A 114,168-nucleotide genomic window follows, 5' to 3' on the forward strand; every position below is an offset into this window, starting at 1 on the left:
CTGTTCGCGCTCATCATCGCCGTGGCTATGGCCCTCTGGCTCGCCACGACGACCGACCAGTTCGGCCAGTGGAGCAACCTCGCGAACCTTGTCGCCCAAGGCATGCCACTCCTCATCACGGCAGTCGGGCAGATGTTCGTCGTGCTCATCGGCGGGCTGGACCTGTCCATGGGTTCGGTCGTCAGCTTCACCACGGCGATCGTCGCGCTCGACCTGCCGGGCTATGTCACTATTCCCGGCGTCTTTGTCCTTGCCGGACTTATCGGCGCGACGAATGGTTACTGCGTCACGCGGCTGAACGTGCATCCCATCGTGGCGACGCTCTCCATGCAATATGTCGTGCTCGGAATCACGCGCGTTCTCCGGCCGGTCTCGGGCGGTTCCGTGCCGGAGGGCGTGCGCTGGATGGTGGAGGGGGCAATCGCCGGCATTCCGCTGCCGTTCTTTTGGGGCATCGTCACAATTCTGCTTGCCTGGAAGCTGCTCTACGGTTCGCGCTACGGACTGCATCTCTTCGCGATCGGCGGTGGGGTCGCCTCCGGTTCGGCTGATGCGGCGCGCAATTTCGGCATCCCCGCCAATCGCAACATACTGCTGGCCTACGTGATCTGCGCGCTCTTTGCAGCACTTGCCGGCATTTTTCTGGCCGGGCGCATCGTCTCGGGTGATCCGAATGTCGGCCTGCTCATGGAGCTCGATGCCATCACGGCGGTCGCGATTGGAGGCACGCAGCTTTCCGGCGGCGTAGGCAGCCTGCATGGCACCGTCATCGGCGTCGCCGTGCTCGCTCTTCTCTCCAACGGCATGAACCTGCTCAACGTCACACCCTTCGTCCAGACGGCGATCAAGGGGATCCTGCTCATGGCCGTCGTGGCGCTGCAGTCGCGCAAGAAGATGGGACTTTGAACCATGTCGGCTCTCGTCAACTCGACCCTTGTCCGCCGGATCATCAAGGTCCCGCCGTCCTATTACCTGCTTGTGGTTCTGCTGGTGATACTGTTCGTCTCGCGCCCGCAGATGCTCAATGCGAACGTGCTCGGCGTCTTTGTGCGTCAGGTCGTGCCGCTTGGCATCCTTGTCCTCGGGCAGCTTCTGGTAATGCGCGTGAAATCGATCGATCTCTCCGGCGGCGGCGTTATCCTGCTTATCAATTACTGCATTTCCTCCGGCATGTTCGCCGGCGCCTCGTTCGCCTTCTTCGTTCTGCTCGCCATCGGCCTGGGACTTGCCATCGGCTTCTTCAACGGCCTGATGGTCGCCAAGCGCCGCGTTTCGGCTGTCATCGTCACGCTGGCACTCAGCATCGTTCTCGTCGGCCTCGTGCAATATCTCTCGAGTGGTAAGCCGCCGGGCGACGTCCCGACGTTCTTCGGCGAAATGTTCAATACTCGTTTTGCCGGTCTGCCGAGTCCCGTCCTCTTCTGGATCGTGCTCACCGCGCTCATGGCGCTGCTCCTCTCGCAGTCTGTCTTCGGCCGCTTTGTCACCGCCGTCGGCGAGAGCATGCCGGCGGCCCATTTTTCGGGCGTGCCGGTAGAGCGCACGGTGATCCTCGCCCATACAGTCTCCGGCCTGATGGCCGCGATCGCCGCGCTTGTCCAGACGGCGTCCATCGCCGTCGGCAGCGTGCGGGTCGGTCTCGATCTGCCGATCCTTTCGGTCGCCGCCACCATTCTCGGCGGCGTGGTCTTCGGGCGTGGAGAAGGCGGCGTCTGGGGGCCGTTCTTTGGGGTGCTCTGTTTCGCCTTCCTCTTCGTTGTCATGACGATGTTCGGCGTCGGCGAGGCGGGCAAGCTCGTGGCCCAGGGCCTGATCATTCTACTCGCAGCCGTCTTCTACGGCCTGCGCGCCGACAAATAGCAATCAAACGTTCAATGGAGGTCGACATGGCGGACAAGCGCTCAATTTTGTGTTTTGGGACTCGCTGACTTGGGGCTGGATTCCGGTGAAGGAATCCGCGCCGACGCTACGCTATCCCTACGAACAGCGGTGGACCGGTGCTATGGCCGCAAAGCTCGGCGAAAATTACCACGTCATCGAGGAAGGGCTCAGCGCCCGCACCACCAGCCTCGACGATCCAAACGATCCGCGGCTGAACGGTAGCGCCTACCTGCCGATGGCGCTTGCCAGTCATCTGCCGCTCGATCTCGTCATCATCATGCTCGGCACGAACGACACAAAGTCCTATTTCCACCGCACGCCCTACGAGATCGCCAACGGCATGGGCAAGCTCGTCGGCCAGGTGCTGACGTCTGCCGGCGGCATTGGCACGCCCTATCCGGCGCCGCGGGTTCTGGTCGTGGCCCCGCCGCCGCTCTCGCCGATGCCGGATCCATGGTTCGAGGGCATGTTCGGCGGCGGCTATGAAAAGTCGAAGGAGCTCTCAAAGCTCTACAAGGCGCTCGCCGACTTCATGAAAGTCGAGTTCCTGGCGGCCGGAGACTACGTCTCGACCGATGGCGTGGACGGCATTCACTTTTCCGCCGAGACGAACATTGCGCTTGGACACGCGATCGCGGCCAAGGTCGAATCGCTGTACTGAGCGAGGCCGCTCCGGCGCCTCCCGCCGGCGCGGCATTTGTTCTATGTCGAATAATGACGGCGCCAGTTCGGATAATCAGGGCTGGAAAACAGATCGGTCCTGATTGGGCCGCGTAGCTGCGACCATACCCTGCTTCCTACATTCGAATGGAATTTCAATTGCCGCGCGCGCGGCGCCATGATCGTATTCTGCTAATGAACTGCTTAACATCTAGCGGTGATATGATGAGAATTTATGAGTTAATCCTCGCCGACGGGCAGGAATGGGCCCTCCCGAAGGTTCTCGAGGATAATCATGTACTGTCGGACCTTCGCGGACAGTGCCAACACCATTGGGTGCCTATCCGCATGGACCTCCTCACTGAGGGTGATGAGGGTACCTTGCGGGGATATTCTGATTTTCCCTGGGATGGGTCGCATGTCCTCATTCTTCGCTCCGACGCTGCAAACGGCCTGCGCGACATCATGAGTCCATACGGCGAGTTCTTGCCCCTGAAGGGCGGCGATGGATTGGAGCTGTTCAACGCAACGACTGTTCTGGACGCATTGGATGAAGGTCGTTCGGAAATCATACGCTTCGACGACGGCGACATACTGAACATCGAGCGTTATGTGTTTCACCAGGAGGTTATCGGGAATTCCCTCATCTTCAAGCTGCCATACCGCGCATCCAACCTGTATATGCAGGCTGGTTTCATCGAGCAAATCAACGCCATGGAACTTTGCGGGATTGGGTTCGAACTGGTGTGGAGCGACGAGGTCGATCCAGTGCGCAAGGTCATTTTTCCGCCTCGCCAACGGCCGCACAGAAAAAGACAGTGGTGGTGGTCGCGCTGATGCCCAAGAGCAAAATCGCGGCTGTGTTTGTGGGGCCGCCGCCGCATGAATGGCGTCCACAGCCGGCTTCAGAAAACCTTTTGGCCCGTGGAAGGCCTCGGATACGTGAAGGGGTGGATTGGCACTTCGTCGCTTCAAGCTACGGCGCCACACAGATGGCCGTCGAAAAAGCAGTCATTCTTCGTCTGAAATGGCAGAGGCGCCTGGCGGAAACTCCATCTTCAGGATTTGTCTCAGTGTCGCCGCATCCGCCAGAAACGCCGCCGGATCGTCTCCCGCCACGAATTCAAGCATGGCAAAACGCCGGCCCGTCCAGCGCGACGACGGCATGGCGGCCAGCACGGCTCGCCAGTAGTCGGCGGCGGATGCCAGCGGGAAGCGGTTGCGGTCGCAATCCCAGGCGAAGACATGGACATGCGAAATGTGCTCGCCGATGCGAGCGATCTCCGAGAGGGCCTCATCGAGCGGGAGCCCGGGCCGCGGCTGCCAGTAGAGATAGACATTCGGGTGCGCGACCGCCTCGATCAGGCTGAGCGCCGACCCGGTCTCGTCCGTCAGGGTCTGTGGGTGATATTCCAGCGAGACCGTGACGCCATGCCGGGCGGCTTCAGCGGCCATTTCGCGGATCGCATCCGCCGCGGCGCGCCGTTCACGGGCGCTGTAATCCCTCGAATCGCGCTGACGCGTGCCCGGCCAGATGCGGATGTTGGAGGCACCAAGCGCGACCGCCGTTGCCAGTGCGGGCTCGAGGGCGGAAAAGTCGTCTGACGGCGGCGAGACATAGGAGCCGTAGGAGGTCTTGAGGCCCGCGCTTTCGCACAGGCGCCGGACCGTGCGGGCGGTGGCCGTGTCGCCCGGAGGGACATGGGCGTCTGCCGCCCATTCGACGGCGGCGAGCCGCGCCTTCGCTGCGAGCTCGACGATTTCGCCGGCGGGCAGCTTGCGGAAGGTGACCGTGCAGAGAGCCGGTTCGAAAGCGTTCATGCCATGTGCCCCAGATCCCGCTTGTGGACTTCGAACAGGAGCGGGCTGCCTTCGAGGAACCGCGCCACTTCATCGACCGCCATTTCCCCGAGGCGCGTGCGTTCCAAACCGATGGCGCCCGCAATATGCGGCGTCAGAAATACGTTCGGGAGATCGTAAAGCGGTGAGTTTTCCTCCGGAATTTCGGGGTCGGTAACGTCGATCACGGCATTGATCGCGCCCGACTGCAGCTTTTCGACGAGTGCCGCCTCATCCACCAACGCGCCGCGCGCCGTGTTGATCAGCGTCGCGCCGTCCTTCATGCGGGCGAGTTGGCGGTTGTCGATCATGTGCCGGGTTTCGGGCAGCAGCGGCGCATGCAGCGACACGATATCGGACCGGGCCATCAACGTATCGAGATCAACCTTCTCCGCCTTGAGAGCCATGGCTTCGGCGTCGCTGACCAGCGGATCATAGAGCAGCAATCGATAGTCGAGGAGATACAGCAGATCGATCACGCGGCGCCCGATCCGCGACGCCCCGACGATCCCCACGGTACGGCGATGATTTCCGATCGCTTCGCCCTGAAGAATCTGGGTGCGCTCGCGCCCGCGGTCGGCCGCATAGACATCGCGGAAGCGGAACACCTGCTTGCCCGCGAAAATAATCGCTGCGAGGGTAAACTCGGCGACCGGCACGGCATTGGCCTCCGCCGCGTGGCTGACCTTGACCCCAGCATCGAACACGCTCTCGCCGACGAGTCCCTTGATCGTGCCGGCGGCATGGACGATGAGGCGAAGGCGCGGCGCCCGGGCGAGGACGGCCGCATCGATGAACGGCGCGCCCCAGCCGGTCACCAGGACCTCTGCCTCCGCCAGCAATCGCTGCGACCGCTCATCGGCGAACTCCGTCACCGGGCGCTGATCCGGTATTCGGGCGAAGGCGCCGAGCCGCGCGAAAAGCTCCGGCGTCAGAACATGACGCGTCCTTTCCGGCTGCATCGCAAAGACGACGGTCGGGAGGGTCATGGCATCGAACCGGGCGCTTGCATGGCGCTGACGGTCAAGCCTTCCGCCCTGAGGGCGTCGAGCGCCTCCATATCGGGCATCGCCGGCGGGTTGGACCAGTCTTCGGCGACGGCGGAAGTGTTGCGGGCTGCGAGCACGGCGCAGGCGAATATCGTTTCCCCGCTAAGGATTTTGGCCCGCAACTGCGGCACCAGTGTCTTTGCGGCAATCAGATTGGTGTTGGGCGGCGCCTTCTGGACCAGGCCTTCGCGCGGGACGGTCGAGCCGAGATCGCGGATCCCGCTGAAATCTTCCGCGCCGATTGCGTGGGCCGTCCCTTCCGCGGCGGCGAGCGTGTCGGCCTCGAAATCCCGTCGGGGAATGGCGAAGCCGCCTTCAGCAGTCTGCAAGGGCCGGGGCGTCGTGATCCGGTGCACGCGCACGTGCCAGGGCGAAGCGGGAACAAGCCAGGTTTCGACATCGACGTCCGGCCAGGGGGACCATTTGGAAAACAGCACATCGTCCGCAAGCCGCACCACCTCATTGGCCTCGCGCACCCGGTAATGAATGCCGTCGTCGCTGAATGCCAGCATCGAATCGAAGGCGCCGCCGGCAAATGCCCGTTCGTCGCTCTCGACGCTGAAGGCGTATCGCGTCGAATAGGCGAATTTCGCATATTTCTCCGAGCCGAAACGCATCTGGCGGTTTTCCTGGCCGGAGGAAAGCGCCACCACGTCCCCTCCGACCGGCATCATGACCATGCCCGGATGGCGAAGGGCAACCGGTCCGGCCAGTGGCCGCAGCGGTTCTTCCGCGCTCGTCCAGAAGGGATGGTCTTCGCCGACGCCAAGCGGCAGGAAGGCCTTGAAGGCCCAATAGGGCGAACCGGCCGAATTGTAGTTTTCCGACATCAGGAGGTTCGGATAGCCGTAGCCGATGGAGAGAACGCCGTCCCGATCCGCTATCGGCTTGTCTGCCCACCATCTGAGGTGGCGGAGGCAGAGCCCCTTGATCTCGCCCCAGGGCAGCGCCTCGAGGTCGGCAAAGGCCAGTGCTGCCCAGAAGCCGGCGCAGGCGAAGCGATAGGTGAGACTACGGCCGAAGGGGAGGGTCGCTCCATCTTCGGCGAACCAGTGGCGGAAATCCCGGGCGAAGGCGACCGCCCGCTCGCGATATCGTTCCGCATGGTCGTCTTCGACGAGGCGCGCATAGATCAGCCCGTAGAAGTGCATGGCAAAGGCGATGTAGTGGTCGACGCGCCGCACATTGCCGTCGCGATACCAGCCGTCCCCGATATAGAAGCCGTCCAGTTCGGCGAGATAGGCCTTTGTCAGGCTGCGATCGTGCTCGATGCCGAGGCGATCGAGAGCGATGTCGACGAAAACCCGAAAGAACTTCCAGTTGTTGTCGGCGTAGTCGAACTTGCGGGCATGGAGGAGATAAGAGACGAGATTGTCTCTTTCACGCCCGCTCAAGGGATCCCACAGTTTCTCCGGCGCCAGCGCCAGGGCGAAGCCGAGGGCGGCAAGCTCCACCATGCGCTGGTCCCGGCCGTTCACTTGTCCCCAATATTCCGGATGTTCAGGGTCGGTGCCGTTGGCGATCCCTTCCGCATAACGGTCCCAATGCGCGAAACTTCCGCCGCCTGCGGCAAAGGGAGCAAGCCCCCAGAGAGGCCGCGCAAAGCCTTCCAGATCGGCAGCGGCCCGGTCGAAATGAGCCGCGGCGGCGTCGAGACGGACCCGCGCATTTCTTCTGGAGAAACAGGGGACCAGCGGATCGAAGAGATCGAGCAGCGCGCGCTGCATGTCGCCGCGTGTCTCGAGCGGATTTCCGGCAAGCGGGTTGGCGCTGGCGGGATCATAGGTCATGGGGTGTCTTTCGTGGCAATTGTGCCGCCGGGCACCGGGACGACGGCGTGAGTGACATGCCGGGCGGGCACGTCCGGATGGCGGAAGCGAAACTGCATCATAGAGACCGCTTCGCGGCCGAGCGCTGCGCGGTCGACGCGCATCGTCGATAGGCGCGGATTGGCCATGTCGGCGCAGGGCAGATCGTCGAAACCGATGATCGCGAAATCGTCCGGTACGCGCCGGCCGAGTTCGGTCACCGCCTCGAGAACGCCCACTGCGATGAAGTCGTTCATGCAGAAAGCCGCGGTGAAACCCTCGTCCTCGGCAAGAGCGGCGAGCGTTGCCGCGTGGGCTTCGGCGCTGGAGTTGTTCGCGAACGGCAGGCGGATGATACGCGCATCGCCGCCATCCACGGAGGCGACGGCCGCTTCGAAGCCGCGCACGCGCTCGCGGATCGTATGTCGATGCGATCCGGTCAGGTGGAGGATACGCCGGTGGCCGGCGTCCAGGAGCATCCGCGTCGCCGCGAAGGCGCCGAAGAAGTTCGGTGGCGAGACACCGTCGAAGCGCAATTGCGGATCGACGCCGTTGACGAGGACGATGGGGGTCCGGGTTTCCACAAGCCATTCCGCAAGAGTCTCGCAGGGATCTATGCCGACCAGGAAAAGCCCTTGCGCACCGACCGATTGCATATGTCCGCCAACGGCTTGCGGCGTCGCCTTCGCCTCGTTCACGAGGCGGATGTCGAAGGACATGCCCTGCTCGGCCGCCTCGGAGCGCAGGCCATCGACAATGCCCTGGTAAAATGCGCTCAGATTGCCGGTAACGCCGTTGCTTGCGATCAGCGCCAGCGTGCGAGGGCCTGCCGCGGCACCGGCTTTGAGAGGGTAGCCGAGGTCGTTGGCGACCTTGAGGATCTGCACCCGGACATCCTCGCTGATGCCGGGCTCATTCGCGAGGACGCGTGAGACGGTGGAGACGGAAACGCCTGCTTGTGCGGCAATGTCGGCTTGGCGGAGTCTTCTGGAGCGTCTTTCGATCATGGTGCAAACATTGCGCAATTAACGCAAATTTGCAAGACCGAAAAGAAATATTGCGCATGGACGATTTTTGCATAAGCTCTTGCGCTGATCGAAACCTGCAGGCGCCGGAGGAGAGCGCCGGGCAGGGCAGCACAGGGGAGGACTGGCATGCTAATCAACAGACGCGGTTTCATGGTCGGCGCGGCTGGCGCGGCGACGGGTATCGCCCTCGGTTCCCGTTCCGGCTTTGCCGCCGAAAGCGTGCAGTTGCGCGCGATGTGGTGGGGATCGAACGACCGCTCGAAACGGACGTTGGCGGTCGCCAAGCTTTTCGAGGAGAAGAACCCGGATATCAGGATCGTCGGTGAGAGCTTGAGCGGAGACGGGTACTGGACGAAGCTCGCCACGCAGATGGCCGGCCGCGCCATTGCCGATATCTTCCAGCTCGAGCCCAGCACGATTTCCGATTATTCCAAGCGCGGCGCCTGCATGGCGCTCGATCCCTTCATCTCTTCGGCGCTCGACGTCGACGCCTTCGGCAAGGACGTGCTGAAGCTGACCACGGTGGACGGAAAGCTCTGGGGCATCGGCCTCGGTCTCAATTCCTTCGCGCTGTTCTACGACGCCGATGCCTTCGCCAAAGCCGGCATCGCGCCGCCCGGGATCGACACTACCTGGGCGGAGTATGCCGACATCGCCGTCGAGATGACCAAGGCGGCCGGCAAGAAGAATGTCCGGGGCGGGCCCTATGGAGCCCGCTATGCCTATGTTTTCGACGCCTGGCTCCGCCAGCGTGGCAGCAGCCTCTACACCGATACCGGCCTTGGATTCGGCGCCGAGGAGGCGAAGGAGTGGTATGCCTATTGGGAGGAACTGCGCAAGCGCGGCGGCACCGTCGGCGCCGATATCCAGACGCTCGACCAGAACACGATCGACACCAATTGCCTGGCGCTCGGCTACTCGGCGATGGGCATGGCCTATTCCAACCAGATGGTCGGCTACCAGCTCATCATGAAAAGCAAGCTCGGCATCGGCATGCTGCCACGTGCCGAAAAGGGCGGCCCCTCCGGCCATTACTATCGCCCGGCGCTGATCTGGAGCATCGGCGCGTCGACGGAAAACGGGGAAGAGGCAGCCAAATTCATCAACTTCTTCGTCAATGATGTCGAGGCCGGCAAGATCCTCGGAGTCGAGCGCGGCGTACCCATGTCGCCGACGGTTCGCGAGGCCATCCTGCCCTCGCTCAACCCGACGGAGACGGAAACGGTGAAATACATCAATGCCCTCAAGCATCAGGTGGGCGGCTATCCGTCGCCGGCGCCGCTCGGATCGACCGAATTCGACCAGCGCGTGCTGCGCCCGATTGCCGACGAGCTCGCCTTCGAGCGGATATCGATTGAAGACGCGGCGACACGGCTGGTGGAGGAAGGCAAGGCCACGGTCCGCGCCGGCTGATCCAGTCAGCGGAATTCGAGTTGCAGACATTCTTGGCATTTGCATGTGATGTGCATGTGGCAGGCTCAACGATCCGTTCGGCAGACGTGTGATTGAGACCTCGGAAGCTGCCGATGCAGCCGTGCGAATTATGGCCGCTTGGCTTTGTCTGTCCTTCGATCGCTTGGTGCGCCCTGCGCACATCAATCATTCGCTCGATCGTTTACAGCAGCCGCGAAGACGCGTGATTACGACGTGGAGTGCGACCCTTTAATGATGCGCAGGCAGCATAGAGCGACGTCGCCAACATCGAGAGGCTGAAGCCAGGAGTGCGTGAAGGTTGACCACGGCTCCAAGATCGGAACGCTTGAGCCCTGGTCGAGGGCCGAAGTCAAGCTGTGTCGCCATGATCAGTGCCGTCGCAGCTCGTCTGCAAAGGGTAGGCCCGCGTAACCTCAGCTGAAGGTCTTGAGCTTCGCCTCTTCGATCGCTGCTAGGAAAGCGTCTCGTGCCGGCGCGGCAGGGGCGGCGCCGAGCATCGCATCTGTGCAGGCGTTCAAAGCAGCGGCGTATGTAATTCCGTCCATCTTCGGCCAGTTTTCGCTAAGCAGGCGAGCTGCAAACGTGGGCGACCACACGATCTGGACACCATCGAGATTGGGAACCTCGACGATCACGCATTCATCCCATGTTTCGTCCATGTTGATATTCCTGTTCTTTCGGGGCCTAACCGAGTTCCCTCTCAATCGTTCCAGCCGGCTACCACTGCGTGCAAGGCGCCGGCAGCTAAGGAGTCGCACGGGATTTCCGTTGCGCGGCTCGGATCGAGCGAAGCGCAGGTTAGATCGTTTTCGCCTCGCCTGGCAGAGACATTCATTAGCCGCTGGAGTATAATTGCCTCTGGCCTGGGACATGGCACCCCGAGCGTGGCAGTACACGAAAACTGGGTGGTCACATGGACGATCCGACCGTGCACAGACGTCTGACGGCCATCCTTGCCGCAGACGTAGTGACCTATAGCCGCCTCATGGCCCGGGATGAGGCAGGTACTCATGCGGCATGGAAATCGCACCGAAAGGACCTAATCGACCCCAAGATCGCCGAGTATGAGGGGCGTATCGTCAAGCTCACCGGCGATGGATTTCTGGCGGAGTTTCCAAGCGTCGTGAATGCAGTCACCTGCGCTGCCACGGTCCAGCGGTGTATGCTAGAGCGCAATGCGGATGTGCCGCGGCCAAGCCGGATCGAGCTTCGCATGGGCATCAATCTTGGCGACGTGATCGTTGAAAGCGACGACATTTTCGGGGACGGTGTCAACGTGGCTGTGCGCCTCGAAAAAATTGCGGCGCCGGGCGGTATCGCCGTATCTGCGGCCGTGCGAGATAACGTCGGCAACAGGCTGGATCTTCGATTTGAGGACATGGGCGAGCAGGCGCTCAAGAACATCGACCGGCCAGTGCGCGCCTACAGCATTTCTCTGGATTTCCCGGCGGCTCAAAAAACGGTCGGCTCGGATCCAGGCAGCCAAGACTCTTGGGAGATCGAGAAGCCGTCCATCGCGGTGCTGCCCTTCAACAATATAAGCGGCGACCCTGAGCAAGAATATTTCAGCGACGGGATCACGGAGGACATCATCACCGACCTGTCGAAAATCTCCGGCCTGTTCGTTGTCGCCCGCAATACGGCATATACCTACAAGAATAAGCCGGTGAAGGTGCAGCAGGTGAGCCAGGATCTCAGGGTGGGCTATATCCTAGAAGGAAGCGTACGGAGGGTCGGCTCTCGTGTGCGCGTCACCGCGCAACTCGTCGAGGGCAAGGGCGGTGGTCATCTCTGGGCCGATCGCTACGACTGGGATCTCACCGAAATCTTCGCTCTTCAAGACGAGATCACCCATACCATTGTAGACCACTTGAAGGTCAAGCTGCTTCCAGAGGAAAAGAAGGACATCGGTCGAGTGCCCACCGGGAACTTCGAGGCCTATGCGTATTACCTTAGGGGGCGGCAATTTCTGCACTGGCACTCAAAGTCGCATTACGTTCTGGCGAAGCGTATGTTCGCCATGGCGGTCGCACTCGACCCGCTTTATGCACGGGCCTACGCCGGAATTGCTGATTGCGACTCCTTCCTCTTCCTACACTACAACGCTGACGTGTCGATCGACGGCATTTTGGCCACCAGCGCAAAGGCGCTGGATCTTGAGAGCGGTCTCGCAGAAGCGCACGCTTCACTCGGCCTCGCCCTGTCGCTTCGCGAGCGACATTCGGAAGCGATGGCGGAGTTCGATCAGGCCATCGCCCTCGATCCCGATCTGTTTGAGGCCCATTATTTCTATGCCCGCGCTTGCTTCACCCAGGGTAAACTGGACGAAGCGGCAAGGCTTTTCCAGCGCGCCGCAGACATCAAACCTGACGATTATCAGGCCTTACTTGTGCTCATTAACGTTCTCCGCTCGCTCGGGCGCGAGCAGGAAATGAATACCGCGGCGCGGGAAGGCGTCGCGCGCGCCGAACGTGAGCTCATGATGCGCCCGGAAAATCCAAGACCCGCCTATTTGGGGGCTGTGGGGCTTGCGGCACTTGGTGAGCTTGATCGCGCGAAGGAATGGGCGGGACGAGCTTTGGCGATCGATCCCGACGATCGCCTGGCCAAATATAATGTGGCCTGCTTTTACTCGCTCCAGGGCGAACCTGATCGGGCGATCGACTTGCTAGTCGAGCTTCTCCCGGGGGCCACCCATGAAACAAAGAGGTGGGTGAAATTCGACTCGGATCTCGACTTGATCCGTAGTCATCCGCGTTTCCCCGAGGTACTTGAGCTCCTCGGGTGACCGATACTCCGGCGATGATTTTTCGGCAATTTAGGCGAAGAGCAGGTCGAATGAGATCTTGGGGGATGGTTTGAGACGTCCAAGCGCTCCGCGCAAGGGTTCGCGGGCGCATCCGGAACATCCACGAAGCGCTCTGGCCAACCCTCGTCGAAAGACGATTCAACTTTCCGGACCTCCGGTACCGATAGGCCGGAAATGAATTCGTTGCCGGCAAACTGCGACCGGCCGGCAACGTCCGCACGCCGCCGGATACACCAACGACTCCCAGAGGCCCAAGGGCCTGCCGCCCGCAAACCTCGCCAGCCTCGCCACAACGGCAAGCTCCCTTCGCTGAGATGGCTTTTGGCAACCATGCTGATCTCGCGCAGGCGTTCGCGGCAGCGCTTCCCAGCGCGGCAACTGGCGCGACTCTGCAGACGACAACAAACAAGAGATTCGTCCGACTTTCGGCGAATTGATGAAGGCGGCCAGCGATGCGTTCCGTGTCTTCGTCAGAGATGGGATTCGCCACATTCGGCCTGGGCTGGTGGTGAATACAAGCGCACGCACCCGCTTAATGCCCTGGTGGGCGCTACGCTCGGACTCGCCGACGAGCAGATCGACGCCATGTGGGCGGGCGGCGGCGGCCGACCGCTAAAACTCCCGAAGGACAGATACGATGAACACGACGGTGCAGTCTCTGCAGCGGCGCTTGGTTGCGCTCGGCTCTCCTGACGAACGTGCCACCGCTTCCCGGCCCGAGCGTAGAAGAGTTCATCGCGGAGCTGCCGGCATTCGAATGGTCGTGATGCAACGTTCCTCTTCGAGGAACGTTTGCGTACCAGGGGCGCGGCAAAGGAGGATTACGATGCGTCCTGCCGAACGCGTCAAGATCATAGAATGGATCGCGGCGTTCGCCTCAGTCGCTCTTGTCGGGGTGCTGATGGTCACGAGGTTACTCTGACCCCGCGTTCACACTATGCCAGAGAATTTCTGATGCTCGCGAACATAGGCTAGCGTGGCAGCCTCCAAGCTCTTGCACTTCCTCTCGGATTTGAGCAGAGCGTGGTCGTCTTTCTGGGATGAGCATCGAAGCACGTCCCGACGCAGACAAGCGTCCTCGTAGACAGCGCAGAGCTTAAGAAACGCGACATCTTGAGTCATCCAAACATTATCGCGCAACTCAGGCGCCGCTAAAAGCAACCGGGTCATTCCTGTTTTCTGCGCATCCATTGTCACTCCCGCGAACCTAAAAAAGCAGTGATCATCAACGCGGCAGCAGAGAAGTAGTTCCACGACTATAAAAAAACAACTTTTAGTAACAGGTGCTTAGCCACAAAACTTCGGATTCCACGGGAGCGGAATCCCTTCCCCCATTTCCCATAATCGAAGGTGAAATATGGCTCGGGAAACGCTTCCCGTCGCCCTCGAACTCGTGTTCGGGGATGAGAGCGGCTATTCGAATCGCAGCAGGGACCGCGGCGGTCCGACCAAATATGGCGTAACGCATAGAACGCCGGCGGCGCACCGCGGGCTGAAGTCAGTGCCGGCCGACCAGGTGAAGGGGATGAGCCGCGAGAAGGCCGTCGACATCTACCAGCGTTCGTTCTGGCTACAGTGCGGCGGGGATCTCCTTCCGCCCGGGCTGGATTAGGCCATCTTCGACTTCGCCGTGAACTCCGGACCGGCGCGCGCGGTGAAGTCACTGCAGAAGGTCGTCGGCGCCCGCGAGGACGGCCATATCGGCGAGCAGACGCTTGCGGCCGTGCGGAAATTCGAGGGCGGCGTCAGCACGTTCATCCGTGCCTGCGATGAGCGCATGCGCTTCCTCCGGTCGCTCAGCAATCCAAACACCGGCTTCCCGGTCAACGGCCGTGGCGGGACCATTCGTGTCACCGGCAAGGATACGAAACGGCTGTGGAAGGATCAGCCCGGCGTGATCGGCAACTCAGTACCGCCACCTCGGCGCGCGTTTGGCATTGTGAAGCAACTCCGAAGCCTCCGCGAAATCGCCAAAAAGGCTGGTCAAGCGCTTCTCCTCCTCTTGAGGCAAGCGTTGCCGCCGGCAAAAAGCGTGTATGTTCCATACCTTAGTAGTAGTTTGATTAGAAATCTTATCGGCTTCAACGCGCTCTACCATCTAGCTCCTCCCAAAGCCAAGGAGGTTAGCCTATGCTACTTAAGTCTAATAAAGCAAGAAATAACTAAGTAATACTTATTGCCGTATCGTGCTGGCTGCGATTAGTAGCTGACGGGAGAAAGATCCGCAGTGAAGTTGATGCCAGGTGCTTGCGGCGACTTCCCTTTGGCCAAGATGCTGACTTCGGAAACGCCGCCGTCGGGATTTTATGGTGACCTTATCGGCGCCGAAAACCGACGTGATGCCGTTGTGCGTCGTATGGCGGCTTGTGGTTACAGCGGCCGTCAGCCGGTCGCCTTCGGTCGAGTATGATCGGACATAATTTAATAATTCGGCGTCACCACCCCAGATCTTACCGTCGATAACGTGACGCTGGATGTATCCGCCAATCTTACTTCGTCACTTCGGGCCCGACGCAGCACCCCTATGACAGGTTGCCTATAGGAACCGCTGAGCTCATGTTCGGGGATGAGGGCTACCATGCAAGTGCTTGTTGCCGCGTTGCTGTCTTGCGCTCGATTTTTTAGATGATGCCGGGGAATTCGCCATCATGCTGATCGTCGGGCTCGGCCAACGCCGGTATGGGCTTGATAGGCCTTGCTGCTAGAGCTTTGAGGTCCTCGGCTAGGCCTGCGAGCTGCGCTGCAAAGTCCATCAAATTTGAAGCCGCGCAGTGCGCCGCGATATCCGAGAGGCCAGAAGCCGGCTCGTTTCGGCCGGCGCATTTCGGTTCGCTATCGTCCATGTCTCAGTCCCATTTCCATCAATGTGGATCAATGGCGAGGCCCGTCAAGGGCTGCGGCCGGTGACGAGCCTCCCGGCCGCCTGCGAGGGGCTGGAGCGACCAATGTCAGTTTAGGCCGGACGAGCGCCGGCCGCCATTAACCAGTGCGGCTTAGCCCGCTTGAATCTGCACCGATCTCGCCAGACGCGCTCTTCGCCTGGCGCTCGGTCGTGTGGACCTATTCTACGGCCGAACTGGTGAAGGTTCTAGCCGGCGAGCGACCGCAGCCGAGCGTCGAAGAGCTGCCGGCAATCGAGTGGCCGTGATTTGAAATGTTCAGACGATGCCGGAGAATTTCTGATGCTCGCGCACTTAGGCTTTTGCCGCCGCTTCTAGGCTCTTGCACTTCTTTTCGGACTTGAGCAGAGCGTGATCATCTTTCGGCGCAAGGTGGAGAACGGATAGTCCAGTGGACAAATGTGGGACCTTTGACAGCAATGGCTTTCGAACATTCTTCATTGTGTTTTGGCCGGCGCGAGCATAACAGTTCAGATGATGGTTCCGCCCGACTGGAGGGAAGGCGGATGAAAAGGGAATACGGTGAGGACGACCCCTCAGGGGCCAAAACCGTGGCTGCCCCCGCAACTGTGAGCGGCGAGCAAAGTCCAGAGATGCCATTGGCCGTGGATCGGCTGATAAGGCGGACCAAGCTACGACCCGCAAGCCAGGAGACCTGCCATCAGATTTGGGCGATACGCCTCAACAACTGCCATGCCGCACGGTGGGTGCGGAAAGGAGAGCACATGCATATCGAACCAGGCGTCGTGGACGGCGCCAAAATTTTGTTGAGTTATGCCACTGCCGCAGGGGCTTTCGGGCTCACCGCCAAGTTGGCGACTGACAGTATTCGCAACGACGGTGGTGCGGGCACGCTCGCGTTGCGCAGTGTCGTCACAACGGCTTTGGTCTTCTGCTTTTTCGAAGTTCTGCCGCACCATCCTGTAGGCGTCTCGGAAGTCCACCTTATCCTCGGATCAACCCTACTTCTACTGTTTGGTGCAGGCGCCGCCGCGATCGGCCTTGCAGCCGGGCTGCTTCTTCAAGGGCTTTTCTTTGCACCCTTTGATTTGCCGCAATATGGCATGAACGTAACAACATTGCTGGTGCCCCTTTGGGCGGTCAGTCTGTTCGCCGAGCGGATCATTCCGGCCCGGACCGCGTATGTGGACCTGAAATACGGGCAAGCTTTGGCGCTTTCCACGGCCTATCAGAGTGGTATTGTTGCTTGGGTAGCCTTCTGGGCCCTGTATGGCCACGGATTCAGCGTCGAAAACCTCGCCGCCGTCAGCTCCTTCGGTGTTGCCTATATGGGCGTTATCCTGCTGGAGCCTCTGATCGATCTGGGTGTTCTCGCCGGTGCAAAGGCGCTCGACCGCTACAGTCGCGGTCCTATGTTCAATATTAGATTGCATCAGGCGGTCTGAACAAGATCAACGCCATAGGCATCTTTAGGCGCAAGCGGGCTGGACCGCTTGCGCCGTACGTCACGAACTGCGGAGGACTTGGCCGGTAACCACGGTCCGATACGCCTGCTCGCAAAATCGGTCATGCAATTGGGCGCTGTGAACAGCTGAGCTTCGGCCGCAATTCTTCAAGGGTGCTCTGGCTGCTGAACCTGGCCGCCCGCCATTTCCCTTCGGTTCACCCAAATGCGAAAATCACTCGCTGCGCAGCGTGCGCCGAGGATCTGTTCTTCGCTCCGCGAGCCGCAGATACCCTATACCGTCCGGATAGGCCCCGCGGGTGTCGGGTTCCAAGTCAACGCCGGGGCTGTGCCTCATGGCGCGACTTCCATTCCGGCTGATGCTCAGAGCAGAACCAGTGCGGCTCCGCCCGATCGACGGCGAAGCCAAAGCTGCCCCATCTGGCGCAGCCCGGATGCTCGCAGTCGTGGACGTACGGCCCGAGATCGTAGTGAGGCTTCGCGCCCAGTTCGTCACTCAAAGGACGACCTCCTGTGGTCGCCTCCCCAATTTTGGGGAGTTCGAGCATCGGTTGATTGTTCTTCGTTTGTTCTTACATTATCTCATCGCCATGGTCGAGACAATTGGCGATGCATTCAGCCTCGGTTGGCAAGTCAAAGCGCGATGTGCATTCGGTAACCGCGAAGGCATGAAATCCGTTCGCCAGTGCACTTGGACTTATGATCTCGACATGCTGACGCTGGTCGCGACGCGGGGCAGGGACTTTCCGCTGGCGATGCTCGCCAGTCGCCTTCGCTGTCCTCGCTGTGGATCGAGAAGTGTGGCCGTCGTGTTCATTCCGCCTTCGGAGGGCGACACGCGCCGAGGGGCGGCCTAACTGCGTTTGAAGCCTAGTTCGCCCTAGGCTGCAGGTTTGAGCATTTCGCGTATGCTCGCCTTGTTCCTGACGCCCCTTTGATAAACCTCTATCAGCCTGGCTGCCAGATCGGCCGCCTCAGGGCAATCATAGGTCATTCTTCTGGCTTTGATCTCCTCGTCGAACAGGCTCTGCAACAATTCGATATCGCTCGGAGTGAGAAACCTGGGATCGATTGCATGGAACTGAGAGGTCATTAACCGATCTCCTCTCTAGGGGCGCAATAGCGGAAGCTCCTCCGCAGGACGCCCGGGTAAATCCTGCGGCGCAAGAGCATTTTAAACCGAAGAACGGCGATCGCGAGTCGCGAAAATTAACGGCACGGATGAACATAAGCAGTGATCCGATCAACATCTCGTCCGCTATTGGCTGCATGGCTAAAGCAGCTTCAAAGAGGCCTGCGATCGCACACAAGCAAGAATACAACCTTACGTCCAGTAAAATGCTGTCATTACCGTGTCTCGTTGGGGGAGCGGCAAAAGCAACACCGAGTCACCAAGTCCCCAAAGAATTCCCGGACTGACCTCCTAGGTATTCCGCGACGCCTAATGTGTTAGGGCGTCGAGTGAATTAGGCCTCTCTCCTGGGTCAAGAGCGCTGCCGCACTTGTTCCTTAGAGGCGATCACATTCACCACTGCCGGCCGGCGCGCATTGCCCACAAAACGACGTTTCAAAAAAGTAAGCGCGGGGGGCATGCTGCTGAGCTCATCGCTTGTTTGGCGGTTCGGGACGGGACACGATGAAGGCACCGCATGTGAGCATGATCCCCGCAACCACGAGCAAAACGGTTGCCGGTGGTTCGAGCGCAACCCACAAGTAGACGAGCGCCAAGCTCATCAGCAAAATTGCAGATATCTTGGCACGACGTGAGATTGCGCCTTCTTCCCGCCAGTCACGTAACGGCGGCCCTAGCAAGGGATGGTCCATCAGCCATTTCGCGAGGCGCGGCGAGGAGCGTGAAAACAACCATACTGCCAGGAGCAGGAAAGGCGTCGTCGGCAGCAACGGGAGGAAGATTCCGGCGATGCCGAGCCCGACCATCACCCAGGCGAGGCTGAGAAGTGCAAGGCGCATGGAAAGATTCATCTACCTTCGTCCGGTCAGCTACCAAATGCCGGCAACGCGTGTTCCCGCGGAGACGAAAATAAAGCTCCGGATTGGAGGGAGACAGGTGCTTCATTTCTCAACATACAGGAGTGGCGGGGAAAAGCAGCCTCGCTGCTCTAGGCACCGCCGAGCGTCTCCGTATCGTCGAATGCGGTGTCTTTGCCGAGTTCTGATTCATCTTCAGTTAAGGCGAGATAACCGTGACTGCCTAACCAGTCTCGAACGATGAAACGAAGGGCATCTTCCCGGTTAACCGCATATTCAGCCATGAGGAGCTGAATTCCGCGTTCTGATTCTTCTTCGAGGTAAGTCATCGAGCTGCCCCTGTGTTGCCGGTGTCGATCAAACCGAAAATCCAATCACATGACAAGGCTCCCGTTGTGGGCCTTTTTCTTCCACGCGCTCGTGATTCCATGCAATTATCTCAGGGCACTCAGACGGAAGTCTTCTCGACCAGAGGGAAGGCAAACGTTACAGGTCGCCAACCTTGCAGCATGTCCGTGCGATCTCCTCCGGGTCTGCCGCCCTCTCGCTCTCGTCCAGCCGATGCAATTTCCGCGCGGACTGGGCGTGCTTTGAATTCCGTCACAGCTGCGTTTCGATTGTTTTCGGTTGCCTTGGATCAATCGACGTGGCTGCAGCAGGACTTCTTGAAGGACGCCCGGTAACCAGCGTCTTCAATCGCAGCGATGAATACATCGGATCCGATCCCGGATTCGATCGAGGCGGTTTTCGCCTCGAGATTGACGACCACCTTGGCCTGGGCGTCGGCGGCTTTGACGGCCTTCTCGACAGTGGCGGCGCAATGTCCGCAGGTCATGTCTTCTACGATGAGGTGATGCATCGAAAGTCTCCTTTGATCTGACTTGAGTGAATGTGGAGATTCCAACGATGGCAAGGTCAAGGGTGCCCTACAATTCTGTCTGTGCACCCCTGAGGATGGTGGCCAGAACCAGAACCGGCGAGCCAAGGAAAGGAAAATCAATGCAATGCGGCCGATTGCAGGTAACGCTGTGCCCCAAAGCGGCCATTAAACAGGTCCACAGCCGGTCGCGAGCCGCTGCTCCAAAGCGTCAAGGCGGCTTTCCGGTGAACTCGACGGAGCTGAAATTGGACACTCCAACGTCGATTTCCAGCCACAAACTGGACAGTACCATTTGGTGCAACGCGCGCGTTGACGGCGAGAAATCACTTGTAAACATTGAACCAGACGCGGCAGCTGCTCGTCACTTCTGCGTGGATGTATTGGCGAATTTCGAGCTTCCAGCGCCTTGGCGAAGGCGCGGCTTGCAAGTAATAGGGTCACGATGGTCGCGCTTATTCACTCTTTGTGCCCAGTTCGGCACGCCTGCGAGCGGATTGAGGATCGACGGCTGCAGGACATGTGCAGCAACTGGGAACGGAGCAAATGACTACAAGCGTTTTGGCAGCAAGTGGCGGCGTCAAGCAAGTCATCTGCATCAATTGGGGCACAAAATATGGGGCTCCCTTTATTAACAGGCTGTACGCGATGGTTGCTCGCAACATCACGCCGCCTTTTACCTTCACGTGCTTTACCGATAATCGCGCAGGTCTGAACCCCGCAATACTTTGCGAAGATTTACCTCCACTCGACGTGGAGAGTATGCCGACGAACACGAGAGGCATATGGCCCAAGGCGCGGCTCTGGGGGCCGACCTTGGGAAATCTGAAGGGCCCGGTGCTTTTTCTCGATCTGGATCTCGTGATCGTGTCATCGCTGGATGTTTTCTTCGAGATAGGGGAGGCGGATGACATAATACTGTCGAGAAACCAAACCACACCCTTTGAGCGTCTCGGGCAAACTTCCCTCTTCCGCTTTCCCGTTGGGAAACTCGTGCCGCTGCAGAACAAGTTCCGATCCGACCCACAGGGCGTGGCCGACGAGTACCGGTACGAGCAGCGCTTCGTAAGCCGCAAGGCGCCTGGTGGGATAACGTTCTTTCCACGAAAATGGGTTCTCCATTTTCGCCAGGACTGCCGCTGGCCATTTCCGCTCAATTATTTCTTTGCGCCACGCCTGCCACATGATGCACGTGTCGTGATTTTTCCGCGCGGTCTGCACCCGCAGCACGCGATAGATGGCCGATACGGTACAAAGGGTCCCCGCAAGACGGCGTTCAAACACCTAGCGGGAGTCCTCGATGCGAAGCAAAGGAAGAACAAAGGACCGCTACAGTACTTGCGACACTATATCCGTCCGACGCCTTGGGTGGCGGAGCACTGGCGCGAATAATCGTGCGGCCCCACTTAGGGATTCACGGGCGGTTGAGCTGGGAACGGATTGCCGAGGCGATGCGGCGCGTCTCATCCAGTGGTTCGTAGCTGTAGGGTTCGATCCTTCCCTCGAACGGCCGGGTCAGCTGCAGAGTTTCATGCAGGTCCCGGTGATAGCGCTCGAACTTGTCCAGCCGCGGACCCGCGACGGGGGTTAAGTCGAGTGTAAAGACCGGCTTGCCCGTCGCCAGGGCCTCGCAAGGCATCGTGATCGAGTCCTTTGCGATGACGAACGCGTCGGCGGCCGCCATATAGTCGAGGTAGGGGTTCTCGCTTCGCCTGTCCCAAACAGCGATGCTTTCGCTGTTGAGTGTCGACAGGGCCTGCTGCGTGTGGTCTTCAGATCTGCGTGAGACCGACACAACGATGCGCCAGCCCTGTTTCTCCAATTGTTCGATCGCGCCCTTTATGTTTTGGTGGGTTCTGTCGTCGTAAACATACGCGCCATTTGAGCCGCCTACGAAGACGGCAACTATTGGCCGCCCGTCTGGCGACAATCGTCTGCGCGCAGCGTCCCTAAGAGGCGCGAGCCGTGCCCAGGTAACCTGATGCGGTACTCCGACCATCGAATGATAGTTCGGTCGCCGGTCCAATTCCTCGACCCAATCGTGACGAGAGACGAAAACGAGATCATATCCTTCGATGCGCGGGCGTTGGAGATGGACGGTGAGAGGCTTGCCGCCATATGCCGCTTTGATGTCGAGGACCGCCGGTTCAGCGCGAAAACCGCAGGAGATCACGAGCTCGGGACGCGGTTCCCTTTTGCGAAACAGTCTGGGTTCGAATAGTTTTCTCAGGCCGCGAGTTCCGACTGATCAGTTTTACCACCGGTTCGTGATGGAACTCCTTTCCAACGCCGAGGCACTGTGTAAGCGTTCCCGCCTTGCTTTCCGCCACAGCCCACACACAGTTCGTGCTGGGCGTTTTCACCATTCTATCGTCGTTGTCTTGCAAAGCTGAGCTCCGATGTGACGCTTGTTTTCTTTCGCCCGCGCACCGCGCGCCGCTTCGAATCACCGGCCGAGATCGATCCCGTTCTCTTCGACGAATTCGAGCATGCTGCGGTCTTCGACAACGTTCGCTTCGATATACTTGATCGTGGCCGAGACCTTGTTCCGGTATTTCTCTGCAGATCCGTCGAAGGACCAACCTCTTTCCGTCTTTTCCTTCAGCTCCTCCATCGATTTCGCATAATAGTGATTGAGCTGAATGAACTCGGCGGAGTAAAAATCGGCAGCCTTCCGCCCTCGTCGCGATGTCACTTTCCCCGAATCATTCGCCGTGCTGTCGCCGTGGGACCTTGTTTCGAAATGATGCACGCCCACTTTCGTGACTTCGACCGGATCGACGATGCATTTGAAGTTGCTTGCGTCGAGGCTCTGTCGCATGGGGTCGGAGACGCGCATCTTATAGTTGAGGCATACAGGCCCTGCCGGTCGCGAAACATGACCGCTATGGCCGAACATGTGCCAAGGCAACGAGATGTTGGGAAAGTCACCTGCTCCCCGCAAGGCTTCCTCCAGTGTTCGCCCGTTTTTCGGCAGGAGAAACTCATCGACGTCGATGAACGCCATACGCCCGAAGCGGCTGCCAAAATTCAGGATCGCATGGGCGAAAGCGATCGTCTGCCCGTTCAGGAACTCACCGCTTCTTTCGTCCCGCATACGCATCTTCCAGGGCACGACGGTCAGTTCCTCGCGGGCCAACACCCGTTGCAGGATATCGAACGTCCCATCGGTCGAGCCGTCATCGTAGAGGCAGAAATGGCGAACGCCGACGCCTCGGTGAAAACGCACCCATTCCTCGATGTAGCTGGCTTCGTTCTTCACGCAGGCGACGATCGCGATCCCTTGCCGGCCGCCGTCGCCCGGCGGAGGAGTGATCGCAAGTTCTCTCGTAAGATGTCGCTCAGCCTTTATTTTGAACATTTACATCCCTTGGTTTTAAAAACATCGAGCCGGTGGCTTCTACTTCGAATACATCGCCTTTATAGAGGGTGGGAGCCGAACTTGGAATCCAGGCTTGGCAACATCGAGAGGCCGCGGGCTCAAAGCACGCCAGGGTTGGGACGAGCAGGCATGGACTTTCCCGCTTCGGGAGCGACGGAGAATTTGGCGACGCCTGAGCAATGGCGGGCCCTGTTTTCCAGGTTTTCACACGTTGTCCTCGTTGCCAACAGTGACGAGGTAAGCGTGAAGGAACTCCAGGAGGAATACCCTGGGACGGCCCTCTTCGTGTTCTTCAACAAGGTTTACAAAATCCTCGATAAACAATTTTCCGGCAATTCCCTCCTGATATCGCGCGCTCAGCCACGAGGCGCCAACATTGTATATCGAAACGAGGTCGCCGACGTCGTCAAGCTGCTCGCGTCCCAGAAGTTCCTGGGCATCATGAACATCCGACTGGCGGAGATCGAGAGGCTGAACACAAGCGCGGATTACCTGGACACGCCCACCGGCCACCTGGATCTGGTCGGCTTCTGCGCAGACTTTTACCCGAAGGACAAGGTCGCCACGAGCGGCTTCGCCATGGCCCTGTGGCTCGTAAACCAGTCGCTTCCGGCTGAAATCGTTCTTGCAGGTTTCTCGGCGAAGCGAAGCGACAAGTGGCGGGTTGTGAACGTCCACGACTGGACTTTCGAGCAGGTCTTCCTGCGCCTCTTCGCGCGTGTCGGCAAGCTGACGATGCATGGCTCCAGGCCGGCCAACAGTTACATGACGCTTGCCTCCCGCTTCCCGGAGCTGCCCGCAGCCGAAATCTCCGCGACGATCGCAGAAGTCCTGTCGCTGCGTCTGAGCCAGACCGATGCGCAAGTGGATAAATTGATTTCTCTGACAGGCGCGTTTCGGTCCATTGACGAACTTTTACGTCGGTTGAAGCCGAAGTTTCTGAAGAAAACCAAGGCATAGCAGCATCGAAATTCCTGATACCGGCTTTCGGGTGAGGACGAATGGGATCATGGATCTCCGACGCGCGTAAGCGCATATACCGGACTCTGAAATACCGCATCATGCGGCCGGATCCGCCGGCCGCACCGTTTCGATTCGATAGCCCTGTCGTGGTTGTAGGATCCGCGCCTGTGTCCAATAGGCCGACCGGATTGGACGAGAGCTTCAAGATTATTACCGTGAACGGCTCGCAATCGGTCATCGGCAAGTGGGGCGTCGATGCGCCTGACATCACGATGATGATGTTCAACCAGATCGAAGGAACCACCCCCAACGCGATCGAGGTGAGGCGCGTCCTGAAAGGGCAGCGTACAGGGACGCTCTACGTATTTCTCTGGCGCAAGGACGATCGCGCACGCCTGGAGAAAGGTTTGCGGGCGTTCGACTATAAATACAATCGACTGGAAATCGTCGATCGATACGAGCGAATGGCGTTGCTGGATCGTGTGGCTGACTTGCGGTCCCTTGAGATCGACGCTGATTCCAAGTGCTCGAACGGAATGAACGCGGTTCTTTTTGCCCTCTACAACGGAGCACCCGCGGTCATCATTACGGGAATAAACCCGAACTCGAGCGGTCACGTCTACAACGCAACGGGTTTGACGCGTCTTCACGTTCAGATGGATAAAGTCCTCGTTTCCAAGCTGATTAGTCAGGGCCGCCCGATCTTCACGGCGGATCCCCCCGTTTCGGAAGAATTGGGCATTCCGTTGTGGAGCGGTTCAAACCGCTAGTACTGTGCATACTTGTCCTTGTGGCGTCGTTTTGGTCGCTCAACGCCTGCGTTAGAGAAATCAATGATTTCAAATCGTCCCATTTCACGTTCCTGCATCAAGATCGCCGTTCGCCTCCTCTTGGGTCGTTCCAGGGCGCATGTTCAGGACTGGTTTCCCGGACTAAAGCTCGAACTTGCAACTGCTGATCGCGACGGCGTGATCCAGTATCGAGGCGAGCCGGTAGGACGTCTCACGAGCCCCTTGCGCGCCCTGGAAGAGAGGCCGTCCAATGTGCTTATCGTCGGCTCCGGCCCCTCGGTCGCCCGATGCGATCTGACTCGCGCAGACGCGTCTTCGTGCCTTCTCTTGAACGGCGCGTTGCACCTTTTCCCCAGCGTGATAGCGAAGCCTCTGGCGATAGCAATCGAAGACGAACGGTTCGTATGGAGGCACTTCGATCTCGTGAAACGGATTCCTGCCGGATGCGTCTGTCTGCTGTCCGTGAGCGTCATAAGGGCGATCTGCGAGCTGGATGGCACATGGCTGCGGGACAGGCCGGTCGTATTGATCGATAACGTGCGAAAGCCATACGGGGTGGCGCGTCGCGACACTGCGGAACTGCGCAAGCTGCCGTATGTGCGGCTGAGCCAGGACGGCGACGTCGGTTTTTCCGAAGACCCCTTGGCCGGCATTTTCCAGGCAGGCTCAGTCGCGGTTTCAGCCGCACAGTTTGCCGTCGCCTGGAGGCCCTGCTCGATCGGCTTCGTGGGGATCGATCTCAGTAATGCCGATGAACCGAGGTACTACGAAATGACCGACAAGGCCTATTCGGGAATCGTCGTGGCCCAAAAGCGAATCGTAGACCATCTGGTCATGGCACGCAGCATAGCCGCCGAAAGCGGCATCGAGGTCGTAAACCACTCGCCTGTCTCGGCCCTTGTCGGGATGGGGTTCGGCTACGATGCAAGTTTCGCCCGGTGATGCTCCAACGCCGGTGATGCTCCATCGCCAAGTGGTTCTCTGACGAAAGTGCATCGCCGGCGCATCGGCACGTGAAGCGGCGAAGGGACGGGCAACAGCCCCCGATGACATGGCTTATGGGTGTCGCGCGATTAAGCCGAGCGCTGCGTTACATGAAGAACACGATCACGTGCAGCGAACCATTCCTCGGCGTAGTCATCGTTCTTGTACTCATCGAAGTAAGGTCCGCCATCGGTGAAATGGACGAGCTTTGCATCCGGCGAATATTCGTACTCGTTTACGAGCCAGTTCCAGCTCGCGGGCAGTTCGCCGATCAGGTCGTCGGAATCCAGCCACTTGAACTGATGCAGCTCCAGCCCGGTCGCGGTATTCACGTAATCCAAATCGAGCTTTCGGCACTTGGGATTGTTGAACAGGATCACGCTCGACCAGTTCTTCTTTTCGTACTTCGTTTGGACCTGGCCCAGGAACTTCGTTTCGACTTTCGGGACGTAGTCGTGTTTTACGCACATCGCTGCGTAGCGATCGTCTCTCAGCTCCCACAACTGGGCGATATCAGTCCGCATCAGCATGTCGCAATCAGCGAAAAGAGACCAACCCTCATAGCGGCTTAGATAAGGTACGAGGAAACGCGAAAAGGAAAACTCCGTAGATTGGAGTGGATTCCGCTCGCGCGTAAAAATCCTGTCGACGTTGTTCAAGGATATCGGCGTGAACGTGACCGGGATGGAACTTTTTTCCAAAATGCTTTGGCAAAGAACATGATAGGCGACGACTTCCTTGCTGTCGAAGCCGATGTAAATATGAGCACTTTCCGTCATTAAACCTCCGATAACAGGTAGGCTTCAAGCGTGCTTGGCAAGCCACGAAACGACTCAAACTCACTTATTTTCGTATAAGCAGCTTTCAGGTGTAGCCAAAAAAGGCGGCGCCGTGAAGCCTCGTGTACCGGATAACGTTCTCTCGCCGGCAGCGACCCCTTTCCTGCCGCATCGTCTCGTCCTGATGAAGCGAACGATGTGTTTGGTTGTTCGCTGTCCTCGACCGGGCCTCTGGCAATTCCCTCGAACTTGACCTAGTAGCTTGTCGCTGGTCCGCGGTGTTGCCACCAGTACGGGCAGGGACGGAGGGGAGAGGAATGCGCAGCCTCCTGGTTCGAAGACCGGATTTCTTATATGTTCTGATTGCCGGTTATTGCCTGCTCAGCATCATCCTGAAAATCCTGCGTCCGGACTCGCTCGAGATCGACGAGTCCGAGCAAGCCCTGCTCTCACAATACCTGCTGCTCGGATACGGAGCGCAGCCACCCTTCTACAACTGGGTTCAATATGGAGTGGTGGCCCTATTCGATATCTCCGTCGCGTCGCTGACCATCGTAAAGAACGGTTTCCTCTTCCTCTTCCTTTTGTTTTACGGACTCACTGCCCGTGTACTCTCCGGCAGTCCGCTCGCTCCGGCGGTGGCGGTGCTGGGCGTACTGACGCTGCCACCGGTTTTCCTTCTGTCACAGCGCGACTTATCGCACACCGTCGCCGCGCTTTTTGCGGTGTCGCTGTTTCTCTACGGCTTTTTCCGCGCCCTGAAGAACCCGCCCAACCTTGGCCATTACCTGCTTGTCGGCGTTGCCGTGGGGCTCGGGGCGCTTTCGAAATACAATTTCGTTATCCTCCCCGCGGCGGCACTGCTCGCCATCCTGCCAGAGGCAAAGCTGCGCAAATATCTGTTCGACTGGCGCGTGCTCGCTTCAGTTGCGGTTTGCGCGGTGATCGTGGCACCCCATGCCTATTGGGTCGTCAATAATCTTGGACATGCGACTGGTGTCACTGTCGCTGAAATGAAGGAGGGGGCGGACAGCGCGATGCTGCCGCACGCGATCCAAGGACTTGTTTCGCTCGCAGTTGCAAGCCTCAAGGGCGTCGCGCTGACCCTTGCCGTCTTCGGATTGCTCTTCTACGCGGATCTCAGGAAGATCCTTCTCGCCGAGAGCCTGTGGACGAGGGTCGTCGGCAGAATGATTCTCGCCTGCTTCCTCATCATAGCGATTATCGTCGTTGCAATGGATGCGACCCACATCCGTGCAAAGTGGTTGGCGCTTTTTACTGCGCTTCTCCCACTTTATCTGACGCTGAAGATCGATGCCGCCGGTCTGGACCCTGCCCGTCGTCTGCCTGCACTTCTTTCGATCGCGGGCGTCCTCTCCGTCGGCGTAATCGTCATGCTTTGGGCAAGGGTTTTCGTCGGTCCGATGATCGGCGACTATTCCTTCGCACATACGCCCTTTAACGGGTTCGCCCAGGTTGTGCGCGCTGAGCCCGGCCCGCCGCCGGTCGCCATCGTGGTCGAGGACAGGATCGTGGCGGGTAACCTCAGGATTCAGTTTCCCGACACCCCGATCATCCTGGCGGGACCTTCTCAGGAGGCGGAAAAACGTCTTCTGGCAGGCCGAATTTTGGCGGCCTGGTCGGCCGAAGGTAGGGGACGAGAAGAGATTCCGCCTCGCATTTCGGCTCTACTGCAGCTCATGCCCGCAACAATTGCCGGCTCGAAGCCGACGATCGTCTCGGTTCCTTACAACGCCGGACGCCCGGGCGACGTATACACGTTTGCCTATGTTTGGGCGGACGTCCGCTGACGCCGATCCGGGCCGATCGGGGTGCCCGGCTTGACGGCGAGGTCGCCTTTATCGCGAATGAAAGGCAGGCCGATATGCTCGGAGAGTTCCAACTCGGTCGTGAAGACGTTTCCTCGATCTCTCAACTGCGTCAGAACGAAGGTGTCTTCGGCAATCTGCCTCCGAATCCTCCCCTTGTCGTCGTAGGAATGGCCCATCTTGGTGACTGAGAAGCCGGCAAGCGTCACGGACGGCACTCCCATGAAAAGAGCGTAGCACAGGGCGGCAACTCCGTTCGTCACCTTGCCGACTTCGCCAATATCCGGGGGAAGTCCGCCGCTCACGGCCTCGACGATCGCCTCGCGCTCAGCTTTGGTGGCGCGCATCAGGCTCTTGTATCGCACGTGCGGCATTGCCAGAAGTTTCAGGTACATCACCCAGATAGACTTTGTATGAAGCCATAGAAGCCCCCTCGTCCTTACATAGGGATGCTCTTCCCACGACTTCTTCCGCTTTCGAAATGTCAAATCGGCGGGTGGTAGACCCAGTGCATTGGCCGTCTTGCCAGCGTTGTTCACGTCGACGCGTGCGCAATATCCGATCAGGTCCGGCGGAATCGTGGGGGAGGGCGCGGAACCGAGAATCAGCCACGGCTTATCGATAATGCCGAGTCGCGAGAGCCATCGGCGGTGCTTTTCTCGCAATTTTTGAAGCGCTTCAGGTTCAATCGTCATCGCGAATTCCATTGACCAGGTAGGCAGGCGAGATTCACTTAAGGGACTGACATCTTATGTCTCGCACAAGCCAGCCTACGTGTCCATTCGGGCCGGTTCTTCGCCTAGAAGGGGGTGAGCCGGTGTTGCAATTCTTTCAGTAATCTGTCCCCACGCTTCAGAAAGCGTGGAAATACCCGTGCATCGCACAATTTAGCCATCTTGATTTGATTAAGCGTCGCCTTTAGCACCGGTCGTCGATAATTGCGGGCAGTCAAGAAATGAACGTGGTTGTAAGTGACCCAATACTGGCGTCGATCAGTCGTACGATCGCCACTGCCGCCGACGGGATCAATGCCCTGGCGGCCTGTCTGGAGGATGATGCGGCGTTGCGCCGTAGTTTTGTCGACGCCGTCGAACTCGTCGCCTCCCAGCGGGGGCGAGTTGTTGTCGCGGGTGTTGGCAAGAGCGGGCATATCGGACGCAAGATCGCCGCGACGCTTGCCTCTACCGGAACATCCGCCTATTTCGTGCATCCGACGGAAGCAAGTCACGGCGATCTCGGCATGATCACCGCGCAGGATCTGCTTATCCTGCTTTCATGGTCCGGTGAGACCGTCGAACTCGGGAACGTCCTCACTTACGCCAGGCGCTTCAACGTTCCGGTCATTTCCGTCACGTCGAATGCGGGCAGCACCATCGCTCGCAACTCCACGATCCCGCTCGTCCTGCCGAAAGTGCCGGAGGCATGCCCTCATGGTCTAGCCCCGACCACGTCTGCAATGCTGCAGTTGGCAGTGGGAGATGCTCTCGCAATAGCCTTGCTCGAGCGCAGGGGGTTTTCGGCCGAGGACTTCAAGACCTTTCATCCGGGCGGCAAGCTCGGCTCGCAGTTGCTGCTTGCCCATGAGCTGGCTCATTCGGGCGAGGCTGTGCCACTTTTGCCGATCGGCAGCCCCATGAGCGAAGCGGTCATCCAGATGTCCTCGAAGGGTTTCGGGGTCGTCGGCGTCGTTGGTAGCGACGGTGAGCTTGTCGGTGTCATTACCGACGGCGATTTGCGGCGCCATATGTCACAAGATCTTTTGCTCCTCACGGTCGAAACCGTGATGTCGCATATGCCTCGCGTGATTACGACTGGAATGCTGGCAAGTGCGGCAATGGAAATGATGCAATCGCAAAAGATCACGGTGCTGTTTCTGGTCGATGATTTTGGCCGGCCGTCGGGCATCTTGCACGTCCATGATCTTCTGCGTGCCGGCGTTGCCTAAAGACAAATGGTGACGCCCGGAGAAGGTTGACGAGCCGGACTCCGAGGGAGCACACCGAACGATCTAACGTGGACGTGAAACGCCGCATTGGCTTTGGCAGTCCATCACGGAAATGGGAACGCGCTTGGCAGTAATCCACCGAGACTTCGAGTATCGCCCGGACCTGGACGGTTTGCGAGCTGTGGCGATCCTGCCTGTGCTCCTCTTTCACGCAGGCTTCAATTCGTTCTCCGGCGGATTCGTCGGGGTCGACGTCTTTTTTGTATTGTCCGGCTATTTCATGGCCAGGATCATCCTGGCCGACCTCGAGCGTGGCAGCTTCAGCTTTTGGGCGTTCTACGTTCGGAGGATGAGACGCATTTTCCCGGCATTATTCTCGATGATTGCCGTTTCGGCCGTTGCGGCATGGTTTTTGCTGATGCCGCAGGAGTTTCGGTATTTTGGCGATAGCGTACAAGCTGCTGCCGTATTCACTTCGAACATCCTGTTCCGCAGCGAGAGCGGCTATTTCGATCTCTCGTCAGAAATGAAGCCATTGCTTCATACCTGGTCCCTGTCTGTGGAAGAGCAATTTTACCTGATTTTTCCCATCGCGGTTTTCCTTGCCTTCAAATTTGCACGTAAGCACATTCCCGCAATCGTTTTGACGTTGGCGCTCGTGTCCTTCGGGGCAAGCACTTGGGGGATCGTGCACTCGCCCGAAAAAGCATTCTACTTGCTGCATTTTCGCGTTTGGGAGTTGCTGATCGGGGTCCTTGTTGCCATTGCTCCTGCCTCGAATTATGGGGCCCGCGGCTCGCAGGCATTGGCGGCACTCGGGCTGCTGGCCGTTTCCCTGGCCGTTTTCGTCTATTCTCCCGATACGCCCTTCCCCGGTATTTATGCCGCCGTGCCCTGCCTCGGTACGGCCCTTGTGATCCACGCACACTGTCGAGGCGGAGCGATAGGGCGCTTACTAGGTAATCCCGTTTCGGTCTTCATCGGACGCATCTCATACTCCCTCTACCTCTGGCATTGGCCCGTAATCGTGTTCTTGCGCTATGGCCTTGGCCACGAACTGACAACCGGATGGGCGCTGGCCGCCGTGGCGATGTCCTTCGCGCTCGCATACATTTCATGGAGGTTCGTCGAGCAGCCCGCGCGGTATGGCGTGCTGGCATCCTCGCGCGTCGCAATCGTCGGCGTGAGTAGCGCTGCTATTTCTTCTGCGGTCGCCTTCGGTTTCATTGTCAATGATTTGGAAGGCATTCCCCAAAGGTTGCCAGAAAAGGCCCGAGCGCTTTACCAAGCCACCTATGATGAGAGCCCATTCTCCTCCAAGCGGTGTTTCACCGATTCAAATGGAGAAGGTTTGACACCCGTTCAGATAAGGAGAGGGGAGATCTGCTCGGTCGGTGTCGAGACTGCGGGCGAGCCGCGGTTCCTTGTGTGGGGAGATTCTCATGCCGCTGCGATCGCTCCTGCGATTGACATTGCTGCTCGCCAAATTGGTATATCGGGCATGTTCGTCGGGCGTGGATCGTGCCCGCCCTTGCCAGAGACGGATTTCGGTCCTCCGGCGGCGGTCAAGAGGTGCATCGATCACAATTCCGCTGTGATGTCGCTGATCGAGAAGAGAAAGTACTCCTTCATTTTCATGGTGGGCTATTGGCCCAAGTACGTCCACCGAGAAGAGCTTCCGGGTCAGGGCATCTTCTTTGACCCTCGCGTCGTACCCTCCCGGACCGATTGGTCCAATCCGGTGAGGAAGGGACTCGATGCGACTTTGACCAGGCTCGCTCGGCAGGGATCGAAGGCTGTTCTGGTGATGGATGTGCCGGAGATGGGTTTCGATGTGCCGGAGGCCCTCGCCCGAGCGGCTGTGTCCGGACGCTCGCTCGATATCGCTCCTTCTCTTGAATACACGCACCGACGGCAAGCCTTGGCCCGGCGCGTTTTGGCGGATGCGGCCAGATCGAGCGGAGCTTTGATCGTCGATCCGATGCGCGCAATCTGCGACGCCTCCAGGTGTCATGTCATGCGAGAGGGCACCGTTCTCTATAAGGACGGAGATCACCTGTCGGCGAAAGGTGCGGAAAGTCTCTCGGCACTCTTTGGTCCCGTGTTGAGCAGAATGCGGGAGAGCGTCGAGACTTCGAAACGCTGAGCCGGCAGCGGCGGCACACGTCCGAGGTGAGACAGTTCTCCGTCATCCGATAAACTTTGAATAGTGCGCCGCGTTCGTTCCTATACTTCGTATACTGTAAATCCGAATTGCCACTGACAGTCGCCGCTGTTAATCTCCAGCCAAGGTGCATTCACCGGGGGACGGAAGTTTGCATTTCGAAGATGACGGACTGCGGGTCGCGACCCTTGAGTTTCTGGTGAAAGTCCTTGCAACCAAAAGGCTCAGGGACGATCCCGATGCCGACCTCAAGCAGGACGTTCTCAGCGCACTTGAACGTATACCGCTGCAATTCGTCTCCAGTGAAGTGGAACGGGCCGAGATCAGGGCAAAGATGCATGCCGAGGCAAATGCAATTCTGAACTGGGCGGTGGAGGGGCGGACGACCACGATCTCGCCGATTACGGGTAGGCCGCTATCTGCCTCGCATTACCGCCAATGGCGATAGTTCGGAATGCGCGCCGCTGTCAATGGCCGCCCGCCGCAGCAGCGTCGCGCCGGAGACCGGCTATAACGGCTGCTCAGCCCTAGCGCGTTTCAGGAAATGAACGTATTTCTCCGCGGCCGTTGATCCCGGATGTCTCTAGGACACGCCACTGCTCAGCACCGCGGCTGCCGCGGCATCGAGGTCGGTGTGCGGATGCACAAGCGTTATCAGAGGAGAGTAGCGCCCCAGCCACTGGTTTTTGTGTGTTTGAACGTCGAAGAGGAGAGAAGGAACGTTACAGAGGAGACTGAAGATCGCCATATGATATCGCCCGCCGATGTGCAGGCGGCATTTTGAGATCGTCTCGGCAGCATGTTCTATACTGGCCGTCTCAGCAAAAATGCCGCCACGGCCAATGATCTCGGCCTCATATGGAGAGAAGCGTTCAACTGCATGCGTAAGAACGACGGGCCGAAGCTTCAGCGCCTCGCAGACCTTCAGTGCAGCCTTTAGGATTTTAACGTCTTCTTCGGCGTTGTTTCTGGCGCCGGTGGTTATCAGGCACCCGTCGCGTTCGGCCACAGGTGCTGGCGATATTCGGAGGAATGCGGCTCCACCAGAAATTCGATCCCGTAGGGCTCCGCCGAGATTTCGTCGCGTGCGGCCACATGGCCGAGTTCGCGAAAGAGCCCTTTGAGATAGTCCGATCGCTCGCCTTCGTAGATAGGTATCGTTCCGTTCAATACAGCAAACGGCTTCCTCAGTTTCCTGGCGGTAAGAATAGGCGTGAAGAAAGTTGCAAGCCCGTCTGCCGTCGTCCTGTGATCCAACGATCCCTCTGGCTGAAGGATCACGAAGTCGGCGGCCGCTATATGGTCAACAGCGTCTTCGCCATATGCGGCAGAAAGCCGGGTTTCAATGTCCGAGAGACCATATCCTTCAGCGGATGAGGGCTTCGGGAACTCCTTTCTGAAGGCTGAGAAATTGAAACCGATAGATGTGATCTCGGCGCCCGGGAACGCATCTAGAATTTGTTGCTTGAGCCCCTGGCTTGTCAGCCGGCATCCGATATTGACCCTGAAGTCTGTGTCGTTGAACAGAGCAATCTTGATTTTCGAACCAGACACTTCTTGGTGTCGGCGGGAGCTTGCGAGCTCGTCAACGAAGCCCTCGTAATGCCGCCAAAAGCCGGATCGGTCGCCTGTCGATATCTGCTCCCGGCAAATCGTGCGAGCGTCCGAGTACCTTTTGTCTGCCACGAGGAATCCCACAGCGCGCCTGGCTCTGGAAACGTCTGCCCCGCGTCCTGTAGCTGCCAGTACCAAGTGCCTTGCAGCTCTGTCAGGATCTGAATTCCTCAGCTTTTTGGCGAACCGCCAATGTATGGCGGACTTTATCCCCTCGAACAATTTTCGTGCTTTCGATCAGGTTCAGGATAATGGCTCCTGTATCAGTGCACAAATTTCAGTCTGACATCAAGAAATTGCGAAAGGGCCTCCGAAGCCTCGCTCACATCGTGGCGAAGCCATGCCTGCACGGAAAACTGAGAATGATTGATGGCAGAGCGGGTGGCTTCCGACCGCATCCGCGCTGAAAGTCTGTGAAGTTGCAGAAGGGAGGCGGCTGAAAGGCTGAGCCGTTTGACTCTGCCACGACAGGGTGCCGCCCATGACTGGTCAAGACGGTCACAAGGCACTATAGAGACCCGGACGGCGCCAGTACACGGGCACGCCATGCGTGATTGCAGGGACGGGACTATTTGAGCGTTAAGGATCGAAAAGAGCGCGAGGTCGATACTGAAACGATCGCTGGGGTCCTAAGGCGCGTCATTGCCGAAAACGGCCGCGACCATATCCGCGGCTATGCCTTTGCCATTGCGTGCCTGATGGTTGTGGCCGCAACGACGGCCTTCACCGCTTGGATCAGTGAAACGGTGGTCAACGAAGCTTTCGCCAACAAGCGCGGCGACGTCGTTCTACTCGTCTGTTTCTCGATATTTGCTGCCTTTGTGCTGCGAGGCCTGGCGACTTATGGACAAGCCGTCGCTCTATCGAAAATCGGCAACAATATTGTCGCACGCTATAAGCGCCGGCTTTATACGCATCTGATGGCGTTGAGCATTGGCTTTTTCCAGGAAAAGCGCTCGACGCACCTCACCGCCAAGATCAACCAGAACATCTCCGGCATCCGCGACGTGCTCAATATGACGGTCACCTCGGTCGCCCGCGATGTCCTGACCCTGGTCGGCCTTGTCGGCGTCATGATCAGCAAGGACTGGCTGCTCTCGCTCATCACCTTCATTGGGGCCCCTCCGTTGCTCCTCGGGCTTCGCTACATTTCCAGGCGGCTGCGTCTGGCGACGCGCGAAGCGGTCGAGGCCAACAGCCGCGTCCTAGGCGCGATGCAGGAAACCATTCAGGGCATTTCCATCGTCAAAGCCTTCACGATGGAGGACGAGTTGGGCCGTAAGGTCGAGGGGATCATCAAGGGCGCGGAGAACCGCGCCAACCGCATCGCGCGCTTGAGTGAACGGACGGCGCCGTTGACGGAGACCTTTGCAGGCCTGGCAATCTCGGGCGTGCTTGCCTATGCGGCTTTCCGCACCATCTACAGCAACGTGGCCCCGGGTGCCTTGTTCGCTTTTGTAACGGCGCTTCTCTTGGCATACGACCCGGTGCGGCGCCTCGCTCGCCTGCAGGTGTCGCTGGAGCGCGCTGCCGTCAACGCCCGCATGCTTTACGAAATTCTGGACACGGTTCCGCATCAACGTGACCTACCCGGGGCTACTCAACTCGCCTTCAGTGAAGCCACCGTCGAGTTTCGGGACGTGCGGTTCTCCTATGGCAATGGCGAGGAGGTCCTCAAGGGAGTTAGTTTCCTGGCGGAAGGTGGCAAGACGACCGCGCTCGTTGGCCCGTCCGGAGCCGGCAAATCGACGATCATCAGCCTCATTCCACGCTTCTACGATCCACAATCGGGCGTCATCCTGATCGACGGGCAAGACATAGCCGCTGTTACCAAGCAGTCTCTGCGCAACGGGCTCGCCTATGTCTCACAACAGGCTTACCTCTTCGAAGGCTCGATCCGCGATAACATCCGCTACGGCCGGCCCGAAGCGACGGACGCGGAAGTAGAGGAAGCGGCCCGGCTTGCCTATGCGCATGATTTCATCCTCGCGCAGCCACAGGGGTACGATACACCTGTGGGCGAGCAAGGTATGACGTTATCCGGCGGCCAGCGCCAGCGTCTTTCGATTGCCCGGGCGCTCGTGCGCAACGCGCCCATTCTGCTTCTGGACGAGGCTACCTCGGCTCTTGATACGGAGTCGGAAGCAGCTGTCCAGAAGGCACTCGATCAAGCGATGAGCGGCCGCACCGTCATTGTGATCGCTCACCGGCTTTCCACCGTCGTTAATGCTGACAAGATCGTCGTGATGAAGGAGGGGCTGTTCGTCGAGGAGGGGACGCACGAGGAACTCGCGCGTCGTCCAGACGGCGTCTACGCTCGCCTCCACAACATCCAAGGTGGCTTTTTGGAATTGACTGTTGGAGCCGATGCCACTTAGCTATCGATGTCTCGCCGGCGATCGTGAGGAGGCGCTGACATTGCGTCGATAATCTCTTTGGTCAGCTTGCTACCTCATTGCGCATCCTCCTTTGGAATTACCTTAATCGCCGAACGTTGGACGGCCCCATCGTCGGGGCTTGCTGTAGCCGGGGCCATGCATAGGATGCGAATACGGGAGGCATCGGCTTCAGTTTGCTGCTGTCTTCGCTTTCGATGACGGGCGGTTTCGACTTTTTCCGGCTAAGGAGTGGCCAGGCAGTGATTATATCCCATCGCCACAAGTTCATTTTCATCCACGTGCCGAAAACCGCCGGCAGCACGGTTTCTGCCTATCTCGCTCGCGAATTTGGACCATGGGATCTGCAGCTTGGGTCCTGGAAGGATGCGCTCGCAAATGGAGCCAAAGCCAATCGCCTAGCGCTAATTGCAATGTTCTGCCACCTTTCTCCACTTAAGATCGCCCAAACCTTCATCCGCAACCACAGTGTCGATTCATTGGCCGGTGTCGCTCTCAGCCGGCGTTTTGCAGGCAAGCTCGCGGATCATTCAAGCGCATGCGAAATCGAGGCCTTCGATCCCACTACCTGGAAACAGTATTTCAAGTTCTGCTTCGTGCGAAACCCGTTCGAGAGGGCTGTTTCTCTTTACAATTGGCACTACAGGAAGGCCGATACCCGGCCGAGCTTCTCGCAAATGCTCTGCCTGATCGAAGCCGGTGCAGCCGAGAAGGAGCGTATCAATTGGAAGTCGTGGCAGCTCTACACCAAGAACGACGAAGTCGTTGTCAATTTCGTGGGTCGGCAGGAGCGCCTCTCGGAGGATCTACGCACTGTATGCGACCAAATCGGGCTGCCTTTTGATGAACGATTTTTGACCAGAGCGAAGGCTAACCCAAGGAGGCCGGATATTCGCAGTTATTATAAACCAGGTGATCGGGAACGCGTCGAACGGCTGTTCGGCGCCGAGATCGAACATTTCAAGTATCGCTTTCCCGATTAGCCCTGGACTTGGTCTAACCGTCGGCACCCCGCGGCTCGGTTCCGTTGCAAGAGGTCGCGTTGGATACCGAAGGAACTGCTAAATGCTTCATCGGGCCGTCGGCCTCATCACTGGCCTCCTGTCCGTTGTTTGCCCGTTGTTTTGTGGGTGCGTCGACTGTCGCCTGTTCGACCTTTGAGGGCACTTCCACTGCCGCCTTAAGCCCATTTCTGAGGACCGGGCCGACGAGCTCGCCCGCATGCTGGCTTTGCCGGAAGCGCGCATCGGGCCGCCAATGACAATCGGGGCAGAAGCGAAGACAGCGCAGAGGACGAGGATGGATGACGGGAGCCCTCATCCAAAATATTGACATCCTATGGGATGTCTATAAATTATCTCCCATGAGACTGGTTCTGGATACCAACGTTATCGTGGCAGCGTTCCGCAGCCGCAATGGCGCAAGCAACCTGCTTTTGCGTTTCGCTGATCGGGGTATGGTGACGCCGCTTTGCTCGACGGCGCTGTTTCTGGAATATGAGGCTGTGCTGAGCCGACCCGAAACGCGGCAGGCGACCGGCCACAGCCTTGAGGATGTCGCTTCGGTGATGAGTGCGCTTGCCGCTATTACCGAGGGCGTCGATATTTCGTTTCGGACTCGGCCCATGTTGTCCGATGTCGCGGACGAAATGGTGCTGGAAGCTGCCTTGAACGGACAGGCCGAGGCCATCGTGACGCATAACGTCAAGGATTTCCGTCCGGCGCTTGGGTTGGGCGTGACCGTGATAACACCGGGAGAGATTGTCAGGAGACTGAACACATGACGCGGACCCAACGATATAAATACCCGCTGCAACTGCCGCAGTCGCTCAAGGAGACGGCGGCACGCCTGGCACAGGAAGACGGCGTGTCGCTCAATCAGTGGATCATCTCTGCGGTCGCGCAGAAGATCGGGGCCGTGGAGACGGCCAATGAATTCCTGAAAGCGCGTGCAGGTACGACGAAGCGCGGTGCGCTGACAGGCTTGCTGGACAAGGCGCCCGATGTGCCGCCGCTGAAGGAAGACACCATTTGATGCAATGCAACGGGCCGGAATGCATCTGCAGTGAAAGTCTTTTTGCTTGAATGATTGGGCCGGAACCGAGCCGCCCCCTCAAGGCCAGTCGCTTTGCGGGGGTGCTGCCGCACCCGCCTTGACCGGGCGGCTCCGTCCCGGCGTGGGCTTCTGAAGCAGAAAAGGCGCGGCGTGCGCTGGCAGGCAGTGCCAGCCATGACGCTCCGGCGCCAATGTCGGCAGTCACAGAGCATTGCCGAATGAAGGAGAAGCAGACCATGACCCGTGCGGCCCTTATGCCCGCTATTCATCCGACAGTCAGAGCGAGACGCCGATTGAGGACCAGTTCCGGCTTTGCCGGGAACATGCGGGCAGGGAGCAGTGGGAGATCGTCGGTTTCTACGAGGACGCGGCCATATCGGGTTCCAGCACTATCCTGCGTTCCGGCATCCAGCGGCTTGTGCGGGACGCGCAGCTCTGGACCGGATCAGCCGCGATCAGGCCGATGTCGCCACTCTCTACAAGCATTTGAAGCTTGCGGGTGTCACCATCGTTACCTTGGCTGAGGGGAAATCTCCGAGCTTAATGTCGGTCTGAACGGCACGATGAATGCCTTGTTCCTGAAAGACCTTGCGATGAAGACCCATAGCGATTTGCGGGGCAGGGTGGAGAAGGGGAAGGCAGGCGGCGGGCTTTGCTACGGCTACAAGGTGATGAAGAAGGTCGATGCCAACGGCGAACCGATCCGGGGCGACCGAGAGGTTGTGGCGGAGGAAGCCGACACCATCCGCCGCATCTTCCGCGAATTCGCGTCCGGTAAAAGCCCGAAGGCCATTGCCATCGATCTGAACCGGCAGGGGCATTCCCGGGCCGCTTGGCCGCGCATGGGGTGATAGCAGCATTCGCGACCATGTCTCGCGTGGCACCGGCATCATCAACAACGAGCTTTATGCGGGCGTTCTCGTGTGGAACCGCCTGCGGTTCATCAAGGACCCGTCCACCGGCAAGCGCGTGTCGCGTATCAACCCGGAAAGCCAGTGGATCAGGACCGAGGTTCCGCATCTGCGTATGGTGGACGACGAACTTTGGAGCGCCGCCCGCGCACGGAAAGAACAGATATCGGAATCTTTGGCCCCAATCCCGCCAACACGCTGGAAGGCCGCATGAAGCGCGTGCATCTGGCGAACCGCCCCGGTTCATCTGCTCTCCGGCCTTCTGACCTGCGGATGCTGCGGCGGCAAGGTCGGCACGCCGAACCGCTATGCCTGCCTCAACCATCACCGGCGCGGCACTTGCGACAATGGCAGGTCCATCACCTCGACAAGATCGAGGCCCGCGTGCTGACTGGCCTGAAAGAGCGGCTCGTCTCGTCGGAAGCAGTCGCGGAGGCGGTGCGCGCCTATGCGGAGGAAATGAACCGGCTGAAACCGCGAAAGGCGCGTGCAAGCGACCACGGACCAGAAGGCGCTTGCCAAGATCGAGAAGGCGATCGCGGGTATCATCGCGGCCATCGAGGACGGCATGGACCAGCCATCCATGAAAGCGCTCATGGACGACCTTGAACGGCAGAAGGCGGAGATCGTCGCCCGTCTTACTGAGGCGCCCGTGGACATGCCGGACGTTCATCCGAACCTCACCAACCTTTACCGCGTGTGGAGCGCCTGACCGACGCCCTCAGCGATCCGGACAGCGGCAGGCAGGCGGCGGAAGCCCTTCGTTCCCTGATCGGAGAAATTGTCTTCACGCCAGGAGTCAAGCGAGGCGAGGTTCATGCAACCCTACGCGGCGAGTTGTTTGGCATCCTCGAATTCGTCAAAGGCAAGAAAGGCCAGCGCTGCTTTGAAGGGCGCGCTAGTTCGACCTTAGCAGAGTTCAGCGTCGCGTTCTTTTCGCTGCACAGCCGGTTCAGATGCCGCGTGTGCCCGCCTCGATCCCAAGGAGTGGCATCGCCTCGAAAACGGTGCGCTCTCACGCCGCCCTGGACGAGAGAAGCCGGAAATCGACAGGCTGCGGCGCTTGCATGCGCGCCTCAATACGCGTGAACGGGCATCGCTGAAAATGGCCATGCGCAAGGCGGAGCGGCATTAAGCCGTGGCAGGGCTTGAGATGGAGCGCAAGAGGGAGCAGACGCGTAGCACCGATAATATCGCAAGGCAGGACTTCTACGACGCGCGCGCGATCAGGGCGTCTGGATGAAGCAGGAATTCGCAGGAGGTCGATCTACGGGAGCGCTTCAACAACGCTGCCGGATTGCGCATGGCCGGAGTGACCGGCGAGGGCAAGGATAGCTATGCGCCGGACCTGCGGAACGACGTTTACGACGATGGAGACGGCGATGGCGGGGCCGCCCCGTCACGGCACCGCCCCAAGGGCTATGGTTACAGAAGAGGCGAGTAGACCGGGCTTTGAGGCGATTTTCGACCTGAGACACTATTTTGCGGCGTATCGCGACACAAATGAATGGTTTTCGACCCAAGAAGCTGATAGGGTGGTTTTCGACCCCCTCCTTTTTATAGGGGCATTTTTCGACGACAAAGAGGGGCTTTTCGACTTATGCAGCTAGAGCTGGCCCATGCGTCCCATTTTCAAGAGAGCGCCGTTCCCGACGGGACGCGCCTCGCCGGTTGGGCTGCACTGGCTCAGGCGCTGTCGATCAAAGCTCCCGTTCGGCGGCCCAGCTGCGTCTCGGAGAAGCATATCAAAGGCAGCCAGCGTGAAGAAGACACCTGGCAGGTGTTCGACAAGCGATACTGGCCCGGAGATACCTTTGCCGATCATCTCACATTCGCTTTTCGGCATGAAGTTCTCGATCTTCTGATCCTCAAGCGCGTTTTCGACGCCGCTCCCATGGACGCCGTCGAAGAGCTCGTGCGCGCAGCGCCTACGGGCGTTCCGGCACGGCGCCTCTGGTTCTTCTATGAGAAGTTGACCGGGAGAACGCTCAACCTGCCCGACGCCCAGAACGTCGCGGCCATTGATCTTCTCGATCCCGCAGCCTACGTCACTGCCAAGCCGCGCCTGTCGCGACGCCACCGCGTCCGCGATAACCTGCTGGGCGCTGCGCGCTTCTGTCCGGTTATACGCCGCACCAAAGCGCTGGAGGAGTTCGTCGGCCGGGCCCTCGACGAGAAGGCGCGCGAGATCGTCGGTCGCACCGGCTCCCACCTCGTCGCCAGAGCCGCGAGTTTCATGCTGCTGGCCGACAGCCGCGCGAGCTTCGAGATTGAAGGCGAACGTCCGCCACGCAACCGGCTGGAGCGATGGGGCCGCGCCGTCATGCAGGCGGGGCGCAACAAGCTTGATGTCGACGAGATCGTCCGGCTCCACCAGGTGCTGATCGAGGATACGAGGTTCATAAAGCCCGGGCTACGGCGAGAAGGCGTGTTCCTAGGGGAGCGCGACCACAACTACGATCCGCTGCCGGAATTCATCGGGGCACGGCCTGACGACCTCGCCGACCTCATGGAAGGACTGATCGAGGCGAACGACCGGATGAGTGAGGCGGAAATCGACCCCGTCTTGCAGGCTACAATTACGGCCTTCGGGTTCGTCTATATCCACCCGTTACAGGATGGCAACGGGCGGCTTCACCGTTGCCTGATCCACCATGTTCTTGCCGAACGGAAATTTGCCCCGGCAGGCATGGTTTTCCCGGTTTCGTCGGTCATGCTGGACCGAATCGACAACTACCGGACCACCCTTCAGGCTGACACCGGACCTTTGATGCCGTTCATCGAGTGGCGACCAACGCCGGACAGGAACGTCGAGGTTCTCAACGATACCGCCGATCTCTACCGGTACTTCGACTACACTGCGGCTGCCGAATTCCTCTACGGGTGCGTCCAGCGGACGGTCGAACACGACCTGCCGCGCGAAATCGAGTATCTGCGCCGCCATGATGGGGCGCTGCGCCGGATCATGGACACGGTCGAGATGCCCGACCGGCTCGCAGAGAACCTTATCATGTTCATTCGGCAGAACGGCGGGGTTCTTTCGAAGAGGCGGCGAGAGGGCGAGTTCGAGGCACTTTCTGACGAGGAGGTCGCCCAATTGGAATTTATCGTCCAGGAAGCGTTCGATGGCTTCGACGAAATCGCGGTGTCCGCCGCATGACAGCGCTGCGGCTGTCATTCCCGGTACACTCGCAGAAACAGGCCAGACGCTTGTATTCTGCGACGGACCTCACCGGTAGCGGACCGCACTGACACTACCCAGTCCGAGTTGATGCGCGGAGCCGGGCGTGCAGTAGTCTGCCGAAATCGGATACCTTTCTCTCTCGTTCAGTCAGAAACACCCGCTGGTTCTTCAGGTGATCCGTTTCAATGCGGGGTAGCAGGTTAAGGCGGTCGCAAGCCCCCGCCACCGCTGCCGATGGTCGCTAGCCATCTTCGCTGTCCGCGGTGCGGCTAGATGACGGATAGAAAGGGAGCTTCGTTGCGAGAAGCCAGCAAGAGAGAGCGCGGCAATAGCGAGATCTGCCAGACGCCCCAGGGGCGTCAGGCGATCCTGCCGCTTGTGTTCGAGCGCCGCAGTGCTGGGAGGAAGAGCGGGATTCGGCGGAAGCGTGAGCGAGATCGTGTCCGGGATTGCAGCATTGTTGAACGCCGCCATGAACCATTGCAGATCGAGAACCAAACCAGTCTGATCGTCAATACGTCCACCCGGCAAGTGAACGGATAGAACAGCGTCGCTGACGAACAACCTCGCCCATAGGTCCTCTCCATTCTTCACAACGGGCATTCGGAGGCTGCCCTGAACGGCGCTTTGCTTCGCGACGTCACTCTCGCGCTGCGGCAGGATATCGCGGCGAAAATCATGTTGCCGACTACGTCGACGGCGATAAGGCAAAGAAAGTAAGTGGCATGCAGGATCAGGACGCGCCAAGACGATGGCAGGAAGGGTCGGCTAACGCAGGAGCTTTTTGAACAGGCTCTCCATCGGACTGTCCGCCTCATTACTGGGCAGTGCAGTTCCGTTTGCCGGCTGTTCGGCGGGTGCGTCGGCTGTGGCCGGTTCCTCGTTCGAGGGTATTTCCACAGCCGCCTGGTCCGGTTTGGGCGCGCCGTCGCCGCCAATTATCTCCTCGATCGAGAGCTGCTGTTCTTCCTGTTTGAACGCCTTGTCTTTGAGCACCTTTCCAACGGCGCCGCCGAGCAGGTCCTTCACCGAGCCTCCCGAGCCGCCTCCTTTAATGAGGTCGCCGATCGGCAGCTTGTCGATCGGCAGTCCGAAACCTTTAAGCTTTGCCAATGCGGCATCGGGGTTCTTCAGCAGGTCCGAAAGGTCCGGATAGATGCGCGGTGCGGCGAAGCTGCCTTCGACCACCACGGGGACGCCGATGCCGTCGGTGGAGATCTCGGCGCCCTGGCCCTTGAGAGAAGCGACGAGCCGGGGCTCGAGCCGGAAGTTCAGAGCGCGTTCTGCAAGATCGGCCGCACCGTTTCCGGTCATGCGGACGAGCGGGCCGACAAGCTTGATGTCTTCGGTGCGGGCAACGCCGCCTTCGATGGCGAAGGATGCCGCAAGCTCGGTGAATGTCGTCGCTTTGCTGCCGTCCTGCTTGAAGCCTGACGACATCAGGCTCACAAGATTGTTGTAGACGTCGGCGATGTCGATGCCGCGAATGGCGCCATCGGAAAAGGCCACATCCGCTGTGCCCTGCAGCGACTTCGCAAGCGTCCTGGTCGTGCCGCCCGCACCCGTTACGTCGAACCGGGCTTTCAATGCGCCTTCGAGATATCTGAAGCCGGCCATGTCCGTCAAAAGCGGTGCGGCCGAGGCTCCGGAGATGGAGGCCTGCAGGGTGATCGAGGGTTCGGCCCGGGAGCCGTCGGCCTTGAGGCTCGCGACGATATGGCCGCCATAGAACGGGCTTTCGGGCAGCGACAGGCTTGCGATGCCGTCGGAGACGACGAGACTGGTGGCAACCGGTCCGGCAAAGACCTTGCCGTAGCCGAGCTTCTTGGCATTGAGCTGGACGGTTGCATCGATCGACCGGAGCGAAGAGAGATCCAGCGGAGCGTCGGCAGGTTCAGCCCCTTTCGCCTCTTTTGCCAGCGGAGCGGTGGATTGCGCCCCGGCCAGTCGCGCAAGGTCCAGCTCGTCGAAGTTCAGCGCAGTCGTGATCTTCAGCGGTGCCGCGAATTCGACGGAGCCGCTGCCGGCACCTTCAACGCCGTTGACGGATATGGTCGCCTTTTTGAATGAAACGCTCGTCGTGCCCGCATCGACATGCCCGTTGAACGCCACCGGACCGATGCTCTCGGCGCCGCTTTGCCCAAGGCCGACAAGGAAAGCAGAAAGGTCGGCGGTGGAAAAATCGAGTTTCCCCGCATAGGATCCCGGCAGAGCGGCCTTGCCGTCGAGCGACAGGCTTGCTTCGGGCATTTTCACCTGCAGCCTGAGGGGGACCCCCTCGGCGGCGAGATTGCCGGCGAGAAGTGTATCGGCGGCGGGAAGTTGCATATCGAAATCGACCGGTTCGTTGCGCCATTCCAGGCGGCCGGCCACGCGCAGCGGCTTCGCGAGGCTTTCGATCCGGGCCGTGATCTTCTTCGCTTTCACCTCGCGCATCGTCTCATCGGCAATGCCCGGCATTGTGTAAGCCGCATCGCGAAGGCCGATCGTTCCCGTGAGATCGGCCGTCTTTCTGATGTCTTGCGCATCAAGACCGCGAAAGGCAAAGCCGGCGTCGATCGTCAGGGCTCCGGAAAGCGGGACGGATTGGCCGGCCAGGACGGAAAGCTTGGCGATATCGAGACTTTTGCTGGTGATCCCGCCCCGGAAGACCGGGTCGTCGGCCCTGACGTCGGTCGCGACGTTGGCGACAAGGCTGCCGGCGTCGATCCCGAAATGCCCGAGCTCGGCGACCAGTTGCCCGTCCTTGAGTGCGGCCGAAAAGGAAACGTCCGACGCTGAAATTTCGCCGAGGGTCAAAGCGGCGGCGTTGAGGCTCATATCGGCATCGAAGCCGGCCAGAAATTGCAAATTCGCCGGCTTGGCCGTGTCCGCGGCTGGCGCTCCCGGCTGCGAGGTTTCCGGCGTGGCGTCCATGAATGGCGTCAGGTCGAGCCGGTCGGCTTCGAGATCGACAAGAAAGCGCGCACGCTCCCCGGGGACGAAGAGCGCGTTCAGGCCGAAGGCCTGTCCGCCGGCCTCCACTTCACCGCCTCTTATCTGATAGCTGCCATTGGCGTTCAGGGTGACCTGTCCGCTTGCCTCGAAGTTGGTCAGACCCGGCGCCGGAGCTGGATCCGCTTCCACGGTAAGGGCGACGTCGGCGGGCTGGCGCTCGAGCAGCGACCGCAGGGTCGAGATGGTAAAGCTCGTCTCGTAACTCTGCTCCCCCATGCGGGCGGATGCGGAAAGAGAGAACTCGTCATCGATGTCGGGTGCCGAGAGCGTGAGCTCGACATCGGAAACGACCTCCTCGGGGTTGCCTGCGCTTCGCCGTACGAACGTGCCGGAGGTGATGGAGACCGACTCGATTGCGCTTCGTTCAAGAAAGGCGACGAGGGGAGGAAGCGGGTCGCCGGAAGCGGTTTCATCGCTGGCGTCGGGAGCCGGCGTCGCCTCGCCCGGCGCCTTCTCCTCGAGGACGACGACGGGACGGTCGAGCGCGATCTGCTTGATGTGCAGCCGGTCCGACCAGAACGAGGAAAGAGCCACCGAACCGGCGACTTCTGCAAATTCGGCGGTGACCCCTTCCGCTTCGGCCGAGAGGGTCACGTCTTCCGCGACGACTGCAAGATAGGGGAATGCCGAAAGTTTCACAGGACCGTTGAACGCGATCGAACTGCCGGTCGCCGCCGACAATTGCCGCCCGAGTTCGGCCCGCATCCAGTCGCTGGAAATCAGGTTCGGCAGAATGGCGATTGCAGTGACGGCGAGCGCGGCAACGCCCAGAAGACTAAGAATGAAGCGCCGCATCGCTTTCTCCTGGTTGTAAAAGCTATTGATTCGCTATCGTTTTCCAGAAAGCGCGATTTCGCAAATGTCTTCGCGACGCCGGCGTCAGATATTTTCCGGCGTATAGATGTCGAAAGGCAGGAAAGTCTGGCTGGGGACGCTCGAAGCACCCCGGTCGATCGCGCCGACCATGAGGTCTATCGTTTCCCGGGCCAGAGCCGGAACGGGCGTCGAGACCGCCATCAGCACCGTTTCGTCGGCAAGGGCCGCGCGCGATTCCGGCGTCAGCTCGTTGACGACGGCGAGCAGCTTGCCCCCGAGCTTTTCCTCGCGGATCGCCGAGATGGCGCCCTCCATGCCGCCGCCGCAGACGTAAAAGCCCAGGAGATCCGGATGGCGCTGCAGGAGATCGAGTGTCGCTTCGTGGGTGATCTCGGGCGTGTCGAGGTTCACCATCGTGTCGAGGACCTGGAAATCGGGTGCGTTCTCGCGAAAATAGGAGCGAAACCCGATCTCGCGGAGTTCGTGCCCATGGAAACGGTGGCTGCCGACAAAGGCCGCAACCTTTCCCGGCCGCTTGGCCGCCTTGGCGATTATCCAGGCAGCGGTCCGGCCGACTTTCTGATTGTTCAAACCGATATAGCCTTCGCGCACGCCGGCGGCGAAATCCGACAGGAGGGCGAAGAGGGGGATGCCGCGCTCCTTCAGTTCCTCGATTGCAGCAGTCACCGCCGGGTAGTCGGGCGACACCAGCGCGATCGCCTGATTGCGCGCGGCGATCGTCTTCAGCTTTTCGACGATCGCGCCGGGCGTGGAGCTTGCGACGAAATCCACCTGCGCGTTGGCGCGGACATGGGTCACCGAGAGCGCCGCGTTTTCGATCTCCTTTGCCAGGGTCTTGTAGAACGACTGCTCCGGCTTTTGCAGGAGAAAGCCGAGCCGGTATTGCGGCAGATCCTCGAAGACCCTTTGGCGCAGCAGGCCGACGGCATGATAGCCGATCGCTTTTGCCGCATCGTAGACGCGGCGCGCCGTTTCCTCGCGCACCGGATGGCGACCGTTCAGCACCCGGTCGACCGTTGCGACGCTGACCCCGGAGGCGCGGGCAAGATCCGCGATCGTCGGCCTCTTCGTCATGTCTCCTCCCTGAAATTATTCCCTCATCTTTGAGGCTGCCATGCTGATAGGATTTGAGAGAATATATCATGACTGCATTGAGAACCGTCAGAAGTCAACCTATCCTCGGTTCATCGATTGAAGGCGCCGATTGGGAGTGGCGCCGGTTCAAAGGCTGCAGCCGCATTGCGCTCCCTGTGCGAGGCGCGGCGCTGCAGGGGAGGCGGGAATGACGACAGTTGCGACGAAGCGCGATTACAGCCTGCTCGGCCGCGATGCCGAGGCGGCGGTTGCAAGCGGCCTAGCCGCGGCCGAATGGTATCACACCGACATCCCCCGCAAGCAGATGAAGGAGCTGATGAAGCGGGAGGACGGCCCCGCCATCCGCGACACCGCGATCTGGCTCGGCAGCATGGTTCTTCTCGGCGGCCTCGGCGTCTTTTTTGGGGAAGCTGGTGGGCGCTGCCCTTTTTCCTCGCCTATGGCGTCCTTTACGGCTCCGCTTCCGACAGCCGCTGGCATGAATGCGGCCACGGCACCGCCTTCAAGACGATGTGGATGAACGACGCCGTCTACCAGATCGCCTGTTTCATGATCATGCGCAACCCGGTCACCTGGCGCTGGAGCCATACCCGCCATCACACCGACACTGTCATCGTCGGCCGCGACCCGGAAATCGCCGTCATGCGCCCGCCGGATCTGGTCCGCCTGGTTCTCAATTTCTTCGGCATCATCGACGTCTGGCATGCCATGATCGACATGGTCAGAAACGCGTTCGGCGTGATCAGCGCCGCCGAGAAGACCTTCATTCCGGAAACGGAGCAGCCGAAGGCGATCCGCGTCGCCCGGATCTGGCTTGCCATCTATCTGGCGACCATCGGCCTTTCGCTCTATCTCGGCTCGATCCTGCCTTTGATGCTCGTCGGCCTGCCGCGGCTTTACGGCGCCTGGCATCACGTGCTGACGGGGCTTCTGCAGCATGGCGGCCTTGCCGACAACGTGACCGACCACCGGCTGAACAGCCGCACGGTCTACATGAATCCGGTCAGCCGCTTCGTCTACTGGAACATGAACTATCATGTGGAGCACCACATGTTCCCTATGGTGCCCTATCACGCGCTGCCGAAGCTGCACGCCATGATCAGGCACGACCTGCCGGCGGCCAATCCTTCGATCCCGCACGGCTACCGTGAAATGATCCCCGCATTCCTGCGGCAGTTGCGCAACGAGGACTACTTCCTGAAGCGCGAACTGCCGCCGACGGCAAAGCCCTATCGCGAAGAATTCCACAACGACCGGCTCGTTCCTGCCGCGGAGTGAGGCAGCGCGGGCGACCGCAGCAAACTATCGAATGGAGGAAAGAGATGAGCTCGAACTGGGTCGAGGTCTGTGCGGCCGAAGAGATCGACGAGGAAGACGTCATCCGTTTCGATCACGAGGGACGCACCTTTGCCGTCTATCGCAGCCCGGACGACGAGTATTTTGCGACGGACGGGCTCTGCACGCACGAGCAGATCCATCTCGCCGACGGCCTGGTGATAGGCGATATCATCGAATGTCCGAAGCACAACGGCCGCTTCAACTACAAGACCGGCCAGGCCAGGGGCGCGCCAGTCTGCGTCAACCTCAGGACCTATCCGGTCAAGGTGGAGGCAGGGAGCGTGTTCATCGGGCTTTCCTAGCCTAGGGGATCATGAGCGCTCGGCGGGATGCCCCTCATCCGCCTGCCGGCACCTTCTCTCCGCAGGCGGGGAGAAGGGCCTCGCGGCTCGCCTTGCGCTCAAGTCCCCTCTCCCCGCGCGCGGGGAGAGGGTCAGGGTGAGGGGCATGCGCCGGAGCTCAAGCGCCCCGCAGCCAAGGCCTCGGAAGGAGGAGAGAGCATGACGCATATCGTTATCATCGGCGCCGGCGAATGTGGCGCGCGGGCAGCCTTTGCCGTCCGGGAAAAGGGCTTCGGCGGCGAGATCACGCTGATCGGCGCCGAACCGCATCTTCCCTACGAGCGGCCGCCGCTTTCCAAGGACGGACTCGCGGAAGCCTCCCTGCCGAAATTCATCGCGGATGCTGCGCGCTACGAGGAAGAGCGGATTGCGGTCCTGACCGGCGTAACGGCGGAGAGCATCGACCGGGCGCAGAAGAGCGTCACGCTCTCGGACGGACGATCCCTCATCTATGACCGCCTGCTTCTGGCAACCGGCGCCCGCCCGCGCCGCTTCCCGGGCGTGCCGGAAAATGCCGCGCGCATCCGCATGCTGCGGACGCATGCCGATGCGCTTGCGATCCGCGCCGCTCTGACGCCCGATGCAAGGCTCGCCATCATCGGCGGCGGCTTCATCGGCCTGGAGCTTGCCGCGACCGCGCGAAGGCTTGGCGCCGAGGTCGTGCTCGTCGAAGGCCAGCCGCGCCTTCTCTCGCGCGGCGTGCCGGAGGAGATTGCCGCCGTCGTCGCCGAACGGCACAGGCAAGAAGGCGTGGAGATCATCTGCGGCGCGCAGATTGCGGCAATCGAGGAAGCCGCTGACGGCGCAAGCCTGCTCCTTGCCGACGGAGTCGGCCTGAAGGCCGAGCTTGTCGCCGTCGGCATCGGCGCGGTGCCCAACACCGAACTTGCGGAGGTCGCCGGGCTCGCGATCGAAAACGGCATCGCCGTCGACGAGAGGCTCTGCACGTCGGACCCCGATATTTATGCCGCCGGCGACTGCTGCTCCTTCCCTCTGCCGCATTATGGCGGCCGACGGGTGCGGCTCGAAGCCTGGCGCAATGCCCAGGACCAGGGCGCGCTGGCCGCCGCCAACCTGATCGGCGCGGCAGAAACCATGGCCAGCGTTCCCTGGTTCTGGTCGGATCAGTACGAGTTCACCCTGCAGATCGCGGGGCTTGCCGAGGGTGCGGAGACGACCGTCCGGCGCGACATGGAGGAGGGGGCCTTCATCCTCTTTCATCTGAATGGCGAGGGACGGCTGATCGCCGCGAGCGGCATCGGCCCCGGCAATGCCGTTGCCCGCGATATTCGTCTTGCCGAAATGCTGATCGCCGCCGGGGCAAAGCCGGATCCGCTGGCGCTTGCCTCACCCGAAACCAGGCTCAAGAAGCTGCTGGCGGCCTGAGAGTTGCCGCGCTCCGGCCCTCGAATACAGGAGAACCCGATGAGACACCGCCGCCCGACCGTTGCCGATCTCCTGTCGATGAAAGGAAAGCGTCAGCTCACCATGCTCCGGGTCGTGACGCTGGCGGAGGCGGAAGCCGCGGAGAAGGCCAGGATCGACCTCGTCTCCGTCCCGCCGGCGCTGCTCGGCCCCGAATTTCGCGAGGCGGCCCCTTCCGTCTTCGCCTTTCCCGGCCTCGAATATGGAGACCACGTGACCGCCGAGGATTATATCCGCGCCGCCTTTCAGGCGCTGAAGGTGGGCGGCGATGCCGTCTACTGCGCCGCAGGCCTCTCGACGGTCAAGCGCATGCGCGAGGAGGGCATTCCCGTCTGCGGCCATGTCGGGCTGATCCCTTCCAAGGCCACCTGGACCGGCGGCTTTCGCGCCGTCGGCAAGACGGCGGCAAGTGCGCTCGAGATCTGGCGCCAGACGAAGGTGCTGGAAGAGGCGGGGGCTTTTGCCGCCGAGATCGAGGTGGTGCCGGGCGAAGTCGCCGCCGCGATCAGCGCGCGCACCTCCATGCTGATGCTGTCGATGGGGGCGGGGACGGGCTGCGACGCGCAATATCTCTTTGCCGAGGACGTGCTCGGCGCCCACCGCGGCCATTATCCGCGCCACGCCAAGACCTATCGCAACTTCGCCGCCGAATACGACCGCCTGCAGCAGGAGCGCATCGCCGCCTTCTCCGAATTCGCTTTCGACGTCCGCTCCGGCGCCTATCCGGAAAAAAACCATCTTGTCGGTATTGAGGAGAAGGAGCTTGGCGCTTTCCTTGCCGAATTCGAAGGCGAGCGCTGAGCAGGACGAGCTCACCTCCCAGTGGGGCCGCCTGGCCGCCTCGACCGAAAGGTTCGGGGCGGCCTTTTTTGTCTGGCAAGCGAGACGCCAACGATTTGCCAGCAAGAGCGGTTTGTGGAATATGGCGGCAAGATGCAGGCGCCGCCCCCTACGCCGGCAGCATGCCGCGTGTCCCTTTTCCCCGCCTGGCGGGGGGGTGCCGGCAGGCGGATGAGGGGCGGCGGCCAGGTCATCCATGGCAATACAGTTGAGGTCGGACGTGAATCTCATCCAACAGCACCTGAGAGTGACGGCAGCGCTGATCGTTCGCGAAATGTCGACGCGCTTCGGCTCGAAGCCGGGAGGCTATCTCTGGGCGATCTTCGACCCGGTGGCCCATGTCGCGCTGATGACGCTGATCTTCCAGGCAATCGCGAGAATGCCGGCTCTTGGCCTGAGCTTCCCGCTGTTCTTCGCCAGCGGCTACCTGCCCTTTGCCTTCTATCAGCGCATGTCCGGTTTCATGGCCGGCACGGTGAAGGCCAATAAGGCGCTCTTCTCCTACCCGATCGTCACCCCTTTCGATGCGATCGTCTCGCGCTTCATCCTGCAGCTGATGACCGATACGCTGGTGACGATCCTGATCCTCGTAATGATCCTCGAACTCGGCGGCGTCACCCAGCCGATGAACTTCGCCGGCATGATCGAGGCCGCGGCGGCCGCCGCCCTGCTGGGCCTCGGCATCGGCACGATCAACATCGTCATGTTCGCCCGTTTCCCGCTCTACGAACAGATATTCAGCATCGTCAACCGCCCGCTCTTCATGGTCTCCGGCGTCTTCTTCCTGCCGGAATCGCTACCGAACCCCTTCCGTAATTTTCTCCTCTACAACCCGTTGGTGCATGTCATCATGTGGTTCCGCGCAAGCATCTATCCGGAATACCGAACCGACTTGCTGGACAAGGGCTATGTGATCGAGTTCGCCCTCGTCTGCTTTGTGGCAGGGCTGCTGCTGCTGACGGCCTCGATGCGGGAGATACGGGAGGATAGGCTTTGAGCGGCTCGCGGCGGCCGCATGGCCTTAAGAGCTATGCCGGCAGCTGCTCCGACCGCATTCTGCTAAGCGCTTCCAGTGCCTGTTCGATTTCGATCGGCTGTTTGCTCACCGGGTCGAGATATTTGGCATAGAGAATATAGGCGGCAGCAAAGACTTCGTCGATCGAGAGCTTTCGGCCGCGGCGTGGATTTTCCTGACGGTCATCCGTTAGCCCCCAGCCGGAATAGAATGGACAGCCGACTGTCGTGACTTTGATCCCGCGCAACAGCGCCTCGAAGCCCGAAAGGGACGTGATCGTGTAGACGTGATCGACGGTGTCGAGTGCATCTGCGAGGCTAATGTCCTGGCGGAGTATCAGCGCGATGTCGCGTACGAGTTCCGGATCCGATCTCGCCTCCGCCGTGCCCTTCAAGACTTCTGGATGTGGCTTGTAAATGATTTGGGCCGCGGGGTTCTCCAAGACGGCGAGCTTCACCAGATCGTTGTTCGTCACCTTCTTTGAGCAGCCATAGGCGATCGATGCGTCGCGTTCGACCTGGCCAATGACAAGCACCCGCTTTCTCCTCTTTTCGCCGTAGACGGATGTGATGTCGAGTGATCGGCCCGCGTTGTATTTGCTGAGCCGGCAAGCGAGCAATCTTTCCCGTGTCCTGGTCGCCCTGCTCATCAAGTCGTGATCACTCTTGAAATCGTAGGTCCGCAGAATGTCTTCGAGGTCGGTCGGCACATTTGCGTTGAAGTACATGTTTTGTGCGTCGAACACCAGTGAAAGCGGCGGGACTCGCAAAGCGCCGAGCGCGACCGAACGGAGAAATCCGTCTTCCACATATTGGAACGGGATGCCGTTGCGATCGCAGAACTCCTTGAGCATCGGCGGCCCTTTGTACTGCCATGCCAAAACCTTTGTGCGAGGATCGCGAAGAAGCTTTCGTTTCCAGAATAGCTCGAACTCGAAGGGCCACTGCTTGAGACGAATGAAGCTTAGCTTTTGCTCTGGAAACCAGTCGCACATAAATGTCTTCCAGCGGTTGAAGCCGAAGAGGAACAGAGGAGGTTTCGAGACTTCCGCTTCCAGATTGTCGGATGGATATTTTAAAGTGTTTCCCAAGTACCAGTAACCCTCATTGCCCGGAATTGCTTCGCTTGATCGTATCCGGGTTGCACGTCAGCTAGTCCGCCTTTATTGGAAAGGGTCTGGATGCAAATTGCAACCAGCGCGGCCGCTTCATCTCACGCAGGCGCCGAGTGACATTCTTATTGTCTGGCGATAGCCTGACGGCCGTCTGCAATCGCGCCAGTGCACTCTCGCGATCTCCGCATGCGAAAAACGCCTCGGCCGCTTCCCGATAGTGTGTGGCGTTGTTCGGAGTCAACTTCGCAGCAAGATCGAATAAGCGGGCGGCCTCCACGTGTTGACCGCGGTGATATGCATTACGCGCCCTCGTAACCGCTTCTCTTGAGTTTCCGGGCTGTGTCTTGCTGACGCCAGATTCGGAGTACTTTTGCGAACGTATCCATTCGCGATACAGATCATAAATAGGGGCGTTGACGTCGACAAAACGCTGATCGTCGGCAGTGTCCAGAATTCGCTGGCCGAGGAGATTCACGCGGTAGTAATCAATACGTTCGGTTATGGTCAACTTTGCATCACTCGTGTGGCGCTTTTCAGAAACGGTGAATTTGCCGAAACTGTAGAAGTCTTCGATGAGATACGAAAGGAACCGGAGGCGGCTGTCTTGGTCGATGTCAAACCCGGCGGTGAGGAGTGCCAGGACTTGATTGGCGGTCGCGGCTTTTCGATTGAGCTTTTCATCCGAATAGAAGGCCTGTGCTGCGTGGATTACGGGTCGATCGAACAGCACTGACAGAACCCCAACACCGGAGTTCATCAGGAGCACATAGTCGCTAATCTCCAACAGGTCTTTGATGTGCATGTCGCCTGCATCAATGGCGCCGGGCACCGTCTCCTGCACGGAGGAAAGCGGATGCTTCTTAAACAGCACGGCCCAGTCGGAAGGAAGCCTTTTGGTCACTTCGCGCACGAGTTCGACAAAATTGTCGAAGGATCCGATATCGCCTGCGAAATAGCGGACAGTCGTGTCTGACCGCGATTGAAACGGCACGAAAAGTATCTTTTTATCCGCAGGTAACCCGAGTTGGCGGAGGGCCGCGCGGCTGCCGAGCCGCTTCCCCTGCTTTTCCAGGGTTGCATCGGACTCTGTTTCAGAGGCGATATATTCTGTCACCCGGCGCAGACGGTCCGCATCGAGTTGAGCCGGCCAGTGTTCGCGACGGTAACGTGTGCTTTCGCAGCAAAAGCCTGTGTCATCGATGAACATCGAATCGGTGAGCGCGCCTCGCTCCACGACATAATAGGGAATCCCCGCAGCGCGGACCTGACTATACACGCGCGATCGTGTCTCATTAGCGTAAGGATTGGTGAAAATGACGCGGTTGATATTGTTGCCGTGGAGGTATTCCACGATGTTTACGTGTTCAAATTCGTCATAGCTTTTGACCTCTACCTCGCCCCAAAGTGGTAGCAGTGCAGGATTGTAGGCGAAAGTACCCCGTCCGAAAATAAGTGATTTTCCCTTCTCCGCGGCAGCAATCGGCGGAAGATGATGTCCCTCGGCCTCGAACTTTTTTATGCTTGCGGCGAACAATCTTTTGTTGCCTCCATGCAAGTCCCTGTTCCGCCAAGAAGGATCCTTTGGGTGTTCTGCGTGAAACACGAAGAGGCCCTTACGTGAGAGAAGGTCCCCATGCAGCTTGAACTGGGCGCGCCAACCCTTGTAGGCAGAGTTGGTACTGTAGCCAGATTCGACGAGCCAAGTGTGGCTCAGGGGCGACATGAAGCAGTTTTTTGCCCTGACCATGCGATAAGCAAATTCAAGGTCTTCTAGACCCCAGCCCTTGAATTGGTCGTTATAGCCGCCGATCGACAGGTAATACATTCTATTGACAATGATTACAGAGCTTGCTGGCAAAACGGTGCGCACCAGTGGCCCGCCGAGAAGAAAATTGTGGACAATCTCGTCCTTGGTAAGTGCGCCGCTTATCGCTTTCTCCGTCGCCTCCGCTGTGAGGTACAGCGCAGGTACGGTGATGAAGCGGTCGGAGTGACGCGTGAGCCCCTGTAATTCAATTTCTCGCACAAGGGCTTGGTAGTAGCCGGGATAACCGAATAGATCGACGTCTTCATGCACGATGAACGTTGATCGGGCATGGGCCGCCCCGAGGTTTCGCGCCGTCGCGGCGCAGAAATTTCTCTTCTCTGTGACCACTCGGAGATAATCAAAGCCGAGCTCCCGGCAGGCGGCACGCAAGCGTTGCGCATCTGTCGGCGAAGATCCTTCGTCTACCACTAAGAACGAAACGCTTTGTGGGATGTCAGTGTCGAGGCGTCGCAGTTTCAGCCTCTCGACCATGTCATAGTGCGACGCCGTTCTAATTGTGACGATGACGGTAAGCAGGGGGTGATCGACAGTCGAATTAACACTGAACGAGGGCTTCTCGTATCTCATCAAGGCACCTTCGTAGATTCAAAAAGCGGCAAACGAGGACGGTCGCTTCTAGAGCAAGGTCGATGACAAGTTGATGACAGCGCATGTTGATGCATCGTGTAACGACAGGCCGACGCCCTTCTAGGCCATGAACCGCCCGCAGTTGCGGGAGGTGCGGTACGAGAGCTATCCGAGTCTTTCCTGGTTGACATAAAACTGTCATAAAACCTACACAAAGCCGATCGGAATGCACGAGTTTGGGCCAGAGAGGGGTTATGACGCTGAGGGACTTCAGACGGTTTCCGTTGAAGAAATTGCGGCGATGGCGGGTGCCAGTTTGCGGCAATCTACTGGTTCGAGCATTCGCGAGGCTTGATCAAAACGGCCTATTGTCTGACCTCTGCGCGGATCCTCAGCTACTGTATGAACGCTGGTGGCCATATAGACTGCTGAGACGCAAGTTTCTTCAGGCACATGCGCCGCTGGTCAGCGTTGTTGTGGCGACCAGAAACAATGAAGCGACCATCGAACGTTCGCTGCGTAGTCTCACTAAGCAAACGCTTAGTCATCTTGAGATAATCGTCGTAGATGATGCGAGTACAGACAATTCGGTACGGATCATCCGCACTTTGGCGCTATCGGATAGACGGATACGCATCATCGAAAATCGCCGACAAATGGGGACTGGAGCAAGCCGAAATCGCGGTCTTCAGGCTGCGACTGGTGATTATGTCACTTTTCAGGATGGCGATGATTTTAGTGCGCCGTCGCGGTTAGAAATGCAGCACGACGCATTTAAGAAGTTCCCGAACAAAATGCTTGTGTTATGCAACTATGTCCGTGTCAACGATCGCGGCGTAAGGCTCGTGATCAACGATCGGAGGGTCATGAAATGCATCATATCGATGATGTTTCCGAGAAAGGAAGTGCTGGAAAAGGTTGGATATTTTCTCGAAAGTAGCCTTAGCGAGGATGCGGATTTCTACGAGAGAATTAAAATCGCCTTCGGCGAAGGGTGTGAATACATTGTATTCCGCACACTATATGAGGCTCTCTTTAGAGAGGAGTCCTCCTTTTTTTCTGAAGTCGAGATTCATGAGGCCACTAACAACGCCATAAAATTCACAAGGAAGCCTCAAGCGAAAGTTTCCTGGCAGGCAATGTGCGCGCGCCATGCAAAGATGAGGCGCGGCGAACTAGAGGTGTACGTTTCACCGCCGCCGATTCCGAATTAAGAGTGGAATCAGTTGAATGCTAAAGGCGGCAAAATGGCAGATCGACCGACTTGGTCGCTTAGTGCGGGATGAGCTACTAAAAAAAAACCTCATCACACACATGCTGTCGCCAACCCGGCAGGATCATGCTTGGGTATCGGCGGCCCGTGAGGCTCTGGCTGAGGCGAAATTCAGCGGCGTTAGCGACTTCCTTAGCATGCTCAGTTCTGGCATCACCAGGGGGCAACCGGGCTTTCTTCGGACATTGATCTCAGTGCAGCGGCGTTCCCATTCACAATTGATGCTCTTAACCGTATCGCGGATGTAGCTGGCGAAACGGTCTACGTTCTCGATGGAAATGGCTCTTGGATTGACAGGACCACTAAGGGATTCAAGGCGGCAATCCAGAAGCCCGGTCGAAGCGGCTATATCGAACTCGCAATTGTCGACCGCCGCGACCGGTTAAAAGGAAGAGTCAGTGTCAATCTATGGCGACAAGTCGCCGACGTCCTCGAATGCACCGCCCCGAAGGCGCCCATTAAGAAAATTCTGGCTGGCTGCGAAAGCCGGTTGAATCCGCGGCGCGTTGATACAGTCATTGAGCCGATCGATGTTGTCTACACTTGGGTGAATGCTGACGACCCCGCTTGGCGTGATTTGATCGCTCCGTACCGCGACAGGATCAAGGTAGACCATGACAGGTTCGTCCAGTACGATGAACTAAAATATTCGATACGCTCACTGTTCACCTTCGCTCCGTGGGTTCGAAAAGTGTATATCTTTACAAACTGCGCACCGCCCGAGTGGTTCCTGCCATCCGATCGGATCCAGTGGGTCAAGCACGAGGAAGTGATACCGAAGGCATATCTCCCGTTGTTTAATTCACACGCAATTGAAACCTTCCTGCATGAGATCCCCGGATTATCGGAACGGTATATTTACTTTAACGACGACGTTTTCCTGTCTGGCGCTGTGCGGCCAACAGACTTTTTCAACGCCTACGGTCAATCAGTGAGCAGAATGGAGACTTCCGGCGTCCTAACCCATCTTGAGCAAAGAGTGGAGGCCGGGACCGCCGAGGAATGGCAGTGCGCGGCGGTCAACAGCGCCAAGCTACTCTTTAAGGAGACCGGTGTTTTCCCGCTGCGACTTCACCGGCATGCGCCTCACGCTTACCAAAGAACGGTGTATGCGGAGTTGGCGAACAAATTCCCTAAAGAACTCGAAGTGACGAGGAGGGCCCGATTCCGTCAAGAGACGGATTACACGTTCACCTCGTTCTTGTTCCATCATTTCGCTTTGTGGCGAGGTAAGGCTGCTCATCTTGACGAAGACTCGATGGTCGTCCGCGCATCAAATTACAAGCGGTTCTTGGCACGCAAGATTTATAGTACGCAGCGGTTTTTCTGCATAAATGATGGAGGTGGGAGCGCTGATGATGCTGATTTCCAAAGATTCAAGAAAAAATTCTTGAACGCGCACTACCCATTCAAATCGCCGGCGGAGATTTAGGCAATCTTCAATAGCGTGAAACAGCTACTCGATAAATTTACTGTCTGTACCAAAAAGCTGTCGGTTGGCACGTGACGCCGGAACAGGCGGCGAACTTGTCGCTCTGGCATACTTTTGAGCCTGCCAGCGTGCGGTCATCCATAAGTAGTCGATGCGGAGCAACACAACATGGTGCAGGACTGGTCAGCCGTCTGTTTTTTCGTAGCGTTCATGCCCTGGGCGTAAAAGATAAATCCTCAATTTCTTTGTATAGCCTCTCCCGGCAAAGGCCGTCCCTGAAAGGAAACGTGTCTCGTCTGCGGGCAGGGAATTGCGTATCCTCTTTTCCTAAAAGCGCAGCTTCAAGGTCGTGTAGAGCGGCTGCTTCCTCGGTCGAGACCGGGCCAAACCCATCACGGTCGAAGTCAAAATAGCCGACTTTATAGATATGACCGGCATAGAAGGAGTTTCGGTCGAATTGATAATAAATAACTGGACTATTCAGGAAAGCTAAGTCAAAGGCCACCGATGAATAGTCGGTAATGAGCGCACTGGTGCGCGCAAAGTAGGGTTGGAGGCTGCCAGTATCCAGCGCGTTCACTGTGGATACCCACGGTGGCGGTTCGAAGGCATCAATATAGTCCGCGAAATTGGGGTGCGGGCAGAACACTATGGACTTGCAGTGTTCTTTTCCCAGCTCGCGCAATTTATCTGAATTGATGAAACTCTTCCATCGAGCCAAGTACTCACTGCACGCGAATTCCGAATTGACTTTTCTCTTCTTTTCAATACCGTCGATATGTGTGAGGTTTTGGCGCCACGTTGGCATGATGAAGATGGTGTCTTTTTTCGCTGAGGTTCCTTCCGACAGGAGGGAGTCGTGGCGAGGGATTCCAATCAGACGAACTTCTCGACTGGTCAACCGGTAGCCGGAGCAGGCGTCCGTAACAGAGCTAAACTCTTTAGGTGTCGACGTGACCAAAACGCGCGGCATCATGTCGTTGAACCATTCAGACTGATCGTGAACGATAACCCCGTGCTGGAGGAAGACGAACTGGTAATTAATTAAGTCGCTGTACTCGGCCCGATGGTAGGGTCGGGCTATGAATCTGTCGCCGTGGGAACTCAACAGAAATTTTGCATTCGCAAGAGCCGCGAAATGATCCTTGGACATGAACTCTACAAGGTGAAAACCGTCGTTATGCAGCCTCTCCCAATCCGGCGATTTGCGGCTAAGGACAAAGACCGGTTTGACCGGCTTCTTTTCGCTTACTAGGTAGCGGTAAAAAGCTTCTGCATTGTCGCCGGCCTTGTCGGCCCGATCCATCAAAACCCAGCAACCGCCAAATTTCTCGATGGATGACGGCGACATAGCATGCAGTCGATTCGCCCGCGCACGCGGGGAGATTTTACTCGGGACCCCGGAGAAAACACGGACATCACATCGTACAAGGTCACGCTCGGTGAGAGGGTCTTACCACCGAGACGGATTGCGGTGCCGATGTGGCGGTGAACGGTGAGTTTGCCACTAGTAAAACGAACCCAGAAAGAGTGCTCGTGATAAAATTCCTCGCCGAATAGTTCAGTTTTGATCGACTTCGAAAAAAGCTTCTCGCATGCGTTGCCGTCGACCGCGACCGCCAGGTCATCAACATTGTTCTCAGAAAAGTAGAGGAGCTTTACCATGCCGGAATGACGGTCTAATTCCTTGATGTAGACGAGAGTTCCGATCCGGAGTTGTCTTCTTGAATAGGTTAAGCGCTCCGACGCGGATCTCTTCATGGAATGACGAAAGAGAGAAATCCTTAATGTTTTCGGGGTCGATATAAGCGAAAGTCTCATGGAGGCTATCCCTGAGACCCCGCCGCTCATCATCTGAAAGCATTGCCATCAAATGAGGTTTCGAAATACCGATTCTGATGTGCCCAGTTGTGTCGTACAGGATTGTGCGCTGAACAAAGCGCGGTATCGAGGGCGCAATCTTGGCCGCATCATGCAGCAGGCCAAGCCAGCCGTAACGTGGCTGATTGGTATAAAATTCACCGCGGCTGTGGGCCGTATCCATCTGCGAAGTCTGGTCTTGGCGTTTCCGATAATAATACTTTGCCAGACTGCTGAACACGACGGTAGTCCCGCTTGAGCGCACTAGATACCGGTTGACGAAGTTTGCGTCTTCGAAACGTGGTTTGATCCTGCTGTCGAACTTCAACTTATGTTCTTGGATCAGTTCACGACGGAAAAAGGCGAGGGCAGCGGAGAGCTGTACATGCTCTCGCATGTCATCGACGGACAGCCACGTTTCGGGCTGCTGGAACCGATACCTCAGTGCATGGGAGTTCTTAATTTCGCCTGTTTGCTCCATATACACATGGAGATTGCAGCAGATCATCGAAAGGCGATAGACCTTTCCTTTTTTGATCATCCGGTTAACGTGGTGCAGGTAATGAACATGCAGAAAGTCATCCGGATCGGGAAATGACACCCACGTTCCGCAGGCGATCGACACGCCTGTGTTTCGAGCCTCTGCGGCTCCCGAATTGACCTGCCTGTGGTACCGGATCAGCCCCGGATGCTGACGGGACCAGTACTCCACCCTCTCCGATGTGTTATCGGTCGACCCATCGTCGACTATAACGATCTCAAGATTCTTAGTGCCGGTGGACTGCGTTACGACCGACTTGAAAAAGTCGTCTATGTACCGACCAACATTGTAACAGGGGACAACCAAGGAAACGGTGTCGATCAGAGTGGGTTTCCGTGACCATGGCACGCGGCGTCCAGTATCTCGGATGCGTTTCTCGAGTGGTGTCACCAACTGGCGATCAAGGAAACTTACAACAGCCTTCATAGATACAATTGACTCATCTGGTTTGGTTGGCTCTGCAAAGCTGGCTTTTGCAACATGCCGAGGTTCGTTGCAAGGCCCAACTGACGATGCGAACTGTCAGCTTGATTGACGGCGAAGGCGAAGCCCATCGTACGTTTTGAGCGGAGGACTACCGCTTACACAAAACGCTATGGAAATACTCAACATTTCGCCGAATCTCGTGGTTCATTAGTGTATCCCTGTTGAGGAATACGACGTTATATTGAGATCTGAATTCGAAATCGCGTGCCACTGGCACTAATCCGAGATCATATAATTCGGATATCACACGAGTAGCTAGCCATTCTCCGTCCCAGTGGCTTCTGTCGGACATCTCAACTATGGCGGCCTGCGATTTCGCCAAGACCGAACGACCTCCTTCGATAACGCCTCTGGTTGCCCCCTCGACATCGATCCAGATTGTGTTTGTCGGCGCCGAAGGGAAAAGCTCGTCGAGCGAGGCAGCGGGAACCGTCACTTCCTCATAGGTCGTTTTATCGTCTGCGCGCTTCAGGAGGCTGCTCTGCCCGGTGAGAGGGGTAACTTCCTTTCCGTCCACTGTTTTCCGAATGTTGAAAGTGATCGTTCCGGAGGTTTCAGAAATTGCCTTGTGTATGTAGTTGACCCTGTCCGCTTCGAACGAACCAACTCTGCTGAAATATTCGTAGTTGTAAGGGTTCGCTTCGAAAGCGAAAATTTCTGTTTCTGGACATAGCGAGCGTATTCGCGTGGAGGCGTAAGCCTGCCGCGCTCCCGCCTCGATAAACGTGCTAGGCTTTATAGCGCGAGTAATCCCGTAGAAAAACTCAGCCAAGGCATCGGCGGACTTTCGTCGCCCCTCCGTTTCCCAAAGCGAGAAGTTCGACGCCGTCGCGAGCATTTGCAGTTCATAAAGCCGGATGATCTCTTCCTTATGCAAGAGTTCAACTCCTTCTGTCTTCCCCATTTCTGACTACCATGATTGCGGCACGCTGCTGTTGTTCGCTGTACGCTTGCCCGGTTCCCTTGGCCCTCTGCCAGGAAGTACGTTAGAGCATCGATCACATATGTCCCCTATGCCGTAGTCGATGGCCAGCTCGCTCATCTCCATTTGCAATGTCGAGAACGGCCCCTCCGCAATTCTCCCCAGACGGTCGGACGAGAGGCACCGTCTAGCCATTGCAACAGCTATCGCTTGATTCATAGCCCCAATAGCCTCGGCTGGTGCCGTACAGCGATCGTGCGAGTGGCGAATTAGACATCGCCCTGGTCGATTCTCATCCTGGCGCGCAGGCGGAAATTTGTGGGAAGAAATTGACTTCTGTGTGGGTCACCCGTGGCTAGCAATGCTAGTCCATCTTTGCAACAGGCAGCTCAGCTTTCGTACAATGTCGATTAGGCTCGATCTCTAACATTATAATAGCTCATCACACCTATCCCCCAGGCAAAGAGCAGTCCAAGCGTCACAAGAAACGCATTCAACAATCGGCTCGGATATTGCGCCATCTGCGAAAGCGTTGGCTCAATGAACAGGGCCAGATAGCGTTGCCGATTGTTTGCATCAATACGGGCCTTCTCGAGTGAGCCCAATGCCACCGTATAGGCGCGCTCGGCGAACTCGCGCTCGGTCTCCAATTCTTCGAACTCGGCGATTCGGCCAGCGACATCCTGGGCGTTTGGATCGTCTGCAGCCGACGGGCCCTTTTCACCTGCGCCCAGTCGCTGGCGTTCGACGGCGAGTTGCTGTTCCAGGCTTTCGATGCGGGTCTTGAGCACGCGGATGCGCGGCGTATCCTCACCCATCTGGCTCTTGGCTGTAGCGAGATCGGCGTTGAGCTTCGTAAGTTCTCCTTCCAGGCCGCCGATCAGCTGAACCGCGAGCTTCGCACCTTCTTCCGGGCTGATTTCCTGCGATTTGTCGCGATAGTCGCGCAGCCCCGCGCGAGCCTTCGAAAGCCGCGCTTCGCCCGCAAGCACCTCGTCCTGCGCGGCGCGCAGAACGTCGTTGCGTGCCGAAAGCGAGAGGCTGTTCACGAGATTGTCGCTCTGGTCGACGATGAACTGGGCAATCTCCTGCGCCTGTTTCGGCTCGAAGGCTTTGACGGTCACCTGCATGATGCCGGAGGCGTGGTCGAAGCTGACCTTCACCATATCGCGCCAATAGGCAAGCTTGTCCTCGATCGGCAGATCGGAGCCGATGCCGTAGAAATAATCGAGCCCGCGGGTGGCGTAGACGTCCTCAAGCTTGAAGCGCCGGTCCGCATCCGCGGCCATGCGCTCGCTCAGGATGTAATCCATGAGGATATAGCTGTCCGAAACAGTGCTGCCGCCGGAAGCTTGCGTGAACATGCCGAGAATGTCGCTCGAAGCGCCGCCCTCGATGCTGCGCACGGCGAAGGAAGCCGTGCTGTGATATTGGTCGGCGGCGATGAAGGCCATGTAGAGCGAGGCGAGTGTCGCGGGCACGGCCACGAGCCCAAGGAAAGATGCGCCGATGATCGCATGGCGCCAGCGCAGCTTCTTGAGCCACTTCGGCTGCCAACCGGCTTTTTTGGGCGGTTCGACCTTGCGTCCCGGCAGCGGGATGACGGGTGCGCTCTCCTTACCGAGAAGTCCCTCGAGGACCGCGATGCCTTTGCTTTTCGCCGTGGCCTTGGCGGTGTTCGGCTTGTCGGCGACCTGCGCGGGGTCAGGCTTGTTCACTGCCGCTTCCTTGCTTGCCGCCATCTAGCTTTCCTTCATATTCTTGTCGTGCGCGCGGATCGCGTCTTCGACATTCTCATAATAGGTCATCTTGCCTTTTTCCAGCACCACGCCGCAATCGCAATAATTGCGGATCGTACCGGTGCTGTGCGAAACCATAATAATGTCGGATTCCTGCAGCTTGGTCTCGAAGACAGCCTGGCACTTTTTCTTAAAATTTGAGTCACCAACAGCGGTGATTTCGTCGACGAGATAATAGTCGAAGTTGACGCCCATGCTCAAGCCGAAGGCGAGGCGCGCCTTCATGCCGGAGGAATAGGTGCCGACCGGCGCCTTGAAGAAGGGGCCGAGCTCGGCGAAATCCTCCACATAGCCGATCAGTCGCTCCGTATCGACGCCGTAGATGCGGGCGACGAAGCGCACGTTCTGTTCTCCTGTCATCGATGGTTGAAAGCTGCCCTGAAATCCGAGCGGCCAGGAGATCTTGCCGCGGCGGATGATTCGGCCCCTATCGAGCTTGATGGCGCCGGCGATCAGGCGCAGCAGCGTCGATTTTCCGGCGCCGTTGCGGCCGAGCAGGCCGACGCTCTTGCCGCGGTTGAGCGTCAGCGATGCATCCTCGATGATCGGCTTCTTGATGCCCTTGGTGCGGGCATATTTCGTAGCCTGCTCGAACCGGATCATTCGTTTCTCAGTGTCTTTCTGGAAAGGGTGAAGACCAGCATTCCGGCAAACAATGTCAGAAATGCGATTCCATAGAGATAGGTCATGTCGAGGCCGACCGCACGATATTCCGGATAAAAGCCCTTGCGGAAGCCCATGATGACGTGGACGAGCGGATTGATGAGCACGAGGTCGCGATAGGGCGCGGGAATGGAATCGGGCAGGAAAAAGACCCCCGAGATCAGGAACAGCGGCCGGTTCACGATGCCGAACACCTGCTCGTAAAGTGGGTACTTGAGGAAGAGCACGCAATTGATCATGGCCACGCCCAGGCCGAAGAGGCAGGCGAGCCCGACCGCTTCCAGGATCGAGGGCCAGTGAATGTTCGTGTCGACCCGCATGGTGGCGACGATCGTACCGAGCACGATGAACGCGACCAGTGAAGTCGTGCCCATCTGCAGGACGAAGCGAGCGACGATGGTGTCGATGGGCGCGACGTTGGGGTAGCTGAGCAGTGCCTTGTTGGCTTTCACCGCGGCGTTCAGGTAGCCCGTCATCGCCTGGTAAAACTGGAAGGCGATATAGCCTGTGGCGAAGAAGAGCGCGAAGCTGGTGCCGAGCGCCGGCGCGCGGGCGATCGCCTGGAAGATGACCGTCATCAGCAGGATGTGAGCCGCCGGATCGAGCAGCGCCCACACATAACCGCCGGGCTTCGAGCCGAAGCGGGTCGCCATTTCGCGAACCAGAAGCGCGCCGACGACACGGAAATGGGTGGTGAGATAGCCCATGTCAGTCACCCGAACGGATAGAGTATGCGGCCGATGATCCGGTATTTCCGCTCGGAAAGGGTGCGGAAGAAGCGGATCGGGTCGGACTTGAAGTCTTCGACATCGCGGTCACTGCCGATCTTGCGGATCGCCGGCGTGACGAAGGCGGTCAGCAGATGACGCCACCCGAGAAGGCCGTAAGGGCCCCAGGCGCGCCATTGCGGTCGGCGCGGGTGAAGGCCCTGCGGCTCGTCGAGCTGTCTCCTGATCGCTGTCACGGTTGCTTCGAATGAGGTTTGCGCTCCAGTCTCTGGGTCGAAGTAGCGAGGATAAAGCAGATAGGCGCCGGCGAAAAGCGCTTCGATGCTCAAGTGCCGGCCGCGGCGCGGGTTCGGCTGACGGTCGTCCGTCAGGCCCCATCCGGAATAGAAGGGACAGCCGGCGGTCGTGACCGGGATGCCGCGAAGGATCGCCTCGAAGCCCGCAAGCGAGGTGATCGTATAGACGTGGTCGACGGTCCGCAGCGCCTCGGCAAGCGGCAGGCTCTCGGTCACGAGCTCGCAAAGATGCGCCACTTCGGCGGGGTCTGACCTTGCCGGGCGGGCGCGGCTCAGCACATCCGGATGCGGCTTGTAGAGGATCTGGGCGTCCACTTGCTCTGATGCCGCGAGCCGCACCAGATCATTGTTGGTCATGCGGCTGAGGCAGCCGTAGCGGATCGAAGCATCGTCTTCCACCTGGCCGACGACCAGCACCCGTTTGCGCGTCTTCTCGCCATAGACCTCCTCGGCCGCGCGCCGGCGCGCGCCGTTATATTTGCTGATGCCGCTTTCGGTGAGAAGCGCGATGCCGGCGCGCGCACGCTCCATCAGCGTCGAATCCGCTTCGAAGTCGTAGGTCTTGAGCAGCACTTCGAGGTCGGAGGCATGCCGGCAATCGAAATAGAGTGCCCTGCCGTCGAGCGCCAGGGACAGGGGAGGCGTGCGGCTGGCGCTTGGCCGGGCCGAGCGAAGGAAACCGTCCTCAATGAAGGTGACGGGAATGTTCCGCGCTTTTGCCAGCGCCTCCACTGGGCCCGGCAGCTCCGGGCCCCAGGCGAGAAATTCGGCGTCCTTCTCGGCCAGGATCCGCGGCTTCCAGACGCGCTCGAATTCGCGCTCCCCGACATTCATCGGGAGGAAACGGAGGTGCCTGCCGGGGAAATATCGCTCGAAAGACTCTCTCTTCCATTCCACGATCTGGATGGCAAAGGTCGTCACCGGCTCCGGTGCGGGAGCGGAGGGAATAGTTGCGAAGTCTTCCCTTTGTCGTCGCGTTACCGCCATCGGCGCCTTGGATCCGAAAAAGCAGACTGCTATCTACACACCCTGCGGTCGATCCGCCAGTCTCAAGCGCTTATTGATTGTCACAAATTATTGGTCTCGGACGGTCGCCCGTTCAAGCTCTCCGAGTCGTTCCGTGCAAATCAACTCGACAAGGCGGAGGAGGTGTTCGGTTCGCTCGAGCAGCCAGCTAAGCGCCTCCTCGCTTATCTCGAAATGCTTCGAATAGCGTGCTTTTACATAGGCCTCGTTTAGAATGTTGTACCAGGTCATGAAGCGGTGCTGTTCACGAGGCCATGCCTCGACGAGCCGGCGATCGTGATCCTCCGCCAGGCCGCGCAGGAATTTGAGGTTGTGCGATGGTGGGCTGTAGTTCGTCAGAGTTAAAAGAAAACAGGAATAGGCAGATTCTGCCGCTTGGTGCAGCAAAAAGGCCGCCCGCTTCTGCCAACCATGCTCAATCGCGTAAGCGGCGAGCTGCTGAAACTCAGTGGTGCTTTGGGTATGCCTTTCAAAATGCTCCTTTGCCACCCTGAGTGCGTCATAAGGAGACAGTTGTCTCGGCTCCGCCAGCGGCTCGTCGTCCAGTTCGTAGAGCACGATCCCATCGCGCCGGATATCAACGAAGAAATATTGGCCTTCGTATAGGGCCGTGTTCACCTCCCGGCGCGAATGAACAATGAGGCTCACCGGCGTCTGAACCTCCGACAGATGCAACAGACGATCCTGCGCATTTGACCAGTAGGTTGCAAAATCCGTCAGCCGCCGATCGTTGACCACGACCAAAAGATCGTAATCGGATTTGTAGCCCTTCGTCGTGTGCGGTTCGTCGACCCAAGTACCGCGGGCGTAAGAGCCATACAGAATGATTTTGAGAACACGACCGCGTTTCTTGAAATCGCTCGTCCCGCCCTTCAGCGCGTCTTCGAATTCCTCGTGAATGACTTCGACGATACGAGCGAGCTCCCGCTGCTTCTTCTCCGGCAGGTGCTCAAGGCTCGATCTCATTGACGACGGTGCGTTTTTCGCTTCGGCCATTCCCTTGAAACCACTGACTGAATCACTGCCATGGTAGATCGCAGTCGGTCTTGTGCATACCCGTAAATTCCTGTTGATCGCGCGATACCCGGCGATCTGCGGCGGCCGTCGCGCGAGAGGCTGAATGTAGCTGCTGGCGGTTTGCGGTGTTAAGCGATGCTGTTCTCGGAGGTCTCCTTACGAGGGAAAGGGGGCCGAAACTGTCAATTCAGCCTCGGGCATTGCGCCGAATGGACGCATCTTTTGGCGCCCCCGAACTGAAGCTCAGAAGCGTGACGATCGCCGGATCGTCATCGCGTCTTGATCAAGTAGGAACGAACCTCGGCCCCTACGGTCATCACAGATGTTGCAAGGTTGTTAGTGCTGCCTAGACGGGGTAGACGTGGACGCGCAACTTGCCGGGCGCAGTCGGTCCCGGCTTCCGCCCGTCGGGCGGCGCTATGCTAAGCCTCCTGCGGCTGCGCTGCTAACCGGTCAAGTTGCGCGCGAACTGGGTTCGACGCTGAAGCGTCTGCGCCTGGTACGCTCATTTCACTTTCCATGGTCTTAGCGGGCCAACTGCTGCATTCCAGGTCATCTCGGTGCTGCGGGGAGGGACACGTTCACTGCTTTCGAAAACTGTTGGAGCTCGGTTTCGTCGTTCCGCGCCAGGCTGTATGAGGCAAGATTGGCGGTGACCTCTCCCAGCGAGCAACACGCAGGTTCTCGATTTCCTGACTGCTGCCACGTCGGTCTGATCGGTGCAACGATTGGGACCCGCACTTCGATGTCGGAGGTGCAGCCAACAAATTGGTTCGGGGGCCATCGCCTCTTGTAGCTTGAAGTATGCGATCGGTGCTTAAGGGAGGACGGAGCAGTCGATCCCTCTTCGGGGAAGGCGAGAACATCGATTGTGCCACTTTTGGCCGGAAAATTGGTGCGGCCATGCTATACCGCTATTTTCAACTTAGCTTGTTCTAGCGACCAGTACTCCATGTCGAAGAGATCTGCCTCGCTGATCGGAGTGAAGCAGCCATACGCTTCCGCGGCGTTGATTGCTCGCGCAGCCTGTTCGCAAAGATCTCCGCCGATTTTGGCTGTCTTGGCATTCGCGCCGAGTGCGAACATGCCTTTCCCAAGCACCAGAACGACGCGTGGATAGACGTCGAGTATCCGTTTCTGCTCGTTGGCGCGGGTCGCGTTTCGCTCAAAGTAGGCCCTGTAGCGGTCCGCATAGGCGGCTAATGCGCTCTCGATTGCGGGTTCATCAGCATCGGCCCCGATGATCATCGGCCAGGGTTTGATGCGGATTACGTGGTCGGGCGTCACTGTGCCGCGCAGACTGATCGCTTCCACATTCGGCTTCGATGTGAGTTCGCGGATCGCTTCGGTCGAACGGTAATCGAGGAAGACACCCTTTGCGAAAGGCGACCCTTCTCGCATCAGTGCTTTTTCCAGCCGCGCAGCAAGCGCCGCGTCTGTCTCGCCGTCATTGGGCTGGGGGCCCGACAACGCCACGCCGGCGCGGGCGAGTTCCTGCTCCGCCAGTGTTACGAATTCGATCATCAGCTCATAAGAAGCACGGGCATCGTTTGCGAAGGTGAAGAGGCCGTGATTTTCCAGCCATAGACCCTCGCAATCCGGATGGTTGCGATAGATCCGGTCGGCGGCGATGGAAAGATCGAAGCCGGGCATCACATAGGGCACATAGGCGAGGCGATCGCCATAGATGCGGCGAACGGTGTCGGGCATGTTCGGTTGGTCGGCGAGCGCCAGGACCGCTGTTGCATGCGTGTGGTCGACGTAGTCGAAGGGCAAGAAGGCGTGCAGCAGCGCTTCGACGGACGGGTTCGGCGCGTCCTTGTCGATCAGGCTGGCACGCAGCAGTAAGACCATGTCCGGGTCTGAGAGTTTCGGGGTATTGCGGGCTTCGAGCAGCGGCGCAAGGCGCACGGCGGGCAGGCCCGCTGCCTCGATCGTGTCGAGGTCCCAGCCGCTGCCCTTAATGTGCATGAGCTCTTCGTTCTCGTTAGACCTTACCTTGACCGACGTGTTGCCGCCGCCGTGCAGCACCAGGTCCGGGTCGCCGCCGATGATGCGGGAAGTATAGATACGAAGGCCGAGTGCCTCGCTCTGTCCCGCGGCGCGTGCCGCCTCCACAAAACGTGCTGCGTCCTCGTCGTTCCAGCGGCTTTCCATGCGAATTGTCCTGTCTATGAATGAAGGTCGGCGGGCAGCCGGAGCCGCCCGCCGTTTGTGCGTGCTTAGAAGTCGAAGTTGCCAATATTTTCCTTGGTGAAAACGGTGCGCTCCGGCAGCAAGATGATGCCGTTGCCATCGGCTTCGTAGTCGTAGCCCTGTACCTTGTTGGCTGAGACCTCGACAGTACCGACGCCAGGGATCTCCAGCTTTTCGCCGACTTTCATGGGACCGTTCTTCAGGACGTGATCGGCAACGAAGACCGAGATCTTGCCTTGCTGCGTGACGTCCCAAAGACCGAAGCGCTGGATCGTGCCGCGCTCGATATAGGGTCGCATGACGTTTGGCGTGGAGAAGCCGACGATAGTGACGCCCTCGGCGCGCTTCAAGTTTTCCGCAGCCTGCGCTGCTGCCGGCAGGGCGTTGGCATCGGGCGCAATGATCGCGTCAAGGTCAGGATAGGTCTGCAGGATGCTTTCGGCCGTCTGCAGCGATTTCTGAGCGTCGTTGTAGCCGTACTGCGTGGTAACGATTTCCCAGCCCGGATGCTCCTTGGCGATCTTCGCCTTGGCGGCTTCCGCCCAGGCGTTCTGGTCGGTCACTGTCGGGCTCGAGTAGAAGAAGGCGACCTTGGCCTTTTCCTTCGTCACGCCCTCGGCCGCCATGTCGACCAGAAGGCCGCCAAGCTGGTCAGGCGTGCCTTGATTGATGTAATAGCTGCGGCAATCCGGGTTGACGTCGCTGTCCCAGGTCATGACGAGCACGCCGCGTTCCATGGCGCGCTTCAGCGCTGGGCACAGGCCATCCGGAGAGACGGAGGAAACGATAAGCGCGTTGTAGCCCTGGTTGACGAAATTGTTGATGAACTGGACCTGCCCGGAAACGCTCGGTTCCGTCGGGCCGTCATAGGTGACCTTCGCGCCGACTTCCTCCCCCGCCTTCACCGCGCCGGCGCCGCCGGAGGTGAAGAAGCCGACACCCACCAGCTTGGGGATGAAGGCGATCTGGTTTTCCGCATGCGCAGCGCCCGAGCCGAGCATGGTGCCGGCCAAAAGCGCCGCGGCGAGGGTGCCGGATTTCATGATGGTCTTGATCATTCTCATTCTCCTCCTGAAGTGACGGCCGCCCGGTTCTGTCTCTGTTGCCGGGCGACTGCGATGAAATCGGCCAGCATCGCGCTTGCGTGGCGCAATGCGACCGCGACAACCAGCAACCCTCCCGAAAGTGCGCTGGAAATCTGGCTGGGGACGCCGGCTGCCTGCAAACCCTGCTGCAGGTAACCGATGACGAAGGTGGCGAGCAGGGTGCCGAGGATGGAGCCCTGACCGCCATAAATGGAGGCGCCGCCGAGTACGGCCGCGGTGACGGCCGGCAGCAGGGTCGCCGAACCGAGGTCGACGCGCGCGGAGCCGAAATAGGCCGACATCACGAGGCCGGCGATGGCCGCCGAGACGCCGGTGATGACATAGGTGATCGTCTGGACGCGGCCGACCGGGATACCGGCAAAACGGGCTGCGCTTTCAGACTGGCCGGACAGGAACACTGTGCGACCGAAGCGAGTGAAATGTAGAAGGACGATGAGCACGAGCGAGAGTGCGAGGAAGAGCGCCAGAGGTGCCGGCAGCCCAAGGAATTCGGCATAGCCGAAGGCGTTGAAGGCCTCCGGAAAGTTACCGATGCCCTCGTAGCCGCCCGCGCCAACGAGACCGGAAGCAACGGTTGCCGTGCCCTGGAAGAGATAGAGGCTGCCGAGCGTGACGACGAGCGGCTGTATCTTCGACAGGTGGATGACTGTGGCATTGAGGAGCCCGCAGGCCGCGCCGGTGACCAGAGCGAGCAAGATGGAAAGCGGAAGCGGCACGCCGTAGAACGTCGCGACGCCGAAGATGATAGCGGTAAGGCCGATAACCGAGGCGAAAGAGACGTCGATGCCGCCGGCAATGATGACAAGGGTCAGCGGTAGGGCGACGATGCCGATCTGGATGAAGTCTGACGTGCCGTAGATTAGGTTCGCGAAATTGAGGAAGCGCGGATTGACGAGACCGAAGATGACAAGTTCTGCGACGAGCATGGCGAAGAGGGCGGTCTCCCAGCGGAAGATCAGCTTTTTCATCGGCTTGCCTCCACATTGCGCGCCGTCGTCGTCTCACGGGATTGTGTTGGGCCGCGCTCGTGCAGCCGATAGCGGCGGGCACGGATGCGCCGGTCGATAACCTGGCGGATGCGGCCGTCGAGCAGCAGCACCGAGAGCAGGATCGCGCCTGCAATGAAGTCGTTCCAATAGGCCGGGATCTTCAAGAAAACGAGGGCGCTGTCGATCGAGGTGATAAAGATGACGGCGGTGAAGACGCCAGCGACCGAGCCGGTGCCTCCAAGAAGGCTTACGCCTCCCAGCACATTGACGGCAATGGCCTTCAGTTCGATGCCGTTTCCAGCCTGATTTGGGATGAAGCCGATCTGTGCGGCGAAGACGAGGCCGGCGAGGGCGGCGCAGACGCCCGTCGTGACGAAAGCGGAAAACTGCACCAGCTTAACCGGTACGCCGAGATGGTGGGCAGCCGCGCGGTTGTCGCCGACCGCATAGAAATTGCGGCCGAAGCGCGTCTTGCGCAGTACGATCCAGGCAAGCGCAACGAGTGCCAGCACAACAATCGTGAGGATGGAGAAGCCGAAGCCGAGATTGGCGGCGAGCGCTTTTAGACCCTGCGGCAGGTCCTCGATCCAGCGCCCGCCCGTGAGGACGAGCATGATACCGCGGTAAAGTCCAAGCGTGCCAAGCGTGGCGACGATGGATGGAATGCCGAGATAGGCAACCATCAGCCCGTTGAAGGCCCCAGCGACAGCACCGGTTGCAAGGCAGAAGGCGATGGCGAGCGGCAGGCTCACGCCGGCTGTGAGTGAAAGGCCGAGCACGGCGGCGCTGAGGCCGAGCACCGAACCGCTCGACACATCGATATTGCGCGTCAGGATGACGACCATCGTCCCGAGCGAGATCAGCATCAGGACGAGGCTGTTGGAGACGACCACCGAGGCCGTGGCGCCGGACAGATAGCCGGGCGCGACCGTGCCGATTGCGGCATAGGCGACGGCGAGCACGAGGATGAGAGTTGCGACGCGATTGCGGGCGAAGAGATCAAGCATGGCGACCCTCCGAGGCGCCGAAGGCGAGGCGGGCGATCGCGTCAACCGAGATCTGGTCCGTGAGTTCGCCGCCGGACTGGCCGAAGGCCATGATCTCGACCCGGTCGGCAAGCTGTTCGATTTCGTCGAAGTCGGATGAAATGAGGATGATGGCGACGCCGTCCGCGGCAAGCCGGCGGATGAGGTCGTAGATATCCTTGCGGGCAGCGACGTCCACGCCGCGCGTGGGCTCGTCGAGGATGAGCACCTTGGGCCGGGCGGAAAGGCACTTGGCGAGCAGCACCTTCTGCTGGTTGCCGCCCGAAAGACCGCGGGCCTCCTGGTCGGCGCCGGTGCACTTGATGCCCATGCTCGCGCGGAACCCGTCGAAGACTTTCCGCTCGGCGCCGGGTCGCAGAAAGAAGGGTAGGCGGTGCACGAGGTAGGACGAAACGTTCCATGAGAGCGGTGCTTCAAGGAAAAGGCCGTGCTGCTGGCGGTCTTCAGGCAGGTAGACGAGGCCGAGGTCGATGCATATGCGCGGCGAGCGCTTTTTCAGTTCCGCTCCATCAAAGACGACGCTGCCCGCCGTCTGCGGCCGAAGGCCGAAGAGCGTTTCGGCGAACTCCGTGCGTCCGGCGCCCACGACTCCGGCAAGGCCGAGGATTTCGCCGGCTCGCACGTCAAGGCTGATATCGCGGAAACCTTCGCCGCTGAGATCGCGCACGCTGAGACGCGGCTTGCCGATTTGCGAAACCTTGCGGCCCACACGGTTCTTGTCGGCATCATCCGCGATCTGCACTCGGCTCATCGCGTCGATGATCTCGGCATCGCTGTAGGTGTCGAGCGGCCCGCAGAGCACGATCACACCGTCGCGCAATACGCTGATTGTGCCGCAGATCTCACGAATCTCGCGAAGTTTGTGCGAGATGAAGATGATGCCGACGCCCTGGCTTTGAAGCTTGCGTACGCGCTGAAACAGGGTGCTGGTCTCAAAGGGGGTTAGCGCCGAGGTCGGTTCGTCGAGTATCAGCACGCGGGCGTCTCGCACGAGCCCGCGCAGGATTTCGACAATCTGCCGCTCCGCGATTTCAAGGGCGGCTGCCTGCACGTCGAGGTCGAGCGAGACGGCGAGCTCGGCGACGAGCTGCTCCACGCGCGGGCGTAGCGCGCGGGGAGAGGCGGCCAGGCCGAGGCAGATGTTTTCCAGAACGCTCTGGTTGGGAAGGATATGCGCCTCTTGCGGCACCAGGTACAGCCCGAGTTCCTGCGCGAGCGCCGGCGATGCGTGGGTGAGGGCGCGGCCGTTGATCTCGATGGCGCCGGCATTGGCCGGAATGACGCCCGACATGATTTTCATGAGGCTCGACTTGCCGGCGCCATTGCCGCCGAGAAGCGCATGCACCTCTCCCGCCTGCAAAACGAACGAGACACCCTTCAGCACCGGAACGGGACCGTAAGACTTCCAAATGTCCGTCAGCTTCGCGACCCTCCCGGGCACAGGGCTCCCATTCATTCCGCACCTGTTCATATGTAACCTGTCTAAGTCATGTGATCACATGGGTCGGTGGTCGTCAATATGCCCGCCACATGATGAGCGCATGTAGATGGCCAACGTGCTGAACGGAAATTGTAGATTTTCCGCTGGAATCAATAGATTGGAGCTACGAAGAATTTTTCGCGGCCCTGATGCGTTGACGTATCAAAAGTTTTATTGTTATTCAAATGATCAGAGATCGACCGAGGGAGCCGCTTACATGGCGTCGGACAACGGGGAATGGAGCTATGCCGATACGGACGAGGAAATCCTCACCCGTATCGCCTGGTATTACTACAACGACGGTCTGACGCAGAACGAGATCGGCGAAAAACTCAACATGTCGCGCATCAAGGTGTCGCGTCTTTTGGAGAGCGGCCGGCGCTCCGGCATTATCCAGGTGCGTATAAACTCGCGATATCAGGGGTGCCTGGCGCTCGAGCGGCAGATCAAGGAGCGCTACGGGCTGTTGGAAGCCTACGTGGTGCCGCAGCTTCCCGATCAGGATCCGAGTGATCGGCTGGGTCAGGCGGCCGCGCAGTTTCTCATGCAACGGCTTCAGCCGGGTGACCTTCTCGCGGTCGGTTGGGGCGCGACCGTAAGCAACACCATCCAGCGGCTCGGCCATCTCGCCAACGAGCGCAATATCGGCCTCGTCAGCCTGACCGGCGGCGTCGGCACCTATGTTGACGGAATGCGAACGGCCAACTGGGGCAGCAGCGTTCATCTCGTACCGGCGCCGCTCGTCGTGCGCGACCCGGATGTCGCGCGCAACCTCTCATCCGAACCCGCCGTGGCCAACTTGCTCGAAATGGCGCTCAACGCGAGTTACCAGCTCGTTGGTATCGGCGAACTTTCGGCCATCTCCACTGTCGTGCGTTCCGGCTATGTCAGCCCCGACGAGGTGGAGCCGCTACGCCGCAAGGGCGCCGTCGGCGACATCCTCTGCCAATTCTACAACGAATTCGGAGAGCCACTAGAGTTGCCGCTGCACGATCGAGTGATCGGCGTGAAGCTCGCGGCGCTGTCGCGTGCCGAAAAGGTCGTGGCGGCGGCGGGTGGCATCCATAAGGTACAGGCCATCCATGCAGCGCTTCGCGGAAAGTTCGTCGGCATCCTCATAACCGACGAGACGACCGCGAACGGCCTCATCGAGATCGAGGACTGAGACCATGACCACTTCCTATTTGCTGGCCGTCGATGCTGGCACCGGCAGCGGCCGCGCGGTGATCTTCGACGAAAATGGCGATCAGATCGCCAGCGCCCAACACGAATGGTGGCACCAGGCCGATCCGCGCTTTCCGGGCTCGATGGACTTCGATGTGGAGGGCAACTGGTCGCTGCTGTCGCGCGCCATTCGCCAGGCTATCGCAAAAGCCCGCATTGCACCCGCCGATATCCGTGCAGTCAGTGCCACCAGCATGCGCGAGGCGATCGTCGCCTATGACGCCAGTGGCCGGGAAATCTGGGCCTGCGCCAACGTCGACAGCCGCGCCGTGAGCGAGGTGCGCGACCTGAAGCGCGATTTTGCCGATCTGGAGCGGGCGCTTTATACCGAGAGCGGGCAGACCTTCGCGCTCGGCGCCCTGCCGCGCCTGCTCTGGCTGAAGCGCAACCTCCCGGACATCTATGCCCGCATCCACAGGATCAGCATGCTGTCTGACTGGGTTCTGGCGCGTCTCTCCGGCGTTATCGCGAGCGATCCATCCAACGCCGGGACGACCGGTCTCTACAGCCTGAAGAAACGCAATTGGATGCCCGAGGCGCTGATCAAGGCCGGCATGCGCGACGATATCTTCCCGCAAAGCGTCGAACCGGGCACGGTGATCGGCCGCGTCACCGAAAAAGCGGCTAGGGAGACGGGCATTGCCGCGGGCACGCCCGTGGTCATGGGCGGCGGCGACTGCCAGATCGGAGCAGCGGCAATCGGTGTCGTGAATGAAGGTGACTGCGCCGTGCTTGGGGGCACCTTTTGGCAGCAGGTGGTGAATGTCGGCCCGTCCGTCTCCGATCCGTCCATGGACCTGCGCATCAATCCGCATGTCGTCAACGGTCTCAACCAGGCCGAGGCGATCAGCTTCTTCGTCGGCATCGTTATGCGCTGGTTCCGCGACAGTTTCGGCGCGGAAGAGGTCGCGGCGGTCGGACCCGGCGGCGATGCCTACAGGCTCCTGGAGGAGAAAGCAGCCGGCGTGCCAGTCGGCGCCCACGGCATCATTCCGGTCTTCTCCGACGTCATGCACTATGGCAACTGGTATCACGCCGCGCCGTCGCTTCTGAACCTTTCCATCGACCCGGAAAAATCGGGCAAGGCGGCGATCTTTCGCGCCCTTCAGGAGAACGCGGCGATTGTCGCGGCCCGCAACCTTGCGGCTGTCTTCAAGCTTTCTGGCAAAACGCCGGATAAGATCGTCTTTGCGGCCGGTGCATCGAAATCAGCCCACTGGTCGCAGATCCTCTCGAATGCCACCGGCCTTCCGGTCGTCACGCCCGTGATCAAAGAGGCGACGGCGCTCGGCTGCGCTGCAGCGGCGGCAATCGGCATCGGGCTACGCCGCAACTTCGTGGAGGCGGCGGAAAGTTGGGTGCGCTGGGACCAGCGTTTCGAGCCGAATCTCGAGCATAAGGCTATCTACGACGTGGCGGGCGAGCGCTGGGCACGTGCCTACGCGCTGCAGCGACAGCTCGTAGATGAGGGCGTGACCACGGCCATGTGGAAAGCGCCGGGTCTCTGACTTTTATAGATCCGTCAATCAACACAGCAGGAATTACGACATGCTCATCCAGATGGTTAGCATCAACGTCAAGCAAGGTCACGCCGCAGAGTTTCTGGAGGCGTTCCGCATAAACTACGAAGGCACGCGCCAGGAGCCCGGTAATCTGCGCTTTGATGTCCTGCGCAGTCCGGACGACGACCACAGCTTCGTCATCTATGAAGTCTTCAATTCGCCCGAGGCGCTGGACGCGCACCGCAAAACCGAACACTACCAGGAATGCGTTCGCCGGATCGACCCGATCCTCGCCGGCCCACGGACCAAGACTTTTTATAATGTCGAAATGGCCGATTTTCTCGGCGCAGGCCAGGGCTAGCGGTTGGAACACGGCAGAGCTCGTCAGACGGCTGACACTGCTTCGTCCAGCGGTTGAGCGGAAGCTTAACCAAAGGGCAGGATGTGCCCGACGTTCCACGGACGAGACTGCCTCGAAGGTTTTGCGGGGCGGCTTACTGCCGGTCTACGCGATAGCGCTTGTTCGTTACGCCAGGGAGCAGGTGGCACGAGCTCCGTCAATACTCTGCGCGGGTCCCTCATGATCTTGCCGTCGCACCGGCTCGTCGGTGGCATGCTCGCGACGGTTCTCGACGTCACCAGCAGAAAATGGGTAAAGACCCCTTGTGGAAACGCTTTCAGGGCTCGTCCGCGTCGCTTAGGCTCTTTGCAATCATAGGTGATTTCAGGCTGGTCTGATCGCGCACCTCGACTAGACGGAACACTCGCCGGCCCTGGGGAAAGGTTCACCACCTCCCGCCATAGCAGCATATTGCCGAAATCAGCGCAGGCAGGGCAGCCGATAAGCCGCGTGGCTCACAACCACCAAAGACCGGGTTCGATTCCGGTGCCTGCAACCAAAACGCTCACACGCGACCACCCGATGACCGCCGACTTTGCGGTAGGGTGCCTGGCACCCGTTATTGCCCCGACGGTACCGGGCAGGAAAGATCGCCTTCCTGGCAATTGAGGTACGCCTTGAGTGTCTTCGTTCTATCCGTCGTCAGTGCCGTCTTGCACGCGGCCACGAGCATAGGATAGGCGCTGCCGTCGGCGCTGGCTGATGTCTGGAATGCACACTCGTTGTCGCGGAAGGAAATCCACGACTTTTGGGCGGAAACAAGCAGCTTTTTCGTGCTGGCGTCATCGCCAATGCGTGCCTCGATTTCCTTGAACGTCGAATTCAATTCCTTGTCAGCCGCAGCGAAGGCCTGGTCGCCTTCGGCTGCCACGGCAACAGTTCCAAACGAGCTGATCAGCATCACGGCTGAGATCAATAGGATGCGCATGGCAAACTCCTCGCGTTCAACAGTTGTAGCAGCCAACGATGGTGACTGGGACATGACGTTCGCGCAGGAGTTTAGTCAAATCAAGTGGCCAAATTTATCCTTCTGCCGCCGGAGTAATCGCCAGAGTGGATTGATCCATGCTTCCTGGAAAGCTGGTTCATCTGGGGGCATCTGAGGGATCACCTCCGGTACATCGGGTGGCACCTCTTCTGGGATGAATCCCAGGATGCTCACCACGAGAGCGACGAGGATGGAGATGAGTACGAGGAAGGCGACGCCGGCTTTGTCCATGCATTATTAGCAGTTTCGAATGTGAGCAATTCGAGGCAATGCCTCCCGAGATCGGGAAGGCGGACAGTTGTTCGTGAAGATCGGGGCTCGTGCCTGGTCGTCCCTTCCCCAGAAAGATCAGGACGGTTCCGCATCGCGACTGTGTTAACCGGGATCCAAGGTTCACCCTCTGACGCAGAACTGCTTGCGTCGGTAAAGGCGGGCCTTGCTGCCTATCTGCCAATCAACGGCATTGGTGCGTTCGGCAAGCTACGATTGACCTCTCCTCCGGCCATCCAGGGGTGGGTTTGGCCATGCTCACGATCCTGTTCATGGCTATTTCAGGCAGCGCCCTATTGAACGCAAAGGGCAACCAATGAAGTCGCAGGAGACGGAGCAACTTGCCGGGCGCAGTCGGTCCCGGCTTCCGCCCTTCGGGCGGCGCTATGCTAAGCCTCCTGCGGCTGCGCTGTTAACCGGTCAAGTTGCGCGCGAACTGGCTTCGACGCTGAAGCGTCTGCGCCTGGTACGCTCATTTCACTAGGCCTCGGCCCTGGGGGCCAGCTGCTGCATCCCAGGTCATCACGGTGCTGCGGGGAGGGGGCAGGTTCACTGCTCTCGCAAACCGACTGGAGCTCGGTTTCGTCGTACAGCAACAGGCTCTATGGCGGAGCCCTTCCTCGACGATCATTTTCAGTGAGATCGAGTATCGGGCGTGGGACCGATGAGCGAAAGTTGAGGCATCCCTCGTTTGAGGAGATCAGCGAGAGGGCCGACGATGGACGATGTTTGGCATAGCAGCCTGCTCCCCGGATCGATCTAGGTGAGCTTGCTCTCCACCGCGGCCGAGGAACTCTTTCGCAGGTACTTAGTTTAGACAAGTTGCATAAAAGGGAGGAACACCATCATGAGCGATCCTGTCGCCGTTCATCAAACCCGCGAGACCGTTTACGCTCCTGATCTCTCGGCAAGAACCGTCATCAACGAAATCTCTTGGGGAGCGGTACTTGCGGGCGTCGCGCTCGCGCTTGCGGTCCAATTTCTGCTGAACCTCTTGGGCGTCGGCATCGGCGCCGCCGTGATCGATCCGACAACGAACGACAACCCAAATCCAAGCACCTTTTCGATCGCCGGCGGTCTCTGGTTCGTCGTCTCTGGCATAGTTGCGGCCTTCGTCGGCGGATATATCGCCAGCAGGGTTTCCGGCCGCCCTAGCAAAACGACGGGAAGTTACCATGGGCTGACGAGTTGGGCCGTCACGACATTGATCGTTCTTTATCTCCTTACGACCTCCGTCGGCGCGTTGGTGGGTGGCGCCTTCAGCGGTCTGAGTAGCATCATCGGGGGCGTCGGCAAGACTGCTGCCACAGTCACCTCTGCCGCCGCACCGGCAATCGCCACGTCCGCGGATCCAATGGCCGACATCGAGCGGCAGATAAGAAGTGCGACGGGGGCAACGATCCGGCAGCACTCCGCGACGCAGCAGTCGCCGCTGTGCAGGCAGCGGTCACCGGCGATGAGGCGACCGCGGAAGAAGCACGAAATCGCGCTGCTGATGCCATTGCAAAGGCACAGAACATTCCGGTGGACCAGGCACGCGCGCAGGTTCAACAATACGAAGAGAGTTACAAGGCCTCGATCGAACGCGCCAAACAACAGGCGACCGAAGCCGCCGATACGGCCGCCACCGCAGTTTCTAGCGGGGCTATCTTGGGCTTCTTCTCCCTCGTTGTTGGCGCGGTCGCGGCTTGGTTCGGTGGTGCGTATGGAACGCCGCGTACTCTGGTCACGACTGATGCCACGCGGCGTGCCGGCTAGTAAGTAGCCCCGATCTCCCGCAGCTGCGGGAGATCGGCGGTCGGAAACGCGTTTGCCTCCCCGCGCTGGAATGGGGAGGGCCGGGCGAGTGCTCACCATCAGGGGTCGGCGGCTATCAATGTTCCGCAAGAATTGGCGTAGTCGACTGGAAGAACTTCCGACCGAAGAAAGTCGCGGGTTCGTGATCGCCCCAGCCGACTCGAAAACGAGCGATGGAGCGATGCTCATCTCTTGCTTGGAAGGCATTCTGGTCGCTGCCGTGCCTAACCGGCAGCGGTTAAAGGATAGCCGGCTGGTAGCTCCACTTCTCCTGATTGGTCGGCCTAGCAGTATTTGGCCCGCAAGTGCCGCTTCAGAGATTGGGATTTCCCCGCCTCCAGGAGATGATGAAGTCCTTCAGTAACAGATATCTTGATCAGGACCTGTGGGGCGCTCTTGCAGCATGAGCGCTCACATACGCGGATGTCAGCTCAATTTTCGACGATAGCCGGACGGTGCTATTGTGCCAGACGGGACAATGGCAAGATGATGTTCACTGATAAGCCGGTCGGACGCCAGTCATAGTTGAGGGTACCACCGAATTGACGGATCACAGTCTGCTCCACCAACGTGCTGCCGAAGCCCTTGGAAGCAGGAGGGGAGGATATTTCTCTCTCCCCTCTTCATTCCAAGTGATGCTCAGGTCGTCGCCGTTGATCTGCCAGACAATGTCCACCCTGCCATTGTCGCCGCACAGCGCCCCGTATTTGGCCGCATTGGTCGCCAGCTCATGGAAGACTAGCGCAAGTCCGTTGACCGATTGCTCGCCGCATAAAATGGTAGGGCCTTCAAGAGAGAACCCGCTCTTGCCGGGGATTGCCGCAGGCTCGTGAGGCGCGATGACGATGCTTATTAGGTCCGTAAGATTGGAGGCCGCCCCTTGGACGTCGCTAAAAGATGGCTTCACCAAGGAATGTGCAGCGGCGAGCGCATGCAACCTGCCAGACAACAGCGCGACTAAATCATCCTTGCTGTCCGTGCTTCGGGCGCTAATGCGGATTATGCCGTCTACGATGGCGAAAAGGTTTTTGAGCCTGTGGCTCATCTCTCTGGTGAGCAGTTCCTGCTGTTCAAGCGCCTGCTGGAGTTCCTGTTCGGATCGGGCCACCTTCAGTGCTATACCGATGAAATCGGCAAGCTCCTGCAGCGTGGCTCCGTGACCGCAGTGGAAATACCCGATCCTGTTGGCGACGACCCAAAGGGTCCCGAGTGGCTCCGTCCGTCCCATATATAGGGGAACGAGCAAAACCTCTGGCAGCGACAAGCCCGCTGGTATCCAGTTATAGACGCGTTCCGGATGGATCGCCAGTGTTGGTGCGCTGCGGTCGAGCGTAATGCCACACGGCGAGTAATCGCGGGGAGTAGTCGCCCCGTTGAACGGCGAAAGAATTCCCTTCAGATTATGCCAGCGGAACACCGGGAACGACTCTGTCTGTTCGAGCAGGCTGACACCCGCGGAAATCGCGCCTGTCAGCTCCATGGCGAGTTCGACGAATTTTGGGAGCATTTCTCCAGGCGCATCGTGCATGCGTCCGGCGAGCTGAAGAAGTGCGGCCTTCTCCTGCGCGGCATCGCCGCGTGGCACTGGCCGCTCACTCAGGTCGACCGTGTAAACCGCCGAAACGTCGGGCGTGGGCACCTTCACCGCTTCCATCTTCTCGATTCCCTCTCGGTGCGCAGCCCCTCAAGCGTCATCGGTGTCCTATTTACACGATGGAGGCAAAACAACTGACATGGGCCGGCCTTCAAGACGCACCTGTTTGTGACGGTCATCTGCGTTCGCTTAACTGCCCCAGTAACGCCACTTGGGCACGTGTGGCATTGTGCAGGAGCTCGCGAGACGGTGCAAGCGCTTGCGTGCCAGCATGCGTGCTCGCTATGAGGCGCGGTCGTTGGCAAATTCCGAGCGATAGCGAAGCCAGGCTCAGCTCTTGTTCAGAATCCATAGCGTTCCGCCCCGGTGCGGAAACAGGAAGTTCTGCTCGCCGCGCAGTCCAACCGGCGCTTCCAATTTCGGATCAGTTTGGCAGTCGGGGACCAGAGCGGCACACTGCAGTCTTTGCGCCCCCATGCCATTGCGGGTGCGCGACCGCCGATCGACGACGACCTTGCCGACGCGCAGATGGCGCATTGCCTCGTTGAAAAATATTCACCAAAGGATCGCATAACATATCAACGGGAATTGCTCGTCGAATCTGGCAATGGAGAGGCCGTCCGGTCGGACGGGAGAACAAGCGTCCAAATTTGGCTGGGTCACTCCTCCGGCCTCTGAAACCGCGGCGACCACCCGCGCGAGATCCCCACACTCATGAACTGCTCGGCGATCGCAAGCTGTTCGCGCAGATGCTTGCAGTCGAGCAACGGTGTGACGATCGTTGGCCGCGGATCTTCATCGTGCCATGCGAGCGCTGCCTCGACCTCCAATCCAGATCGGCGCGGTCTGCCTCTTCGAGGTGGGATAGTCCGGTTTCTCCGACCAAGCGACCATAGCGACCCTTCCAGGATTCTGCGTCCGGGACGTTATAGAACACCAGTCTCCTGCGAATTTCGGCGGCACGGCGTTCAGAAGACAGCTTGCCACGTGCTTTCCGCCGCTCCCTTCAACTGCGCCAGAAGTTGAATGGCGGGGTCTCAAGTTCTGCTCACATTAAGGCGAGGGACCTGTCCGAAGTTCAGCGCAAGCTTATTCTGATATGCGGCCTGTTTGGCCTTCGTTAGGATTGGGAGCTGCGGATACATCGATGTGGCTCAAAATATGTTCCGAGATGCTCCGCGCGATTTCCCGCTCGCCCATGATGATGAGGTTCGCTCCCAACCTTGTCAGGTAATCGACCTCAGCGTCGGAATGCGCGCGGGCGATGATCTCGAGTGTCGGATTCACTGTGCGGGCGCGCTCGATGAGGTTGCCACTTTCGAATGGACTTGGAATGGCGCTGATCAACCATTTGGCTGCGCCAACGTTGGCCGCCTCAAGTAATCCGGGCTGAGCGGCATTTCCAATAATGACTTCGGCGCCAAGCGCCCGGAGTTGATCGGCAACCGCTTGCCGCTCCTCAATTATCAGGTAAGGTAACCGTGCTTTTTGCAACGTCTCTGCAACCAGGCTCCCAACCCGCCCATAGCCGACAAGGACAGCATGGTGGGTGAGACGGGTACCCGTGAGCTCGGGTGTGTCTGTCTTGCGGTCTTCTTGTACGGCGCCGACCGACGCGCGTGGCTTCAGCCATGGCGTTAGGCGACCGAATCCGGTGAATAGAAGAGGGTTGATGAGAATGGACAGGATCGCTCCGGCAAGCACCAGGTCCCGTCCTGCCTCCGGAAGAAGCTTGAGTTCAACTCCCAGCGCCGCAAGTATGAAGGAGAACTCGCCGATCTGTGCGAGGCTGAGGCCGAGTGTCAAAGCTACAGGCAGGGAATAGCCGAACATGATGGCGATCGCGGACGCGGCTGTAGCATTGCCAATCACGATGATCAGGAATGTTGCTCCGACGAGCAGCGGCTGCTCGACCAGAATCATGGGGTTGAACAACATGCCTACCGAGACAAAGAAGAGCACGGCAAATGCGTCGCGGAGCGGCAGCGTTTCCTGAGCGGCCCTTTGGCTCAACTGTGATTCGGCGAGGATCATTCCAGCGAAAAATGCGCCAAGAGCGAAGGAGACACCGAACAGTTCAGCTGCTCCGAAAGCAACTCCCAGGGCAATCGCCAGTACCGCCAGACGGAAAAGCTCTCGCGAACCAGTGTGAGCAACATAGTGCAGTACCCAAGGAATGACGCGCCGGCCGAAGATAGCCATCGCCGCAAAAAATGCGGTCAACTTGGTCAACGCAAGTGCAAGCGCGCCCGACATAGTTTGCGGCTCAAGAAACGTGAAGAGGCCGCCATCGCCTGAACTCGGCCGAGTTGTGCTGCCGCCAAGACTGCCAGCGAAGGCCGGCAATAATACGAGGGCGAGGATCATGGCGACGTCTTCGACGACCAGCCAACCGACGGCAATACGCCCTCCGTCGGTTTCGAGTTGTCGCTTTTCCTGGAGGGCCCTTAGAACCACGACCGTGCTTGCAACCGAGAGTGCCAACCCGAACACCACGCCGGCTGCAATTGGCCATCCGATCGCTTGCGCCACGATTAACCCGAGCGTTGTCACCAAAGCCATTTGGCCGAGAGCTCCAGGAAGCGCGATAGTCCGTACGGAAAGTAAGTCGTGGATGGAGAAATGTAGCCCTATGCCAAACATCAGCAGGATAACACCAAGCTCGGCGAGTTGGCGCGCCAGCGATTGGTCTGCAACAAAGCCAGGAGTAAACGGGCCGATCAAAACACCTGCCAAGAGGTAGCCGACCAGCGGCGATAGGTGAAGTCGATTTGCCACCGTGCCTAAAATGAAGGCAAGCCCAAGGCCGGCAACGAGGGTGGCAATAAGTGGTGTGTGAGGCATTTCTCCCAGTCCGGCCGGGTTCCATTAAGAGGCCAAGTGCGGCACGAGCATAGACATAATGGACTATGGCGCGAGTGTCTCGTTATCTTTCGCTCCAAGATGCGAGGGTGCTGTCGCCGGCGTCGCGTACGGTTATATGAGAATTGGCGTGTGGGTTCGGCATGGAGCCATGCTGAATAACCGACAGGAGATCGCCATGTGCTACCTGATAGTCGATTCCACCATCATCCGCGCCCATCAGCACGCCGCCGGCGCAAAAAAGGGGTGAAGATCAGGCCCTTGGCCCCTCGCGCGGCGGCTTGAGCACCAAGATCCACATGGCCGTGCGCGGTCCCGGCTGCCGGGTCCGCTTCACACCCACCGCAGGCCAGAAGGGCGATGCGCCGCAAGGCGACGCCCTGATCGAGGGCCTGCCCGCCGAGGTCGTCATGGCCTACACCGCCTTATCGTCTGCGCAACGCCATCGCCGACAAACGCGCTATGGTGGTGATTCCCAACACCCCGTCCCGTGCGCAAATGTACCCGCTGCACAAGCATTTCTACGCCCAAAGGCATCTGGTCGAAGCTGCCGACGTCCGGATGCTTTTCGCTGGCGCCAAAAGACGGAAGTGGTTGAGATCAATTCGGTGTTCAACCTTTAAGGATATCGTGCCGAGCACATTGGTTTAGAACTGCGTTTGTATTGATGAGCGAATTTCAGAACAAAACTATTAGACTTTTGACGGTCTGCGAAGGCGAGGCTTCGGTGACTGATCCTGCCCAGCGCCGGCGAAACCTTCTTTCGTCGACCCTGGAGCTCTACCGGGCTCTGGGAGGGTCTTTTGAGGAACTCGAGTCAGCCATTATGAAAGAGGAAACAGGCACCCTCCGGCGCCTCGACCGTAGGCGATCTGATGAAGGAATTGGCGGCTATCTGTCACATCTACGACATGGACATCATGCAGGCCGGTCACAACACACTCGACAAGCTGATCTATGAGGAACGGTCTTTTCCAACGACGGAAATGGACCGGAGCATCTAAAGCCGCCGCTGGGCGCGCTCGTCAGCCGCTGCAACAGGTTTCGCCCATCTACGTCTCCGAATCGGATGTCACTGAGATCAACAAGCTTAAGGCGTATGGATGAAGCCCTGACCGTTTCCGGTCAGGGAATTTCGTTGGAACTGTCGTTCTGCAGTATGAAGCAAGGACACGGAAATACGGTCCGCCGCAAAGCCCACTACAAGCACTGGCAATGCTAGAGGGTGTGTCAAGGCATGGTCGATCTTATACGAAGGTATTAGGTGTGCCAGTAACAATTTAGGGGTTTTTGTATTCTTGTTTTACTCTTGTCGAATTGACCGGAGCGCGCTTGTCCGGCGAAAACAGCCCAAGCAAAGGCTTCATCGAACGGCAAACGCTCAGTGCCAAGCGTGCCCACACGATGGTCGACAGGAGGATCCAAGGACAGAAACCCAGAACGGCCAGGACCCGGCCTTCCTCGATGCGCTGGCCACCATGCACTGGCATTGCGCGAGCGGCCGAGGCTGACCGTTATTGTCGCTCGCATGCGACCCGCATCCTCCACCGCGTTAACCGAACTTCAAAGTCATCTTCTTGCGAACAGGCGCAGGGGCATCAGCGGGCGTTGATACGTGTCTCTTTCCAAGCCCCATCGCCCGTGCGAGCTCCGAGCGCTGCAGAGCATAGTTGCGGGCGGTCATCGGGTAGTCGGATGGAAGCTTCCATTTTTCGCGATACTGCTCCGGCGTCAAACCGTATTTAGTCGTTAGATGCCGCTTGAGAGATTTGAATTCCTTCCCGTCCTCCAGACATACGATGAAGTCGTCGGTCACGGACTTCTTGATCGGAACCGCGGGCCGTTGCTCCTCAACTGCGGGCGGGCTCTGCGCTGACGCAGACGTCTCGCCCAGTGCGCTGTAGGTTTGCTGGATAAGGTGGGGGAGTTCGTCGGGGGCAATGATATTGCGGCTCAAATAAGCCGATACGATGCGACTGGTGAGCTCAAGCGTTCGTCCATTTGGGTGCGCTTCTGTCAATGATCTTCTCCGCAGCCTGTTACAAAAGAATCGAGCCAGCAGAGTGCAGATATTTCGGTCGGAACGAAGGCACCTGACCCAGCGCTGCGCTATATATCTCTGCTCTCATCGTTATGAAGGGTTACATGGCCGAAAACAAAACACACTGGCTCCGGAAAGAAAATACAGATCAGACGAAGGCGAGCTTTCCTGAGCTCTTTTTCGATCTCGTTTTCGTTTTTGCCCTGATTCAGCTTTCCGAGAGCCTTTCGGATGATTTCAGTCTTGGCATCGCCGCCGAAGCAGTGCTCTTCATCTTCGCGCTTTGGTGGGTATGGATCCACACGACGTGGGTCATGGATCTTCTGGATACCGAGATCTCACCGGTCCGCCTGCTGCTCTTTACGCTGATGTTCTGCGGCATGGTAATGGCCATCGCGCTGCCGGAAGCCCTCGCGGACATGGGCCTTGTCTTTGCGGTCGCCTATTCGGCCATGCAGGTCAGCCGGTCGCTGTTCGCACTCTATGCGTTCCGAAGAGGCGACCCGGCCTCGTTCATGACCTTCTTCCGGATTACCGTCTGGCTTTTTATATCGAGCGTCTTCTGGATTACGGGAGGTCTGTCCGAACCGAATCTGCGTGTCGTGCTGTGGATCGTGGCACTTGCTCTGGAATACGCAGGTCCGATGGTCAGATACTGGGTGCCGCGTCTCGGAGCTTCGCCGCGCGAAACGCTCGACATCGATGGGGAACACCTCGCTGAACGCAGCGCTCTTTTTGTCATTATCGCGCTCGGCGAGACCATACTGACCATCGGCAAACACACGTTTGAAAACCTGGACACTGAAGGTACGCCTCTGGTGCTATGTCTTTCCTTCCTGACTACCGTTCTCATGTGGTGGATCTATTTTCACGACGGCCAGGAACGCGCTGCTGACAAGGCAGAGGATACGTCTAAACCGCAAACCACCGCGCAGTATCTCTTCACCTACGGTCACCTTCCGATCGTAGGTGGCATCATCTTCACCGCCGTCGCAGAAGACTTCAGCCTGGCGCATCCTTACCAATCCGGAACATACAACAGCGCGCTGGCGCAGCTCGGCGGACCGATCCTGTTCCTTGCAGGGACAATGTGGATGAAAGGGGTGTCTTCGCGCGTCCTGCCTTATTCGCATGCCTTTGGCATCGGCTTGCTGGCAGCCAGTTTCACGCTTGTGCCTTTCATCGCCAACTCCGCGATCCAGGCGCTTTCAGGTGCGATACTGCTCGTGGTAGCCGTCTGGGAGTATGTCGCGCTGAAGCACTTGCGGCGCAGCGCCGCCTGATTGCCACGGCTTCCGTTCCTGCTGAAAACTGGGACGGTAATCTCGCAAGCAATCTATGGCCTCCCATCGACGGCGACGCCGCTGTACGACCATGTCGTTCGCTCGGCGAGCTTTCGCTTGGTCCGATGTGATGGCGCTGCTCAGGACAAATGATGGGAGAGCGGAGGGCGTTGTGACTCAGCGTTCATCTGCAAGATCCGTTGCTCGCCAATTCCGCTGTGGCTCCGGGGGGGCGAAACGACGACGCTGTCACTGCTTCGCTGCTTCCAGGAACGGCTACGATGTAGTGGCGTTCCGTCGGTCATAGCTCATGACCCCTGTCCAAAACCGGTGGGATTCCCAGCTATCCTTGAAATCGCCTGCACAAAGTAATACCTTCCGTGTATCTGGTATTACCGAGGAACGCAGATGACAACGACAGTTACAGCTAAGGGGCAAGTGACCATTCCTAAACGGGTGCGCGATTTATTGGGCATTGTTCCTGGAAGCAAGGTTGACTTTCACCGTGCTGCCGACGGCACCGTCGTACTGACGCGTGCAGACAAAAAGCAGCCAGCGAGCCGCTTTGCGAAGTTGCGGGGTCATGCCGGCAAAGGACTCGATACCGACTCCATTTTGGCCCTCACCCGTGGCGAAGCATGACGTTCATCGACACCAACGTCCTCTTGGACGTTGTCACAAACAACGACAATTGGGCAGATTGGTCGATTGCTCAACTCGAAGCGGCGAGTCTAAACGGGCCCTTGCTGATCAACGATTTAGTCTACGCGGAGCTGTCGGCCAGATACGATCGTGTTGAAGGCCTTGAGGTATTTCTCGAGGAGGCTGGACTGGAGATGACGCCAATTCCTCGAGCCGCGCTTTTCCTCGCAGGAAAGGTGTTCACGCAATATCGCCGGGCAGGAGGATCAAGGACTGGCGTCCTACCCGACTTTTTCATTGGCGCGCATGCTGCAGTTAGCCAGCTTCCGCTTCTGACCCGCAATATCGGACGGTATGGCACCTACTTTCCGACGCTGTCGCTGATCACGCCACACCCATAGCGTCTCTGAATCGGTGTGCCCGTTCCGCACGTCTTAGACAATCAGCCGCGCCGCTCGTCCGTTCTTCCGTTCCGCGGTGTTGTATTAAACTCGCCGTCTGGCTCACCGACTTATGCAGTGACTGCTGCATCGCTTCGGGCAGGGGAATGCGGCGATTTGCCGCCTCGGTCAGATACCCTGATCTCAACCCATGTCATGAAAACAGCGTGGGATCGAGCCCCGCCTGTTTGCAACGAGCTGTCAGGGGAGCTGGTCGCGGGCTCGGCGTTTTGTTCATCCCCGCAGATGGAATTGCGCGTGTCTGGATCAGTGCTCACGCTCAAGCGGACCCGCAATGCTTATGCCCTCGCCGCGGGTGGTTGCCATCCTCTGATCGCCAGTGGCGAGCGGCAGACCTTCCTTTTTTGCGAGCGCCACGTAACTGGCGTCATATCCGGTCAGCGTACAGCGTGCCGCAAGTTCGAGCGCCATCCCGTCCTCATCGATCACGCGTCTTTCGAGCGACAGCCCTCGCGGTGGCATCAACAACAGCAGCGCTTCGCCCACACGAAGCCGTTCCCGCCGTTCGGCCACGAAGAACAGAGCGAGTTTCGAACCAAAACCAATGCCGGCACGAGGCCGATGGTCGAGCGTAGATCGGCCATCAACCGGTCGGCTGCAATATGCTGTTTATTGGGGAGAACCAGGCTGCGGCGATGGATGCGTCGTGGATGAAGGACATCAGTAAAGCCGTCCTTCGTCGCGCCATTCACGGATTTGTTTCTGAGTGGTCACGGGGCGACCGAGACGCTGGGCTTTGATCTCGGCGATCAGCGCATCGATGTCATTTTCCCGGCGGATGCGAGAAAGCCGTGCTAGAGGCGTGTTGCCACGCGAGATGATGACCGCTTCGCCTGCTTTAACCTTGGCCAACAGCTCGGACAAATGCGGTTAGGCCTCTTCGACCTTGACTGTAACCGTCATGATCAATTCTCCCGTGATTGCGTCTCTCGCCGAGCACATGATGGTTTGCGCAGGGGCGGCGGTCAAGAATGACTTCCTCCCTGGATAGACATGTCGCCCTAAAAAATGCTGAGGTGCGAAAATTATGGCTGCTGGACCTCGTTTTTACACGACTTCCTCATTCTGTCAGTCGCGAATTTCATCCAGAGAATACACCGTGCATCCCCTCTCTATCACACCCTTGAACGAAGAATGACTAAGCTTCGTATCGGCAGTCCAAGCGCGAAATTCGACTTCGGCAAAAAAGCAGCGGCTCGATGAATATCGCGTTGTTCCGCTTTAGTTAACAGTGGGTTTCTTCGCGACGAGTCGCCTCGAGCAGCTTGCGTAACTCCGTCGACATCTGTCGCGAAAAGGCCGTACCGACTTCGCCGACATAGACGAGCTCACCCCCCTTGCGTGCTGCCATGCCGGTTCGGTTCAAAGGGGATCGCGCCCATTCGAACCCAAAAAAGAGAGGCATTTGCAGCGAGCAGCGCCGAAAGCCGGTCTGCGACCGTGCGCACGGCTTCCCGGGCGCGTTCGTCGCCATGCAGGACCATCCAGAGATCATGCCCGAGCTCATCGATCACTCGCCCCGCCCGGACGAAGCCTGGATCGCTATCGCCGATGAAACATGGCATCACGCTGATGCCCGCTCCCGCCTTCACTAGATCGAACATCATCCGCGGTGAGTTTACCCAGTTCGTGATGTGCCGGCCCGGCTGTTCGAATGCCCACCGCTTCCACGGCTGGTTGGCGACGTCCGTACCCAGCGAAACCCAGTTGCAATGGCGCCGGTGGTCAAAACCTTGGGCGCAGTAGGGCGCATAGGCGACGGCGACGGAACGCCGGACCGCGACATTGCCCAACTGCGGCCGCTCCGCGGCGAGTCCAATGTCCACGTCGCGGTGTGTCAGGTCGATCGCGGCCTCAGTTGTCTTGAAACAAACGCGAAAAGTATCGTGCGGTGTCCAAAGGTGCCGAAGGCTTGTTGCCGTGAAGCACGACACCGTGTTGTCCGAAAGAAGCCGTACGATTGGCATCGAATGCACCGTCTCTTGCCAATCGACAATGTCCTGCGCTGCCTCCTGCATCGCCCTCACGCGGTCCAGCAATATCTGCCCGTCCGGTGCGAGCTCGTATCCCGTCCGCGCCCTGACGAACAGCGCTCGTCCCGTGGCACGTTCCAGCGCTAGCATCCGTCGCCCAATGGTCGGCGCGCTGATCCCTGTCTTCTCAGCGGCACCCGCAAGCCCGCCTTGCTCGGCGACTTGCAAAAAGAGACGAAGATCTTCCCAGTTTTCGACTTTCATCAGGTTCGACTTTCATCCATGAACGATGGCTTTCGTTCGTGCCTCTACAGTTGCATGGCCTCTCGAACCATCTTCCGGATAACGCCAGATGCCCGGAGAAACGAGATGCTACTTGAATGGACGATCCTATATAGGGAGCTGGTAAGCCAACAGCGCAAAAAACGCTGCGACGCGTTCGCCGATCCACTCGACGGCGCCGAATGGGAAGGATTCGGCTGGCTCGTGAAATGGATCGCGAGGTCTGCGGCGCGCCGTTCGCAAGCCGGTGACCATGGAGGGAAGGGCACGCTCGATGAGACGTGCCGTGCGCAACCGTCCGCGGCGCCCTTGGGCTTGCCTGCGCCTAGCCCGCTCGGCTCTCGCTGCGCACTGGAGTGAGCCCGTCCTCCTGCCACGATCTTACTCGATCGATGCGAACAAGCATCCAAGCAGCAAAAGTCTCCCCGGATCATCTGACATTGGGGACAGTGCAATTATCGCTGCTGTCAGAAGGGTGTCGCACTCGGCGTAGGAGTGAAGAAGTTCTTTTATGATGTCTGGGGCGATGCGGTGATTGTGGCATCGCGGATGGAAACAACAGGCGTGCCCGGCCGCATTCAAGTTTCTCCTGAGATCTATGCGCAGTTGATCGATCAATTCGGGTTCGAATGTCGGGGACTGTCAATGTGAAGGGCAAAGGCAGATTAACGACATGGCTCCTGGCCCGCCCAAAGACCGAGTGTTCAAACGGTTAGCTGATTTTTCGAGAGAGGTTCACCTTCTTTGAACGCCCCCCCTGGGGCGCGAAGTAGAGAAATGTTCCTGTTTGTGCTTTTAAGATGGTGTAACGGGCGGAACCCGCCGCGCCAGGTTTGAAGGCGCGGTGGTCGTCCCTCACAATGATGGTGTGGCGGAGTCAGGAGTGGCCTGCTCCATAGCAGCACGGAGAGACGACCATGAAGCAGTATGCCGGCATCGACGTATCACTGGAATACTCGAGTGTGTGCGTGGTGGATGTGGACGGCCGCATTGTGCGGGAAGCAAAGATCCTCAGCGAACCCGATGCGCTGATCGCCTGGTTCGGCGCGCACGGCGTGACGATGGAGCGAATTGGCCTGGAGGCCGGCCCCTTGTCGCAGTGGCTCCATGCCGGGATGGTCAAAGCAGGTCTTTGCGTCGAGCTGATCGAGACGCGCCACGTGCGGGCAGCCTTCAAGACGATGCCGGTGAAGACCGACAAGAAGGACGCCCGGGGCATTGCGCAGTTGATGCGGCTTGGCTGGTTCAGACCGGTCCACTGCAAATCTCTTGCGGCCCAGGAGGTGCGCGCGCTGCTGACCGCCCGCAAGCTCATTCAGGGCAAGCTTCACGACATCGAGATGAGCCTCCGGGGCATACTGCGCGGCTTCGGCCTGAAGGTCGGGGCGACGACGCGGCGCACTTACGCGGGGCGCATCCGCGAGCTGATTGCCGGCCATCCGACCCTGGAGGCGATCGCGACGGCACTACTGAAGGTGCGCGAGGCGCTTGTGCATGAATTTGCAGGTTTTGAGCGCAAGCTACGCGCCATCGCCCGTGAGGACGACAACGCACGGCGGCTGATGACGACGCTGGGCGTAGGCGTCCTGGTGGCGCTGACGTTTGTCGCGGCCGTCGATGCGCCGGAGCGATTCCGCTCATCCCGCGCGGTGGGGCCGCACTTTGGATTGACGCCGAAGAAGTATCAGTCGGGCGAGACCGATCATAGCGGTCGCATCTCGAAGATCGGCGATGGCAGTGTGCGAACCGCGCTCTACGAGGCGGCCAATGTCATCCTGACCCGGCCGGTCAAAGGTTCGGATCTGAAGGGCTGGGCATTGGCGGTCGCAAAACGTGCCGGCCCCAAAAAGGCGCGCGTGGCGCTGGCCCGCAAGCTGGCGGTGGTGTTGCATTGCATGCTCAAGGACAGAACCAACTTCATTGCTCATAAGGGAGCGCCAGCCCTGGCGGCTTGATCGGAGGAGACGACGAGACAGGCTTTCGGACGGGCACAGCCATCAGCCCTCCGCAGCGAGGTCCCTTCGCCGGGACGATGGATGGGTTAGGCCGCTATGCGATCAGCAGCACGCGGTGACTGCGCTTCTAAGATTGGCCAACCGGTCCTCAGCAGACACCATAGAGCAGCGGCAAAGCTCCGACTGCGGACAGAAGCAAGCACTCGGCGAGGGATTAAGCTCACAAGGGATTGACGCAAAGCCCGTTACAGAAGATCGGATAATGTATCGAGTGGAATAGCATCGTGAGTGAGCCGCTTAAGATGGTATAAGCCCCACAATAGCCGCGGCAACCAACGCCGCTCTCGGCCACCACGCGGTGAGCGGTTGCCGCTCGACTGCTCGGCGTCAGCGGACGTTGTTATGACTGTTCATTCGGTTCCCCAGGGGAAACAGAAGCTTGTTTCAGCTTTACTGGCCGGACCGAATGGTCGAGCTGCAGAAAGCTCGCACTAGCTCGTTTCACGGATCATTGAAACCGTAAGTGGCGGTAGGCGCGGCAGCTGCAGATCAATCCATTTGGATGTTGGCGTCGCGGACGACGGGGGTCCATTTGGCAAGCTCGGCTTTGACGTGGGCGGCGAGCTCCTCGGGCGTCGAACCTACGATCTTGGCGCTGAATTCCTCCATGCGTTTCTGCACCGCCGGATCGGCCATAGCCTTCTTCGCAGCTTCGTTGAGGCGGGCGATCACCGGTTGTGGCGTGTTGGCGGGAGCGAAGAGCGCGTTCCAGGTATAGGTCTCGTAACCGGGAATGCCCGACTCTGCGATGGTCGGAATGTCGGGGAAGGACGATGCGCGTTCTGCCGTCGTGACAGCAAGCGCGCGGAGGGTGCCAGCTTTGATATGACCGGATGACGAGGGGAGATTGTCGAACATGATTGGCACCTGATTGCCGATTACATCGTTCAGTGCCGGGCCGGAGCCCTTGTAGGGAATATGCTGCATCTCGACGCCGGCCATCTTTTTGAAGAGCTCGCCGGAGAGATGAAGCGGTGTTCCGTTGCCGGAGGAGGCGTAGGCGTACGTCTCGGGGTCAGCTTTCAAGAGTGCCAGCAATTCCTGAACCGTCTTGGCCGGCAATTCCGGATTGACCACCAGGACGTTCGGAACCACGACCAGAAGCGAGATCGGTGCGAAATCCTTTTCGGGATCGTAGGGTTTGGTTTTCAGGATGAGCGGGTTCAGCGCATGGGTCGCTACTGTCGCCATCAGGATCGTATAGCCGTCGGGATCGGCGCGGGCAACGTTTGCGGCGCCAAGATTACCGCCAGCGCCAGCAACGTTCTGGACGATCACCTGCTGGCCGAGATCGTCGGACATTTTCTGGGCGATGATCCGCGCAACCACGTCGGTCGAACCTCCGGCAGCAAAGGGAACGACGAGCGTTACCGTCCGATCCGGAAACTCTTGCGCTTGCGCCGCCGAGCCAAGCGCGAGCGCCGAACAGAAAGCAAACCCGGCCGCCATAGCGGCGCGACGGGTCAAGCTTATAAATGCCATGCGGAAATCCTCCCGATCTTATGGACGATGGATGCAGGCTGAGGCCGGCTGTCCTAACAATACGGCGGAGTTCCGGTCACGCAATGGCCGTCGATACGATTGTCTGTGAATGGCGCAAAATATCGCATCCTCACTGTTCTCCGGCCACGACACACGGCCGGCATAGCCACTCGGTTCTCGTGCGGGGGGCAGGCCAGGTGCTTTGCGCCACGCCGCGAGCGCCGCCATTACAGGAAAGGCCGCACCAGCGGCCATGCAACCAATGCGTAGGCGACAATGCTGAGGATGGTCCCTATGAGTCGGCCGACGAGTTCGTATGGATCTCGCTGATGGGCGGTCATCTGGTTCTCCAATAAAACAGTGGTTATCTGCCGTGGTAGCATGCAACCGCTTGTCGGTCACTAATTTGTCACTGCTTCCAGAACACTGGTGTCAGGATGACAAGCACGGTCAGCACCTCAAGTCGGCCCATCATCATCATGAGTGAAAGCAGATAGAGTTCCGGATCTTCCAGCGTCGAGAAGTTTCCGGCTGGGCCAACGATGCTGCCGAGCCCGGGACCGACATTGGAAAGGCAGGTGATGACCGAGGACACGGCGGTGAGAAAGTCGTAGCCCAAGGCAGCCATCGCAAGGCTGCCGAAAATCCAGAGGAGGATATAGGTGACAAAAAACAGGAGGATCGCCCGCAAGGTGTCCAGATCAAGGGAATTTCGGCCGTAGCGGACAGGGTAAACTGCCGCCGGATAAATGAGTTTGCGCAAGCCAGAGTGGATGGCGCTGAAGAGAACGATAAAGCGGTAGGCCTTGATGCCGCCGGCGGTGGATCCGGAACACCCGCCCATGAAGGTCGCGATGAATGCGGCCATCACGACGAATGGTCCCCAAAGCTGGTAGTCCTCGCTCATGTAACCCGCAGTCGAGAGAATCGAGCTGAAGTTGAAGAATGAGTGGGCCAATGCGATGTGAAACTCGACGCCATTCGTCAAACGGTGATAAATCGCCACCGAAAGAGCGAAGACCGTCAGATAGGCGAGAAAAACGAAGATCTGAGGATCACGCAAGGCGTCGAGCCGACCGCGTGCAACGAACACGATGAGGATCGAAAAGGGCAGGCTGCACAAGGTCATGAAGAACGTTGCCGTCCACAGGAGCGGAATGCTGCCGAAATAGGCGAATGATGCATCATGAGTCGAAAAACCGCCGGTGGCAACCGTCGACATGGCGTGATTGATCGCATCGAACCGGTTCATCCCGGTCAGGTTGTAGCCGATTGCACAAAGGAGCGTAATGCCAACGTAGACGGTGAAAAACGCCCGGCTGAAGGTGGCGAGGCGGGCAAAGGGCTTCTCGTTTGTGTCGGAGGATTCCATCTTGAAGAAGGACATTCCCCCGACCCGCAGGTACGGAATAATGAACAATCCCAGGACGACAATTCCGACGCCTCCGAGCCAGCAGATGAGCGACCGCCAGATCAGAATGCCGGGCGGGGCATCGTCCAGCCCGACAATCACCGTCGATCCGGTCGTGGTAATCGCTGACACGGACTCGAAAAGCGCCTGCGCGAAGTCGAGATCGAGCGAGGACAGCCACAGCGGCAAGGCACCGATCAACGCGAAAGCCGACCAGAGAACGTTGACGAGGAGAAAGCCAAATTTCTTCGAGAACGGAGGCGGCCCAGCACGGGTGGCCATGAAAGTCGCAGCAGAAAGGCCGCTGGTAACGAAAGCAGCAGCCGCGAAGACCTGCCAATCCGGATGGCCATAATAGAGGTCCAGCATCGCTGGAATCAGCATCGCGGCCGAAAGGTAGAGGCCAAGAATCGCGGAAATGTGGATGGCGTGCCGGATCAGGGAAGCGTTCAATCTCGTGGCCTCCCGTAGTTGGCGATGGTGATCAGTTGGCTACGATCCAGAGTTCGGCCAATGGATAGCCAAAGTCAAATGGGAGCGCCGATTTGAAATCTTCATTTACACAGAACTTATCTAGCCTCAGCCAGTATGTGGGCAGGGCCAGCTCCTATGATACCGATAGACATAGATTACTCGTTGCTGTGGCTGCGTAGATCAGGTGATGAAGCTGCCATCGCCACGATGTCAGCGCCGAGGGTCTCCATCGGTTATCCCAAGCCAACCCTCGTGCGTTTTTCACGTGCTGAGCGCCCTATATATTGCTGCTTCTCATCCTTACGAGGGTTCCATTGCTCAAAACCACCCGCACTGGCTCCGGAAAGAAAATACGGATCAGACGAAGGCGAGCTTTCCTGAACTCTTTTTCGATCTCGTTTTTGTTTTTGCCCTGATTCAGCTTTCCCAGAGTTTTTCGGAAGATTCGGCCTTGGCATCGTCGCTGAAGCAGTGCTCTTCATCTTGGCAGGCGGCGCCGTTGGAAGCTGGCGCCTGCAGGGTTTGCAGTAAATGAGGAAACCCGCATACGCGACAATCTCGCGATCCGGCTGACGGATTGCCGTATCAGAGCGCGATGCTGTCCGGTCTTATCGGCTGCATGGTGATGTGGTGCGCGTCTTCCATGACGTCGGCATTGTCATCCTTGAGCCCCTGCGGATCGCGTCCTGCCTGTTCGGACATCTGGACGGGATGAACCGGTACGCTCTGCGAAGTGGCGCCTGAGCTACCGACCGAGGATCGTGCCTTTGTCACTGCGATTGGCCGGTTGGTGGACCAGCTGCGCACGCTATGGGGCACTCGGGGGAAATGGGAAAGCTACAATGCGCTGGTCGATGTCGGGGCGGTAGGCTTCCGGCGTTTCGAGGATTCGGCCTGCATGCGCGGCCGCAACCGGACGGGCGAGCCTACATCAATGTCCCCTTTACAGCAGACACTATACCGGCAGGGTCTGCGCAGGTTGATCTGCTGCGCGCACTGATGGGTGGCTATAGGAGCTGATGGATATCTGTGAGTCCTAAGGCTGCAATTTGATATATATAATTCTATATATATCAGCGTTTTGATACGGTTTTGTATATCGAGATTGCGTCGCTCTGAGAACCTCTTATATATTATCCTGTATGTTTCGCATCATGCGATACAGGATAATGATATGGCATATAAAACGGAGCATATAAGGCAGCAGCTGCGCGCTGCGCGCGAAGCGCAGAAAATGAGCCAGCGCGAGCTGAGCGCACGATCGGGCCTGACGCAAAGCCATATTTCTCAGATAGAACGGGGCACCATGGAGCCCGGACTTGGCAGCCTAGTGGATGTGGCGCGCGCGCTCGACCTCGAGATCGTCCTTGTCCCGAAAAAACTGATGCCGGCAATGCGCAATATCCTCGATAGTGCATCGGCATCGAGTGATGTCGTGACATCCGACCAGCGCAAACTGGTGGCGCGCCTTGAGCGGTGGTTTGCGCAGCACAGGGGCGGGTTCGGTAGTGCTTCCGAGGCAGATACATTCAAAGATAGCCTCGCGCTCTTACGGCATCTTCCTCTGTCGGCCGAGGAGATGGACACATTCAACGAGGCGACTGCACGCCGCGACCGGTGGCAGGCTGATCCTCCGTCCCGTCAGGAGCTGAGCAGGATCGCACATGTCGTAAGACACCTACGCAATGCCGCGGTGCACCGCGAGCGTGACGACGCGGTCCCTCGCTCGGCCTATGCGCTGGATGAGGAAGACGATAATGCCTAAGGTCAGGGTACTCGATGTTAGGCTTTATGGGGAACCGGTTGCGACCCTGACGAATCTGCAGGACGGGCGCACCATCTTCGCGTTCAACGATGCTTATATCGAAGACGAAAAGCGGCCGACGCTTAGCCTGTCCCTGAAAGACCCGTTCGGGGCGCTCATCACGAAGTTCAGGCCGTACAACATGGTAGTCCCGCCCTTCTTCTCGAACCTACTGCCGGAAGGACCGCTGCGCAAATACCTCGCTGATCGTGCGGGTGTGAAGCCGTCGCGGGAATTCTTCCTGCTCTGGATGCTCGGCCGCGACCTGCCTGGGGCTGTGACGGTGCATCCCTCCGAAGGGGATGACGCGCCTCCGGATGACGGGCAGGCTATCGTCGAAGCGCGGCCGAACGCGCTGCGCTTTTCGCTGGCGGGTGTGCAGCTAAAGTTCTCGGCCTTTAAGAACGACAAAAAGGGCGGCGGCTTGACCATTCCGGCCGAGGGCACGGGTGGCTCGTGGATCGTGAAGCTGCCGTCTCAGCAATATAGCGGCGTGCCCGAGAATGAGTTCGCGATGATGACCATCGCCCGCATGATGGGTATGGACGTGCCTGAGCTCCAGCTGGTTGATCTCGACGCCGTAAGCGGTCTTCCGCAGGGGGTGGGTGAACTGCACGGGCAGGCGCTGGCGATCAAGCGTTTTGACCGCACGCCGGAGGGAGCGGTGCATATCGAGGACTTTGCGCAAGTCTTCGGCGTCTTTCCCGACCACAAATACGATAGGGGCAATTACCGGGTGATCGGCCGCGTGCTGGGGATCGAAACCAGCACGGCCGACGTGGCGGAGTTCATCCGGCGTCTAGTCTTCAGCACGCTAATCGGCAATGGCGACATGCACCTGAAGAACTGGTCGCTCATCTATCCTGATCGCCGCACCCCTGCACTCTCGCCAGCGTATGACTTGTTGTCGACTATCCCTTACATCGAGGGGGAAGATACGGCGGCGCTCAATTTCTCCCGCACAAAAAAGATGGCAGCGCTGTCGAAGGACGAGCTGGCGCATCTGGCTGCGAAAGCGGAGCTTTCCGAAAAGCTGGTGATCGACACGGCGCGCGAGACGGTTGAACGTTTTAGGGCGGCATGGGATGCGGAAAAGAAAAACCTGCCGATGGCCGCCAAGGTCGCTGACACGATCGATACGCACGCACCGACGGTCGAGCTGTATCGTGAGTTCGCGAAGTAGTGCCTTGCGGCTTGGCATCAACTTACGAGCCTTGCTGTATATTCAAGGCTTTAGCCCATCCAAACAGGATGACCGTTGGTTCGAATCCCATCACGTCAGGATTTTTGTCAACGGTCCATTCAGGTGTCATCGAGTTCTTCTTTGTAGCCGGATCCACGGTCTGAGCTGATAGCAACTACCGGCCCGTCCTCGGTCCTATACAACTCACATCAGGTCGCCGTTCTCAGCGACTGCACCATTCTCCCGCTTTCGGGGCACGGGCTCAGGAGAACGGGGCCAAACTCAAGATCGGCGGCGCCAACGCGGCGTATTGCCTTTTGACTGCTGCGACCTCGCGCATCAGGACTAAATGCACGTTCTATCGACACCGCACCTGGACGCAGCTCAAAATCCAACCTCGATCCGAAGCGCTTCACCATCCGCACGGTCCCGGCGCTTTTGGCAAAGACGACCGCTTGGGAGGATTACTGCGATGGGCGGCGTCCGCTTGAGCAGGCGATCAAGCGGCTCGGCAAGCAGAAGTCGGCCGCATGACATTTGAACGGCGGCGTGTTGGGACCACATAAGAAGTATGAAAAAGCAGACGATACCGATTGAGCAACTCGCACGCCTCCGGCGTATACGGGGCCTGGCCCGGCTTATGGACACGGCGCTCCGAATTCCCGGCACCCGCGTCTCGCTCGGCGCGGACTCCGTGCTCGGCTTGATCCCCGGCATCGGCGATTTCGGCGCTGCGGCGGTCAGCCTCTTCATCGTCAACGAGGCGCGCCGTCTCGGCGTGCCGAACGACAAGCTTCTCAAGATGCTGGTCAATGTAGGATTCGACACGGTCGCGGGAAGCGTCCCGGTGGTCGGCGACGTCTTCGACGTCTATTTCAAGTCCAACCGCCGCAATCTCCAACTGGTGCTCGACCACTTCGGACTCGATCACGCTGATCTTGATCGATCGCGATGATCAACGGCCGCCGGCCGGAACGGCCATATCGAACATCGCGGCATTGTCCTGAACTTCGCGCAGGCCTTCGTAGGAGGCGTGGCGCTTCTCCACGCAGCAAAAGCCTTTTTCTTCGTTCTATGCAGATCGATGCGGACCAAACCTGGAGCTGCTCAGCGCATGGTGGCGAGCGAAACCATTAGCAAGTCGGCAGATGATGTTGGCCATAACCCACTGGGATTCGGACCGTTACTGTTGTTCTGGCACCTCGTCTGGACGGATCACGGGCGTTCTTCCGACTCAGGAGCAGGCTCGACCATTTCGGTGTCGCCGACTGTTGGCGGCTTCAGAACTCCGTCGCAATCATCAAGCTTTTCTGTGAGCGTCCCCCCATTGGCGCCCGCACCCGGAGCGACGCGGCAACGCTCATTCTGCGCGCCAGTTCCGGGGTCGCTGGATAGTGCTGAAGTTGTGAACAGGGCGGCGATTGCAAGTAATGGGGCGGCGACGAAATCTCTGGTCAGTTTGTACCTCATAGGACTCGTCCTTCAGTTTAGGCGCCGCGGAGTTGCAGCCCTTCCGTGGCGATAGGAAGTTGGGATCTCTAGAAAACCCGAGCTCGCCAGCAATAGTTCCGGTGAGTAGCTGCCAAGCGAACGCCAGTCACAGACAGCCCGTAATGGGTGTAGCGGCCTATCGGAGGAACGATCTGGCGATCGCCAATCGCGACGCGTTGCTGACGCCTTCGCTTAAGGTGAGCCTTCGCACCCTGGCCATCGTGCTAAATCACCTTGATCAAGCCCCGGAAGACGAAGAGAGGGCCGCTTATCGGATCGCGCTTCAAGGTCTCCTGTACCATTAGGACAGGCGTATAGCCCGTCGCCAACCAGACCTTCACACCGCTCGGGACGGGATCATCGCCGCTCCAGCACATCAGAAATCCGACCGAGCGCTTCGGGGTCGACGTCACTCTCGACCCGCAGGCGACGGCCTCGGCCAAGCTCGATCGTGACGATACTTGCCCTTTTGCGCGGCCGGGAGACCGGCGGCTCCGCTGGCGACGACGGCGGCGGCTCGACGATCTCTACCGGAATAAGCTGCGGGACGGAGGGCGCGGATATCTGACAGAGTTCCTTGCGCCAGCGAAAAAGCTGGCTCACATGGACACCGGCCGTTCGCGCGATCTCGGAAACGCGCGCCTCCGGCATGAATGCCGCGGCGACGAGCCGTTCCTTCTCCTCGCGAGACGAAAGAACCGTCTCGCTGTGGGCGACGGTCAAAGCTGCGCCTGACGCGGTTCCACTCATGGAAAACGATCAGGCCGACGTCATCGTCATCGGCGCCCGTTACGCACGACCAGGAGGAAGCGCTTCGCCTTTCCGATCGGATCGCCGTTTTTTCGAAGGGCGTGATCGACCAGATCGGTACGGGGCCGGAGCTCTACGCCAATCCCGCCACGCGGTTCGTCGCCGAGTTCATCGGAGACAGCGATTTCCTGCCCTGCAATGTGGTCTCCACGGCGAACGGCCGGGCAGAGGTCGCTATCTGTGACACAATGAGAGTCGCCAACGTTCCCCTGCATGGAACTGCCTCCTCCGGAGGCAAAGCCTCCCTCATGCTGAGACCGGAACGCCTGCTCCTGTCTAAAACGCGATCGGACACCGGGTTGCCCGCCACGGTTAGCGATATCACCTTCCTCGGCAACAACGTGCACGTCGCAACAAAGACCAACAAGGGCAACGATCTGTCTGTCCGCCTTCCGTTCGGTCACGAGGCGATCTCGGGCCTCGCTCGCGGCGATGCCGTTTGGTTGAGGTTCGATGCCGGATCGGCGCACGTCTTCGGTCAATGAAGGTAGCCGACGCGGCATCGGGACGACACAAATCTGGCTCTTCGGGAGCAAGACGCGCACGTTTGCGCGAGGAGGCCTGCGAATGACGATTTCGGAAACCCTGCTCGTCAAACTGAAGGATACCAGCCTTGCCGTTGACAAGGGGCTGGTGGGCGCCGAGTGGCTCGCGAGAAGCGACAGCGGCAAGACATTCGACGTCACCAATCCAGCGACAGGCGAGGCTATCGCGACATTGCCCGACATGGGCCGGGCCGAAACCGCGCATGCCATCGATGCGGCGCACGCAGCGCAAAAGGAATGGGCGAAAAAGACCGGCAAGGAACGCGCCGTGGTGCTGCGCAACCTCTACGACCTGATAGTTGCCAATGCCGACGACCTTGCTACCATTTTGACCATGGAAATGGGCAAGCCGCTCGCGGAGGCGAGGGGCGAAATCCTTTACGGGGCGTCCTACGTCGAATGGTTCGGCGAGGAAGCAAAGCGCGTCTATGGCGACACCATTCCGGGACACCAGCCAGACAAGCGCATCATCGTGATCAAGCAACCGGTCGGGGTCGTTGCCGCGATCACTCCATGGAATTTTCCGAACGCGATGCTCGCCCGCAAGATGTCGCCGGCGCTCGCAGCCGGTTGCGCCATGGTCTCAAAGCCGGCGGCGGAAACGCCGCTTTCGGCGCTGGCGATCGCGGTCTTGGCGGAGCGCGCCGGCCTGCCGGCGGGACTCTTCAACGTCGTCCTGTCGACCGACTCGGCCAGTGTTGGCAAGGAAATGTGTGCGAACGACAAGGTGCGCAAGCTGACCTTCACCGGTTCCACCAATGTCGGCAAAATCCTGATGCGCCAGGGCGCCGACCAAATCATGAAGCTGGGTCTGGAACTCGGCGGCAATGCCCCCTTTATCGTCTTCGATGACGCCGATCTCGACGCGGCGGTCGAAGGGGCCATGATCTCCAAATACCGCAATAACGGCCAGACCTGCGTCTGCGCCAATCGGCTGTTCGTGCAGACCGGGGTCTATGACGCCTTTGCCACGAAGCTCGCGGCCAAGGTGCGGGAAATGAAGATCGGCGACGGGTTTGAGCCGGGAATCGACGCCGGTCCACTGATCTCGGAAAAGGCGCTCGCCAAGGTCGAGGAACATATCGGCGACGCGGTGGCAAAAGGCGCGGAAGTGGTTCTCGGCGGCAATGCCCGAGGCGGTCTGTTTTTCGAGCCAACCGTGCTGACGGGTGTCACTATCGACATGAAGATCGCTCGCGAGGAAACCTTTGGACCTGTTGCGCCGCTCTTCAAATTCGAGACGGAGGAGGAGGTCATTGAAACGGCCAACAATACCGAGTTTGGCCTGGCGTCCTACTTCTACTCGAAGGATATGAGCAAGATCTTCCGCGTAGCGGAGGCGCTGGAATACGGCATGGTCGGCATCAACACCGGCCTGATCTCCACCGAGGTGGCCCCCTTCGGCGGCATCAAGCAGTCCGGCCAGGGCCGCGAAGGCTCCAAGTATGGCATTGAAGACTATGTGGAGATTAAATACCTCTGCCTAAGCATCTGACCGTAGCGCAGGTTTCGCGCTGACCAATGCAACGGGGAAAATCTCGACACGGAGTGTGCGCCAAGGTGGCGGGGGGCTCGTGCGGGCCTACCCCCATGTGGCGGGGATCGACTTCGCCGGCACAGTGCGCGACAGCCTCGATCACCGCCACAAGCGGGGCGACCGCGTAGTGCTGACGGGGTGGCGCGTGGGCGAAACCCATTGGGGTGGTTACAGTCAACGAACCAGGGTCACGGCCGACTGGCTCGTGCCCCTGCCGAACCGGCTTTCAACGCGGGATGCGTTGACCGTTGGAACGGCAGGACTGACCGCCATGCTGGCGATCGGCCGATTGGAAACGCTCGGACTAAACACCGAGGGCGGCGAAGTGCTGGTGACCGGAGCGGCCGGCGGAGTGGCGTCCATTGCCATCGCGCTTCTCGCCCGTTTCGGTTACCAGGCCGTGGCGCTCTCCGGCCGATCGGAACATTCGGAGGCTCTGAAGAAACTTGGTGCCACGGCGATCGTGGCGCGCGAGGAATTTCTCGCTCAGTCGGATAAACCGCTGGAACCGGCGCGTTGGGCAGCCGTGATCGACAATGTCGGCGGCAAAATCCTCGGCAAGATACTCAGGCAGGTGAAATATGGCGGTGCCATCGCCGCCGTTGGCAACGCGGCGGGTATCGATCTCGAGACGAATGTCTTGCCCTTCATCCTGCGCGGGGTAACGTTGAACGGTATTGACAGCGTCATGCAGCCGTATGCTGCGCGGATTGCGGCCTGGGATCGCATAGCCGAAAACTTCGATCTTGCTGCCTATGGCGGACCTGTGGGGGAAGTCGGCCTGCCGAACTGCCCGAAGCGGCAAACCGCATTCTCGCAGGACAGGTGCGGGGCCGGGTCATCGTCCACTGGCGTAAGGCAAAGGCGCACACTGACGGCTCGAGACTTCCTCTCTGCAAGTTCCCATCAAGGCCCGCATATCCGCTGGGCATAAAGGACATCCATGGCTATCACCCGTCTGAAGCGCGGCAAGCCCGATACGCGACGCATCGAAGAGTACACCCAGGTACGCTCAGTCGTCGAAGGCATCCTCAGCGATATCGAGATGCGCGGCGATGGTGCGATACGCGAATTGTCAGCCAAATTCGACAAGTATACGCCGGTGTCGTTCCGCCTATCCGATTCAGCTTTCGGGCGGTCAGCAGCAGCGCGTCGCCATCGCCCGCTCGCTCTGCATGCAGCCGGTCGTGATGCTCTTCGACGAGCCAACCTCGGCGCTCGACCCGGAAATGGTTTCGGAAGTTCTGGAGACGATGACTGGCCTTGCCAAGGACGGCATGACGATGGTCTGCGTGACCCATGAAATGGGCTTTGCCCGCGCCGTCGCCGACCGGGTGGTCTTCATGAACTCAGGCCAGATCGTCGAAGAGGGCAAACCGCACGACTTCTTCACTAATCCGCAGCACGAGCGGACCAAGCTGTTCCTCAGCCAGATCCTCAAACACTGAGCGGCCTCAGGCCCGGGCGAAATGAGGTACATCGGCGTGCCGATACGGATCGTCTTGCCGCTATCGCTGAGCGCACTGGTTCCTGAATCGCGGGTGAAGATGCTCACGACGTCGCTGTCTTGATTGGTGCAGAGAAGGTGGCCGCCCTGCAAGGTAATCACGAGATTGCGGGATGTCCGGCCGCTTCAGGAAGCCTGGCCCATTGGAGATAGCGCACCGATTTTGGCATCTAAGCGGAATGGCGATCTGCGTTGAGTGCATCATTTTTCGCACAGCCGCCGTCCTCCAAAATAAGGCTGATAGCTGCAGTCGGATGGCCGGAAGGAACGATAGCTGCGGGAGCAAGCTGAGATATTACAGCTCTGAGGTGAGATTGCCCCAGCCTCCAGCGTTCCTGTGGCAGGTGCCGTCATCGCTTCGCGCATGAAATCCCGCCAGTTATGCGCTGGCAAGGCGCCACCGGTGACGCCCTTCATCGGCGTGTCATCGTCATTGCCGACCCAGACCCCTGCAACGAGTGGCTCCGTAAAGCCGACGAACCAGGCGTCGCGATTGTTTTGGCTGGTACCGGTCTTGCCGGCCGCGAAGACGCCGGGGTTGGCCTCGCGCCCCGTTCCACGTTGGACCACCAGCTGCAGAAGGGCAAGGAGGTCTGGCCGATAGGCGGAAAGATCAACGCTCGGGGTGGAGTGCGAGCCGACCCGAAATGCCTTTGCTTGACCGGCCGCCCGAAATTCAACGATGCCCCAAGGTTCGACGGGCGTCTTGCCCAAATGCACAGACGCGTAGGCGCTTGTCAGGTCAAGCAAGCTGACCTCGGAAGTGCCGAGGGCCAAGGATGGGGTGTCGGAAAGCGGTGCGTCGATTCCGAGTTCGCGCGCAGCGGCGATCACATTGTCGATGCCGACCTCTTGGGCGAGCGCTACGGTCGGCGCATTCAGCGACCGGGCGAAGGCCTCCGCGAGCGTGACCCAGCCGCGATAACGACCGCTGGAATTCTCCGGCGACCAGCCGTGGACGTCGACCGGCGCGTCCAGGACCTGATCAGATAGGGAGAGCCCGGCTTTAAGGGCCGCATAGTAAACGAACAGTTTGAAGGTAGAGCCCGGCTGGCGCTTCGCGGTGACTGCGCGGTTGAATTGGCTCTTTTTATAGTCGCGACCGCCGACCATGGCGACAACCGCCCCATCCGACGTCATCGCGACCAATGCCACCTGGGATGCTCCGACGACTTTTCCCTCGGTGTCTAGGGCGTTCCTAGTGACCTTTTCGGCAATCCTTTGTAGCCGTGGGTCTAGCGTCGTGCGGACCGTCGTCGAGCCTGGCGACGCGCCGGCGATTTCGCCCGCCTTCGGGGAAATCCAGTCCGCGAACCAGCTCCCGGAACGTGGTGTCGGCGTCGTCGGGTGGAGCGTGGCAAAGCCCGCCTTTAGCTGCGCGGCCCGGGGCGCTGTGATCTTGCCATTAGCCACCATGGCATCGAGGACGACCGACGTGCGCTGTCGGGCACCTTCAAAATTATCGATCGGGTTCCACTGGCTCGGCGCCCGCAACAATCCCGCCAGCAGGGCCGATTCCGAAAGGTTGAGTGCAGCAACGTCCTTGTTGAAATAGATGCGTGCGGCCGCCGGCATGCCCGTCGCGCCGGCGCCAAGATAGGCGCTGTTGAGATACCGTGTCAGGATTTCCTGCTTGCCCAGCTTCCACTCCAGCCATAAGGAGATCACGAACTCCTGAATCTTTCGCTTTATCGTGCGATCGCTGTCGAGGTACTGCAGCTTGATGAGCTGCTGGGTGATCGTGCTGCCGCCCTCTACCACCGACCCGGCGTCGAAGTTTCGAATGAGCGCTCTTGCGATGCCTCTGACATCGATCCCGAAGTGGTCCATGAACCGCCGGTCCTCAACGGACAGCACCGCGTCGATCAGGTGTGGAGGGAATTGGCTAAACTCCGCATAGGGCCCTTGAAAGGGGCCTTGTCTTACTAGCGGCCCACCGGTCGCGGTCTCCAACACCACGACAGGCTTTAGCGTCCCGTCCCGAATTTCGCTCCAGGGAACGTCCTTCAGCGCCCACACCAGGACGGTTGCGGCAAGCAAAATACAGCCAACGGCGGTCAGCCGAATGGTCGATTTCCACCGGCTGTCGTTTTGCCACGCCCGCTGCCTTGTCTTTCCAACAATTTTTCCGAACCGGCGGATAGCTCGTCTTGCCTTTGCGGGAGGGTTGGCGAGCGACCGGCCGAGATTCCGAACCAGGGACGAAAGAGTTGGCGTGTCCAAACCCTGGATCTTCATCGTAAAGGAGGAAGCTGCCGCGCGAGCATTGACGCTTGCAGCAGTCGACATTGCCCGCAAATCGTGACCCAGCGCGCGAAGGAGTGCGCGAGCTGCGCGTCTGCTTCGTTTAAAAGGTATCGGCGGGAGCTCCGTCTGTTCAGTTTGGGTTGACGGCCCAGCTTCTTCTCCGCAGTCCGATACCTTTGTCCTTACCTGGGCGCCCTCTGCAGGTGCTTCTGGCTTGCCATGGTTGTCGGAACCCGTGGCACTTCGTAGCGAGAGTTTGGGAGGGCGCAGCATTTGTTAACGTTCAAACTCACTCAGAATCTAAAGCACCGTGTCGGGTTTCCAGTCGTGCGGTAAGAACGCTTGCCCCGGCCTTTAGTTGGGTTTCTGTCTGCACATTTCGTTGAAACCATGTCTGTTGGTTAGTCGCTCGATCCCATATGAATGTGTTCTGTGGACAAAGGTGGCCGGTCCGATCGGCTAGGACCTTTGAGGGACGGTGGTAGGACGAAGGTCCTATGGCCAAACGATCGACGCCAACTAACTGAGTTTCTCTCGTTCTGTTCACGATGAAACGCTGCTCAGTGCAAGCATATCGTGTCCTCAAGAAAACGTAGCGCGGTCCGTGTACGCACTTGGTAGGAGACTTTGATGAAAAGAATAGGTGCAGTACTCGCAGCCGCCGCTACGGCACTGTCGGCGGTGTCGGCGCAGGCCGTGCCTTTGTCTCCCATTTCGGTGGGTGCGTCAGCTTCCCAGCCAGTCGAACTGATCCACCACAAACCAGGACATTACGGTGGGCCGCCGCACAAGCGTGGCTATAACGACTACCGCTACAACGAGAGCCGCTACAATGCGGGCCCACGGTACGGCTACTACAATGGCTACGAGGGATACCGCTACCGTCGCGACGGGTACCGTCGGCACAGTGACGGGTGGTGGTATCCACTGGCCGCATTCGGGACCGGAGTGATAATCGGTGGCGCGATCGCCTCGCCACCTCGCAGGGTTTATTCCAGCGCCCCGTCGGCGCATGTCGAATGGTGCTATGATCGCTATCGCTCGTACCGGGTCTACGACAACTCTTTCCAGCCCTATTACGGGCCACGCCAGGAATGCGTGTCACCATACTACTGATTAGTGCGCCTCTGCGGTTCGGCAACGAGGCAGACCGCTTAAGTGCCTCCCGGCACCCCCGTCGGAACGTCGTGCAGCTCTGGGATATCGGCGAGGTGAGACGAAATTGCGGCTGGCGAAGGGGCAAAGGAACGAAGTGCTGAGAGCGCGATTAGGGTGGAGATTGCACCATTGCAAGTTCACCGCGAGGAGGTGCTTGTTTAACTCTTCCTCCTGTTGCGATCGGGAGCAATGATAATGGCTCAGAGCACGAAACGAAAATTGATGAAGGAGAGTGAGATTCCGGCCTTCGTCGGTGACATCATCGAGAACTCCCATCCGCGTGTGAGAGAGGGAAACTGGCGATGGCCGCAGCCTCAAACCTTCCGCTGGACCCGGCCATTGTGATGCACCGGGATGTCCTTGCCGGCATTTCCCGTCGGCTACCCCGCTTTTTTGTCTGGCCGCTTCGTGCCGGAGGAGCATCGGCGTCTTTGGTGCCGGGTTCGGCGGCTTGATCTGGCAACGGAACGGGTTCGAAATCCATCTCCGGTGGCACTGCCTTCCGCCGGGATGGCGTCTGCTCCATTCCTGACCCGGTCTCAACCAACCGCATCCGGTAAGGTTCCGCGCAACGGGGAGAGCGGATGATGGCCTACCGCATCGCCAACTCCATCCATCCCGATCGGACGGAAGTCTACGCGCTTCTCATCGCTATGGCGCAGATGCGGACGGCATTCGCCAATCTGCCGATGCCGCCAACCGGCCGCCTCAGATCGCCAATGCGCACATCGCCCATGCTTGCGGCACCTGTCACTCAAGGTGGCGTGAAGATCAATCGCCGGCGCGCACTCGTTGCCGATAGCGCTCCCGATCCTCTTCTGTTGCTCCTGTTGAGAGGTCTTCACCCATTTGCAACCGCTGTGCGATCGCAAGCCATGGTCGACTAGGGTTCTCTTGGGTCCAGAGGATCTTTGCTCGCCGTTCTATCTCGCGATCGTCCACTATCGCCTCCATCGGACGTGGTGACTTTAACACGGCGATGTGGCGGGAACGTGCCTGCCTTGATGAAGCCTTCATAAAACCATGGCCAATCCGAAATATTCAGACGAGGTAAAATGCGTTCTCGACGCCCTTGATCGTACTAATCGCCCGGCCGTCGTTGCGGTTATCAGTCAGGCGGAATTCTAAGTGTGGCCGGCTGCTGCGTCGCAGCTCATGGTAAGGCCACCACGGCGCGTAGACGTCGCGGGGAACGCCGGCAATCGCAGGCAGGTAAACTCGCGCTCATTGTCATGGACGGCGCCCCCTATAGGGCAATCGAGGGTGGCAAGCGTGAGCTCTCCGCCGGCTACGCATGCGATCCCACCGGTAGCCGAGTTGGGCGCATGGCGCTACCAGGTTAGCACGTGAAGCGCTTCGCCTCGTGACGGCTTTCAAGGTTCTGCGGGCACGCATCCGCTAGGATCGTTCGAGGATGGGATAAATATCGGCTGGAATACCTCGCCCGAGGTTACCAGTGCATAATCCACGACAGGCCCGGGCACCGCTCATCACAAGGCGATGGCTCGCAAGTCCAATGGCAGAAAGACATTGCAACTGAACTTGGCGTTGAACTCGAACCAATCGTGGCGACGCAATGCGCGCCGGCGACGTCGAAGTTCCCGCAAGCCTTGGAGGATGATGTCTCGTAGCGCAGATCGCCAAGCGCTCCGGCCACAACTGTCACAGCATGGTTGGGATCGCATTTCGAATTTGCGCGTTGTTCCCGTTGAGGCCGCGAGCTCGCAATGCCGACCGCACGAGAGCAAGAGAGCTCCGCGGAAGGACAGGACTGCAATGCGCGAGCACAGGCCCAATTCCGTAATCATCCCTTCCCACAAGTACGACCTAGAGCGACTGCCACATGCCAAACGCCTCGTAGACTTGAGGCCCGGTGAGTGCATGTGGCCCATCAACGACGGCAGCCCGTTCCTGTTTTGTGCAGCCAAGGCTGCCGGGAAATACTGTCAACACCATCAATCCAGAGCATTAGCAGGCCAGCGCATTACGAAGAGATGAGGAGGTAAAGTTGATGCGCAACTCGCGTCGCTCCGGTGACCAGCACATGACCGCCGCAGACGAACGCCTGCCGGAAAGGTGGCATGGAACCATCGAGTGAAGAAGTTGGATAAACCGCTGGAGGAGTTTCGCGCTGCTCTGGTGGAGCTCGACTGGGATTCAGGACCGGTCATAACCCTTAGCCGCGTGGACATTATCGCCCGGTCCGGAGTTCATTCCTCGGGATGCGGTATCCGATGCTGTGCCTGGCGTCGAAGCCGCAATCGAGAAATAGGGAAGCTCTCGGAGCATGAGACGGCCGAGGAGGTATTTGCGGCGCGCCGGGCGCAAAAAAATCATTGAGGAGTGATGAAACTGAAAGGATCGTCAGAAAACCGAGAAGGCCCCCATGAGCAGTGCGGCCCACAGCAAGACCGACAGTTCAGCCGCCAGCAGAAACCCAAAAGCGGTGTCGCTCATATGATCCTCCTTGGGCAACCTCCATTGCCGCAAGGAAACTATAGGGGACGGCTGAAGATTCCGCCACCCTGTAGGGGTAACCTGCACATTTTAAGCGTTCCACTTCGAAATCACGTAAGCAGCCGATAGATCATAACGCCGACAGAACCCCAGAAGCCAACCAGTACCAGCGTCATCATCAAAACGAAGATCTTAATCACGGCAAAACTCCACAACCACTACGTGAAATCAGAACGCGGAACGCAGAACCTACAGCAGCACCGAAAGCTTGGGTATCGGCCTATGGTCCGTGGTTCGTTGGGTTTAAGAGCGCTCACAACCCGTCACGCAGCTTCGAGGAAACCCCATGAATTTTCCGGCACCGCACCGGTCGGGAGAACGCGACAGACTTCTGTCAAGCGACACGAGGAATTGACCCCTTTGCCGACATCAGGAATTGACCCCCTTTACTGGCTGGACGTTTCGTTGGGTTCAAGCGCCGCTCCGGTCTTCTGCAGAAGGCCGGAGCGGCGCTTTTCGCGAAGCCGGTAGCTGTCGCCCCGGATGGTGATGACCGCGGAATGATGAAGCAAGCGGTCCAGGATCGCCGTGGCGACGACGGGGTCCCCGAAGACACCTCCCCATTCGCCGACGGATCTGTTTGAGGTGATCAGGATCGAGCCCTTCTCATAGCGCCGGGACACCAACTGGAAGAACAGGTGGGCGGCATTGGCCTCGAAGGGCAGATAGCCCAATTCATCGATGATCAGCAGTTTCGGCCGCGACAGAAGCGTCAACTGCTTGTCGAGCAAGCCGTCGCTATGGGCCTTGGCCAACGTCGCCACAACGTCGCCGCCGTGATGAACTGCACGTTGTAGTTCTGGCGGATCGCCTCGCGGCCGAGGCTGACGGCAAGATGCGTCTTACCCGTTCCGGGAGGGCCAAGGAGCAAGAGCGTGTCGCCATGCGCAATCCAGCGGCAGGTCGCAAGCTCCCGGATCTGCCCTTGATCCAGCGAAGGCTGGGCATCGAAGTCGAAGCCATCCAGCTCGCGTACGAAGGGGAACTGGGCGATCTTGCTCGACATGGAGATACGGCGCTCATCACGCCGGGCGATCTCCCGCGATACCAGGAAGCCCAGAGCCTCGCGCAGGTTCATCTTCGAGCGAGCCGCCTCGTCGAGCAGCGTGTCGAGCTGGTCGCGGATCGCCGTCAGCTTCAGCCGGTCGAGCGTTGCGATGAGCAGGTCATGGTCCACGTTCGTCATCACCAGCCTCCTCCGACAACGGCTTCATATTCCGCAAGCGGCCGCAGCAGCGCCGCGGGCGCGATCTCGATCGGCGCCAGGCGCACGGGTCCCTCGACACCGGCAATGCCGACAAAATGGGATCGGTCGACAATCCGTTGCCGTCGCCCTCGGTTCAGGGCATGGTCGGCCACAACCTGGCCCGCATGGCGAATGATCACGCGACCGGCCAGCACCACGACCTGGGCACTCTCGCCGATCAGGCGCCAGGGCACCGAATAGCTGTTCGTGTCGAGATCGATGGCGCAGTCGGCCTGAACCTTGCGGACCAGATCCCGCAACTGCCCGAACGCAGCCCTGCCGGAAAGCGGACGTAGCGCCCCGGCCTCCGCAGCAAAGCGTTCCGCCGGCGCAACACCGGTGGTGCCGTGTTCCCGCTGGTCGGCAACCTCGCGCGTCCACCGATCCAAATGCGCCTCGAATGCCGCCCAGGTCTCGAAGCGGCGGCCGGCGATCGCGTTCTTCTTGACATAGCCGACTCCGCGCTCG

General features: G+C 59.2%; 94 protein-coding genes, 1 tRNA gene, 16 pseudogenes and 1 riboswitch (2 of these 112 cut by a window edge). Of the genes and pseudogenes, 55 read left to right on the top strand and 56 right to left on the bottom strand.

Going from position 1 to position 114,168, the window contains the following annotated elements:
- The 4 genes and pseudogenes from N0Q91_RS28365 to N0Q91_RS28380 all read left to right on the top strand — a co-directional run.
- A protein-coding gene (locus N0Q91_RS28365; protein ID WP_275598842.1) for an ABC transporter permease crosses the window boundary here: on the top strand, positions 1-906 show its 3' portion. 36 nt of this gene lie to the left of the window's left edge; 906 of the gene's 942 nt are visible here — the last part of the coding sequence; its start codon lies beyond the left edge, outside the window; the stop codon is at positions 904-906.
- 3 nt (positions 907-909) lie between these two features.
- Complete coding sequence (locus N0Q91_RS28370; RefSeq protein ID WP_275598843.1) at positions 910-1,860, top strand: ABC transporter permease; 951 nt, start codon at positions 910-912, stop codon at positions 1,858-1,860.
- Positions 1,861-1,886: 26 nt separating this feature from the next.
- A pseudogene (locus N0Q91_RS28375) lies at positions 1,887-2,542 on the top strand (SGNH/GDSL hydrolase family protein).
- Positions 2,543-2,766: 224 nt separating this feature from the next.
- Positions 2,767-3,378 carry an imm11 family protein gene (locus N0Q91_RS28380; protein WP_275598845.1) on the top strand — a complete coding sequence of 204 codons (612 nt, stop codon included), beginning with the start codon at positions 2,767-2,769 and terminating at the stop codon, positions 3,376-3,378.
- Positions 3,379-3,552: 174 nt separating this feature from the next.
- Here the strand turns inward: N0Q91_RS28380 and N0Q91_RS28385 are convergent, their stop codons facing one another.
- The 4 genes from N0Q91_RS28385 to N0Q91_RS28400 are packed head-to-tail and all read right to left on the bottom strand — an operon-like array spanning position 3,553 to position 8,244.
- The gene (locus tag N0Q91_RS28385) at positions 3,553-4,362 is read right to left on the bottom strand and encodes a sugar phosphate isomerase/epimerase family protein (RefSeq protein WP_275598846.1); all 810 of its coding nucleotides are present in this window, start codon (positions 4,360-4,362) and stop codon (positions 3,553-3,555) included.
- Entirely contained in the window at positions 4,359-5,369 is a 1,011-nt protein-coding gene (locus tag N0Q91_RS28390) for a hydroxyacid dehydrogenase (protein ID WP_275598847.1), read from the bottom strand. The genes N0Q91_RS28385 and N0Q91_RS28390 overlap by 4 nt, the downstream gene beginning before the upstream one ends.
- A complete protein-coding gene (locus N0Q91_RS28395) occupies positions 5,366-7,219 on the bottom strand; it encodes a DUF2264 domain-containing protein (protein WP_275598848.1) in 1,854 nt (617 codons plus the stop codon). Before N0Q91_RS28395 ends, N0Q91_RS28390 begins: the two co-directional genes overlap by 4 nt.
- The gene (locus N0Q91_RS28400) at positions 7,216-8,244 is read right to left on the bottom strand and encodes a LacI family DNA-binding transcriptional regulator (protein WP_275598849.1); all 1,029 of its coding nucleotides are present in this window, start codon (positions 8,242-8,244) and stop codon (positions 7,216-7,218) included. The genes N0Q91_RS28395 and N0Q91_RS28400 overlap by 4 nt, the downstream gene beginning before the upstream one ends.
- A gap of 147 nt (positions 8,245-8,391) precedes the next feature.
- Between N0Q91_RS28400 and N0Q91_RS28405 the strand changes: the two genes are divergently transcribed.
- The gene (locus tag N0Q91_RS28405; protein ID WP_275598850.1) at positions 8,392-9,678 is read left to right on the top strand and encodes an ABC transporter substrate-binding protein; all 1,287 of its coding nucleotides are present in this window, start codon (positions 8,392-8,394) and stop codon (positions 9,676-9,678) included.
- 434 nt (positions 9,679-10,112) lie between these two features.
- Here N0Q91_RS28405 and N0Q91_RS28410 read toward each other — a convergent pair whose 3' ends face one another.
- Positions 10,113-10,358 carry a DUF982 domain-containing protein gene (locus N0Q91_RS28410; protein WP_248446360.1) on the bottom strand — a complete coding sequence of 82 codons (246 nt, stop codon included), beginning with the start codon at positions 10,356-10,358 and terminating at the stop codon, positions 10,113-10,115.
- Positions 10,359-10,612: 254 nt separating this feature from the next.
- Between N0Q91_RS28410 and N0Q91_RS28415 the strand changes: the two genes are divergently transcribed.
- Complete coding sequence (locus N0Q91_RS28415) at positions 10,613-12,487, top strand: adenylate/guanylate cyclase domain-containing protein (protein ID WP_275598851.1); 1,875 nt, start codon at positions 10,613-10,615, stop codon at positions 12,485-12,487.
- 951 nt (positions 12,488-13,438) lie between these two features.
- On the opposite strand, the gene N0Q91_RS28420 is transcribed toward N0Q91_RS28415, so the two are convergent.
- On the bottom strand, positions 13,439-13,699 hold the full coding sequence (locus N0Q91_RS28420; RefSeq protein WP_275598852.1) for a hypothetical protein: 261 nt from the start codon (positions 13,697-13,699) through the stop codon (positions 13,439-13,441).
- A 166-nt stretch (positions 13,700-13,865) separates the two neighbouring features.
- On the opposite strand from N0Q91_RS28420, the gene N0Q91_RS28425 reads away from it, so the two are divergent.
- Positions 13,866-14,120, top strand: coding sequence for a glycosyl hydrolase 108 family protein (locus tag N0Q91_RS28425; protein WP_275598853.1), 255 nt, complete (start codon positions 13,866-13,868; stop codon positions 14,118-14,120).
- Here the strand turns inward: N0Q91_RS28425 and N0Q91_RS28430 are convergent.
- The 3 genes from N0Q91_RS28430 to N0Q91_RS28440 all read right to left on the bottom strand — a co-directional run bounded on the left by N0Q91_RS28430 (position 14,117) and on the right by N0Q91_RS28440 (position 15,351).
- Positions 14,117-14,287: a hypothetical protein gene (locus tag N0Q91_RS28430; protein ID WP_275598854.1), complete on the bottom strand. Its 171-nt coding sequence runs from the start codon at positions 14,285-14,287 to the stop codon at positions 14,117-14,119. The two genes, N0Q91_RS28425 and N0Q91_RS28430, sit on opposite strands and share 4 nt — an antisense overlap.
- Before the next feature lie 127 nt (positions 14,288-14,414).
- Positions 14,415-14,606, bottom strand: a complete 192-nt coding sequence (locus N0Q91_RS28435) for a hypothetical protein (protein WP_275598855.1) — start codon at positions 14,604-14,606, stop codon at positions 14,415-14,417.
- Between the two features lie 523 nt (positions 14,607-15,129).
- Entirely contained in the window at positions 15,130-15,351 is a 222-nt protein-coding gene (locus tag N0Q91_RS28440) for a hypothetical protein (protein WP_275598856.1), read from the bottom strand.
- A gap of 518 nt (positions 15,352-15,869) precedes the next feature.
- A riboswitch (cobalamin riboswitch) is annotated at positions 15,870-16,085 on the top strand.
- Positions 16,086-16,133: 48 nt separating this feature from the next.
- Between N0Q91_RS28440 and N0Q91_RS28445 the strand changes: the two genes are divergently transcribed.
- Positions 16,134-16,814: an energy-coupling factor ABC transporter permease gene (locus N0Q91_RS28445; RefSeq protein WP_275598857.1), complete on the top strand. Its 681-nt coding sequence runs from the start codon at positions 16,134-16,136 to the stop codon at positions 16,812-16,814.
- 334 nt (positions 16,815-17,148) lie between these two features.
- Here the strand turns inward: N0Q91_RS28445 and N0Q91_RS28450 are convergent, their stop codons facing one another.
- From N0Q91_RS28450 to N0Q91_RS28470, 5 genes are all read right to left on the bottom strand, one after another.
- The gene (locus tag N0Q91_RS28450) at positions 17,149-17,334 is read right to left on the bottom strand and encodes an EsV-1-7 cysteine-rich motif-containing protein (protein WP_275598858.1); all 186 of its coding nucleotides are present in this window, start codon (positions 17,332-17,334) and stop codon (positions 17,149-17,151) included.
- Positions 17,335-17,714: 380 nt separating this feature from the next.
- Positions 17,715-17,927 (bottom strand): hypothetical protein, encoded by a 213-nt coding sequence (locus N0Q91_RS28455; RefSeq protein WP_275598859.1) that lies wholly within the window; start codon positions 17,925-17,927, stop codon positions 17,715-17,717.
- Positions 17,928-18,436: 509 nt separating this feature from the next.
- Complete coding sequence (locus N0Q91_RS28460) at positions 18,437-18,817, bottom strand: YbaN family protein (protein ID WP_275598860.1); 381 nt, start codon at positions 18,815-18,817, stop codon at positions 18,437-18,439.
- Between the two features lie 137 nt (positions 18,818-18,954).
- Positions 18,955-19,152 carry a hypothetical protein gene (locus tag N0Q91_RS28465; RefSeq protein ID WP_275598861.1) on the bottom strand — a complete coding sequence of 66 codons (198 nt, stop codon included), beginning with the start codon at positions 19,150-19,152 and terminating at the stop codon, positions 18,955-18,957.
- Positions 19,153-19,460: 308 nt separating this feature from the next.
- Positions 19,461-19,682, bottom strand: coding sequence for a heavy-metal-associated domain-containing protein (locus tag N0Q91_RS28470; RefSeq protein WP_275598862.1), 222 nt, complete (start codon positions 19,680-19,682; stop codon positions 19,461-19,463).
- A 564-nt stretch (positions 19,683-20,246) separates the two neighbouring features.
- On the opposite strand from N0Q91_RS28470, the gene N0Q91_RS28475 reads away from it, so the two are divergent.
- A complete protein-coding gene (locus N0Q91_RS28475) occupies positions 20,247-21,092 on the top strand; it encodes a glycosyl transferase (protein WP_275598863.1) in 846 nt (281 codons plus the stop codon).
- Positions 21,093-21,114: 22 nt separating this feature from the next.
- Here the strand turns inward: N0Q91_RS28475 and N0Q91_RS28480 are convergent.
- Together N0Q91_RS28480 and N0Q91_RS28485 are read right to left on the bottom strand one after the other, a co-directional pair.
- A pseudogene (locus N0Q91_RS28480) lies at positions 21,115-22,087 on the bottom strand (mitochondrial fission ELM1 family protein).
- Between the two features lie 59 nt (positions 22,088-22,146).
- Positions 22,147-23,061: a glycosyltransferase family 92 protein gene (locus tag N0Q91_RS28485; RefSeq protein ID WP_275598864.1), complete on the bottom strand. Its 915-nt coding sequence runs from the start codon at positions 23,059-23,061 to the stop codon at positions 22,147-22,149.
- Between the two features lie 150 nt (positions 23,062-23,211).
- Between N0Q91_RS28485 and N0Q91_RS28490 the strand changes: the two genes are divergently transcribed.
- From N0Q91_RS28490 to N0Q91_RS28500, 3 genes are all read left to right on the top strand, one after another.
- Entirely contained in the window at positions 23,212-24,042 is an 831-nt protein-coding gene (locus tag N0Q91_RS28490) for a 3-deoxy-manno-octulosonate cytidylyltransferase (protein WP_275598865.1), read from the top strand.
- Between the two features lie 41 nt (positions 24,043-24,083).
- A complete protein-coding gene (locus N0Q91_RS28495; RefSeq protein ID WP_275598866.1) occupies positions 24,084-24,815 on the top strand; it encodes a membrane-anchored protein in 732 nt (243 codons plus the stop codon).
- 63 nt (positions 24,816-24,878) lie between these two features.
- Positions 24,879-25,778, top strand: coding sequence for a glycosyl transferase (locus N0Q91_RS28500; protein ID WP_275598867.1), 900 nt, complete (start codon positions 24,879-24,881; stop codon positions 25,776-25,778).
- Between the two features lie 131 nt (positions 25,779-25,909).
- Here the strand turns inward: N0Q91_RS28500 and N0Q91_RS28505 are convergent, their stop codons facing one another.
- Complete coding sequence (locus N0Q91_RS28505; protein ID WP_275598868.1) at positions 25,910-26,599, bottom strand: glycosyltransferase family protein; 690 nt, start codon at positions 26,597-26,599, stop codon at positions 25,910-25,912.
- Positions 26,600-26,916: 317 nt separating this feature from the next.
- On the opposite strand from N0Q91_RS28505, the gene N0Q91_RS28510 reads away from it, so the two are divergent.
- The gene (locus N0Q91_RS28510) at positions 26,917-28,410 is read left to right on the top strand and encodes an ArnT family glycosyltransferase (protein ID WP_275598869.1); all 1,494 of its coding nucleotides are present in this window, start codon (positions 26,917-26,919) and stop codon (positions 28,408-28,410) included.
- Here N0Q91_RS28510 and N0Q91_RS28515 read toward each other — a convergent pair.
- Positions 28,386-29,123 (bottom strand): hypothetical protein, encoded by a 738-nt coding sequence (locus N0Q91_RS28515; protein WP_275598870.1) that lies wholly within the window; start codon positions 29,121-29,123, stop codon positions 28,386-28,388. The two genes, N0Q91_RS28510 and N0Q91_RS28515, sit on opposite strands and share 25 nt — an antisense overlap.
- 260 nt (positions 29,124-29,383) lie before the next feature.
- Between N0Q91_RS28515 and N0Q91_RS28520 the strand changes: the two genes are divergently transcribed.
- The 3 genes from N0Q91_RS28520 (at position 29,384) to N0Q91_RS28530 (ending at position 32,985) form a co-directional block, all read left to right on the top strand.
- On the top strand, positions 29,384-30,373 hold the full coding sequence (locus N0Q91_RS28520; RefSeq protein WP_275598871.1) for a KpsF/GutQ family sugar-phosphate isomerase: 990 nt from the start codon (positions 29,384-29,386) through the stop codon (positions 30,371-30,373).
- Between the two features lie 112 nt (positions 30,374-30,485).
- Positions 30,486-32,519, top strand: coding sequence for an acyltransferase family protein (locus tag N0Q91_RS28525; RefSeq protein ID WP_275598872.1), 2,034 nt, complete (start codon positions 30,486-30,488; stop codon positions 32,517-32,519).
- Positions 32,520-32,688: 169 nt separating this feature from the next.
- Positions 32,689-32,985 carry a hypothetical protein gene (locus tag N0Q91_RS28530; protein ID WP_100674340.1) on the top strand — a complete coding sequence of 99 codons (297 nt, stop codon included), beginning with the start codon at positions 32,689-32,691 and terminating at the stop codon, positions 32,983-32,985.
- A gap of 60 nt (positions 32,986-33,045) precedes the next feature.
- Here N0Q91_RS28530 and N0Q91_RS28535 read toward each other — a convergent pair.
- Positions 33,046-34,235 (bottom strand): annotated as a pseudogene (locus tag N0Q91_RS28535) (polysaccharide pyruvyl transferase family protein).
- Positions 34,236-34,723: 488 nt separating this feature from the next.
- Here N0Q91_RS28535 and N0Q91_RS28540 point away from each other — a divergent pair.
- The 10 genes from N0Q91_RS28540 (at position 34,724) to N0Q91_RS28585 (ending at position 42,673) form a co-directional block, all read left to right on the top strand.
- Positions 34,724-36,529, top strand: coding sequence for an ABC transporter ATP-binding protein (locus tag N0Q91_RS28540; RefSeq protein WP_275599753.1), 1,806 nt, complete (start codon positions 34,724-34,726; stop codon positions 36,527-36,529).
- Between the two features lie 260 nt (positions 36,530-36,789).
- Complete coding sequence (locus N0Q91_RS28545; RefSeq protein ID WP_275599754.1) at positions 36,790-37,530, top strand: sulfotransferase family 2 domain-containing protein; 741 nt, start codon at positions 36,790-36,792, stop codon at positions 37,528-37,530.
- 320 nt (positions 37,531-37,850) lie between these two features.
- Positions 37,851-38,330, top strand: a complete 480-nt coding sequence (locus tag N0Q91_RS28550) for a putative toxin-antitoxin system toxin component, PIN family (protein ID WP_275598875.1) — start codon at positions 37,851-37,853, stop codon at positions 38,328-38,330.
- The gene (locus N0Q91_RS28555) at positions 38,327-38,581 is read left to right on the top strand and encodes a toxin-antitoxin system HicB family antitoxin (protein WP_275598876.1); all 255 of its coding nucleotides are present in this window, start codon (positions 38,327-38,329) and stop codon (positions 38,579-38,581) included. Before N0Q91_RS28550 ends, N0Q91_RS28555 begins: the two co-directional genes overlap by 4 nt.
- A 232-nt stretch (positions 38,582-38,813) precedes the next feature.
- The gene (locus N0Q91_RS28560) at positions 38,814-39,092 is read left to right on the top strand and encodes a recombinase family protein (protein WP_275598877.1); all 279 of its coding nucleotides are present in this window, start codon (positions 38,814-38,816) and stop codon (positions 39,090-39,092) included.
- Positions 39,093-39,165: 73 nt separating this feature from the next.
- Complete coding sequence (locus tag N0Q91_RS28565) at positions 39,166-39,453, top strand: recombinase family protein (protein WP_275598878.1); 288 nt, start codon at positions 39,166-39,168, stop codon at positions 39,451-39,453.
- Positions 39,454-39,460: 7 nt separating this feature from the next.
- A complete protein-coding gene (locus N0Q91_RS28570; protein ID WP_275599755.1) occupies positions 39,461-39,727 on the top strand; it encodes a recombinase family protein in 267 nt (88 codons plus the stop codon).
- Positions 39,728-40,000: 273 nt separating this feature from the next.
- On the top strand, positions 40,001-40,225 hold the full coding sequence (locus N0Q91_RS28575) for a hypothetical protein (protein ID WP_275598879.1): 225 nt from the start codon (positions 40,001-40,003) through the stop codon (positions 40,223-40,225).
- Positions 40,226-40,816: 591 nt separating this feature from the next.
- Complete coding sequence (locus tag N0Q91_RS28580; RefSeq protein ID WP_275598880.1) at positions 40,817-40,957, top strand: hypothetical protein; 141 nt, start codon at positions 40,817-40,819, stop codon at positions 40,955-40,957.
- Positions 40,958-41,113: 156 nt separating this feature from the next.
- On the top strand, positions 41,114-42,673 hold the full coding sequence (locus N0Q91_RS28585; protein WP_275598881.1) for a Fic family protein: 1,560 nt from the start codon (positions 41,114-41,116) through the stop codon (positions 42,671-42,673).
- Positions 42,674-42,865: 192 nt separating this feature from the next.
- Here N0Q91_RS28585 and N0Q91_RS28590 read toward each other — a convergent pair whose 3' ends face one another.
- The 3 genes from N0Q91_RS28590 to N0Q91_RS28600 form a co-directional block, all read right to left on the bottom strand.
- Positions 42,866-43,300 carry a hypothetical protein gene (locus N0Q91_RS28590; protein ID WP_275598882.1) on the bottom strand — a complete coding sequence of 145 codons (435 nt, stop codon included), beginning with the start codon at positions 43,298-43,300 and terminating at the stop codon, positions 42,866-42,868.
- Positions 43,301-43,465: 165 nt separating this feature from the next.
- Entirely contained in the window at positions 43,466-46,489 is a 3,024-nt protein-coding gene (locus N0Q91_RS28595; RefSeq protein WP_275598883.1) for an AsmA family protein, read from the bottom strand.
- Between the two features lie 84 nt (positions 46,490-46,573).
- The gene (locus N0Q91_RS28600) at positions 46,574-47,605 is read right to left on the bottom strand and encodes a LacI family DNA-binding transcriptional regulator (protein ID WP_275598884.1); all 1,032 of its coding nucleotides are present in this window, start codon (positions 47,603-47,605) and stop codon (positions 46,574-46,576) included.
- Between the two features lie 208 nt (positions 47,606-47,813).
- Between N0Q91_RS28600 and N0Q91_RS28605 the strand changes: the two are divergent.
- From N0Q91_RS28605 to N0Q91_RS28625, 5 genes and pseudogenes are all read left to right on the top strand, one after another.
- Positions 47,814-48,904 (top strand): annotated as a pseudogene (locus N0Q91_RS28605) (fatty acid desaturase family protein).
- Positions 48,905-48,948: 44 nt separating this feature from the next.
- Positions 48,949-49,266: a MocE family 2Fe-2S type ferredoxin gene (locus tag N0Q91_RS28610; protein ID WP_275598885.1), complete on the top strand. Its 318-nt coding sequence runs from the start codon at positions 48,949-48,951 to the stop codon at positions 49,264-49,266.
- Between the two features lie 198 nt (positions 49,267-49,464).
- Positions 49,465-50,691, top strand: coding sequence for an NAD(P)/FAD-dependent oxidoreductase (locus N0Q91_RS28615; RefSeq protein ID WP_275598886.1), 1,227 nt, complete (start codon positions 49,465-49,467; stop codon positions 50,689-50,691).
- 39 nt (positions 50,692-50,730) lie between these two features.
- Positions 50,731-51,531, top strand: coding sequence for a 3-methyl-2-oxobutanoate hydroxymethyltransferase (locus tag N0Q91_RS28620; protein ID WP_275598887.1), 801 nt, complete (start codon positions 50,731-50,733; stop codon positions 51,529-51,531).
- Between the two features lie 259 nt (positions 51,532-51,790).
- Positions 51,791-52,567, top strand: a complete 777-nt coding sequence (locus N0Q91_RS28625; protein WP_275598888.1) for an ABC transporter permease — start codon at positions 51,791-51,793, stop codon at positions 52,565-52,567.
- 31 nt (positions 52,568-52,598) lie between these two features.
- Here N0Q91_RS28625 and N0Q91_RS28630 read toward each other — a convergent pair whose 3' ends face one another.
- Together N0Q91_RS28630 and N0Q91_RS28635 are read right to left on the bottom strand one after the other, a co-directional pair.
- Positions 52,599-53,579 carry a capsular polysaccharide export protein, LipB/KpsS family gene (locus tag N0Q91_RS28630; RefSeq protein ID WP_345774940.1) on the bottom strand — a complete coding sequence of 327 codons (981 nt, stop codon included), beginning with the start codon at positions 53,577-53,579 and terminating at the stop codon, positions 52,599-52,601.
- A 157-nt stretch (positions 53,580-53,736) separates the two neighbouring features.
- Positions 53,737-56,094, bottom strand: a complete 2,358-nt coding sequence (locus N0Q91_RS28635) for a galactosyltransferase-related protein (RefSeq protein WP_275598890.1) — start codon at positions 56,092-56,094, stop codon at positions 53,737-53,739.
- A 254-nt stretch (positions 56,095-56,348) separates the two neighbouring features.
- Here N0Q91_RS28635 and N0Q91_RS28640 point away from each other — a divergent pair, with 254 nt between their 5' ends.
- Together N0Q91_RS28640 and N0Q91_RS28645 are read left to right on the top strand one after the other, a co-directional pair.
- On the top strand, positions 56,349-57,308 hold the full coding sequence (locus N0Q91_RS28640; protein ID WP_275598891.1) for a glycosyltransferase family 2 protein: 960 nt from the start codon (positions 56,349-56,351) through the stop codon (positions 57,306-57,308).
- Positions 57,309-57,857: 549 nt separating this feature from the next.
- Positions 57,858-58,799 carry a stealth family protein gene (locus tag N0Q91_RS28645; protein ID WP_275598892.1) on the top strand — a complete coding sequence of 314 codons (942 nt, stop codon included), beginning with the start codon at positions 57,858-57,860 and terminating at the stop codon, positions 58,797-58,799.
- A 208-nt stretch (positions 58,800-59,007) separates the two neighbouring features.
- On the opposite strand, the gene N0Q91_RS28650 is transcribed toward N0Q91_RS28645, so the two are convergent.
- From N0Q91_RS28650 to lsrA, 13 genes are all read right to left on the bottom strand, one after another.
- Entirely contained in the window at positions 59,008-60,150 is a 1,143-nt protein-coding gene (locus N0Q91_RS28650) for a CDP-glycerol glycerophosphotransferase family protein (protein WP_275598893.1), read from the bottom strand.
- A 288-nt stretch (positions 60,151-60,438) separates the two neighbouring features.
- Positions 60,439-61,626, bottom strand: a complete 1,188-nt coding sequence (locus N0Q91_RS28655) for a glycosyltransferase family 2 protein (protein ID WP_275598894.1) — start codon at positions 61,624-61,626, stop codon at positions 60,439-60,441.
- Between the two features lie 148 nt (positions 61,627-61,774).
- Positions 61,775-62,563, bottom strand: a complete 789-nt coding sequence (locus N0Q91_RS28660) for an FkbM family methyltransferase (protein WP_275598895.1) — start codon at positions 62,561-62,563, stop codon at positions 61,775-61,777.
- Between the two features lie 455 nt (positions 62,564-63,018).
- Positions 63,019-64,350: a KpsE/RkpR family capsule polysaccharide export protein gene (locus tag N0Q91_RS28665; RefSeq protein WP_275598896.1), complete on the bottom strand. Its 1,332-nt coding sequence runs from the start codon at positions 64,348-64,350 to the stop codon at positions 63,019-63,021.
- A complete protein-coding gene (locus N0Q91_RS28670; RefSeq protein ID WP_275598897.1) occupies positions 64,351-65,010 on the bottom strand; it encodes an ABC transporter ATP-binding protein in 660 nt (219 codons plus the stop codon).
- Complete coding sequence (locus N0Q91_RS28675) at positions 65,007-65,777, bottom strand: ABC transporter permease (RefSeq protein WP_275598898.1); 771 nt, start codon at positions 65,775-65,777, stop codon at positions 65,007-65,009. Before N0Q91_RS28675 ends, N0Q91_RS28670 begins: the two co-directional genes overlap by 4 nt.
- A 5-nt stretch (positions 65,778-65,782) precedes the next feature.
- Positions 65,783-67,081, bottom strand: a complete 1,299-nt coding sequence (locus tag N0Q91_RS28680) for a capsular polysaccharide export protein, LipB/KpsS family (RefSeq protein WP_275598899.1) — start codon at positions 67,079-67,081, stop codon at positions 65,783-65,785.
- Positions 67,082-67,168: 87 nt separating this feature from the next.
- Positions 67,169-68,086, bottom strand: a complete 918-nt coding sequence (locus N0Q91_RS28685; protein WP_275599756.1) for a nucleotidyltransferase and HEPN domain-containing protein — start codon at positions 68,084-68,086, stop codon at positions 67,169-67,171.
- A 957-nt stretch (positions 68,087-69,043) separates the two neighbouring features.
- A complete protein-coding gene (locus N0Q91_RS28690; RefSeq protein ID WP_275598900.1) occupies positions 69,044-70,294 on the bottom strand; it encodes a class II aldolase in 1,251 nt (416 codons plus the stop codon).
- Positions 70,295-70,359: 65 nt separating this feature from the next.
- The gene (lsrB, locus tag N0Q91_RS28695; protein ID WP_275599757.1) at positions 70,360-71,334 is read right to left on the bottom strand and encodes an autoinducer 2 ABC transporter substrate-binding protein LsrB; all 975 of its coding nucleotides are present in this window, start codon (positions 71,332-71,334) and stop codon (positions 70,360-70,362) included.
- A 59-nt stretch (positions 71,335-71,393) separates the two neighbouring features.
- A complete protein-coding gene (locus N0Q91_RS28700; protein WP_275598901.1) occupies positions 71,394-72,407 on the bottom strand; it encodes an ABC transporter permease subunit in 1,014 nt (337 codons plus the stop codon).
- Positions 72,404-73,435 carry an ABC transporter permease subunit gene (locus N0Q91_RS28705; protein ID WP_275598902.1) on the bottom strand — a complete coding sequence of 344 codons (1,032 nt, stop codon included), beginning with the start codon at positions 73,433-73,435 and terminating at the stop codon, positions 72,404-72,406. Before N0Q91_RS28705 ends, N0Q91_RS28700 begins: the two co-directional genes overlap by 4 nt.
- Entirely contained in the window at positions 73,428-74,930 is a 1,503-nt protein-coding gene (gene lsrA / locus N0Q91_RS28710; RefSeq protein ID WP_275598903.1) for an autoinducer 2 ABC transporter ATP-binding protein LsrA, read from the bottom strand. The genes N0Q91_RS28705 and lsrA overlap by 8 nt, the downstream gene beginning before the upstream one ends.
- Positions 74,931-75,171: 241 nt before the next feature.
- On the opposite strand from lsrA, the gene N0Q91_RS28715 reads away from it, so the two are divergent.
- The 4 genes from N0Q91_RS28715 to N0Q91_RS28730 all read left to right on the top strand — a co-directional run bounded on the left by N0Q91_RS28715 (position 75,172) and on the right by N0Q91_RS28730 (position 78,579).
- Positions 75,172-76,119: a sugar-binding transcriptional regulator gene (locus N0Q91_RS28715; protein WP_275598904.1), complete on the top strand. Its 948-nt coding sequence runs from the start codon at positions 75,172-75,174 to the stop codon at positions 76,117-76,119.
- 4 nt (positions 76,120-76,123) lie between these two features.
- Complete coding sequence (gene lsrK / locus N0Q91_RS28720; RefSeq protein WP_275598905.1) at positions 76,124-77,686, top strand: autoinducer-2 kinase; 1,563 nt, start codon at positions 76,124-76,126, stop codon at positions 77,684-77,686.
- A gap of 40 nt (positions 77,687-77,726) precedes the next feature.
- On the top strand, positions 77,727-78,041 hold the full coding sequence (locus tag N0Q91_RS28725) for an antibiotic biosynthesis monooxygenase (RefSeq protein WP_275598906.1): 315 nt from the start codon (positions 77,727-77,729) through the stop codon (positions 78,039-78,041).
- A 463-nt stretch (positions 78,042-78,504) separates the two neighbouring features.
- Positions 78,505-78,579 (top strand) — tRNA-Val (locus N0Q91_RS28730).
- A gap of 60 nt (positions 78,580-78,639) precedes the next feature.
- Here N0Q91_RS28730 and N0Q91_RS28735 read toward each other — a convergent pair.
- Together N0Q91_RS28735 and N0Q91_RS28740 are read right to left on the bottom strand one after the other, a co-directional pair.
- A complete protein-coding gene (locus tag N0Q91_RS28735) occupies positions 78,640-79,008 on the bottom strand; it encodes a lysozyme inhibitor LprI family protein (RefSeq protein WP_275598907.1) in 369 nt (122 codons plus the stop codon).
- Between the two features lie 165 nt (positions 79,009-79,173).
- Positions 79,174-79,299 (bottom strand): annotated as a pseudogene (locus tag N0Q91_RS28740) (exopeptide); the annotation flags it as partial.
- 886 nt (positions 79,300-80,185) lie between these two features.
- Between N0Q91_RS28740 and N0Q91_RS28745 the strand changes: the two are divergent.
- Positions 80,186-81,096: pseudogene (locus N0Q91_RS28745) on the top strand (PhnA-like protein).
- A 497-nt stretch (positions 81,097-81,593) separates the two neighbouring features.
- Here N0Q91_RS28745 and N0Q91_RS28750 read toward each other — a convergent pair.
- The 3 genes and pseudogenes from N0Q91_RS28750 to N0Q91_RS28760 all read right to left on the bottom strand — a co-directional run bounded on the left by N0Q91_RS28750 (position 81,594) and on the right by N0Q91_RS28760 (position 85,573).
- A pseudogene (locus N0Q91_RS28750) lies at positions 81,594-82,789 on the bottom strand (sensor histidine kinase).
- A gap of 270 nt (positions 82,790-83,059) precedes the next feature.
- Positions 83,060-83,266: a hypothetical protein gene (locus tag N0Q91_RS28755; protein WP_275598909.1), complete on the bottom strand. Its 207-nt coding sequence runs from the start codon at positions 83,264-83,266 to the stop codon at positions 83,060-83,062.
- A gap of 552 nt (positions 83,267-83,818) precedes the next feature.
- Positions 83,819-85,573 carry a cation:proton antiporter domain-containing protein gene (locus N0Q91_RS28760; protein WP_275598910.1) on the bottom strand — a complete coding sequence of 585 codons (1,755 nt, stop codon included), beginning with the start codon at positions 85,571-85,573 and terminating at the stop codon, positions 83,819-83,821.
- Between the two features lie 133 nt (positions 85,574-85,706).
- On the opposite strand from N0Q91_RS28760, the pseudogene N0Q91_RS28765 reads away from it, so the two are divergent.
- Both N0Q91_RS28765 and N0Q91_RS28770 read left to right on the top strand, forming a co-directional pair.
- Positions 85,707-86,137, top strand: a pseudogene (locus tag N0Q91_RS28765) (transposase); the annotation flags it as partial.
- Between the two features lie 329 nt (positions 86,138-86,466).
- Positions 86,467-86,595, top strand: coding sequence for a hypothetical protein (locus N0Q91_RS28770; protein WP_275598911.1), 129 nt, complete (start codon positions 86,467-86,469; stop codon positions 86,593-86,595).
- 548 nt (positions 86,596-87,143) lie between these two features.
- Here the strand turns inward: N0Q91_RS28770 and N0Q91_RS28775 are convergent.
- Positions 87,144-87,611 carry a Ros/MucR family transcriptional regulator gene (locus N0Q91_RS28775; protein ID WP_275598912.1) on the bottom strand — a complete coding sequence of 156 codons (468 nt, stop codon included), beginning with the start codon at positions 87,609-87,611 and terminating at the stop codon, positions 87,144-87,146.
- Positions 87,612-87,736: 125 nt separating this feature from the next.
- Here N0Q91_RS28775 and N0Q91_RS28780 point away from each other — a divergent pair, with 125 nt between their 5' ends.
- From N0Q91_RS28780 to N0Q91_RS28790, 3 genes are all read left to right on the top strand, one after another.
- On the top strand, positions 87,737-88,915 hold the full coding sequence (locus tag N0Q91_RS28780) for a low temperature requirement protein A (protein WP_275598913.1): 1,179 nt from the start codon (positions 87,737-87,739) through the stop codon (positions 88,913-88,915).
- Positions 88,916-89,323: 408 nt separating this feature from the next.
- A complete protein-coding gene (locus N0Q91_RS28785) occupies positions 89,324-89,557 on the top strand; it encodes an AbrB/MazE/SpoVT family DNA-binding domain-containing protein (RefSeq protein ID WP_275598914.1) in 234 nt (77 codons plus the stop codon).
- Positions 89,554-89,958 (top strand): type II toxin-antitoxin system VapC family toxin, encoded by a 405-nt coding sequence (locus tag N0Q91_RS28790; RefSeq protein WP_275598915.1) that lies wholly within the window; start codon positions 89,554-89,556, stop codon positions 89,956-89,958. The genes N0Q91_RS28785 and N0Q91_RS28790 overlap by 4 nt, the downstream gene beginning before the upstream one ends.
- Positions 89,959-89,991: 33 nt before the next feature.
- Here N0Q91_RS28790 and N0Q91_RS28795 read toward each other — a convergent pair.
- The 4 genes and pseudogenes from N0Q91_RS28795 to N0Q91_RS28810 form a co-directional block, all read right to left on the bottom strand.
- Positions 89,992-90,202 (bottom strand): annotated as a pseudogene (locus N0Q91_RS28795) (site-specific integrase); the annotation flags it as partial.
- A gap of 62 nt (positions 90,203-90,264) precedes the next feature.
- Positions 90,265-90,504 (bottom strand): type II toxin-antitoxin system VapC family toxin, encoded by a 240-nt coding sequence (locus N0Q91_RS28800; protein WP_275598916.1) that lies wholly within the window; start codon positions 90,502-90,504, stop codon positions 90,265-90,267.
- 174 nt (positions 90,505-90,678) lie between these two features.
- Positions 90,679-90,882, bottom strand: coding sequence for a type II toxin-antitoxin system prevent-host-death family antitoxin (locus N0Q91_RS28805; protein ID WP_275598917.1), 204 nt, complete (start codon positions 90,880-90,882; stop codon positions 90,679-90,681).
- A gap of 464 nt (positions 90,883-91,346) precedes the next feature.
- Entirely contained in the window at positions 91,347-92,255 is a 909-nt protein-coding gene (locus tag N0Q91_RS28810; RefSeq protein ID WP_275598918.1) for a LysR family transcriptional regulator, read from the bottom strand.
- Positions 92,256-92,768: 513 nt separating this feature from the next.
- On the opposite strand from N0Q91_RS28810, the gene N0Q91_RS28815 reads away from it, so the two are divergent.
- Both N0Q91_RS28815 and N0Q91_RS28820 read left to right on the top strand, forming a co-directional pair.
- A complete protein-coding gene (locus tag N0Q91_RS28815; protein WP_375341899.1) occupies positions 92,769-92,924 on the top strand; it encodes an adenylate/guanylate cyclase domain-containing protein in 156 nt (51 codons plus the stop codon).
- Between the two features lie 266 nt (positions 92,925-93,190).
- Positions 93,191-94,228 carry an IS110 family RNA-guided transposase gene (locus tag N0Q91_RS28820; protein WP_275598919.1) on the top strand — a complete coding sequence of 346 codons (1,038 nt, stop codon included), beginning with the start codon at positions 93,191-93,193 and terminating at the stop codon, positions 94,226-94,228.
- Between the two features lie 549 nt (positions 94,229-94,777).
- Here N0Q91_RS28820 and N0Q91_RS28825 read toward each other — a convergent pair.
- A complete protein-coding gene (locus tag N0Q91_RS28825; protein ID WP_275598920.1) occupies positions 94,778-95,770 on the bottom strand; it encodes a Bug family tripartite tricarboxylate transporter substrate binding protein in 993 nt (330 codons plus the stop codon).
- Between the two features lie 409 nt (positions 95,771-96,179).
- Positions 96,180-97,634: a TrkH family potassium uptake protein gene (locus N0Q91_RS28830; RefSeq protein ID WP_275598921.1), complete on the bottom strand. Its 1,455-nt coding sequence runs from the start codon at positions 97,632-97,634 to the stop codon at positions 96,180-96,182.
- Positions 97,635-97,968: 334 nt separating this feature from the next.
- Here N0Q91_RS28830 and N0Q91_RS28835 point away from each other — a divergent pair.
- From N0Q91_RS28835 to N0Q91_RS28850, 4 genes and pseudogenes are all read left to right on the top strand, one after another.
- Positions 97,969-98,144 (top strand): annotated as a pseudogene (locus N0Q91_RS28835) (low temperature requirement protein A); the annotation flags it as partial.
- Positions 98,145-98,829: 685 nt separating this feature from the next.
- On the top strand, positions 98,830-99,420 hold the full coding sequence (gene relB / locus N0Q91_RS28840) for a type II toxin-antitoxin system RelB family anti-toxin (RefSeq protein ID WP_345774941.1): 591 nt from the start codon (positions 98,830-98,832) through the stop codon (positions 99,418-99,420).
- Complete coding sequence (locus N0Q91_RS28845) at positions 99,413-100,642, top strand: type II toxin-antitoxin system HipA family toxin (protein WP_275598924.1); 1,230 nt, start codon at positions 99,413-99,415, stop codon at positions 100,640-100,642. Before relB ends, N0Q91_RS28845 begins: the two co-directional genes overlap by 8 nt.
- A gap of 571 nt (positions 100,643-101,213) precedes the next feature.
- Positions 101,214-101,597: a DUF4112 domain-containing protein gene (locus N0Q91_RS28850; protein WP_122102871.1), complete on the top strand. Its 384-nt coding sequence runs from the start codon at positions 101,214-101,216 to the stop codon at positions 101,595-101,597.
- Positions 101,598-101,825: 228 nt separating this feature from the next.
- Here the strand turns inward: N0Q91_RS28850 and N0Q91_RS28855 are convergent.
- A pseudogene (locus N0Q91_RS28855) lies at positions 101,826-102,112 on the bottom strand (hypothetical protein).
- Positions 102,113-102,490: 378 nt separating this feature from the next.
- Complete coding sequence (gene tnpA, locus N0Q91_RS28860; protein WP_275598925.1) at positions 102,491-102,856, bottom strand: IS66-like element accessory protein TnpA; 366 nt, start codon at positions 102,854-102,856, stop codon at positions 102,491-102,493.
- Positions 102,857-102,921: 65 nt separating this feature from the next.
- Between tnpA and N0Q91_RS28865 the strand changes: the two are divergent.
- From N0Q91_RS28865 to N0Q91_RS28880, 4 genes and pseudogenes are all read left to right on the top strand, one after another.
- Positions 102,922-103,428: pseudogene (locus N0Q91_RS28865) on the top strand (TOBE domain-containing protein); the annotation flags it as partial.
- A gap of 82 nt (positions 103,429-103,510) precedes the next feature.
- Positions 103,511-104,983 carry an NAD-dependent succinate-semialdehyde dehydrogenase gene (locus N0Q91_RS28870; protein WP_275598926.1) on the top strand — a complete coding sequence of 491 codons (1,473 nt, stop codon included), beginning with the start codon at positions 103,511-103,513 and terminating at the stop codon, positions 104,981-104,983.
- Between the two features lie 79 nt (positions 104,984-105,062).
- Positions 105,063-105,959, top strand: a complete 897-nt coding sequence (locus tag N0Q91_RS28875) for an acrylyl-CoA reductase family protein (RefSeq protein ID WP_275598927.1) — start codon at positions 105,063-105,065, stop codon at positions 105,957-105,959.
- A gap of 181 nt (positions 105,960-106,140) precedes the next feature.
- Positions 106,141-106,473: pseudogene (locus N0Q91_RS28880) on the top strand (amino acid ABC transporter ATP-binding protein); the annotation flags it as partial.
- Positions 106,474-106,559: 86 nt separating this feature from the next.
- Here the strand turns inward: N0Q91_RS28880 and N0Q91_RS28885 are convergent.
- Positions 106,560-106,634 (bottom strand): annotated as a pseudogene (locus tag N0Q91_RS28885) (hypothetical protein); the annotation flags it as partial.
- A gap of 99 nt (positions 106,635-106,733) precedes the next feature.
- On the bottom strand, positions 106,734-108,821 hold the full coding sequence (locus tag N0Q91_RS28890; protein WP_375341900.1) for a PBP1A family penicillin-binding protein: 2,088 nt from the start codon (positions 108,819-108,821) through the stop codon (positions 106,734-106,736).
- Positions 108,822-109,409: 588 nt separating this feature from the next.
- On the opposite strand from N0Q91_RS28890, the gene N0Q91_RS28895 reads away from it, so the two are divergent.
- On the top strand, positions 109,410-109,895 hold the full coding sequence (locus N0Q91_RS28895) for a BA14K family protein (protein WP_275598929.1): 486 nt from the start codon (positions 109,410-109,412) through the stop codon (positions 109,893-109,895).
- Between the two features lie 356 nt (positions 109,896-110,251).
- On the opposite strand, the pseudogene N0Q91_RS28900 reads toward N0Q91_RS28895, so the two are convergent.
- Positions 110,252-110,490: pseudogene (locus tag N0Q91_RS28900) on the bottom strand (hypothetical protein).
- Positions 110,491-110,524: 34 nt separating this feature from the next.
- Here N0Q91_RS28900 and N0Q91_RS28905 point away from each other — a divergent pair.
- Entirely contained in the window at positions 110,525-110,824 is a 300-nt protein-coding gene (locus N0Q91_RS28905; protein ID WP_275598930.1) for a hypothetical protein, read from the top strand.
- A 2,016-nt stretch (positions 110,825-112,840) separates the two neighbouring features.
- Here N0Q91_RS28905 and istB read toward each other — a convergent pair.
- Together istB and istA are read right to left on the bottom strand one after the other, a co-directional pair.
- Positions 112,841-113,640: pseudogene (istB, locus tag N0Q91_RS28910) on the bottom strand (IS21-like element helper ATPase IstB).
- Positions 113,640-114,168: the final stretch of an IS21 family transposase gene (gene istA, locus N0Q91_RS28915; RefSeq protein WP_275598932.1), read on the bottom strand. 758 nt of this gene lie beyond the right edge of the window; the window shows 529 of its 1,287 coding nt (coding positions 759-1,287); its start codon lies beyond the right edge, outside the window; its stop codon occupies positions 113,640-113,642. Before istA ends, istB begins: the two are co-directional and overlap by 1 nt.

Origin of the sequence: Sinorhizobium prairiense (genome assembly GCF_029201645.2) — a bacterium.
In the GTDB taxonomy this organism is placed as follows: Bacteria; Pseudomonadota; Alphaproteobacteria; order Rhizobiales; family Rhizobiaceae; genus Sinorhizobium; species Sinorhizobium meliloti_A.

What these genes read in the sequence shown, in the direction of transcription:
- N0Q91_RS28370 (WP_275598843.1), top strand. Translation starts at nt 910, where the DNA reads ATGTCGGCTCTCGTCAACTCGACCCTTGTCCGCCGGATCATCAAGGTC.
- N0Q91_RS28380 (WP_275598845.1), top strand. Translation starts at nt 2,767, where the DNA reads ATGAGAATTTATGAGTTAATCCTCGCCGACGGGCAGGAATGGGCCCTC.
- N0Q91_RS28385 (WP_275598846.1), bottom strand. Translation starts at nt 4,362, where the DNA reads ATGAACGCTTTCGAACCGGCTCTCTGCACGGTCACCTTCCGCAAGCTG.
- N0Q91_RS28390 (WP_275598847.1), bottom strand. Translation starts at nt 5,369, where the DNA reads ATGACCCTCCCGACCGTCGTCTTTGCGATGCAGCCGGAAAGGACGCGT.
- N0Q91_RS28395 (WP_275598848.1), bottom strand. Translation starts at nt 7,219, where the DNA reads ATGACCTATGATCCCGCCAGCGCCAACCCGCTTGCCGGAAATCCGCTC.
- N0Q91_RS28400 (WP_275598849.1), bottom strand. Translation starts at nt 8,244, where the DNA reads ATGATCGAAAGACGCTCCAGAAGACTCCGCCAAGCCGACATTGCCGCA.
- N0Q91_RS28405 (WP_275598850.1), top strand. Translation starts at nt 8,392, where the DNA reads ATGCTAATCAACAGACGCGGTTTCATGGTCGGCGCGGCTGGCGCGGCG.
- N0Q91_RS28410 (WP_248446360.1), bottom strand. Translation starts at nt 10,358, where the DNA reads ATGGACGAAACATGGGATGAATGCGTGATCGTCGAGGTTCCCAATCTC.
- N0Q91_RS28415 (WP_275598851.1), top strand. Translation starts at nt 10,613, where the DNA reads ATGGACGATCCGACCGTGCACAGACGTCTGACGGCCATCCTTGCCGCA.
- N0Q91_RS28420 (WP_275598852.1), bottom strand. Translation starts at nt 13,699, where the DNA reads ATGGATGCGCAGAAAACAGGAATGACCCGGTTGCTTTTAGCGGCGCCT.
- N0Q91_RS28425 (WP_275598853.1), top strand. Translation starts at nt 13,866, where the DNA reads ATGGCTCGGGAAACGCTTCCCGTCGCCCTCGAACTCGTGTTCGGGGAT.
- N0Q91_RS28430 (WP_275598854.1), bottom strand. Translation starts at nt 14,287, where the DNA reads ATGCGCTCATCGCAGGCACGGATGAACGTGCTGACGCCGCCCTCGAAT.
- N0Q91_RS28435 (WP_275598855.1), bottom strand. Translation starts at nt 14,606, where the DNA reads ATGGTAGAGCGCGTTGAAGCCGATAAGATTTCTAATCAAACTACTACT.
- N0Q91_RS28440 (WP_275598856.1), bottom strand. Translation starts at nt 15,351, where the DNA reads ATGGACGATAGCGAACCGAAATGCGCCGGCCGAAACGAGCCGGCTTCT.
- N0Q91_RS28445 (WP_275598857.1), top strand. Translation starts at nt 16,134, where the DNA reads ATGCATATCGAACCAGGCGTCGTGGACGGCGCCAAAATTTTGTTGAGT.
- N0Q91_RS28455 (WP_275598859.1), bottom strand. Translation starts at nt 17,927, where the DNA reads ATGACCTCTCAGTTCCATGCAATCGATCCCAGGTTTCTCACTCCGAGC.
- N0Q91_RS28460 (WP_275598860.1), bottom strand. Translation starts at nt 18,817, where the DNA reads ATGAATCTTTCCATGCGCCTTGCACTTCTCAGCCTCGCCTGGGTGATG.
- N0Q91_RS28465 (WP_275598861.1), bottom strand. Translation starts at nt 19,152, where the DNA reads ATGACTTACCTCGAAGAAGAATCAGAACGCGGAATTCAGCTCCTCATG.
- N0Q91_RS28470 (WP_275598862.1), bottom strand. Translation starts at nt 19,682, where the DNA reads ATGCATCACCTCATCGTAGAAGACATGACCTGCGGACATTGCGCCGCC.
- N0Q91_RS28475 (WP_275598863.1), top strand. Translation starts at nt 20,247, where the DNA reads ATGACTACAAGCGTTTTGGCAGCAAGTGGCGGCGTCAAGCAAGTCATC.
- N0Q91_RS28485 (WP_275598864.1), bottom strand. Translation starts at nt 23,061, where the DNA reads ATGTTCAAAATAAAGGCTGAGCGACATCTTACGAGAGAACTTGCGATC.
- N0Q91_RS28490 (WP_275598865.1), top strand. Translation starts at nt 23,212, where the DNA reads ATGGACTTTCCCGCTTCGGGAGCGACGGAGAATTTGGCGACGCCTGAG.
- N0Q91_RS28495 (WP_275598866.1), top strand. Translation starts at nt 24,084, where the DNA reads ATGGGATCATGGATCTCCGACGCGCGTAAGCGCATATACCGGACTCTG.
- N0Q91_RS28500 (WP_275598867.1), top strand. Translation starts at nt 24,879, where the DNA reads ATGATTTCAAATCGTCCCATTTCACGTTCCTGCATCAAGATCGCCGTT.
- N0Q91_RS28505 (WP_275598868.1), bottom strand. Translation starts at nt 26,599, where the DNA reads ATGACGGAAAGTGCTCATATTTACATCGGCTTCGACAGCAAGGAAGTC.
- N0Q91_RS28510 (WP_275598869.1), top strand. Translation starts at nt 26,917, where the DNA reads ATGCGCAGCCTCCTGGTTCGAAGACCGGATTTCTTATATGTTCTGATT.
- N0Q91_RS28515 (WP_275598870.1), bottom strand. Translation starts at nt 29,123, where the DNA reads ATGACGATTGAACCTGAAGCGCTTCAAAAATTGCGAGAAAAGCACCGC.
- N0Q91_RS28520 (WP_275598871.1), top strand. Translation starts at nt 29,384, where the DNA reads ATGAACGTGGTTGTAAGTGACCCAATACTGGCGTCGATCAGTCGTACG.
- N0Q91_RS28525 (WP_275598872.1), top strand. Translation starts at nt 30,486, where the DNA reads ATGGGAACGCGCTTGGCAGTAATCCACCGAGACTTCGAGTATCGCCCG.
- N0Q91_RS28550 (WP_275598875.1), top strand. Translation starts at nt 37,851, where the DNA reads ATGACGGGAGCCCTCATCCAAAATATTGACATCCTATGGGATGTCTAT.
- N0Q91_RS28555 (WP_275598876.1), top strand. Translation starts at nt 38,327, where the DNA reads ATGACGCGGACCCAACGATATAAATACCCGCTGCAACTGCCGCAGTCG.
- N0Q91_RS28565 (WP_275598878.1), top strand. Translation starts at nt 39,166, where the DNA reads ATGAATGCCTTGTTCCTGAAAGACCTTGCGATGAAGACCCATAGCGAT.
- N0Q91_RS28580 (WP_275598880.1), top strand. Translation starts at nt 40,817, where the DNA reads ATGGCCGGAGTGACCGGCGAGGGCAAGGATAGCTATGCGCCGGACCTG.
- N0Q91_RS28585 (WP_275598881.1), top strand. Translation starts at nt 41,114, where the DNA reads ATGCAGCTAGAGCTGGCCCATGCGTCCCATTTTCAAGAGAGCGCCGTT.
- N0Q91_RS28590 (WP_275598882.1), bottom strand. Translation starts at nt 43,300, where the DNA reads ATGCCCGTTGTGAAGAATGGAGAGGACCTATGGGCGAGGTTGTTCGTC.
- N0Q91_RS28595 (WP_275598883.1), bottom strand. Translation starts at nt 46,489, where the DNA reads ATGCGGCGCTTCATTCTTAGTCTTCTGGGCGTTGCCGCGCTCGCCGTC.
- N0Q91_RS28600 (WP_275598884.1), bottom strand. Translation starts at nt 47,605, where the DNA reads ATGACGAAGAGGCCGACGATCGCGGATCTTGCCCGCGCCTCCGGGGTC.
- N0Q91_RS28610 (WP_275598885.1), top strand. Translation starts at nt 48,949, where the DNA reads ATGAGCTCGAACTGGGTCGAGGTCTGTGCGGCCGAAGAGATCGACGAG.
- N0Q91_RS28615 (WP_275598886.1), top strand. Translation starts at nt 49,465, where the DNA reads ATGACGCATATCGTTATCATCGGCGCCGGCGAATGTGGCGCGCGGGCA.
- N0Q91_RS28620 (WP_275598887.1), top strand. Translation starts at nt 50,731, where the DNA reads ATGAGACACCGCCGCCCGACCGTTGCCGATCTCCTGTCGATGAAAGGA.
- N0Q91_RS28630 (WP_345774940.1), bottom strand. Translation starts at nt 53,579, where the DNA reads ATGTGCGACTGGTTTCCAGAGCAAAAGCTAAGCTTCATTCGTCTCAAG.
- N0Q91_RS28635 (WP_275598890.1), bottom strand. Translation starts at nt 56,094, where the DNA reads ATGAGATACGAGAAGCCCTCGTTCAGTGTTAATTCGACTGTCGATCAC.
- N0Q91_RS28640 (WP_275598891.1), top strand. Translation starts at nt 56,349, where the DNA reads ATGACGCTGAGGGACTTCAGACGGTTTCCGTTGAAGAAATTGCGGCGA.
- N0Q91_RS28650 (WP_275598893.1), bottom strand. Translation starts at nt 60,150, where the DNA reads ATGTCGCCGTCATCCATCGAGAAATTTGGCGGTTGCTGGGTTTTGATG.
- N0Q91_RS28655 (WP_275598894.1), bottom strand. Translation starts at nt 61,626, where the DNA reads ATGAAGGCTGTTGTAAGTTTCCTTGATCGCCAGTTGGTGACACCACTC.
- N0Q91_RS28665 (WP_275598896.1), bottom strand. Translation starts at nt 64,350, where the DNA reads ATGGCGGCAAGCAAGGAAGCGGCAGTGAACAAGCCTGACCCCGCGCAG.
- N0Q91_RS28670 (WP_275598897.1), bottom strand. Translation starts at nt 65,010, where the DNA reads ATGATCCGGTTCGAGCAGGCTACGAAATATGCCCGCACCAAGGGCATC.
- N0Q91_RS28675 (WP_275598898.1), bottom strand. Translation starts at nt 65,777, where the DNA reads ATGGGCTATCTCACCACCCATTTCCGTGTCGTCGGCGCGCTTCTGGTT.
- N0Q91_RS28680 (WP_275598899.1), bottom strand. Translation starts at nt 67,081, where the DNA reads ATGGCGGTAACGCGACGACAAAGGGAAGACTTCGCAACTATTCCCTCC.
- N0Q91_RS28685 (WP_275599756.1), bottom strand. Translation starts at nt 68,086, where the DNA reads ATGAGATCGAGCCTTGAGCACCTGCCGGAGAAGAAGCAGCGGGAGCTC.
- N0Q91_RS28690 (WP_275598900.1), bottom strand. Translation starts at nt 70,294, where the DNA reads ATGGAAAGCCGCTGGAACGACGAGGACGCAGCACGTTTTGTGGAGGCG.
- lsrB (WP_275599757.1), bottom strand. Translation starts at nt 71,334, where the DNA reads ATGCTCGGCTCGGGCGCTGCGCATGCGGAAAACCAGATCGCCTTCATC.
- N0Q91_RS28700 (WP_275598901.1), bottom strand. Translation starts at nt 72,407, where the DNA reads ATGAAAAAGCTGATCTTCCGCTGGGAGACCGCCCTCTTCGCCATGCTC.
- N0Q91_RS28705 (WP_275598902.1), bottom strand. Translation starts at nt 73,435, where the DNA reads ATGCTTGATCTCTTCGCCCGCAATCGCGTCGCAACTCTCATCCTCGTG.
- lsrA (WP_275598903.1), bottom strand. Translation starts at nt 74,930, where the DNA reads ATGAATGGGAGCCCTGTGCCCGGGAGGGTCGCGAAGCTGACGGACATT.
- N0Q91_RS28715 (WP_275598904.1), top strand. Translation starts at nt 75,172, where the DNA reads ATGGCGTCGGACAACGGGGAATGGAGCTATGCCGATACGGACGAGGAA.
- lsrK (WP_275598905.1), top strand. Translation starts at nt 76,124, where the DNA reads ATGACCACTTCCTATTTGCTGGCCGTCGATGCTGGCACCGGCAGCGGC.
- N0Q91_RS28725 (WP_275598906.1), top strand. Translation starts at nt 77,727, where the DNA reads ATGCTCATCCAGATGGTTAGCATCAACGTCAAGCAAGGTCACGCCGCA.
- N0Q91_RS28735 (WP_275598907.1), bottom strand. Translation starts at nt 79,008, where the DNA reads ATGCGCATCCTATTGATCTCAGCCGTGATGCTGATCAGCTCGTTTGGA.
- N0Q91_RS28755 (WP_275598909.1), bottom strand. Translation starts at nt 83,266, where the DNA reads ATGCGCCATCTGCGCGTCGGCAAGGTCGTCGTCGATCGGCGGTCGCGC.
- N0Q91_RS28760 (WP_275598910.1), bottom strand. Translation starts at nt 85,573, where the DNA reads ATGCCTCACACACCACTTATTGCCACCCTCGTTGCCGGCCTTGGGCTT.
- N0Q91_RS28770 (WP_275598911.1), top strand. Translation starts at nt 86,467, where the DNA reads ATGAAGGAATTGGCGGCTATCTGTCACATCTACGACATGGACATCATG.
- N0Q91_RS28780 (WP_275598913.1), top strand. Translation starts at nt 87,737, where the DNA reads ATGGCCGAAAACAAAACACACTGGCTCCGGAAAGAAAATACAGATCAG.
- N0Q91_RS28785 (WP_275598914.1), top strand. Translation starts at nt 89,324, where the DNA reads ATGACAACGACAGTTACAGCTAAGGGGCAAGTGACCATTCCTAAACGG.
- N0Q91_RS28790 (WP_275598915.1), top strand. Translation starts at nt 89,554, where the DNA reads ATGACGTTCATCGACACCAACGTCCTCTTGGACGTTGTCACAAACAAC.
- N0Q91_RS28810 (WP_275598918.1), bottom strand. Translation starts at nt 92,255, where the DNA reads ATGAAAGTCGAAAACTGGGAAGATCTTCGTCTCTTTTTGCAAGTCGCC.
- N0Q91_RS28820 (WP_275598919.1), top strand. Translation starts at nt 93,191, where the DNA reads ATGAAGCAGTATGCCGGCATCGACGTATCACTGGAATACTCGAGTGTG.
- N0Q91_RS28825 (WP_275598920.1), bottom strand. Translation starts at nt 95,770, where the DNA reads ATGGCATTTATAAGCTTGACCCGTCGCGCCGCTATGGCGGCCGGGTTT.
- relB (WP_345774941.1), top strand. Translation starts at nt 98,830, where the DNA reads ATGGCATATAAAACGGAGCATATAAGGCAGCAGCTGCGCGCTGCGCGC.
- N0Q91_RS28845 (WP_275598924.1), top strand. Translation starts at nt 99,413, where the DNA reads ATGCCTAAGGTCAGGGTACTCGATGTTAGGCTTTATGGGGAACCGGTT.
- N0Q91_RS28850 (WP_122102871.1), top strand. Translation starts at nt 101,214, where the DNA reads ATGAAAAAGCAGACGATACCGATTGAGCAACTCGCACGCCTCCGGCGT.
- N0Q91_RS28870 (WP_275598926.1), top strand. Translation starts at nt 103,511, where the DNA reads ATGACGATTTCGGAAACCCTGCTCGTCAAACTGAAGGATACCAGCCTT.
- N0Q91_RS28890 (WP_375341900.1), bottom strand. Translation starts at nt 108,821, where the DNA reads ATGTCGACTGCTGCAAGCGTCAATGCTCGCGCGGCAGCTTCCTCCTTT.
- N0Q91_RS28895 (WP_275598929.1), top strand. Translation starts at nt 109,410, where the DNA reads ATGAAAAGAATAGGTGCAGTACTCGCAGCCGCCGCTACGGCACTGTCG.
- N0Q91_RS28905 (WP_275598930.1), top strand. Translation starts at nt 110,525, where the DNA reads ATGGCCTACCGCATCGCCAACTCCATCCATCCCGATCGGACGGAAGTC.